This is a genomic window from Bacillus sp. TE8-1 (assembly GCF_008368855.1).
Lineage (GTDB): Bacteria > Bacillota > Bacilli > Bacillales > Bacillaceae_G > Bacillus_A > Bacillus_A cereus.
The window spans coordinates 115344-197299 of record NZ_QPET01000023.1 but is presented as its reverse complement, the minus strand read 5'-3'; the positions used below and the strand labels follow the sequence as shown (position 1 = coordinate 197299).

The following is an 81956-nucleotide window of genomic DNA, read 5'->3' as shown; positions in this document are numbered from 1 at the left end:
TCTGTTCTTCTTTAGGCTTTACTTTCTCTTTTTCCAATTTCTTCTGATAGGCAAGAAGTTGTGTGTCATTCATCTTACCAATATTTTTATGAATATGATCCAGAACTTCTTTTTGCAAAGGCTGCAACTCTTTTTCTTGTGCTAATCCAGTGTACACCTGGCGTATATAAAAGTTTGTGGTGTTGTACATGTTCTTAGCGTTATGACAACATTCTTGAAAATAAGAATACATACGATGCCCTTTTTTAATCCAAATTTGAAGAGTTTTATAGTTTGATGGATTTTCCTTTGTCATTTTATTCACCTCCTTGTTAAGGATATTATAGCAAAAAAGAACATACGTTTCCGTTTTTTTCTCGAAAATAAAATATTTCTTTCGATTCACCTCACCACCTTCACTTACGTTTAGAGGTGGGAGTCCTCTCGAAAGGAATGATAGAAAATGACTTAAAAATTAAACATTATAATTGCCACTTTGATTAAATGAGATAATAATAAAAAAACGTACACTTCTGTACGTTTTTTTATCTTCTTTAGTTCCTAATTATCTATACAAAAAATTGAAATACCATTTCAACTTCTGCCTCATTTGTATATTCAACCCTAGGCATGGTGCTCGGATTACCATCAATAGCTAACGATAACGGTGCAATACTAACCATTGGTGTAGGTGTTGTTAATAAAACCTTACATGCAGTTACCCATTCTACGCCATATTTCTGACGCGCCGAATCATTTAATTTCACATCAATTCTAGAAATATTTCCAAAGTTCGTTACTGACTCCCCTGTTTGCCTATTGAACCCTTTAACCGCAATACCATTACGTAACGAGTCATACGATACAATATACTTCTCTGATGCAATTGTAAGGATTTTATACGGCATTGCGCTCTTAACAAATTCAAATACATTTGGTCGTTTGTCGGGCTTTCTAGTACTCATCTCAAATACTTTAATTAACTCAATATCTTTAAGTGATAATTGTCTCTTTTTACCTCCGCAATTGCTTGCTGTATCATATGGTACAGGAGCTATATCATGAGATAATTCACCTGGAATATCAATACAATTAAAGCATCTTTCAATAGATTCTATAATTGTAACAAAGTTTAATAATTCAAAATCTATATTTGTACGTTCTAATTCATATAATTTTTGTTCAAGCATCTCTAATTCTATTTCCAAACGACATTTTGTAATAGAGGAACAATCTGAACTAGCTATATCATCTCTCATACGCTGCATAGCATCTTCAATAGCTAAGATTTCCTCATACAAATCTCCAAATCTAATTGTCATTATCACTTCCTCCTCACTTTTTTTTCGGAGCCTTAGTAGGATCTAATGTCCAAGTGATCCAATCGCTTACATCTTTTAAAGAGCTTACATGGAAGTACTCTCTACACTGTCTAAAGAAAGGAATGATAGGACTATTCCAATTCCCTGGCCCTATTTTCCCAGGTCCTTTTCTTCCTGGAAGAACTGTATATATAGTTTTCATAGGCACTAACGCATAACGATTAAATACTTTAAGGCTATTTAGCTTCCCGTCAACCTGATCGTATGTAACTTCTTTATACAGGCGATGTGAAGGTTCGCTACTGCCCTCTAACTTTTGTCTATCATCTGATACAAGAATAAGAGAATTCTCTACGGGTTTACCATTTATTACACTTTTATCTATCACTTGATCAATTGAATGATAAATTGCAGACATACCAGATTCAGGGAAATCCGATCCTCGATTAAATGTTAGCGTACTAATATCAGAAAATGCTTGTGCTAATCCTTGTACATCTACACTTTTATTCAGTAGAATTCTCCAAAAGTTCGGCCTATTCTTTCCTGCTCTGTCTGTAGGATCAGCATAGGCTACTAATGATACTTTACATGGGATTTTAGCAGCTTTAGCATAACGTTCGATTTCATTTGCTGTGGCAACTAATAAGTTTCTAACACGACCTCCAGGTTCAAGGCCCCCTCCTTCAAACATAGATTCAGAAATATCCACAACGAAAATAATATTAACCCCTGTGACTGTAACAGGTGGTACCCATGGATCCGGTTTTGGATAAGGTAAAACTTGTGGTTTTCGTGCATAAGAAGGTCTCACGCACTCCCTTATACATTCCCTAATTTTATACATTAATGTATCCAAGTTTTCACCAGATTCAAGTCCTGATTCCATGATTACTTCACGTATAGCTTCTAATTCATCTACATATTGCCGTAAAGCATCTACTGAGTATGGATGGCTATGTGCCATACCCTTACGCAAATCTTTAATCATTTTATCTATTTCTTTAACATATCTCATAATACTTTTGAGTTTAGGCATATCGATTGTAACCTCCTAACCAAATATAGTAAGCCCATTATAGGAAAAGGTGTGTCAAATGACACACCTTTGTGGTATTACCTTTTCAAATTTCTTCTCAATTTAAGGCATCTTTTTCTAATACTTCCTCTTCAGCCTCCATTTGGCTTGCTAATTTACTAGCCTCAATAAATTCCTGAATTTCTTGCTTAGGAGTAAATCCAACTTTCTTTTCAATATTTTTACCATCTTTCATAAACAGAAGCGTTGGGATCGTACTAACTTCACACAATTTAGTGATATCTAAAAATTGATCAGCGTTAACTTGAATAAATTTAATATCGTCAATTTGTTTTGACAATTCCTTAATATCCTGTGTAATCATTTTACAGGGGCCACACCAAGTAGTATAAAAATAAACTAAAACAAACCCTTCTACTATCTTTTCTTTAAATTCTTCAACTGTATTAATTTCAAACATTTTATTCCTACCTCCTGTAAAGTATTTATAAGGAAGAACGCTAATAAATCCTTTATACTGTATATTACTATAAAATAATTATATATTTGCATACATTTATGTCTACTTAATTTCCACCACAGCCGCATCCAACCTTACGAGCTACCGTATATGTATTACCGTCATTCCACTCTTGAGAAATATTTAATGCATTACGAGCAGAACTAGCCCAAACTTCTTTTTCTACATATTTTCCTTCTGCATCATGACCAGAAACCATATATTTTCGCTTGCCTAACAAATTAACCCTCTCCTTAATTACTTTTATAGAAATTACCTAAATGCTCAAAGCGAGGAACTTTTACTCCGCATACCTCAATATCCGCCATAAAAGTACTCTGAGGTTCAATCCAAGTATTTCCTTTAGCATCTTCATAAATTACCATTTCTTCATCAGTTCCTGTTTGTTTTCCCTTACCAGTAACGAGATAAATTCCACCCTTATAATATCTATAGATTTTAACTTTTTTATTATCCATATCTCCTCAACCTAAACATAATCCTCATATAAATTTATTTAATAATTTCCTTCATTTCTTTTAACCAATTTACTAAAACCATTTCTATTTCCTGCAAACGTCTTATAGAAGTACTTTCAGTCATTTTTTTAGATGCTTTATTGCAAATATAGAGACGTTCTTTTTCAATATCAAATACCAAAGAAAGATGGTAATCTTGTAAACCAAGTGAAGTGGAATCATATCTTACCATTCGTTTAATGGAATGCTCGATATGTATCTCCTTTAACTTACTAGCGAGGTTTTCTCTATGCTTTTTCCACTGATCCGTTGTAAATGTATTTAATAGCATATTAAATTATCACCAACCTTAAAATCATATCCTCTAAATCTCATTTATTAACTACACTAAAATTGCTGAATCATAGTCCCCTGATACAATATAATTAATCCCTGAATCATTATGAATTTTCATTATAATCACTTCGTTAATTTGATGATTTATAAACGATCCATAAGGTACCTCAATATCTTTCATTGCATCAATAACATTTTGAATCTCTTTATTCTTAACTTTCATTGCATTTTCTATTTTGCTGCTACTATTAGAAAAATGTAATGGATACTGTAAATTTTGCTCCGTTACATTTTTTACATTTAATTGTTTCACTAAATATTTCACATAATCTTCTGCTTTTTTAAGCCGATTCTCCATATTACGATAGTTCTTTTCCAGCTCAGCAATATAAAGATTTCTACTCATATCTGCTTCATTATTAGAATTTGATTCAGAAGCATTCTTAGCCTTTTTATTCAATTGACTTTTTTCCTCATTGTTATCTCTTACTTGCAAATGTTGTACCTCAAGCAAATCTACATGTTTCAAAGCATTATTTTCACCTTGATCTAATTCTTTTTTTATTGTCTTTTGCAAGTAATTAAACCATTGGACTAACCATGTGTTATCAATGTCACCATGAATAATTTTGTTTTGTTCTTCCATAGAAAAATCCATGTCACAAATTCTAGCAAGTCCGGAATTAATGTCGATACTAATGGACAAATTTTCGCCACTTTGAATTAACTGTACTAATCGACTAATTTTCTTAGATAATTCCATATCGTTTACCTCTCCTATTTCGTACTGGTATTATAGTAGTCGATATATATATCAATTTAGTTGCGAGTTTTTTTATATCTAATTTAAATATTAAATTTGCTATAATACCTGTACTTCTTTATGAAAAATAATGTACTATGTTTTTACATTCACATTAAAAAATCTTAAGTAGTCGATAATTCATCTAATGGTTTATATTGAAATGCATTAGATTTTTCAGACTCTTTACCCTCTAAATTAATTGCCGTCATTTCAATTACAGATACTTTATCATTAAAAATGTTATGATCTAATTTAGCAGGTGAATGCTCAACACCTGTTAAAACTAATACATCATTTACAAAAATGTTATAACTCTCACTATCAGGTGACGTACTATAATCAAATCTAACTTCTACTCCGCTTTCCATATTATCTACAGAAGTAATAGCTGGTGGTTCAGGAGCTTCATTTCCTACGACTGTAATTGGTACAAATACTTCATGCACCCCATTTGTAATGACTATATCTGTTGTTCCTCCGCTAAGGCCTGTTACAATTCCTTCAGGGCTCACCTTTGCTATATATTTATCTTTGACAGAATAAGTAGTGCCTGTACTCGCCCAATATACATAAATTAACCAGTTATCACCAACTTCTTCTTTACCATCTGTTTGGAAAGTAATCCCTAAATAGTCACCTTTTAAATTTACAATTCGATATTCATTTCGTTTATTCGTTGCTATAACTTGTAACCCTTGTGTTTCTCTATCATCACCCACACCAAAACCATTGGTAGTCTTTACAATTTCAACTATTCGTTCTTCAAATTTATAATTACTAATGTCTACCGCTGTAATTAAACCTTTATTATTATATAAATTATCTATATCTTTAAATAACATAGCCGGACGAAGTTCAGCAGTAACATTCTTTGTAATCCCATCACTAGTTAATGCTTCTACATTCAACTGAACTTGATCACCAGTGTTGAGATTTAAATGCTTGTGGGAAACCATTAGAAAAGCTGTTGATGATAAAGGCTCGAATTCTGTATTAAGAAAAGCATCTACTTTCTTCTGGTACTTCTTTAGAGAGTCCTCTAAAACTAACTTTGCTTCTCTATAGGAAGTCTCAATTAATGCAGAACTTACCTCATCTCTCTTTTGCTCTAAAGCACCTAACTTCGTTAAAATTTCTTTTGCCCTCATATTTCATCCTCCCTCTTGTATCGCATTCATTATAAGAATTTACAAAATTTTTTATTTAATTTTTTGTAGAATAATTCTAGCCTTTTGTATAGTCATATTGTTTAACTTCCCAAAAGAAAAGTCCTTCATATTCAAATCTATAAAGTAAATTTTCAATGATGCTGCCTTGTTCATTATTATTTTTTAAATGCAGGATGTTCTTGAATACTTCTTGTTGCTTTAGAAACATCTTCTTTCAACTCAGTTGTATCTAGAGAGATATCTTTAGCTAAGCTAACTAACATGGTCATATATTCAACTTCTGCAAAGGATATGATAGAATTTTCACCTTTAGCATTTTTACGAATTATAGTAGTACCATTTTCTTGCCATTCCTTAAACTTACTTTGAAAAAAAACATCTGCTTCCTCTAAGCTAAGACCTTCAGTTAATTCTTGTGTCTCACTCTTTAACTTTTTTACTAATTTATCCTCCAACCAATCAACTTTCTTTGAATTTCCACTTTTAAAATAAAAGACTGCAGAAACGTTAAATTTATTTATTTTCATATTTAAATTCCCCCTAGATTATAATCTTTCATCTACACCTGATCTTACTCTAAAGCTTCAATAGGTTAATTAGTTTGATATGGAATTTATCCTTACAGTTATATATTTATAGTCGTTTTACTTAACTAGAATGTTGCGAACTTATTTCCTAATAATTAAGAACGAGCCAATATCATGAGAAGCATCTATAGGTATTGATATAGTTCCTTTAATATGAGAGTTACTTGATTTGCGAATTGAAATACTTCCCTCTAATCGCGATGCACTTGCTACATAAATAGAACTTTTTATCTCTTCAAACATACTCATTCTAATAATAGCTGTTCCACTAAGAGTATAGCTCGCATACTGTCTTGTTAAAATTGTAGACAGTATTTGTGACATATCAGGGTATACCACTAAAATATTGCTATGAATCTCCATAAATTTATAATAAGTACCGTCTGCAAATGGTTCCGTATTTAATACTTTTCCAATTAATAAATCGTATGCTGAGCCGCCAATCAAATTAATATCATGATGTTTCTTTGTATCCATGTGCTCAAATACTAATACAGTACGATTATTAGAAAAATCATATACCCCACCTAATTTACAAAACACAGGAATGTTATTATCTCGAAAGATAGTTGTAATCATTTCAGGAAGTTCACTTTCAAATTGCTCATGATAAGTTTTATATTCCCCTGTCTTTAATATGACATTGTATACTATTCCATCAATCTTAATTTCTAAGTTTTCATCTAAAATAGAAATAACATCCTCCAATTTTTTATCACAATATATTCTATAACCATGCGGAGTCAATGCCACTTTCTTCACCTCCTAAGAAAATCCAAATTTTAACAGCTTTATTGCTCTTTAAAAAGTTTTCTTTGCTTTTAGTTTTGTTTAACTGAAATTTAGTTTGAATAAAACAGAATCATTACTCCTCCTTTTTCATAGTAGCTATCGAAATATCCCTAATAATAGTTGTTAGATTTTAAAAATCTAATATAAAATAGTTTTTTCTAACCTCTAATTCCATACTTACAAGTAATCTCCATCTGTTCACTTAATACATCTATATTTTCTTCCCGTTTTAGATCATTCTACTTTTTCCGTCGCAACCTATTAACTTCTCATAACGACAGTTAGTATGCAGATTCAACAAATAGGAGGATTTAAAAATGACAAAAAACAAGTTACTAAAGACATTACATTTCAATTCAAATACTTTAAATTGGGGCCCATACTTTGATTCATTACATCAACCTTATTTCTTAAAATTAACCAACAGTTTTTTCTTCGTTAATAGAGTTGGGGTGAATTAAAGTGCCTTCCCAAAGATATATTGACCTTAGAGAAGATAATTTACCTGACTTACATAACAATGTGTTATTGAAAGCTTGCCAAGAGGATCCTGATTTACTCTCTGAACTTTTATATGAAAATAAAGAATTTCTCTTCTCAATCATTGCTCACTACAAAGGAAGCATTGAATCCCTGAAAAACAAATTTAACGTGGATGAAGAAGAGTTACTTCAACACGCTTATATAGCTGTTATTACAGCAATTAGAGATTTTGATTTTAATAAAGGAATTAAGTTTACTACTTATATTTATCGGCCAATTATATGGGAAGTTAACCAATTACTCTATAATGATTCTAGACTTGTACGCTTAAGTCGAAGTGCAGTAGATCTACTCAAACAAATGGAGAAAGTTGAAAATGAACTAGGTTATTTTCCAAAAGCTGAAGAATTAGCAAAATTACTTGATGTTACTGTAGAGCGCATTGAAAATGTTCTTCGATTCGCTTCAGAATTAACCTCTTTAAATTCACTTGAAAGCTTTGAACCCGAGGATTACTCAATAGGTTATGAAAGTAAAGTAATGGATAAAATCTATGTAGAAAATCTACTTAAAAACTCCGATTTATCCGAATTTGAAACTCAAGTGATCAATCTTATTATGGATGGTAACAATAACTCACAGATAGCAAAAAAATTAAATGTTTATCCAATGACAGTTAATCGTGCTTTAAACCGTATAAAGAATAAATTAGATAACAACTTTGAGTCAAAACGATTGTCCAAATATGAAAGTGAAATTGGACTAATTGCAGAAGAAATGATCGAATTAAACTGTATAATGAATATAGAACAACTCAAAGATTTATTAGATGTATGTGGTTACAATATAAGCAAGTATAGCTCTCGAGTTTTATATTATATTCGTCAACAAGCTATAAGCCGCTTAGATCAAAACCTATCTGAATGCAATGATTTCTCGCAATAAAACGTAATTAAAAAAGTATACAACATTAAGTGACAGAAGATTCAAACTATAAAAATTATTAAAAAATCATTTTAGTTATATATAAAAATAAGCAGATTCTTTAAATAAAGAATCTGCTTATTTATTAAATTTCTTGAATCCACATACCATAGTTAGGAAGAGCTAATTTTAATTTATTAAATGTTTCATCAACCCATGATTTAGTATTAAAATCTCCTACTATAATTCGATAATTATCATTCCCTAAATTCTCCTCCCACAAACCATAACCAGGTAGAATTTCTTTTACTCTATTCATTGTCGCATCCTTCCACTCAGACGTATTAAAATCACCAAGGTAGATACGATAAAACGTATTGTTCTCCTCTTCTCCCAAGAACCATTTAAGAGATTTGTCACCATTCAAACGGTTAACATCACAATTTCCAATTCCAGACACATACCCACCTGTTGTATTGTCTGCATATTGCCATAAATCACAACTATATTTCGGCTTATTGCCATAGCGTGGAACCCATAAAAAATCAGCTTTTACATTACTTAACCCATATTTTTCATACATATGGTGGCTTACATATAAACCAACTTTCCACCCTGCCGCTTTACATGTATCAATAAATGCTTGAGATGCTGCAGCTAATTTGCTTGGTCCACAACTTGCGAGTGTATCATCTTCTACATCTAACACTAAGAATCTAGCATTTGGACTAACTCGTGCCATAAAATCTTTTGCTTCCACAATTGCATCATTAACACTTACATAACACCCGTAAGCATATGCTGCATGCGGGACGCCATATGCTTCTAATTTTTGCACATGCTGATTATACAATTTATCACGTTTCAATGAACCATATTGCACACGACAAATAGCAAGATCTAGGTTTTTCGCCGCCACAGCCCAATTAATATTATCATTCCATTTTGAAATATCAACAATATATCCCATACTTTAACCCCATCCTTTTTTAACGTAAAATATCAAATTTTTTCAAAAATCCATTCGCATAATTTGCTCCTCTACTTGCCAATAATCCTGCAGATATAATGGATATATATCTTCCATATCCATTCAAGTCAAAGAAGTTTAAATTAAAAGCAAATGCTAAAGAAATACCTACAAAAATAGATAACAGATATGTGAAACGATCTTGAATAGTTCTATTAGGTATCATGTTTTTTAGAATCTCTGTAAGAGATTCTGTTAGAATTGCTAAAATCACTAACAATGCTCCATTCTCTAGCATTGACTGTAAAAGGTCATTCATTTTCTATTCCTCCAATTTAAAATAGTGCATACCAAGTTTGCATACCAACTACACCATCAATAGATAAGAAACTAGAATTACGCTGATACTCTTTAACCTTTTCTTCTGTTTCCTTACCAAATATGCCATCAACACTCACTTTTAATGTTCTTTGAATCGCCTCTATATTCCGTCCCCTATCGCCTCGTTTTATAGGCTTTCCTGGATATGGTCGAACAGGAGGGCTTCTCATATACTCTTCTAGTTCTAAGTTGATGTAATTCTTGCCTAATTGAGGTGAACCTGGCTCGATTAAAATACTTTGTCCTTCATACAATGCATGGATGTCCAGTTCTGGATTTAATTTTTTTAAACAATCTGCTTTTATACCAAATTGTGTGGTTAAAGACTGAAGTGTATCAGTTGCACGTATTGTATATAACTTTCCATTTTTGACCGATACCTGTTTAGCTATCATATTGGTTTCCTTTGTACAACTTTCAAACTCGTCTACTACATCCATAATGAATTGATTAAAGCTTTTACCTACAAATTCTAGTCCTTTAGCGGGATCACTTCTCAGCTTAGAATCTAGTACATCATGCCCTATAATATCTCGGCGAGGATTTAGTCCAAACTTATAACAAATATAAGCATGCAGCCAAACATAGCGCTTATACGAATCTACCTTATCAATTTTTTCACCGTAGCATAATTCCACTCCGATGGCAGCATTATTAGCACATGTATCATATACTGCATTACTAGTATTAACATCATAAATTACATGAAAGGCATATTCTGGTTCATGTGTCACAGCAGGTATACACTCAATAATTTGTTTATCATCTACGAGAAAATGTACCGCAGTATTTGATTGATTCTGTGTACGTTGATAATAATCTACACTTTCTCTTGCTGTTAAGTTTGGATGCTCTATACCATGCGCAACAATAAATTGAACATAAATACGATTACCAGGACGCTTGGTTGATCCTTCATCCAGATAATCCGTTTCAATTTCAAATTTTTTCTTAAATCCCACATCAAGACCTCCTCATGCCTGAATAAAACGAAGAACATTAATCTCGTATTGCAACACTTGATTTGCATTATTATAAGGAGAATATTTAATGGTTTAACATTTACTAAGAATAATAAATATATTTAAAATAAAAACATATAGAGGTAGTCCTTGTTTTTAAAATAACTAATTATTCTGAATGCATTTCCCATGAGTCACCTTATTCCGTAATACTATTGCGTCTCCTTTGTACCTCTTCTTTTAATTCTCTATTCGCAGTGGTTAATTCATGCACTTGCGTTTCCAGACTCTCATTACGAGCCGTTAATTGTCTTACTTGTACTTCTAATTGAAGGTTCGCTTTTGTTAATCTAGCAACCTCTAGAGTTAGTTCTTTCACCTGATTTTGATATGTTAACATCATATCTTTGAGTTCAATTCGAAACTGCCTTTCGTCATCAGATAAAGAATGACGGTTTGTACTTGTATCGATACTGGTGTTAGAAGTTGGTTTGTTCTTAGAAGTTAAGTAACCAAAACCTCCTGTAATAAACATGCCTAATACAGAAGCAATTGCAGAAATTAAACTATCTTTCATTAACCGTCACCTACTTTCATCAGCTTAAGATAGAGACCTGCGGCCATAAGTGCCCAAACAAAATAACTTGTACCTGTTGTAGCACTATCACTTAACCATAAGGAAACGGAAACAAATGTCCAAAATCCAATAGAAATTAACAATCCAATACTTCTAATAATCTTATTATCTGTAGCCACCCCATATAATAAGAAGAAAGATATAAATAAGCATTGCATGCCCCATAACTGTTCCGGCATAACTTGCTCCATAGTACTGTAAACAGAATTTTTAAATGTAGCAATGGGAGATAACAATAGAACTGCCCACCACAGTGCTATACTGATCAAACCAATTTCAACAAGATTGTATTTTCCCTGTTTAGGCATATATAATAGCCTCCTACTTTTAGAAATTCTCCCACCTTAGACATAACTTAATATGAATTATTAAAAGGTAAAGAGATGTTACACATGAAATACACTCAAAATTTTTATCTCCATGTATTGTCAGAGATAAAACGTATTCCTATTTCATTTATCCTTATAACTTAAGGCAGTTATCACTTTCTATCATTGAGTCTTATCTATCTTCTTACGTAAACAAGTTAAAACAATTTCAAGTCAGTATACATAAAACTAACTTTCTACATTGGATATATTTACGCTATTAAAGAATTTAAGTAGAAATTTATATTTTCCCTCTAACATTACTCAAAAATAAAAAGGTTACACCCTTCTTAGAGAAACAATATCTACAATACAATACGTTAAGAAAAGGTACTTTAATTAAGCCATTGAAAGTTCTTTAAACAATGAAAATTGGATATTACAACAAAATCATAAGATTTTATAGGATTCATATATTTATAAATTTATTATCTTATTCAATAGAAATTATAAGAATTTAATCATAAAAAATAGCCTACCCAGTGAAATGGTAGGTATTGGTTTGGAACAAAATTCATTTAAAATCATGTTGCAAATGTTGATTTTACAATAGAAAAAACCCATCCATTTTAAAAAAAGATTAATCAAAATGAATGGGTATAATTTATAAAGAAATCATTTTTTTATAAAAAAGTTTAATTTAAGATACCTAAAAACTTATACAATCAATAGTTTATTACAAATTAGCTGCAGGTTTTAATTAAACTTTAAAAGATATAACTCCACCTGTTACTCCATTTTTTACTATTCTATTGTAATGCTCCAATCTCCATCTGCTTTTACTCCAAAGCTATACATCCCTAAATCTTTGAAAACGTGAGAAGACGAACCTTCATAGGCACCAATTTTATTCACTAACAAATTTTGATCGTTCACTTTAATGATAAAGTTTCTTGAACCTGTATGCTTTAACTTAACAATATGATTTCCATTTGGAACATTAATAAATACTACATCATCACCATGCCCGTTAATTGTTCCCGGAACCGATTCTGATACAAGTGGTGTTTCTTGCGTTATTGCAGCATTCCAATTGCCACTCGATTTCACTTCTAAATAATATTCTCCACTAGCCGGAATTGTAGTTGATACCTTCCCTTTATAACTACCTATTGTATTTACTAACAATCCGACATCATTGCCACTAGCATTTTTTAAATGTACAATAAAGTTTCTTGAACCTGTATTATTAAAGTCAAAAAATGCTAAGCCTGACTTTAGATTGACTTTATGTGTGACAGAATCACCAGATCCTTCTAATTTCTGTTTATTATTTTCGTATGATTCTTTTAGTTTTTTATCAGCTTCTTCTTTAGCAATTCTTTTTTCTTCGTTCATTCTGTTTTCTTCTTCTTTAATAAAAGTCCCTAAAGCTTCTTCATTATTCAATGTTTCAACTTTAATTATTTCTTTTTCATTTAATACTACAGCCACAATTTGCCCATCTTTGGTATCAAATGTGTATAATCCCCCCGGATTATACCTATTGTAATTTCGAACTTTTATCTTATTTCCTTCTTTTTTATCTTCAAAATCCTTAACACTCATACCGATAGTGAACATTGATTTAATTTCTTCTGTACCATATTGTGTATATGTAGTTTCTTTAGTTTCTTTAGTTTCTTTTTTTACATCTTCTTTACTCTCATCAGTAGAAGTTTCATCACTTGTAATGTTTTCCTTGCTATTTTCTTTAACTGTTTCATTACTATTATTATGGGGTAGCACATGTGCGATAAGGTACCAGCTAATAAACCCTACCATCAAAATAATAGCCGATTTCTTTTTCCCCGGTTGTTTATTTATAAATAAGAAGATAAGTTGGAATAATGTTACTACGGAAATTATAAATAATAAAGCCACAATTCCACTTCTTATCCCATTAAGTAATCCACATATCGTAAATAAGATAATGGCACTATAAATCCATAATTGTATTGGTTTCTTCTTTATTTTTTTTATTAATGCTACCACCAACAAGATGATAGAACTAAAAAATAAAAATAACATTATAAAATCCTTAATTTCCATACTATAAGATTCGCCCCTTATGCTAATTAAATTAGTAATGATTTACACTTCACTCATTATGCCTTATTTAAGGTACCATGGAAGTTTAAATACTTTTTATATAATTCAAAAATAATAACAATAAATTTTTATAATTTGTTGTTCCGAGCTAAAAATGTCAATTTCACAATGAGTTACTCATTATATATGGCAAATAAAGATGATACCCTCATAACGACGTTTAGGCACTGTGCAGGGCATTTTATCGTTTATCTACAAGTTCAAGTCTTTTTTTATGGAGGATTTCTCGTACCTCTTCATTTAAAAGGTTTTCGAATGAATTACGGTAACTAATATATTTAGACATTTCCTCCTCACTAAAAAACATCTAATATATTTTTACTACTGAGGTTTGAAGTCACCTGTTTTTTAATATCCCCTTCTGCATCACTACTTTCTTTTGCAACTACATTTAAATAGTCCTCTTTAGATAACGAAGAACACGCGGACAAGAAGAGAATAGAGCACAGAAAAATTACAATTACCTTATGTAATTTTATACATCATTCTTTCCTAATATACACATTAAATATAATTATAACATACAAATTGTCATATTTAATCATAAAAAAATACGCCCTCACAACATCATTTAAAACAATGCGAAGGGCGTTTATACTTTTTATATAGAATTCATTAATTAAATTTTTATAAACGGTATCTCTTTTTTATAAACAATACAACTTTATTTCAAATTTACAGTAGGCTATCTTGTCTTTCTTACATTATATAAGCATACGGATATGCTGTTACGACCTCAATACTACTCTCTAAATTGCTAACACGCTTAATTAAAGCTGTTACCGATATCTGTGATTTATCACTTTGTCTTACAAAGAAATTGTAAGCTTGTAAGTCACTTTTATCGGACTGTCTAACAGCTACTGTTCCAAGTTTATCATATACAGCTGATCGTCTTACTGCAATTGTACTGCTTAAATCTTCCTTATCACTCTGCCTTATAATAACCGTGGAATTTACACTGTAATGTTCAAATACTTCAACTAAACCAACAAGATTACTATTCGAAGACTGTCTTACGGTAATTTCACCATTAAGTAAACCACCATCTGTTTGAGAATCACCCCATACTCGTACAGTAGCGTTCCCGAACAAATTAAAATGATCATAGCAAGCTATTTCACAAGCTAAATCTGCTAAGGCAATTTGTCTTGCAGCAATCTTGGAAGGTAAATCACTAACTTGTTTAGCTTGAATAAATCCATTTAATCCGATTTCAGCACTTCGTCTAATACTAATACTTGATTCTTGATTCTGGTTATCCCATATTCGAATAGCTATTGTTCCATCTAGTTGTCCACCATCAAGCCAAAAGTCACCCCATACCCTTACTACAATAGAGTTTTCTAGTATCACTGCACCAGTTTGTCTTATTCTAATAGAAGAGGCTAAATCTCTATACCGTGGCTTACTAGCAGTAATGCTAGAGAACAAGTTAACCCAAGGCCTTACATACCCCTTAATCGGAAGCCTATCTTCAGTATTTTGTTTAACTCTTACATAACCTCTAAAATCTATATGACCTATAGCTCTTACAGTTAGTTCTGAATAGAAGTTACCTGAATTTATTTCAAATATACTGTCTAAATCTGAGCTTCTTCTTACTCGCGCATTTACCATGGAAACCAGATTTTTTTGCGCATTAATAGGAATCGTAATAAACGATTGTAAATTACCTGAGTTTACTGTTACAATACCTGGAACATCATACATCATGCGTAGATTAATCGAAGAAGGAATTTCCTCCCACCCACCTAGCGGAATATGAATAGTCGCAGGAAGATTGTTCTCATTATTTTGTCTTGCAATTACATGGCCATTTAATAAAGATTTCTCCCAAACATTAATGTACGTTTTTAAATTAGGATTTCCTATGTTACCATAACCTTCTAAATCCACTCTATACTTAACGTACATTTCAGAATGTTGATCCGTACATTCTTCAACCCTAATTCCAATTGTACTATCTAATTCAACTCGCTCTTTAACATCTAAACTACCAGGCAACTCAAAACTACGTGTGATTTCAAATTCCATGAGTAGATTATTTTGCAAGTCAGTATCATTAGACCATACTCTTATATCAAAATTAGAAATGAGATCATCCCTATAAAGAACATAAACACTAGAGACTTTATTATTTTCAGTAATACTCATAGTAGAGACTATTTGCCCACCATTAACTATAGGGTTCCCCCATACACGAGCGGTAATATTAGTACTCAAATCATTTCTATAAAGAACATAAATCCTCGAACGTTTTTCTATTTCATTGGCACGAATATAACCATCAAGGTCAGATGCACCTATTGTTTTAATAGCTATTTTTGCAAGAATTTCACTAAAATCTTTTTGTCTAGATACAATACTACCTATAATTTGTGGATGGTTAATCCAAATTCGGGATTCTAACTCCCTAGGTTGATGAACATGTAAACTAGATGATAGATTACCAAATCCTTTATTATCTCTAACAAGAATGTTACCAATTAAATCTTTTACCTTATTTTGAATAATTGTGATTTCTGCTGAAATATACGCATGATCATCAGAATATATCTGCATGTCATAGTATGTAACTTCTAACTCTGGTCTTCGCTCGATTGCTTCTTTTGTATAAAATCCTCTAGATAAATTTTCGGACTCTTCTACTGCCCGCACTAAGAAACCAAGGTTAGGTTTTTCATATATATGCCACTTCTTAACTAACTGCGTAACATCAAACTCTACGTATCCAGCTGCTCCACCTATTACTCTAGTTACAGAAAATCCATCTATTGCAGCTTGAGGTTGGTTAGCCCACGTTACACCTGTTTCATTCCATTGACTATTACTTTCAATGACCTGGACAGACTGAGAACCTTGTCCTCTCCCATCATAATACAGTCGTAAAATAGCTTTACCTATTTCAGTATTTACTGTAGGTATTGTTGAAATATCAAATCCCACAAGGGAACGATATTTCTCAGGAAACGGTGATCCAGTCCTACCTATATACATCTGTGTTTCTGAACCATAGTTTAATTTCGGGAAAAACTCACGAACAAATGCATCCTTATTCGGATACAGTTTCATATTAAACTTTGGCCTTTCCATCATGCCATAACTAGCCCTTAATACGAATGGCTTAGAGACAAACAATTTACATTGTAAATTTTCAGTTACTCTAATCGATAACTCAGATGATAACCACTCAAAATAAATAGGCGCTATTTCATAGGTAGCCATCATACTGTTTTTCAAATTAATGAACATGTCTCCATATAATTCATTCCACTCTTTAATCCCTAAATCCATAGGTAAATCTGCTATAAAGATTGGAGAAATTTCATAACTGGCAGACATTATTCCTTTTACAGCTACCGTTAAGGTACCATCGAGCTCTGAAAGACTAGTAATAGTAATTTTTGAAACCAAATCATCTATGATAATCCCAGACATACCATACTGTGCTCTCATGGATGAACGGGTCGTTACGTTAATGGTAGAGAGAAGTTCCTGTACAGCTCTTACAGTAAGATTTGCAGGGAAATCTCTAATGGTAATACCATCTACTCCATAGGTTGCTCTTATATATGAATTAGTCGAAATGTGTATACTTGATTCCAAGTTATTCGTACCCATTACAAAAATCTCGGAATAAAGATCACTATAATACGAAGGCTCAGTAAAGTATGTAGCCCTTACCAATCTATCTACATTTATATTAACTCCAATATTGGAAGGTAAATCTTTAAAATATGTTACAGAAATAGCACCTTTAAAGTCATGATATGAAGCTTTGTCCATTTCATACTTAGCAGACAAATGAATTTCTTTCATATTCACTATAATGTTTGATTTTAAATGTGCAGGATACGTCAATACATTTACTTCAGAAAGTAAACTTGAAATATATTGTTCATCAATCTCATAATGACCTACTAATTTGACATAAGGATTAATAGATATATTTGAAAATAGATTATTATGTGTACATACTCTAATTTCTGATTTTAAATCGCTAGATCCATAACCCTCCATATTATATTCAGAACGCATATAACTGATAGGATTGATATTCAATGTACATCTTAAATCTTTTTGGAAATGTGTAACACTAATTGTAGCAACTAAATCGTTTTCTCCGAATTTATCAATCTCATAGTTAGCGGCTATTCTAATACTTGGATTAATTATAATAGAACTTATCATATCTTCAGGTTTCATAATATCTATGAAGCCTTTTATATTTTGACTATCTACTTTGGCTGTCTCATATTTCGCTGTTGCTTGAGACATTATGCTTACATTTAAGGTAGCTTCTATCTCATCACGCCATAATACTAATCCCTTAGAAGATAGTTCACTTTTATTGTCGGTAATAAGAAAACCTGCATTATAACTATTCGTTACCTCATCCCAACTAAGTGACCTTTGATATATTCTAAAAGTTGCTATATTTCCTTCAAAATAACTATTATTTGCTGTTGATGATTTACCTAATACTAATGGGGCTGTTGTATTAACATATTCCCCCAATACAGGTAAGCTAAAGCCCTGCGGAGCTGCATTGATCATACCCCATAAGCGTTCTCCATCATACAGTAAAGTTATGTGTTGCCAAGCCTTTACGTTAACTTCAGTAAAAACAAAAGACATTTTCTTTGTTTCTGTCGTTATTTGAACCCGAATTTCACGAGTATCTAAGTCAAAATAAAGTGAAAACCCTCGTTCACTCCCCGCACCATAAGATGCGATATAACCTGACTTAACTGGTTTGACCCAAGTTTCAAAAGTAAAACCTGAGTCTGTTGGCAGTAATTCCAAATGATTAGGGATTACCACGTGATTGTTAAGGCCGTTAAAGTAAAGTGAATAAGGATCCGTAGGTATATTCATACCTGTCCAAGTTTTATCTTGCGAGAAGTTAAAACTTATCAAACTTCCGTTATGCCCTTTTCTTGCTAAATCAAACCAAGAATTAACAGGGATTGTATTTACACCCTGTGAATAACCTTGGTTAGCTAACGCAGAGTGTAAATGTAAGGTCAGTCCCTTTAACGGATATGCCATTCTAATCACATCCAATCCCATTGTATTGAGATGAAAAGCTCATTAAGCAGGACTTGCTTTTGCCTTCATATCAAATGTACCACCCTCTGTAACTGTAACTTCGGACAAAAACCTAATATAAAACTGTCTAGCATCTCCAATAGGTATAGTTCCAGAGAAAGGTATTTCACTTACAGGTACGAAAGGATTGTTTGATAAACTTAGTTGGACTGTAATACCTGGTTTTACTGTAGGTGGATCGACCCAAACTTTCATATCCTTAACAGGGAAATCAGCATTATTCTGCAGCCATATGGGATAAGCTTCTGAGGTACTACCAGCTACCAGTGTCCCATACTCTAAGTATCTTAGTATGTTACCGGCTTCATCAGTATAATACAGGCCTATTTCATTCCTAAAACCTAGTATTGGTAATTTTGGTGGAATGTGTTTAATTAGTACCGGATCTCCATCTCGATTTTTTTCATCAAACGTCCAAGTATTTACAAAATCATAGGCATTGTAAGTGGAAGGATGTCGAATTTCTGGTGTATATTTGGCTTGAAAATTGTAATACGTGCTGGCTGACACCTTATTCTTATTATAAAAACTGTTACTAACTTGCCAACTACTACTGAAGTAATATGATAGGTCTATTGCTTGTCCACTATAAACACGATCTGCTTCCGCTCTTAATAAATTAGAAGCAGAAGCAGTACCCGTAATAATGACTCGGGAAATATTGACATTCCATACACCTTTTCTAGCAGTATCACTGTTATAGTAATCATCTTTTCTATAGTGAATTGCAGCTATAGTCCCCCCAGCACTTGCCTTACTCATATCTGCATGGACCACACAATCATTTATCTTTATCAGTTGATTGGAAGAATTTGAATAAGTTGTATAAGCTATATTTCCAATAATTCCTCCCATATATCCACTGACTTGATCAAAAATTCCTGAAACAGTACAATTAGAAATAGTAGCTTTCATATCTACACAGCCAACTATACCACCAAAGTAACCGCTTTGTTGCTGTATTGGTGCATCAAATAGACAATTATCAATAACCGCATCGTTAGTTGCCAAACCTACTAAACCACCTGAACCATTTCCATCACTTGCACTAGAAAAAGTCTTGTATGAAAAAGAATTAAACATCCTTACACTCACATTAAGTAATTTTGCTTTATTCATGGAACCTGCGATAATACCACAATGGTTTCCTACTTCCATATCAACATCAATAATTATAAGATCCTTAACAACTGCATTAGTTGATAATGTTTCGAACATTCCACATTTAGAAGTAGAACGTCTACGCATATAAAGCCCACCTATAGCTTTATTGTTACCGTCCAACGTCCCTTCGAAGCTATTAGCCCACCAACCAGTTTCATGATTAGTCATGCCATCTCCAATTGGAAGCCAACCAGGACCCGATTTGGGATAGTTCAGTATAATATCATTTTCCATACGAAAATGTTTGTCCGCGAAATGACGGACTTGTTCTAAATCAAATTGATTATAAATGAGGAACGGATCATTTGAAGTACCTTTACCTTTCCTATACTTAATAAACTTCCTATTCTCAGGATATCCTTTATTAACTTTATAATCGCCAATATGCCAATAATTCTGATAATCAAACGAGTATGAAGAAGCTTTTTTCATGTCTGCTTCATTAAGTGCAGTGCCTCCACCTTTAGCTACTCCGCCTTGTTTTGTAAGATTGTAATAGCAAGAATATATGCTGCTTCCTGAACCTACAAACCCCCCATGATACGAAGCATTTTTAGCAACTGTTAAATCAGTAACAGAACCTGTTGAGAAACATTGAGATACAGATCCACCATTAACAATTCCTAAAAAACCACCACAGTTATTACCTGAAGACATCACATCCGCATGACTATAGCTTCTTACAATTCTCCCTGCATTTTGGTAACCAACTAAGCCACCTGTATATTGAGCAGAGCTCCCCTCATTTTTAACTGTTCCCGAAATTACGGCACAATCTTCAACATCTCCATCAGACTTTCCTACTAAAGCACCTACCATTGATCCGTTGGCCACAATATTTACATTAACTAATCGAACACGCTTAATAGTCCCCCCGGTTTGTTCACCAAACAAACCCACATTAGATTGGGTACGATTAATATATAAATCTTTAATATCATATCCCGCACCATCATAATAACCTTTAAAGCTAGTAATTGGAGCAAAACCAGAACCAGTTTGATAACTAGTCATAATAATATCCTTTGTTTGCGTGTAGTAAGCACCTAAGTTACTTCGGACATTATTTAAATCCTTTTCATCCTCAACTAAATAGGGACTAGATTGTGTTCCCCCTCCACCAGAGAAATGGTCAACATATATATATGTCTTACCTTTTTCTTTTACAAAGTATGGTCTTTCTTGATCCTTTTCTGTCTTTTGTTTAATAAAGACAATTAAAGGATTTCCATCTTTGTCCGGATCAGTAGCAATAAATACTTTGTCGTAGTCATCTTGTGGTAAAATAATAACGCCACTTGTTTCAGATGCCCCGTCTACCCAAGTAAATTCCCTCGGCAAAACAATACCTGCTTCAGAGATTAAATTAGATAAATCGCGAACTCGTTCACGACTTCGTACAGAAATACCTGTCGGATCATCTGTATCTAAAATAATTTCACTGTCCAGATGAACTTCTTGAAATGTTGAATATACTAGATTTAAATCTTCATCACTTACTACATTTTCAATATCACACCATTCGTTTTCTACTAAGATTTGAACTGGTATATTAAATGTTTTTAAGTGAACTTTCTTATCTATAACTTCTATTGTGTAGTTTCGAATCGTTTCAGTATCTTTTACTACACTCCCATCCATGTTATAAGACGTACCATAAAGGATATTTAGAAGTTGATCTCTTGTTAACTTTACTGAATGATCCAATTCAATTCACCACCTATATTAGGTTCAAGAGGCGCTTTAGTTTCAAAAGCTACTCGTCCATTATTTACTATAATCACTTTTCCATCTAATTTCTGATCAGCTACCATTCGTAAATTAATCATGGCAGGTTGATTAAGTGGAAGTTTTACAATGGGCTTAAAATGAAAGTTAATACCTTCTACATTAATATTCGTTTTATAACCTAAGCTGTAATGAGTGATACGATTCGATAACATTCCGTTTCCCTGAAAACCAGCTACAAGTCCTGATGCTTCTGCATCTTTAAATGTGATAATATCGTTAATGTCATACTTAAAATCGCCATTTAAAGGTATAGTTTTTCCATCAAACTCATAAAAGAACTGAATGCGATGACCTGCTATACTGAAAATACCATCACGTTCAAAATAAATTTTATTACCATGACCAATTAACCCGAATCTGAAAAGCTTATTTCTATCAATCTTATAAAAGCTATTCTCTTCTTTTGTATTAAAATCAAATTCTGGGAGATGAGTACCGTCAGGATACTCAGCCACCCAGATAAAATCCTGTGCCACAGGAGAATGTGTATATTTATCATTTTGTAAAATCAATTTGCTTCCCCCTACCTCATTGCATTGAAGTAACTATTTTTTATACGTACTGATATGCAACACGTGTTAAGAATGCTACGTTTCCTGCTGTCGCGTTACCTGGAACATTGGCACGAAGGATAACTTCTGCATAGTTACCTTTTGCATTCGTTTTATTACCATCATTTTTAACACCTAAAATTTCATTTGCATTTGGAGAAAACGTACCATCAGTATTCGTTGAATTTCCTCCCGCCTGGATTGGATGAGTAGAATTACCTCCAATAGGTGTACGACCCGTTTCGCCTGCGGATGCAACAGTCACCTCGACCCATTTATTTGTTACCAATTCACCTGTGTTACCACCTGCACTATCTTTTGTCGTAATAGTACAGTTTGTCATAGTAGATAGATCTGTTGTTCCCGCAAAGTTATTCCAAATTAATACTCCAAAATCAGAGGAAGGTGTTCCTGCATCAATGGTCCCAATATTCCAAGACGGTACAGCTCCTGAGTTGTCTTGTTTTCTCCAATTCACTTGTGGTGCTGGCATATAAATGACCTCCTAATTTTTATTTACACTTTAATTATCGCTACATCTCTTTATAAAGTTGTGATGAATTATTTATTATTCTTCGAGAGCTAATTCAACTACCAACTCTACAGTAATATCCTTTACGCCCTTACCTACCTCTTTGATATTGATTCTAAAGTGATCATCACGATTAACAGCTAGTTGTGACGGTTTAAAAGAATATGGTGTAGAGGACGTACGATTAGATTTGCTCTTCCCATCAATAACAAGTTCATCAGCAAGAATGCTATGCCAAATAGGTGTTGTATCATATGAACTTTGACTGCATCTTTCAATGTCGATACACGTTTTTGATTCTCCCATTGTGCCGCACGTTACATATGCATCAATTAACTCTCCCTCATAAGGGAAACGTAATTCTGTACGAACAATACCTACTTGTACAATAGATGGCACAACAAATACCATCACTTTATCGTCAAGCTTCCGTATACGCCTGTTATTGAGATGTGCTCTATTGTAAGCAATAAAATCCATAAATTTATCCTCCTTATAAATCGAGGTATGCACTGTCATTATAAGAACTTTCCATTGGAAATTAACAAAGGGATAGACTTAGCTATCCCCTCGTACTGTTGTCTTTAATAGTCTTCTAGTTGCAGGATCATATGAAAATTCCCTTGTAACCTGTTGAGATAGACTTCCAAGACCATCTGTATAATATACAGTCTCTGTTTTCAATTCACCCTTGACCATAGGTGCCTCGTTCTCATAATACGTAAACTCTCGAATAATAGTATGATCTCCCGTGATAATTTCACGAATAATTTGACCTCTTTCATTATATTCATAGTCTATATCTACACTTGAATTTCCACCGTACACCAATTCTAACTGGCGTTGTATTTCATCTAAACGTGCATCTAACGAAATATGAGGTTTATCACTCTCTCTGAATTGCCGAGCATCATATATTTCCTTTTGTAAGTCATAAAATTGCGTTCCACTAATAGTAGCTTGCCCCCTACTACAATATTGGTTTTTATAGACTTCTATGTACACCTCATCACCAATTTGTAGCTGTATAGAACGCTCTTCATTTTTTGAACCTACACCTAAATGGATGTGATAATCATCCAGCTCAATATAATCAACTCCGCTTAGTAAACGCCGGCCATTATAATACACTTTTAATAGCCCTTTATTTGGTTCATAAGTATGACCAACTGGTAAAATAGGATTTGATGTACCATATGTTTTCACGAAATCCTGATCAACAACGTGTAATATTTCATCCCAATCTTTTGTGATAGGACTATATCTATGGAGCTTCATTCTTGTTCCCATTTAGCCACCCCTTATTCGTTTCTTATTTCCAAGAAGAAGTGTGAAGGTCTCATCTGTTGTTTTATTTTTTCAGGATCGGTTGTATCGACCCTAGCAATTCTCACCCAAAAATCCTTTGATTCTCCTTCATGTAACGTTCCGATACGTATTGTTGTATCTTCATATTGATTAGGAGTACCGTTGTTGTCTGTGGCAAGATCACACCATTCCCAGCCAAACTCTTTTTTATAAACAGCAATCTGAATTTCAATATTCTCTGCTACATTTCCCGAAGTATCGTTTAAGACAGTCAATTTTTGTTCAATTATGTCACTTTTCAGTGCACCTAAATGTGTAGCTTTTGTTTCACTTAACTCTTGGCCTTTCCATTTTACTTTTAAATTTGTACCTCTTAAAAACAGATCGCCGCCGTACATTTCAGCATATTCTTTTTGTTCATCTATTAAAACATACTCACCTGTCTCATTCTTATCGTAAACTCTAATTTTCCCCTTAAAAGGAATGGTAGGTAATTCGATGTCTATACCTGAATATCCATCTGGAACTATTTGAGTAGTTACAACATTTCTTTCATAATCAATTAACTCAACTTTATAAAAACTATTTAAATTACCAACACTAATATTTGTACCCTTACATAAGATAACCCTTTCTACAATAAGGGGTGTATACCCATCTCTTGGCGTCCCTTTTAATACAACTCCAGCCATAGCTGGATCGATACAAATTGTTGAGTCAAATAGCTCCCACGCATTTCCTCGCTCTGCAAAAAAGGTCCACAGATTTTGTTTTTTTACTGTTCTCCAAATATTATAGGTATTCTCATAAATGCTATCTTCACTTTCCAAAAACTCAACTTTCTCAAGAGCATTCTTCCAAATAACAAGTCCACCTTCATCTCCCAAATATTTTGGTGTATAGTTCGAATGCACTTGTAGTAACAATTCATCTTCATTTTGAGGAAGAGAAAAAAGAGCATTTGTACTTCTATCAGTAGAGTTGTGTTTAAGTACTAATTGTTTATCAGAATCACTGTACGTATAAGAGTCAGTAGGGGATACGATCCAACGTGAATCAAGTGTTTCAAAATTATCGTCAAAAATAAGTCCAGTCTGAACCCTATGAATGCTCAATAGTAACTTCCTCCTATCGCGTCTTCTTGATATTCCAACCATTCCATGCAGGGAATGGTTTACCCATAATGAGCCATACTTTATCCTTTTCTTTTTCATCCCATGGCTTATCTGGTTCAGGTAATCCTATACCTGTATCATCTTCATCAATTACATTCATTTCATGCTGTCTTTCAATATTTAAATCCATTTCATTTTCTATAGAAATTATATTTGAATTCGAATGCATTCCCTCATCAATTTCATCAATAAATCCATAATTCCCTTTATTAATATTTAACAATTTCTCATCTTCTATAGACATTGTATTTGATATTAATTTTTTCGTTGTAGTTTCACTATCTATTGTGATATTTGAAGCAGAATTAATGTTTATCTGTTCTTCTTCATCCAGTATCATTATAGTTTCATTACTTGAACTTCCCTCTTCTTCTTGGAAAATCCTTATTTTCTTCTTATTTACCTGTTCTGTTTGCATTTCATCTTCTATTGTCATTTTTCTATTTTTACGTAATATTGTTTTATCAAATTGTTCTTCGATAACATCTAAGAATACATTACATTCTGCTAGGGTACTTTCTTCTACCTTTGTATCTACATGAATTCCCGAAATTGCCATTTCATTATTGTTTATAATTGAATCTGTTTCTTGACTATTACTCGCAAAATCATAGTGATTTATAGTAGTTTCGAAATTACTTTTTGAACCTGCAAACTCTATTTCTTCTAATGTTGTTTCTCTATCATTACCACTATTTACGAATTCAATTGTTGCAATATCCACTTCATTTGATGCATGGTGATCTGCTAAATTCGCATCTATAACTACAGTGTCTATAGTTGCACCCATTTCACCTTTAATAGTAGGATCAATAATTGACTCATAAGTATCCCCCAAACTCATAAGAGCCCCATCAGTAACTACAACTCCAATTTCATTTGTTTGATTACCTGAAACTGTATCTTCAATGGTAGCATCCTTTTCTTTCCCTACATTGGTTAGAACTTGATTGTTCATTTCAATATCAAATATGTTAAACAGATGAGCTAAATGTTTTTTTTCTACTGCAACGTGGATTTCACTTCCACTTAATGCGCTTTCTACATCTTGTATCATTGTTTCATATTCTTTATGAATAATTAAGGGTTCTACCTCTTCTATTAACGTTTCATAAGTCTCTCCTACTATACCTTCTGATACATAATCCAATAAAATACCATTGTCTTTTTCAGCCATATTTGACATTGTATTTTCCTTATAGACAACACTATCAATTATCCCATCAGATTTTGCTGTACTTAGATTAATGAGGTAATTTTCCTCTTCACGAAGATTTTGAAATGCTCTATCGTCACTTTGCATATACACTTCTAGCGTATCTTCCAGATTCATATCTAGTAATTTATCGACGTGTAATTCTTCTTTGCGTTCAATTTGGTCTGCTATCTCACCATTTTGCACATACGTTTCTAGTGTTTTCTCCAAATTCATACTTAGCGGTTTATCGACATGCAGTTCTTCTTCACGTTGTAATTGGTCTAATCTATCCATACTTTGCACATGCATTTCTAACGTTTCTTCCAGATTCATGCCTAACAATTTCTCTACTGTTGTTTCTTCTTCGCTTTCGATTTGTTCTGCTATCTCACCACTTTGCACATACGTTTCTAGTGTTTTCTCCAAATTCATACTTAGTGGTTTATCGACATGTAGTTCTTCTTCACGTTGTAATTGATCCAATCTATCCATACTTTGCACATGCATTTCTAGCGTTTCTTCCAGATTCATGCCTAACAGTTTTTCTACAGCTGTTTCTTCTTCGTATTCAATTTGTTCTGCTATCTCACCACTTTGCGCATACGTTTCTAACGTTTTTTCAAAATTAGTGCTTAGTAGCTTCTCGACATGTAGTTCTTCTTCGTTCATTCGTTTTGCTTTATTAATATTTTGTACATACGTCTCTAGCGTTTCTTTTCTAATTTCATTTTGTTCTGCCATATTACCGCTTTGCACATACGTTTCTAATATCTTTTCATGCTTCGAACTAACTAACTTCTCAATATATACCTGTTCTTTATGATCAGTTTGATTCGCTCTACTACTATCTAATAAATACAAGTCTCTAGTATTATCTAGAACAGCATCAATTAGATATATTTCATTGAGCTCTTCTTCTCGTTCTGCAAGCGCTGCTGAATCGTTATTTTGAATATAGGTTTCAACTATATTTTCTAATTCCAATCCAATTAGATTATCAACATGAGCTTTTTCTTCTCTCTGTATATCATCTGCTATCATGTTGGTTGATACATCAGCATTCAATACCTTTTCACTTTTAGCATCTAAAAAATTCACTAAATTTATTTCTTCTTCTTGTTTCAATTGATTTACTACATTACTATCTTGAATATAAGATTCAAATATCTTTTCAAGTTTTGAATTGATTAGTGTGTCTTGCTGAATTTCCATGTTCTTTTCGGGTTTATTTACTACACTTTGTTCTTCTACATAAAGTTCTAAATTCTTCTCTATCTCCCCAAAATCTCCATAGTCATTCGAAATATCAACTACGATTTCTCTTTGATCACTTAAGGTAGTTGTTGAAATAAATGTGTCAAATTCTTTATCTAGATGATACTTAATTTCATTTTCTATAGTTATCTCATAATCAGCTACACTATTTTTAACAGAAATATTTTGTTCAATTTTTGTTTCATTTGTTTTTTTCTTTTCACTCTTTTTTACTACATGTGTAACCACTACATCTTCACATTGTTCCAACACACTTGAAGAAAAACCATCTATTTTAGCGTCCTTTAATAAAGAGTGAGTTTGCATTGTATTTAACTCGTTAAGTTCAACATCTATCATATCCTCATTGCTAAAGGCCTGTTCTGTAGCTATTAATTCCCCTTTAAAAGCAAAACGATTAGCACCATTCTCTAAATTATTCAAATGGTCATTTTGAATCTGGAATGTTTCACCGGAATTTATAACAATCTTTTCACCAACTTGGTAATTTCTATCTCCACTAAGTAGATTTAACTTTTCTGCTTCACGAATAAATTCTGTGCTATCCAATAAAGTAGTAACATTCGCTTGATAATGACTACTAAAATTACTATTTAATACTGAATCTTCAAATCCATACTTAAATGATTTGCTTTGTGTTTTTTCCATATCCAGTGACTCAGAACCAGAATGGTAAACCTGACCTAATTCGAATCCTGATAAATTATTTTGAACATTTTTATACTTATCTGCAATGATAAATTTCTCACTATTCTTCGTATACTGATAAGATTTACTATCTTCCATTCTATGAATTAGCTGTTTTACAGACTTGAAAGAGGTACTACCAATGTACTGACTAAAATCATTCAAAGTATAATTCACATTTGCCCTTGGTACTGTCATTGAATCTACTCTTCCGTCTGAAATATTCTTACCTGCACCTAAACCCTGAATAATTACATCATGTACGTTTCGTGTTTCATCTAATGAAGCTTTCTGATTCATTAATCTATAGACTTCACTCGCTTCACTTAATGTAGCTATATGAGACACACCCTCGTAAATTTTAGGTTCAATATACGCCTCATATACATCAAATGGGACTAATCCATATAAATGATAATTCCCTCTACTATCCTGAGAAACGTTTCCTTCTAATGCAATTAAAGATCCTGTTTCAGTATTTGCAACCTTACTTGATAACAGCTTATTTCCATTACTCATTTCATGCTTTTGCAGAAAACCTAAAATTCCTTTATAGGATTCACCTATATCTCCTAAATTCAGAACGCCTTGAATTGGTGTATCTTTTCCTTTTAATATTCCTTCATCAGGATAACTTGTAAAAATAGCTTTAAAGTTCTCAATCTTATTGGGCTCTTTCCCAAATTCACTTAATTTGTTCCCCTTATCCAATTGGCTATAGAGAGCATTCAAAACCACTTTTAAAAAATTGGCTTTTGCTATTTCTACAACTTTCTCGCCATATTGTAAGGTTAGCAATCTTTCTTCCGTATTAATTTGCCCACTTTTAAATAATACATCTGCTAATTCTTTTACTTGATTATGACCAAAACTCGGTAATAACTCGAGTAGTTCTAAACTAATATTTTCTCCAATTAACTCTTTCAAAAAGCCGAAATCATATGAATTCCTTTCACTATAAACCCTCTTATTACTACTTTTATATTCAAATGGAGTTTCTGTATGAATCATCGACTTTTTACTAGATTTCAAGTCATATTTGTTTAGTTTCTTAACTAGATTTGTATTAATTTGACTAATAACTTCTCCAAAATAAGCGTAAAAATCCTTATTCTCTGTTATTTCTATTAAATCCCCTTGTCGTGCACTTTTATCCCCTCTAGTTAATGCTTCTCCTACCTCCGCTATATAAATAAGACTACCTTTTTCTAAATTTAAATTGGAGCCTTCAAATATAGTTTTGTAATCAGCTAATACAGAGTGCATCGCACCAGCCGCTCGTTTCACTTTTGTACCCATTTTCATATCATCTAAAGCTAACGCACTATACCTATTCCAAGGATCAAAAGCCAATGGGACAACATCTAGATTAGGTACATTTTGATGACGATTGAACCTGAATACATATCCCTTTTTATTATAAAAAAGGGTAGTGAAACTGAGTAAATAATGCTTACTGTTACTCATTTTCCACCACCCACCTTTCGACAAAGTAAGACTTGCACCGTAGTATTCGGTACAAGTCATGACTTAGTTGCGGTTATTATAAATTTTCTTTTAAGAAACCAAGTCCAATAGGAGCATATGGAGTCATGTTCGCTAAACGGAAAGGTGTTCTAGGTGTATCTGCTAAAGTGTAACGATATGTTTGGGCGTAATTATAAGAAACAATCACTTCTACGCGATCTTTTGGAGCATCACCCAAAATTAATCGTTTGGTAGAACCATCTACTGTAAATTTCCCAGCAGCTGGAGGTGTATCTGCTTTATATTCAACATAATTCGCTTTAGTTAACGTATTACATCCAGTTGAACTTACTAAGCGAACTTCAAATTCATCATCGATTGTAGGTCTATGGAATAAATGAAACTCTTTGATTGCTCCATCTCCTGTACCTACTTGCTCGTTTTCAGATCGTTCTTTTACTTCTAGTTCATCTAATTGTGAGATATTTTTTGGATGAATTGCATAAACTTCATCTAGTCTACCCACATAACCATCAGAAGGATGAACAATATACATTGGCGAAATGTGATATTTATTAGAATATACAGACGGATTAAAACGAGACTCATGGCTTGGATCTACGTCAGCATCATGAGTAATAAATGCTAAGTAATGTTTTTGATACATTGCCCCGCCAACAGTTCGCTGTACAAGTACAGAACTATTACCATTAGATGTATTTACACCATAGTCAACTACACTACGTCCTAATTTCATGCCCGCTTTATATTGAATCTCATCATCAGAACGAGCTCCACCAATAATTACATTATTCATTCGAGGAGTCTTACCAATTGTCGATAGACGTCCAATATATAATGGTGCAAAGAACGTACTTTCAGGATCCGGCGCAGGATCTAAACGGAAGTAAGAAACGATACGGTCCTTTGTAATATTTCCCCAATAATAAACTTGAGAATCTCGTCCCCATCCTAAACCGATATCATTTTGCGGAATAAACGATACGGCTGTTGGTAATGAAGGATAAACAAAGCGAACTGCATCATAAGCGGCCCCCATAAGTTCTGTTGGAACTTGCGGATTAAACTTATTTACTTCAATATCTCCATAACTACCGTTTGCATCTTTTACATATTCTAATTCATAGTCAGCGAATAATGCTAACGGCTCAGTTCCTCCTGAAAACGTTACTGTACCGGCCTCATGGTCCACAGTATAATCAGCGGAATCAAGGGGTACTGTTCCAGTTAATTTATCATAGAACTTATATGAATTCTCGCGGATACGTTGGTTCCCTTTCTTAATTTTAAAGCTAAATACTCCACCTTTTTTGTCTTCTAGCTCAGCCAAGTCAGGGCGTTCAGAACGTAAAATAAATCGAGTAGGGATAAATCCTTCAAACGTAAAGAACCATAAGCGTTTTACTAGATCTGGAGCATTATCTGTAAGCGAGTATGTAGAAAGAACCTTACCTACTTGACTATCATTGAATGTTACAGTCCCTTTCTCTCCATCTATTAAATACTTTGTTGTAGCTTGGTCAATCATTGAACCATCTTCACGATATAAAATTACACTAGAAGGAATAACTGGTTTAACCATAAATTCAAATACTGTCTTTGTTTTTTTGGCCCCACTAGGAGTTACATCCTTCATTTCACCTAAAAATGTATCTTTTGAAATTACAGGTTCCTCTCCAAGCTTTCTCACATTTCCACCATAACCTGTGGTGAATCCAAAGTAGCGATGTTGTTTATCGCTACCTTTCGATTCAAATAGAAAAGTTTCAGCAAAAGTTTTTCGGTATGAATCCTTCTTTCCATTTGCATCTGTTAAAGGCGATACCGCACGGTATTTCCCTAAAGTACTCCATCCTCCCGCATTAAACAACTTCTCTAAATCTAAAGGTAGAAGTTGCACGGACAAATCTACATCGAAAAATCCATCTGTATTAATTAATGACATATTGGTCACCCCTTCTATATTTATTAAGAAACCTCTATAGGTGTTGCAGTAATACCTACAGATTCGTTACCGGCTGAATCCACCGTAGTAATTTTGATCTCAGGTTTAAATCCTGTGTTTAATCCCATTAATCTGTAATAAGTTGTTCCAGTAATTCCAGTAGCATAGATCTTACCATCTAAGTAGATATTGACATGCTTTAAATCCTTATCTGTAGGAAGTTCAAATTCTACATCAATAGTCTGTGATATTGGACTTAATACTTTAGTAATCTTCACTTCTCCTGGAGGAGTTTTATCATTCTTAATGTCGTGAGGAACTTCATTTGGATTAAAGTCCTCAGAATAAATCCCCAAACCTACAGGACGGAAAGGTGTAACAGGTAGCTTCGTTAGAGGAGATACCGCACCTATACTATGTGGTTTATACATTTCATAAACTTTTTCCGGACAGTTTTGTTTTGCAACACGTAAGTTCGTTGCACTCATTCCTTGTGAGTTAAAACCAATTGCTTTATCTAAATACCCCCTCACACCCTCTTCAGGATGAACTACATAAATTCGAGAGGAGTGTACTTTATCTGAGTATCGGGAAGTATTAAATTGATATTTATAATTGTTAGTTTTTTCAACAGGATTATATGCTCTCGGATATTTCTTACCAATTTCATCTACTCTATTTGGTGGTAGCTGGTTCGAAGGTGCGTTCCATGAGAGATAGTGAGCCTGATAACGTGCACCAAATCTTGAACGGGAAACCATTACAGAATCTACACCATTTGAAGAATGATGTGGATACAATTTAAGTAAAGGATAAATTGTTTCACCAACAGTTGCGCCAGGATCATCAAAATCAAATAAAGATACTACATCTTCATTCTTCACTCGTTTGCTAGCGTTGTTAGTCGATAGACGAGCAATTGTCGCACCTGTGTCCCAATAAGGTGCACGCATGAATGTTCCTAGTTGCGCACGTTCAACAGTTAAATAGTTACCTTTTTTCTCAATTAGTTTAACTACCTCTGTACCATTAATCGTTAACAACGCTGGTGCCTCAGGTAATTTCGTTGCATCATTGACATAAAGGATTGTATCTCCAGGCATAATTTTCCGCCAAGAAAATGTAGTTTCTTTTCTAGTTGAATCCACACGTTTTACAGGTGGAATAGTTCCTGAAAATAATGCATAGCCTTCATCTTTATCTCCATCTAAAGAATTTACTTTACCGAAATATAGCGGTATAGTCGGAACCAAATTCTTCTCCCAAACAGGGGCTGTATCAGCTTGAAGAACTAGGAAAAATGTTGTGCTATCAATATGACCTTTGACACGAACTTCTGAATCTGTCCACCAGTTCGTATGCCATAAAGGATCGTTTATATGCTCTAAAAATTCAGCGCGCAATGTAGTCTTAACAATTGGTGACTGCATTACACGAGGATCAGCTTTTTCAATTACCGCTTCTTGCATATCAGTATCCCAACGTGTTTCTAACACTTCAATATCTAGTGCTGAACGTATTACATGGAAAGGAGAAGCTGATAATAATTTTTCTTCATAAATTAAGTCTTCTGGATCGTAGTCTCTATCTTCTACATGGTAGTTTCCTTCAAAATACTCATACCACCACTTAGACCAGTCATCTCTATCCCTATCTCTGTCTTGCTCAAAGGATGTACCACCCATACCTGGCATAGTAACGATAGAAACAATACCATCTTCTTTAACAAGATTAGAGTTTGGTAACTTCTCTAACATATAGAAATACAAGTTTGTTCTTGTTGTATTATCTACATACTTTTGTTTAATCCATTCATCCCAAGTAGGCTTCATTTTAAAGTTAGGATCATTAGGATCGGTATCATCGTGAGGTCTACGAATAGGCTGTTTTTTTTCATACTTGTACTTAAGAGGGAATTGGCTAATTGTCGCAAAACCTAGCAATTTCCCATCTGCATTTCTAAAAATGGTATGTCTTGCAATTGCATAATTGACTTGATCCGTTCGGCGATTGTACGCCCTAGTATCTACCGCAGCTTTATAAAAGTTCCTCACTAACGTCCAACCGTTATCAATTAACATTTGTGCAAATACGTCCTGCAAGTTATCTTCTTCAAACTTAGAGGGATAATCCTGAGGAGTTGAATCAATATATGGCATCTCATCACCCACTTCATCATTTTATTTTAATAATAGGTTAATTAGTTTTATAAATAGCAATTCTTCTATGTCATGTATATTATAGGTAGGTACCTTTCTTTCATAACATGTAAGTTGCATTACTACATTACGTTCACAGATACTTCAATACCTGCAGATTCATTACCTTTCATGTCTACAGAAACTAGTTTAATTTTTACACCATTTCCTTTTGTCACATTTTTAATAGTATATGATTCTACTTCAGTGACACCTGTTGCATACTTCATACCATTTACGAAGATGGTAACCGTTGAGAGCTCCATATCATTCGGATTTGTCCAAGTAAGTAATACAGTTCCTTCTTGTGGATTTGTAGCTTTTAGGTTAGAAACATTAACTAGAGTCTTATTCGCTGCTGGTTTCTTAGAAGTATTTAGTGCTTCTTTGTACAACCCTAATCCCATTGGTCGAAATTGTGTGGATGGTCGCTTCGTTAGTGGTGAAATTGCACTAACTGGGACACACTGATATACATCAAAAACCTTTTCTGGACAACTCTCTTGACGAATTCTTAATTCACTAGATCCCATATTAATTGAATTAAATCCTACAGAGTTCTTTAAATATCCTCTTACTCCTTCTTCTGGATGAATCAGATAAATAAATGAAGTTTGTACTTTATCCGAATAACGTGAAGGATTGAATTGATAATTATTAATTCGTTCCCATGCTCGTGGGTATTGTTTATTACCTACTTCAGATACACGCTTAGGAGGCATATCTTGTGCAGGTGCATTCCAAGACAAGTAATAACTTTGATAACGAGAACCTAATTTAGTACGACTCACCATTACAGAGTCAACACCATTAGATGGATTAGAAGGATATTTTTTCAGGACAGGCATAATTTGACGCCCACCTTTAATCTTAATATCATCAAAGTTATAAGCAGCAACGCCATTTGTATCAGTACCTTTTGGAACAGTTCCTGCGAATAATGCGATAGCAGGATCACCTTCATCTATTGCTTCAATATCGCCAAAGTAAATCGGTACAATAGGTACGACATTATTTTCCCACATTGGTGTATTATCCGTTTGGATAATTAAGAAAAGACTATTACTGTCAATATGTCCTTTAATATTAATTTCCGAATCAACCCACCAATTTGTATGCATATAAGGGTAATCAATATTTTCAAGTAATGGTGAACGTAGAGATGACTCTACAATAGGCGACTGCATCACAACAGGATTCGCTTGTTTTACAAATTCTGAACCAGCACTTGTAGATTTAAAATCAATTTGTGTAACTTCAATATCTAAAGCCATTTGAAGTCGTTTTTCATCTGCACTAGATCCCGTTCCCCATGGGGTAAATAATTTATCTCCCTCTTTTACATCTGGTAATTTTTCCAACATATAAAAATAAAGAGATGTATTTACTTTTCTTTTTTCAAATTCTTTGGCCATATAGTTAATAAGGGCCTCTTTTTCAGTAGCTGTTGATTTAAAAGCATTGTAATATGGAATCCCTTTATCATGAGCAGTAAACTCCTTCCAATCTGCAACTACAGCAAAACCAAACAAATCACCTCGTGCATTACGTAGAATAATATGATTGGCAACTGTAAATTTTTCATCATGCCTCCCTTCTAAAGGATGATCTGTAACATAATAAGACCCTGTTACAGCTTTTTTAAACTCTACTACTTTGGTCCAGCCGTGTTTAATCAGTAAATCCATAAAACCGTGTTGTAAGTTACCTTCACAAACCTTATAAGGGGAAAGTGCAGGTGTGCTATCAATATACGGCATTTCTACACCTCTCTTTCTATTAATTAAGGACGAGATTTTACCCGCCCTTATTCTGCAACTTAGTTATCGTTATGAGTAGGTAATAAGTTGCAACTAATTACTTAAATTCATTATAAGTAGTCTTTTTATTCTGTTAACAACACTCATGTCTAATTAATAATTTTAGCTTTTAGCTTTACATCCGAAGGTACACTACTTCCACAATACAGGGTATAACTCCACCTGCTCCCTTTATCTTGGCCATCATTCATTACTACTCTTAATTCCCCATCATCAGGTTTATAATAAAAACCAAATGGGCTTCCTTCTTTATCCATTTTACGTGAAGTATCATAAATCAATTCATTATTAACAAATACTCGCATTCTATCTGGTGCAGAGAAGAAATCATATTCCACATAGCAGATGCCCTCTTCACTTACAGCATGAATATATTCCCCATATCCCATGCCACCCTGTGCCGTTTGTCCGCATTTTAGTACATTTTTACCTGGTTTCTCACCTTCGCCTTCTGGCTTTCCACCTTCACCTTCTGGTTTTCCGCCTTCGCCTTCTGATTTTCCACCTTCACCTTCTGGTTTTCCACCTTCGCCTTCTGGTTTTCCGCCTTCGCCTTCTGGTTTTCCGCCTTCGCCTTCTGGTTTTCCACCTCCGCCTTCTGGTTTTTCAGGGGGAATATTTTTTGAGATAAATTCAATATTCACTATTTTTTCGCAAACTCCAAAACCATAATCAACGATAAATTTAATTGAATATACTCCTGGTGAACTACTAGTAAAAGTGTAATTTCCTGTCTGCATGACTTTAGGAGGGGTTTGAACAAGTACACCTATATTAGAAGCTGAACTATTTTGTCCATGATCTAAATGAAGAACAATTGAATCTCCTACATGTGATTTTAAAGAAGGACCAGTAATGTTTAATTCACAAATAAATTCGCCAATAATAGTCCCCTCAGTTATACATTCTTGTCCATCGTTATACGTTACAATAAATGTAATTTTATATACGCCCTTATTAATAACTTTAAACGTTCCATTCCCAAGACTCTTTAAACCATTCTTATCATATTTCGTATCAATGCGTAGAATACCAGATTTATTTGTGTGTACAAGCGAGAATGTAACAACCTCTCCTACTACCTTATTAAATCGTGATGTAATTAAATTTAAACCACAGCTACTAATTGGGATGTCATTAATAATCTGTATTTTTGAAGGCCTTGAAATTGGTTCTAATACAGGAGTCTCTATTCTTTTAAAACAACCCGCATCTTTTAACATACCTATACCTGCCATTCTAAAATGGGTAGAAGGCCTTTTAGTAAAAGCTGAGTCCCCCTCTACAATCGTCACGTAATATTCATCATTATATTCTGATTTTTTGTTATCCTTGCCCGCATCATCAGAATCATGACCATCTTTTTCTGGAGGAATACTAGGAACCAAATTATCCCATTGAAAAGGAACCCTTAAATGCATTTCTTTTCCTAACCCTGTAATTACTTTTATCCAGACTTCATAAATGCCTTCTTTAGACATATTCATAAAGTCGTACATAGGTGTACCATCACCTAGGTCTTTTTGCGTAAAAGCAATTCCTTTAACTCTCCTTAATTCATGGTTAACTTCATCATCCTCTAAAGCTATTACTGCCCCAGCCTCTCCAATTTTATAGGGTTCCTCTATTAAAAGCTGATCTTTTTCTCTTAAAAATCTGATATATGCTGTTACTTCAACGATATCAGTATCTTTTAGGAAATAAACATCAAGATAAGATACACCATGCTTGTTAATATCTATAGTAAGTGGCCCATGAGAATGATATGTAATTACGTCATCTACGTCTTTAAAAATGTACCTCGATGGTAAATGCCTCCATCTAATTGAATGTATAATTGGTAGTGAATCAGTTCCTTTAAACCCTTTATTTTGCGGTACTGATAAATTAGGAACGGGAGTTAATGTCATATCAAAATCACCTCTACGCTTTTATAATTTCCACGGTAAAGCCTTGTAATTCTAAGTCTCTTTTAAAATATTCCATAAGATATAATTTATTAGATTTATTGATTGTTGGAGGGTTTTTTCCGCTCTTTGTAATTAATTTATGTGGAATCCCCTTAATCTCTCCTCTAAACCTTATTCCAGTTTGAACATTCAAAATATTATCCAAAGATTTTACAAGAGATTCATTATTACCGCTTACTCTGACTTTATGTTGAATATCACCTTCATTATCAATAAAGGCAAAATCTTCTCCTCTTTTTATCTTAAGAATCATTATATTTTACCTCCTACAGTTTTGGATCAATACCCATTTCTTTTAATTTATTAACTATAAAATCGTGTTTATCTTTAAAATTTCTAGCTAAAAATTGTCTATTAATGATATACATCATAAAGGCCTCAGCAAAATCTTCGGCCGGGCTAAAACATCCATAATCTGATACCGGAGCAAGTTTTCCATTATCTAACGCTGTACCCGGTGAGCTTTTCGTTAGTTCATTAAATGAACCATCAATATTCTCAATCCACCCACTAATATTTAACCATTCTTGCATTTCATGTAGTTTTTCACCTAATATGTCATATCCATAATTAGATAATGCATGACCCATCTCATGTACAGCTACTTCTGCGGCAACATAAGGTATATAATTATCATCAGTCATATCCGGTAAATAATATGCTTTATATTCTCCATCAACAACATGACTGCCAAAACCCAGGTTAGGTTTTATATAGTCATATGGGCGATGTGCCTTGGCAGCTGAAATATTATAAAGCAGCACCTGAGGTTCAAAGTTAACTAAAGAACGAAAAGAAGATAAAATATTTTCCTTTTTCCCATTACTATGCATGGCTGTAGCAAAACTATCCATTACCCAAGCTCCAACAAGACCCGTATCATCTTCGTTTTCAATAAATACATTATTAAAGTCAATCCAATCATATATAACACTTGGTACTTTCTTAATGAAAGGAAGCATTTTATCTAAAATATCGCCCTTTAAAAACCCCTCTGAACCTGGGAAAAATAAGACAGGTTTATTGAGTTTAGCCGACATAAATACTGAGGCTTTTTGCAATTCATTTAAACAAGGTAAATTTGCCTTTCCCCACTCGTTAAAATCTAGCCATTTATCTTGTAAACTATAACCTTCATCTTTAATATCTTTTAAAGTTTTCCATAAAAATTTATGAAAATCTTCAATTTTTATTTTAGAGTTATCCAAATGATATTGACTTTGAGGCTCCTGTAAATAATCTAACCAATCATTTCGCCCCTCCCAGAACGATTTGCTTAATTCCTTTCCAATACCATCTGTGCTGTTAACCAAATAATCTTGCGTAATAACAGAGGGATTCCAATAAGTATCATCTACTGCTTGTGCCTTTACTGATCCATCGCAATAATAAGAAAATTTATTACCTTTATCAGAATTGGAATTAGAATTATTGGTTGAATCTCCTAAATTCACATGAAGATTATTCAGTTTGCTTGTACTCTTAGCAATTCCCCACTCTAATTTAGTAGATTCTTTAGGTACCTCAGGTTGATATTGAAATTCATTACATTCTTCACACCAATAAGGGAACACTAATTTCTCACCTTCAGAAACATTAATAACGGGCAAAAGTACGATATTAGGAATATACCCTAATACACCATCTTCAGGATGCATGACTGTTGCGCGAGATGTATGAATCTTATTACTATACCTAGATGCATGAAAATCGTATTGATAGTAACCATATCTTAAATAATTCCATGCTCTTGGGTACTTACGAGCATATTCTTCCTCTTTCTCGGTTCCTTGTGCATTTTTGACCAGTCTTAATTCTTCACGAGTAGGTGGCATTAGATTAGGTGGCACGTTCCAACGTAAAAAATGTTCTTGATAACGTGCTCCATATTTTGTTTTTTTGATCATAACGGAATCTACTCCGTTTGACGGATGGTTTACATAATTTCTTGTGATAGGTTGTAAAATTTCAGTTTTAGTCTCTATACTATTGAAATCAAAAAATTCTCCTACTTGCCTACCTCCAAGCATAGCGATTGGTGTTTCATTTTTCGAAGATGTATTTTTAGATACTAGATTTCCAAAGAAAAAGGGAATTAAAGTCACCATATTATTTTCCCAGCTAGGAGCTGAATCTACTTTTAATGTAAAAAATGCACTTGTCTCATCAAATACACCTTTTAGCTGAATTAAAGAGTCCCCCCACCAATTCGTATTAGTTCGATAATTCAACTTCCCTATGGAGGCAACTAGATCACCTGTATCTCCTTTTAATTGCATGGTAATAATCGGTGATTGTTTCATACTTTCATAGTATTCATCCTCGCCGTAGTACTCTATATCCATGCTATCCCTAAATATATCCAAACCATGATTTTCACTCATGATAGTAACTGGAGCAAGTTCACCACTAGGTGATACATAATGCGTATATCCAGCATATGTGTCTAGTGTGTATGAATAAACAGTTGTATAGTCTACAGATTTTCTATAAAAATTAGAAATCCATTCTAAGAAACCTTCTTTTTCTCTAGGAATATCTTTAGTGTTAATTTTTACAGCCCCTGTTGACTGTGCGAATGCTAAATACTCATTATCCCACCTACGCATAATCATATGCCGAGTGATGCATAACATACCTTCTCGAGATTCAAAAGGGGGTAGATATCCCTTTTCTCCTTTTACAAATAACCCTTTTTCAAAAGTAATTTTATATAGATCTACTTTTGGAACTTGATTGTTAAAATTCTGCCACCAGTAATTACCTGATTTATCTTTAAATCTTCTAAATACTTTATCAAACATATCATCTAAAAAATTATCGTGTCTTAATGTTTCCTCTACCCAAGGCATTTATATCCACCTCTCTTATTTGTTGGGATTATCCCTTAAACATTGAAAGTTTATCCAAACATATTTCGATTGCCCACCTTTATTATCAAAGCGGAATGTAATTGGGGTACCTGCTTTTACTGTTTTCACAGCCATTAAATAAGCACCTTCTGGTAAATCCTTCGTATAAATTTCATCAAATACGTAGTTATTTTTATGATCATCTCCAATAAACAAACTCCAATTATCAAAGGAATGATATCTAGATGCTCCTACAGCTACGGATACCAGCTCAATATCAAAATCAGGAATAAATTGAATATCAAAGTGCCCTAAAGTACCTAGTACCTCTAAAATTTTCCCCTTTATATAAGGAACTGTTTTGGTAGGCATAAATGGATAATCTAAACGTCCACCACCCAATCTACCTACTCTATCTATTTCCCCTCCAACTACTACATTTGCTCCAAAACTCATGTAGGACCTCCTCTCTAAATTTCATCTGTTATCTTTGGTCCGAGTTCCACATTAACATCTACAGGAGACGATGGATTATATCCATCAGACCAACCATCTGGAGAGATTTCAATTTCTTCATTAGATGCATATCCTATTTCTGCATAGTCTACATAATCCTCTACTATCACTTCTTCATAATTACTATATTTACCGTTATAAAAATCAGATGGATTTTCATATTTAGACGGCATAGAATCTTCTTCGATTTCGTTCTCACTCCAGCCCCATTCCGAGTCAAAATACATGAGTTTAACCTTTTTAAAATTACCGTAATCATTTTCCCTTATAATCTTTGCAACAACTTCTTGGGATTTACCAAACCACTCTGTTTTTATAGAAACTTCTGTAATCATAATATTGTTGATGTACTCATAATCTTGAATTTCATCAGATACAGATGGATTGAGCCCACGGACTAAAGAAATTTTATCTAATGCACCATTTCGATAAATAATTCGGATCTCTTTAATTACATGATTAGCTATTGAATTTTCTGTTTCCCTTATGACTTCAAATGACTCTACTTGCCATTGAGAAGAATTCAATGTTGTTACACCATTGTCGTTATCATTATTGAATAGCGGACTAGTAAAATGGTGTCTTGTTCCCTTTCCTTGATTAACTTTTCTATTGATCATATCAAGTATTGGATATACATCATTTACGTTCATATGGCTCTTTTGCGCCATTTTCCCACCTCGCTTTCCATAGCATTATAAGAAAAAACAAGGAGATTCCTAACGTTCTGTAGGAATCTCCTTGTTTTTTTAGCTATAATAATTCTCTTTGTCATGCCAAGTAAATTCTAGGAAATTTAACATACCTTCCTTATTTCCAACAAGTCGGTTCCCTTTTATGACATAATACCCTGCATTAGAAGTATTACTATCATAAACATAACAACCATCTAATAACTCTATCATTGGATTTCCTTTAACAACGGCATTAAAAGTACGGGCTTGTCTTTTCATATCAAAAAATAATTTGTTCGAGATATCCTCTTTGGTTCCTCTTGCATTTGAACCAAATCGCTCATCAATCCAATCAGCAACAATCTTAGCCGTTCTCATATTACCCTTTGTAGATATAAGAAGATCTTTATCTACAAAATGCTCAATTTGCCCACCATTACCAACAATAATAAGATGATTACGTATACGAGAATGGTCAATAGAAGTAGAAAGAGAATATAAATTCTCACCATCTATAAATGACCATTTTGCCTCACTTGCATTAATTTTACGGATATTTTCCAATCTAAATGTTCCATAACGATCACAGTAAGAGCGATACATAATATCTCCAATCACTTCATGAACCGCATCAGATGCTCTTGTACCTTCTAAAAAATCTATCGCCTGTACATAAGGATTTTTATAACCTTGTGCATCTTTTACAGTTGCTATATCTTTTTCGACATATTGTTGACTTTTAGTATCCCAGACGACTGCCTTTTTCCCACCTCTATCGATATCAATATAATACGTTTCTTCAATAATCGCATCAGCATATCTCAAATCATCTTCATGAATTCTCCATCCAATCATTCCTGCCTCATTTACGATATTATGAATAATAGATGATTTAACCCACATGGTTACTGGTTGTTTTTCATCACCATGTATCTCGTCTCTTCGAGGAAAAGTTAGAACCCTATCAAAAACATGTTCTTCTAACATATCGTACATATCTACACAATTAATAGTAATTGTTTTTTCATCAGAATTTTGCTCAATCTCTCCCCTTATACGTCCTGTAAAAACTCTTACTAGGTTTTCACCATAGCCTGCATAAATACGTACTGGGGTAGCTTCACTTAACACATGCCTGATTGCACCATTCTCATAATATGACATCTCTGCTTCTCTTAAATTATCAGGGAAGATATTAGCTCGTTCATATGTAGGAGAATAAATACCATGTTTATTGTCTAAAGTAATTCTTGCAGTTGCGACTCTGGCGTCAAAATGGCTATTTATCTCCCACTGTAATACATCTTGGTCTACTGTAAAGGTTTTATCGTATACAAATGCCCCTGTATCAACCCATACATCACGTTTACGAGCCTTAATTCTTTCATCAACATATTGTGCACCGTATTGAGTTTCAATTTCCACTACCTTAAAGCATTTTAGTCCAAATACAGCCTCACCACTTACATTATTTAAGGAGAAATCTAATATATGTGAATTGGTCCCTTGTATATCACTTGCAACCCATTTTGCATAAACTGGAGGTTCATATGTAGGTTGTGTTGTATTGTTCTCTTTTGTATATCGTTTTACAATCATTCCGTCATATGTAACCGTTACGGAATCTCCTTCTTTAAGATCTGCATAGAAAGCATATTCATAAAATCCATCTGAAGAAAAGTTATGTTTATATCCAAAATCTTCAACTGCTCCTTTGGCAATATTCTCATTAAAACCTAAATACTTTTCACCTGTTGACCAAGCTGTAAAATGGGTTATGTTCTCTTGTCCATGCCAATTCCCATCCAGATTTGCATCCTTATCAAAGCACTTATTAAACTTAATATTTTGGGTAATGGTCATTTGGGGCGGTGGTTGACTAACACCACTTCCATTTCCTGTACTATTATCATTTCCGCCCGTATTACCGCCTCCATTATTATCTTTACCGCTTGGTGCTACTCCTAATTTTTGAGCACCTGTTAAAACAGGATATGGATCAATATGATTATTTCCACCATAAATCCATTCACCTTTCCAAATTTCAAAGTGTAAATGGGCGCCATAAGATTGACCTGTATTTCCGACTTTCCCTAAACGTGTTCCTGGAGTAACTAAATCACCTTTTCGAACCTGTAAAGAATTATTTTGCATGTGGGCATAAACTGTCATATATCCATTATCATGTTGAATCATTACACAATTACCATAAGATGTACTTTTATAAGCCTTATGTACATGTCCAGCCCAAGCCGCTACTACCCACATACCATTAATTTTACCTTGGGATGTATGTATAATATCAGTACCCTTATGCCCTGAACGTGCACTCCCGCCCTTATGTTTCATATGGTGTGAAGATACTTTCGCACCATTTCCAAATGAAATTCCTTCAACAGGAAAAGTAGCACCAGATAACGCACTAGAGCTTGCATTATGAACTTCTTTCCTTTGTTCCTCAATTGTATAAATCTCAGCTTTCTCACAACCACAGTCTTCTTCCTTCTTGGAAACATTTAGATTTGTAGAATGCTTTGGAAACAGATTTTTATTAATAATAGAACCAGATTCTTTACAATGCCATTTTTTTTGACTAGATTCACCAATAATTCTATCAAAATAGCTTTTTACAAGTTTTTTCCAGTTAGGTCCATCTGCTGACCATTTCCACTTTTTATATCCTTTATCTCCACCTTCATGGAAATAATCAACATCACTAGCATCCATATATCCATTGGAAATTTTTGCGTATCTGCTCCTCATTGCTTCGGAAAAACGTTTTGCAGCATACTTCGCTTGGGTATCTATCCCTTTATATTGAGGATCGCATGAACCCGGGCAACCATATCCTACTATATAACTTCCTTTTTCAGGTTTCCCTTGTCCCAACGTTCCAAATCCTGTTTCATGCTTTGCTACAGCTAATAGAAAGAAATAAGCAACATTGGGACACTTATAATGTTTTACCCATTTATTTAAGGCACATTTAATATACTCAAATCTATCCCCTGATTCTCCACCTTTTGTAACAGAACTTGGCTCAGCACCTGCTACTGGTGTTGTTAAAGTTGCCTCTGCTGCCTGATGCACAATAGATGCTTCTCGAATTCTGTCCCAAACTTCAAACTTATTTTTCATTCCTGGTACATAGGCCATTTTGTCAAATTCAATAATAACCCTAGGTTCATGACCTAAAGCATTAACTTTTCTCATTACGTCATTTAACAACTGAGGCGCAGGAGTTCTATGATCAAATACGTTCGGCATACCTTATCCCCCCTATCTAAATCTTTCTAGTGCCCATTCTGTAAATCTATGTAAATATACAATTGCTTCAGCTCTAGTTACACATACCTCAGGTTGAAAGGAATCATCTGCGTAAAGTGGAAATACATAACAACCATCATTAAATTTTTCATCTAATATATTTAAGACTGATTCGGCATACCATTTTCCTACAATTTTATCTTTATCTTTAATGTATCTCTCCGTTTGCTTAATTGTATTATTCACATATCCTCTATCTGTATATCGATTATAAATATTCATTCTTAAACGTTGTAACAAAGTAAAAAACTCTCCTCTATAAATCGTTATATCAGGAAAGAATCTATCATTATAGAGTGCGCAACTTGACATAGGGACAACTTTTTCTCCCTGCCTATTTTTGATTTGAGCACCCTTTTGATAATTGTAATTCACATAAATAGGAAACTGATTTAAATTATAAGATACATAAAGATATCCATTAATTATAGTAAAACAGTCTCGTTTAAATCCTAACGTTCTTGTAAGTGCATCTTGTATGGATTCGTCTTCATTTACATCTACATGTATTCTCTTTAACTTCTTGTTCATGCAAACTGCTATTTCATTTAAAGAGTAAGTGATATCAAATACGTAATTATTTGCTTTTTCTAACTTTTTTGCCGGATATGCTAATGAGCATCCGCTCATCAAAGGATAAATCTGACAGTTTTCAGGTGTATGATCTCCTTCATGCATTTCCACTACACCAGATAAAAGAATACTAACTTCTCTTCCATTGGTTAACGGGTAACCAATATGTATAAAATTATCCTCAAGTTTAGATGGAAGTGTAGGCACCCCATCAATATAAACAAACACCATTTCCCTAGAATCAGGTTTATATCCACTTACTTCAAACTTGGTTTGTCCCTCTGTTGAAGTAAAATTATGAACCTGACGTGACTTGCCACCAATAAATTGGTTATAGGTTTTTCCACTAAATAAGGTTTCTTCTTTTTTTGCATCAATAAACATATTATCTGTTTCTAATACTGCGCGATAAAACCAATCCTTTGGACCCACATCTAACCATCGCTTTGGCATTTTTAATACCCCCTCAATATCTTTTCGATGTATTTAAAAGTCCTTGTCATATAGGATGCCGTTTGAGCCCTTGTAATCCAAACTTCAGGTTGAAAATATTGTACAGGTGTTCCATCACTAGCATAAGTAGTGACAAGGCCCCTTTTTTGCATTTCATCTATATACGTTTGCGCCCAATGATTTTCAATATCTATAAAAGGATATTGATGACGATATTCGAAATCTTGTTTTCGAATTAACATAAGGTTTACAGTAATGATATATTTCGTCTCAAATTCTGCTGTTTTAATATCTAAATCACCATTAACAATCCCTAAATAAATCGTGCCTTTTTCATCATAGTATTTGTGTTCTGTACCAATAAACTGCAGCCAATCTGCAAATTCCTCTTTGCTCGCAAATAAAAATTGAATGGTAGTAGAATAATGAGAAGTCCCTTTCCCTACCAATCCTGCAGAAGATTGAATATTTTCGTTTATATGGGATTTTAATACTGGTGTTGGTGGCTTATAATCGCCAGTCATACGCCCCCTTACTTGTACAAAACGAATCCCGTTATCATAAAATAATTTACGTTTAAATACATCATCATTAGATTTACTTGGTTTTTGTTGTGCCATTTAATCACCCCTTAGTATTATAAGAAACCCCACCTAATAATTAGATGGGGTTTTGTAATTAGAATGTTGGATATCCCCAAGGGGCTGAATTTAACTGATTTCGTAGTGGTGTTGTTCTACCTTGTGCTAACCCTTTTCCTAAATTCATTCCAAGATTCGCTAACTGTTGACTAGAAGTTTGTCCAGTTACATTAGGTAAAGTAATATTGACATACATATCTCCTGATTGAACACTAAAGTTTGAATGTGTACCTTTACTTGTTAGATAATCATACTGAGACATAACCTGTACGCCTTCAGGAAGATTAAACGTTCCACCCATTTGTGCTCTTAACTCTTGGTGGATACCAATCTGTGCTTGTAAAGATTGCTTTGTCAATTCTCGAATATCTTTCATGATTTGTTCGTATTCAGATGAACCTTCTTCAAACTTACCACTATTTCGCTCTGCAATTCTTACCGCTAAGGTCTTATCTATAAGTGATTTACGATCTTGTAATTCTCTTACTCTTAGGTCACGTGCTAAGAAACTATCATCTCCTATACTTGGTCCAAAGTTCACACGTTCCTGCATGTACTTAATTTCCAAATCATCCATATTATTACCGAAATCATGTCTCCAAGCTGTAAGCCTTTGTATCCTTAAATTTTTAACTTCTAATTCAGCACTTGCGATTTGTTGACTCAATCCTTGAATAGTATCTTGTAACTGACCATCTGGATCTGCTAACTGTTGGGATTGCAGATTTGCCAGTTTACTTTTCATTTCTCCAATCATAGATTGGCTTGAAACAATTTGCGAATCAATATAAGTAGGGCTCTCTGTGTTCATGCTAATAGCATTTAATGTATCCTTATACTGTTTCTTAGCCTGAGCTCTAGAAAACCCTTTCTGAGTGTCGTTAACATAAAATTCTGTTTTAATACGTTGTGCTTCAATTTGTTTTTTCTTATATTCTAGATCAAAATCAGCTTTTAATTTCTTTTCTTTGTCCTTACTTCTTTCAACAGATTCTTTAATTTTTTTATAATCATCCGTCTCTATTCTTTCTTTAGTTTCTGGATCCTCAGTATATCTTTTTCCGTTTTTTTCTAAATATTCCAACTCAGCTTCTCGCTGTTGAGTAAAATTATGAAGCTCGTCCATCTCTTTTTTGTAAGCTTCGCGCTCTTGTTGAATTACTTGTAATCTAAGTTTCATATACTCTTTTGAGTCAGCTTTCACACCATCTAAAAGGGCGGTAATTAAGTTAAGTTCTCCCTTATTATTAGCAACTTTCTGGCTCTCTTGAATACGAGATTTTAAATCATCATAAGAAAAGGAATCATATTGACCCTCACCTAACATTTTATTTTCCCGGGCTTTACGAGCTTTTTCTGCATCATCCCTTCGCATATTCTGCTCTGATTCAGAGATGGCTGCTTTCGTATATTGATCTATAAACTCTTCTTTTTCCAATTGCTGCTTCTTAGCATACATTCCAGTTTGATTTAAATACGATTGTGTTAAATCTGTTAAAGATGCTTTTGAATAATTCCCATCTTGACCTTTAGATTTTGCATCATTTGCCCTTTTCTCATTCTCTTTTCCTAAAGCTTCATTCCAATCTGATGTTCCATATTCTTTCTTAATCCAATTCTCAAATCCCTCTTTAAATCCTCCTTTCCCGATAATAGGCCAATCCTTAATTACTCCTACCTCGTTAATACCTACATCAGGAGTTCCTGGTGAAAAAAGATTTGTAATTCCATTCCACGCTAGTCCAGCTCCCCTTAGAAAGCCACTCCAGCCTTCATCTTCCTCATATTTAACATATGCTTCAGCGGCACCTGCGGTTTGATTATGATAATCTCGTATTTTTGTTTGCTTGGGCGTTAACCCTAAGCTCTCAGCAGAATTTGATAAAACATCACCAACAGCGGTTGCAATAGCTAATTGTTTAGCAAATTTCCCTACGCTGCGTGCAAGTCCCATAATAGCCCCACCAGCTCCTCTTGTTCGCTGTGGGATAGTATCAAGAAAATCAAGAAAACCCTGCATTCTATTCTTTGATGCACCTTCAGCTTCATCAGCTACTTTTTTTACAGCACTCGATAAATCTCTATACGCAGTGGTACTTTGTCTTGTTTGTATAGTAGCCTTACGGTTATTAGCCTCATATTCATCGAGTGCCTTGTTAAGTCCATCCATATTATTTATTGATTTGCCTACACTTTGATAGTTTTGATCTAGATAGGTCTCAAATCCAATGCGTTTTTGATCATCCATTTGAGCCAAACGACCAGCTGTTGATTTTTGATTCTCATTCATACTGTCAAAGTTAGTTCTATTTGATAAGGTATTGACTAAATGCTCTGAGAAATTTGTGGTAAAAACATCTGTTAATAATTTACTTTGGGTAAGGTTGCGAGCATTATAGGCTGAACGAGTATGTAATTCATCAGCTGTTAATTCTTTCTTTTCACCCTTATAATAGCCTTTAGATTCATCCATGATGCTAAGAAAATCGGACATATTTTCAGCTTTTCCACCATGATCTTTTACATATTCTTTTATCTCATTCTTTCTATCCTCTTTTAAATTCGCTAATTCTTCAAAATAACTTTTTAACGTATCATTTTTCATAGCCGCACGATAGAACTTTTTGTTATTTACTTGATTGCGTAAATCTTGGCTCTCCCCCAAAACATGATCATTTAAAAACCCTATCGCTCCGTCCACTTTACGATTTGTTAAAGATGTACCACCAAAGAATTTGTTTTCCATAGTAGCTTTCTTGTAATGCTCTTCATAATTACTCAATTGACCTAATCGTTTTACTCCATGAATAGCACCAAAACCTACCAAGGCATTACCTAAAATCGTAATTAACTGTGCAAATAGCCCTGCATGTTTCTCCATTCCCTGGGCTAAGTTTGTAATAATTTTTGCTAAAGTTTGTACCTCTGGATTTAGCGCATCTAATACTGATACTAATGCGTTATTAACAGATACCCCAGCTCGTTCCATTGTCACAGTAGGTGATTTCATTGTCACAGCCATCATTTCTTGAAGACGTGCAGGATCTTTTTTAAATTCATTAATTTCTTGCTTAATTTTCCAATACGATAAATCCTTACTGTTATTTATACCCTCTTTATGCATGGTCTCTAAAAAGGACATCAGTTTTGGTGGCTGATTTGCCCCACCTTCTCCATACAGAATGGATTTTACTTTATCTTCTCCAATATATTTATTTTTGCTTGCTTTCGCGGTGTCTGATAGGATATCAATGAAATTCCGACGTACTTTCATACCACTCTCATTTTTTTCAAATACCTTTACACCATAATTTTCTAATTGTTTAGAAACAGATGGTAAAGTAATACGCTCTGCAATCGTTTTTATGGCTGCACCTGCATTCTCCCCTGTTTCTCCTGAAGTTTGAATAGCTAAAGCATTTAATGTCACAGCATCTTCTGCATTCACTCCCACTGAATGGAGTGCTGTACCCGATTTTGACATAGCCTTCATAACATCTTCACTGTTCGCTTTAGTTTGACTTGTAGCAACAGCAAAAGAGTTAACTACTCCATCCAACTCCCAGACAGATAATTTAAACTGTGCCATAATTGTCTGTAATCCTGGAGCAATTGTTTCAACTAAGTCTGATTTGTTATCTAAGCGATAAACCTTAGAAGCTTGATCAACAAATTGTCGTGCAGATTGTTTATCTCCTGTTACATTTGATGCTATACCAGCTACCTTAGACATTCTTTCATAATCAATACCGTAAAGAGTGGATAAATCACGTACATTATTCATTAGATTTCCAGTATCATTATCTAATTTTAACCAATCTGTATTTCCATTTTTGTTTTTATATTCTGGTTTCAAAGAGAAGTTTTGTGTAATCTTTAACTGTTCTAACTGAGCAATTTTAAAGGTTTCCATTGCCTTAGATATTGCAGCCATCGGATCTAGCATTGAGCCCGAAGCAAGGCTCCTAACTTGTTTGGTAACCGCTCCAGCCATTCCAAACCCGTCAAAAGGATTGTCTTGTTTTGTGGATTTACTTGTACTAGAATCGCTATTATTTTTATTTGTATTACTATGATTTGATCCACTTGAGTTATTTAAAGTATTAGCACTATTTCCTGCAATAAAGCTTAACTGTCTATTACTATTCGCCTTTTGAGGGTTAGTATTAATTTCTAGAATTTCATTTCTTATATGTGCAAACTGCTTATCAACGGACTCCTTGATTTTTTTAATAATTTGCTTATTCAGCTTGTTAATTTCACTAGTTAAATATTGCGTAATATTAGAATGAGGTTCAAAGTCCACAGCTCTTACTGATTGTTTCATTGACATCATTATTTTATTTGTTCCTGCAGTTAATTTTTTATTAATTGTATTTTCCATACCCTCAAACTGCCTTTTTAAAGCATATCCTCTTAGAGATCCTCTATCCACAGAATGAAAAGTATGAGCTAACTCGGCTGGAGAAACACCTAAATCATTTGCAATATACCTTTGAAGTTGTTTAGATATATTTTTCATAGGTACTTCTACAGATTTGAGATCAATCTTTTGCAGCCCTCCTCGTATGCCTTTTATATAATTTTCTATTAAACTATCAATACGCTTAGCTGTTTTTATAATCTCGCTATCAATGCTATTCTCTTCGCTAATAACACCCTCGAAATCAAATTTTATAGAATCTTTTATTTTCCCTCTTACTTTTTTCGTTAATTCAGATAAATCTTTCGATGAAATTGTGAATGTCTGTCCTTCAATAGCAACCTCAGGGTTCAGTAAAATAGGTTTTAATTGATTTTTAATACTTACTAAAATTTGCTTAACCGTTCCCTTAGAAATATCTAATTTAAGTCCACTCAAGTTATCTGCATTTACTAAATCCCCCCCATTTTCGCGAATGGAATTTACTAATTGTTTAATTTGATTACTAATTAACTTAGAGATTTCTTTATTAATTTTATTAAATTCATCTTTTCCAACTGGTACTACGCTATTATTCATAGCAGAATCCATATTAATGTTTATATTTTTGATCATCTTTACAATCGTTTTATTTAACTCTTTATCTACTTTAAACATCAATTGTTGAACGGTTTCTTGTTTAATACTTAAAGGTGCTGTCCCAACTGAAGATAAAGTAATACCATTTGCCTGGACGATATTATTTAATTCTTGCTCAAGTTTTGCTCTAAGGTTACTTCCCGCTGCCTTAGATGTCTGAGCCGATAACGAAGATAAAGAGCTTTTCATAGTATCTATACGTTTTTCTATACTACCAAAACGATGATCTAGCTGTTCCAACTGTACTCCAAACTCTTTCATATTTTTTATTGACTTATCAAACTCTAGTGCAATAGTAGCACCAATATTTTGATTATTGACTGTCACTTATTTCACCTTCCTTTTACATAATAAAATCCCGCCCTATCCTCAAATAAAAAGGAAGGGCAGGATTATTTATTAGAGAATACCTGCTAACCACTCCATGTCATCAGCATTTGCAACCTCATATCCGTCAATTACTTCTTTTCCATCACTATGTTTTAGATTATCCTGTTCGGTAGCTTGAGCTGAACCGTCCCCAAATAACCCAGTGAAGGACATTGAATGTACCTTAACTGTAAACTCTATATGCTTATGGCATTTCTTTAAGTAATAGTTTAACTGAGGTAATGTCAAATCCCATATATCCTGTTTTTTCATCCCCAGGTAGTGACCTAAGTTAAAGAAAATTTCTGCCCAATCAACGTAGGCATTTTCGTCATATTCTTTTTCTTCTTCCTCAGAGTCTATAAAGACTTTTTTAAGCCATTAAGTCCAATCATAATATCTATAATTTCTTTAGCTGTTACAATATCAATATAATCCCCTAAATACTGAGCTGAAATTTCTTTATAATACGGTTTAAAGCCCATCAATAGGACCTCTAATAGTTCATCATAACTATCATTACCTGTTTCATCTGCAATTAAATTAGCAATAATGACACCTGTATCAATTGTATTCAACTTTTTCATTAAGTTTTTAGCATCTTTTAATCCTAAAGGAGGGATAGCATAGGTTTTTCCATCACGTAATGTTACCTTTTCATCCTCTTCGAAGAATACTTTTTCAATAAACTCTGATTCTTGCTTAGTTAACTTTACTTCCTCTTGTTTATTAGGTTCTTGCTGTTCAACCTTTTTCTCTGCTTCCTCTACAAGAGTAGGTTCCTCAATAGCTTCTTCTCTACTTGGAATTGCTAAATTACGTTCACTCATTTAATCTCCCCCTATATTACTCTATTACCCCTTAATAAATTTATAGAGGACGCAAGGAAGGGGATCACCTAAACGACCTCGTAACTAATATAAGAATTTATGTGTTAAATGTAACAACCTTATGAAAAAAGGTTTAAGTGATAGATATTTTTTATAATCCATTCTCACCCTTATCTAAAGTTTTAAAAATGAATCAATAAAAAAGAGGATACATTAGTATCCTCCTCTCTAATTAACAAACATCGCCATTTTTTTCAATTTGATAACGCTTAATAGAACCTAAACGACTGTCTGTACGTTCCCCATCAATAACTGTAAGTGTAATACTATGAGTCGCTGCTGTTTGTCGTGCTGTGTCTAATGTAAAATTAGATTTCACTCGGCAAGAATACAATTCAACTTGGAATCCTTGAATGCTACCATCCATTTGTTCAAAATGTCCATCATGAACAACAGATACTGTAAGAGGAAAATCACGAGAACCAATTGCCATTACATCTACAACTTCTGGTCGTTTGTAGTTCACATAAATTTGCTCTCCTTCAAGATAATCATTAAACTTAATCTCCCCTGTAGAAGGATCAATTGTATACTCACCTTTTGCAGGATTAGTTGTTACTTTCTTAAGTAATTTATTCTCTTTTACTAATCTTACAGATACATGCTCTGTCTTAGAAGAAGCTGAACCTAAAGATCCACCAAATAGAGGATTCTTAAGAGTCACTAGTCCACCTTTAACATCATGACGTTCTTCTAATACCCATACAAAACCATCAGGATCGATAGAAGATGACGCTACAGGATAATAAACTACTACAGTATCACCTTCAACCGCACCACCTTTTAGTGTTACTGCTGATCCATTTACTGTAATTGCTGATTCTGGTACAAATGAACCTGCAACTTGGTTGAAAATTTGTACTTTAGGTGCTCCGCTACCTGTTAATACTGGACTAGATAATTTAATAGAAACAGGTTCAGTATCACCAGCAATTGTTACTGTTTCATTTTTCAATTCATAGGCTAATCCGCTAACTCCTTCTCGAAGTTTTGCCCCTAACACAAGACGTACCATGTTTAAATCAAATTTTGCATCCTCTGCAGTAATATCAATTACCTTTTTACGTAGTAAAGTATCAATAGGTGCTGAAGAGTCTCCCCCTTCAATATCAACCATATCCAACTGCACATCAAGACGCATATTCGCCATGTGACCTAGTGTAATTAATTCATCACACCCTGGAATTTTAGCCATAAATTTACCTGCACCTTTAATAATCATTTTCTTATTTTTACTGTTAAACTTGTCAAATTGTGACATTAACTACACCCCTCAATTTCAAAAATAAATTCAAATCTAGTGAAATACTTATAAGAGTGTTCTATTTCACTTGCAACCTCTGCAAATCCTACATACTGACCCTTGAAAAATACTCCTTTAAATAACCGCAGAGATTGATTATCGAATAATTGATTTATTCTATCTGCAAGGTCTAATGCCAATTCCACACCATCATTTGTGTAAATATCGAAGTCAAATGTTACCACATGAATATTATTGTTTCGTTCCTTTTGAACAAATGAATTGTAAAATACAATTAAAGGAATTTGTTTATTTAGTGCCTCTTTAGGAGACATACGCTTTTGTATGTGCATATCATTTTCCATATCTACTGTAATATTATTAAGACCCATACATTTACGTATTACACTATCTTCTCTCAATGTCTTATATATGCAAGCATAAACATCAGTGATACGTGGAAAGAACAACTCATCAAACCCTCTTGTAAGTATTTGCAGTAACAATATAAGAAAATCACAATGAAAATTTAACATCACTTAGAATAAATTTAGTCAAACTCTATCTCACCCCATAATTACTCTTAACGAAATTGATTTTTAAACTTAGATTCTATTAAACACTCACGTACATTCTTAACTATTGAATTGACGTGATCAAAGATTTTCTTATTTATTCTTCAATTAACAAATTAGCAATTCTATTAAAAGAAGTATTTGTCATTTAACATAAAACATGTAAACGATTTATTTCTCTGAATTTGTTTATAAATTACACTAAATAATTAAATCCACTTTGAAATTGATGGAATTCAATATAAAAATAATGGTTTTAAATATTTTTAGTTTCTAAAATGAGATAGTATTGAATCTATTTTTATATCAAATAATCATTATTAAATAATAGATAATAATTTATTAATAATATTATTTAGCTTTAATATGGTTGATTCAGCTTTTACCTTTAAATTAAATGCTGCAATTTATACTTTGTGATTCAGCAACAACCTTTAAACTAATAAGTCTCTTTAAAATTCACTTGCAACTATAGTTACTTAAATCTCGATAACTACAGTGAGGTGATATCTTGAATTTACATAAAGATAGAAATTTAAATGCTACTGATATAAAAAAATATTTTTCATTTTTATACAATGATAAACAGATAAGGATCGTTCTTACTACAAGTAATCAATTCTTATTTGTTGGATACGATATAGGAAAAAATGCGATTGGAATAAAAAATCCTTATAGCTTAATCGAAAATATGGACAATCGATCTAAATACAGTGCTGTAATTACCTTTAATCAGGATATTAACCCTCAACGCTATATTTTAGTTGATTTAGAGGGACTCCATCATATGGTCTATAGAGCCAGAAAAGTTAAGGTTAATAGATTAGATTTTATTCATTGGGCCATATCTATAGAAAAAAATATACTTTAATTCATTTTATTAAATTGGCTTTTACTGAAGTAACTATCCTTCATATGATTTAATAAATATCCCGGTTAAATATTAATTATTTTGTAACCCTCAACTTTCTAACAACTTATTACGACTTTTAAATAGGAATTGGAGGTGAGAAAATGAATTTAGATATAAGTATAAGCCTGTTGCTATTTATATCCTTAGGGGTACGCGCATTTTTATTTGAAATAAAATTTCAGTACACACGTGAAAGATTACGCAGTATTCATGAATTGTTTGAAATTTTTTTAGACTGTTCTTTTTGTAATGGCTTTTGGACTGGATTTTTTGGTTATGTAATTGTAAATGGTATTGATATTATTCTAATACCATTTGCTATTTTAGTTGGTTCTTCCTCATACTATTTAACGTTATTTGTTAAAAGTCTTACACAAAAAAATTAAGAAGCACAGTTTATGTCGTTTATTTCCTAAATTATCCACTCCACATCTTTATCTACTTAACCCTACTAAACTTTAGTAGGGTTTATTTAATATTCCTATTATTTCTATCTCTATACAAATTTCCAAACTAAGAAATTGCTCAAAATAGCAAAGTACATTTTGTACCTTACCTTGTTTACGCAACTAAAACAATAAATAAGACGACTATTAAAGTATCGATTACCTTTAGAAATGGAGTGAACAATATGATTTTCTTTTCAAGTAAGCACCGAATTAAAGATCTTTCTTTTCTAAATAAACTTTGGATGACACCCGTAGCTTATGGACTAAAATATCTTGCCGGAACTGTAATATACATTGCAGATAAATTTGATGAAAAGGTAAGATTTGAAATCCTAAAAAGACATATCTAAAATGGAGGAAATGAGAAAATAAAAAGAGGATTTATTCACTTTAAGAAAGGTTATAACGAATTGATAAAGGCCACTTTAAATTCCTGCCATCATGCAATGAATTAAAAAACATTTATAAATCCTTTCTTGAAAACTTTAGTTAGGGAGATATTATTCCTATAAACTATACAGGATAGTATTAGGTATCGCGGTGATTTCAAGTATAATTACGGACTTAAAAAGTTTAAAATTGCGTTAGTAAGAAAGAATCACTCTAAGGATATTTTTACTAACGCAATCTTACTTATTTTCGAAAAAATATTTTAACAATCTATAAATAGATTTTCTACCTAAAACATCGTATTATCATTAGCTGCTTCACTTGGAATCTCTTGAATTACATCCCAGTGTTCGACAATCTTTCCATCCTTTATACGGAAAATATCCACTATAGCAACTCCCTTATCTTGAGAGTGAGTACGAGAATGTACATGAAGAGCAACTGTATCTCCTTCAGCTACTACACGTTTAATTTCTGCAAAAGAATTAGGGTTCTTAACAAAATCCTCCTTAAAGAAATCCATGAAAGCTTTTCGTCCATCAGCTACAAAAGGATTATGTTGCTTGTAATCCTCACTTACATATTTTTAGTAAAAAAACTCATAGTTGAATTTAATGTATCTAATTCCTTTTATTATCAGAATAAGCCTTTACAACAACTATTTATTATTTATTATTTTGTATTTCATTAATTCTATAGTTTCTTTAATACACTTACCATTATCCATTGTTATATCTAATTTCTATTTAAAACCCTTCTTTGTAAGTTTACACCTATATATCGTGTTAAATTGTGTGTGGCAAGATAAAACAAGCTGTTAAATTTAATTATTGTTAGGTAGCTTCTACGGTATGATATTATCACACAATTAGTTATACATATAAAAAAGGTTTCCTGCCTTGTAACAGGAAACCTTTTATGTATTATTAACCTATAAACCTAAAATTTTAACAATCTGAGGTGCCTTAGCATTATCTATATAATAATGCATCTCTAACCCTCTTCTTTCTGAACGGAGTACGGTTCTCCTCAATTTTGATAAATGTTGTGAAACAGTGGATTGGGGGAGTCTTAATATTTCCGTTAACTGTGTAACATTACACATTTTATGATGCATTAATTCATTTACAATTTGTAATCGAACAGGATGTGCCATTACTTTTAATACATCTACATCGTCTTCATGGATTTCAGCTAGATTTCTTTCAGATATTAATGTTATCATTTCGCATTCTCCTTTATTATTAATTTCTCTTTTCCTTTTATCCTTATAATTAATACTTATAGCTAATTACCATTTGTCCTGTTGAGAAAATATATTCTCTTTTTAAAACAAAAAGGACACCAATTCATAAAAACGTTTTTTACTGCTTTAATGAATTGATGCCCTCTAATTTTTTGACCAGAATATATCTTGTTTTAAAGGATATCCTCAATTCCTTTTTCTCACATCTAGTAAAAAATATGTATTTCCTTTAAAATCCATATAAAGAATATTCTTCAAACCCTAAAAACATAAGTTTATTACAAAGTTTCTATCGAAAAACAATATGCAACTGGCTGGGGCTATTATGAAACTTGGTTTAATTGGAACTCTATGTTACCAGCTGGTACAACTTAAGAATTAGTCACTTTCTCAGACAATGGAGAAGATATTTGGGATGCAGGCACATTCCGCTATAAAGTTGAAGTTACAAATGCTGACGGTTCTGTTGATACAATTTACATAGCGCCAATAACATTAGTAAATTAAATAATAGGTTGGCTTCACATCTTATAATATATACTTTAACAATATCATTAAATCTTCACATAGATATACTGGATCATGAAAAGAAGGATTACACCTTCCTTTTTTATATTTTAAAATAAAAACGTATCCCCACCTATATTTATCTATACCAATTTAAGAAATAAATAATTCAAAAAGAAAAACACTACAACAAAGAATGTCTATTTGTTTCTTTTCGTTAATTTTCCTACATGTTGTATATAAAAAAATAAAGTAATACCTGTCATAGTAATTAAAAAGATTTGATAGTAATCAATCAACTGTAGTACCCCCTCCATACCAAAATAAACTCAACGAAATATTCACTATAAAACCAACGTATGTAAAAAAACAGCTACAAGTCCATTCATAGTTTTAAAAATTTGTCCTCCTCTTCTTCTAAGAATATTCAAAATTTCAAATAGATTATCTTATATCGCCATCTTATGTATGCAGAATTACATATCAAACCATATCGAAAACCATTCTCATTGTAACTATAATGGTTTCAAGAAGTGGTGTTTTTACTTCCTTTTCAAATCTCAAAATATATTAAAGGGGACACTAACATTGTGAAAAAAGCTATTTTAGCAGGGGCACTAGGAATTGTAGTACTATCAGGTATGAATTTACCAGGAGTAGAGGCATCAAAAACAAGTGCAGCAACTACAAATTTAGAAACTCAAGAAGTTACAAAATACTACTCTATGAGTTCCTATGAAGTTTCCCCAAAAAAATCATTTAATCTTAATAAAGGGGAAGAACTTACGGTCTTTGTACAAAATTCCGGGTTCCCAATTTCTTATACAGTCTTTGATGCAGATAATCAAGTAATTGGCACATACAATGCTAATTCACCATATGGTCGCGTATTCAAAGCACAATAAGACGGTAATATTTCTGTTCAATTTCAAGCAGGAGTAAATTCTTCTTACATGAAGAAAATGAATTTCACAGCTAAATTCGCAGTTTCTAAACTTAACCAACAATAAAAAATTTAACGATCCTCTTTAAAAACAAATTAAAAAGGTATATCCCTTCAATGGGATATACCTTTAACTTTAGTGAATTTTATATTGACCAGATAACCTCTCTTGCGCCATACGAACTAAACGTTTCGTAATCTCTCCACCTACTGAACCATTTGCTCGTGAAGTTGAATCTGGTCCAAGTGTAACGCCAAACTCCTGAGCAATTTCATACTTCATTTGCTCAATTGCACTTGCTGCCGCCGCTACCAAAATCTCGTTTGAATTATTATTTTCTCGAATTTGCATTTCTAACACACCTCCATTTAATTGGTAATATCATGCTCTATTTCCAATTAAATATGCAAAATTTAAATTTATTTAAGTAAGCGTGTGATTTACATTAATACATTCCAATTAAAAAAGATTTTATAAATGAATCAATATAATCCTTATTGATTATATTGAATTTTAAACTATCCATTAATTCTTGTAACTCTTGTGATAGCCAACTTAATGATGTTGCTAGTTCCGCAATAGTGAGTTTAGTGTTTCACTTAACTCTTTGATGTTCGGATATTAACAATATATTGTTAATAATCACCATTTTATAGGTACACCTACATATAGGCCAAGTATGCAATTACAGAACGTTTGTTATAAAAAAACGTAAACATGTCAAACAAAAAAGACTCAATTACTATATCTCATCCCTTCTTTTAAATATAAATCTACTACCTCGTTCTTAAATTCTACATTGTTAGTGACTCTAATTTTCCCCATAGAAAAATCCGCTCTTAACTCTCAATCAATTTCTTAAATTTCTTTTCTAATTGATCTGGTGGTAATACACCTCGCACATGATCTACTATAATTCCATCTTTATTAACAAAAAATGTCGTCGGTAAAGAAAATACTTTATAATCTAGTCCAGCTACTCCGTCCATATCTAGTAGAACAGGAAACTCAAACCCATAGCGATTAGCAAATGCGCTTGCTTCTTGTACTGGGTCACTAACAGTTGCATTCACCGCAAAAATTTCAACATCCTTTTTATATTTATCATACATATGAACTAAGTCAGGTGCCTCCATTTCACACGGCCCACACCATGATGCCCAAAAATTAATAATATATGGTTTTCCCTTGGCATCATTTAACGACTGCAACTTTCCGTCTAATCCTTTTAATGTGATGCTAGGTGCTTTAAAACCGACTTGTGGTAATACTTCTTTCTCCTGTAGCTCTGCTTGTTTCGCTTTTCTTTCCTTTTCTTCTTTCTTTAAATTATAAAAGTTAACCCCCGCCCAAAGGAGAGCACCTACTAGTATAATAGCAATTAGTTTCTTCACTTTTCTTCCTCCTCATTTTTAAAAACCTGTAAATCCACCGAATAGACGAATAAAGAATGCTGTAATTTTCGTCATTTAATTTGTATACAATAAAACACCTGTAATATATGATAAATAATATATATAGGGATAAAAAGTATCATGATATAAATGACAATACCTCTATCCACACTACATAGAGTAGTGTTCATCCTTAAAAAAAGAGGCTATATGCACTCTCCGACAATAAGGACAACCGACACACAGAATAACCCTATTGTTACATATACCGAATTCGTATGTAACGGGATATTAAACTTCACAACTTTTTCATTTAACACTTGCTTGATTCGTAAATTTATTGCTGTTTTTGCAAATGAAGCTGTAACACATCCATTTTCCATTGTCTTTATTTTAATCAATTTTAATAATGCACTACCTAACTCAAATGAAGATTTCATTTTTTGCATCGCATATTTATCTGCTGCTAACTCTTGATACGTATGATATCGTTGTAACAATCCTTTTAATATCGGGATGTACATCATTCCTTCTGCTAATAACGTAAAACAAAATAATTTTAGCGGATCCCAATTATTTTGATGATATTCTTCATGGAAAATAATCGCATCAATTTCTTCATCTGAAAATGTTTGAAGCAACCCTTCCGAAATGACAACTTTCGGACGGAATAATCCAATTGTAAATGCTGCAACTTCCGCAGTCGGCAGTATATGTATTTGTTTCCCTTTTCTAATAAATGGGATAAGTGCCTTTTGTACTTTTTTACTATAGAAAAATTGTCGCCAAATTCTTTTACAGACAATCAATACAGTAATTAATAATAACCCTGCTATTATAATACGAACCATTGATAGTTCTTTCATATGTTTTTCTAACTGAAACAAGCAAAACTTTGAAAGGAATAATGCCTTATTTTGAAAAAGAAATGGGTATGTAACATAATACAATAACAAGTTGAAAAAGAGGGTACTAACAATGAGCGCTAACAATACGATTTTACGCATTTGCCATTTCATTTCATCGATCCTCTTTTTTTAACTGATTCAATTTGTCTTCTAATTTTTTTATTAAATTCGGATCAGCCTGCTCTAGCTCATCTATCATATGAGTTACAACTAAATCTCCAAATTCCCCCACTAATTCCTGTGTCATTTTCTTCGTTTGATTGGATAAGAATTCTTCTTTCGTTTGTATAGCACGATATAAGCCACTTCTTTTCACAGTCTGTTTTTCTAGGTGTAATTTCTCTACTAACCTGTTCATAACTGTCATAACAGTATTAAAATTCACAGGCGATTCTTCACTTAATCTCTGCTGGACTTCTTTAATAGTAATACCTTCAGTAGACCAAATAATCTCCATAATCTTCGCTTCAAGCGGTCCAAAGAAATGATTTAATCCTTGCTCATTTAACCTATAGTTTTGCGTAAACATCGTATGACTCCTTTCACACTACGAATTGTAGTACAAATTAAATGAGAGGTCAAACGCGAGTAATATAAACTAAAATTCACTACCTATAAATACGTACCTCATTCTATTCATTATAAGCCTAACTTATCTCCAAATGTATCAAAAAGATACTGCTCTAATATTTGTACACTAAACTTCTCATTACGTCCAAGTGCAAATAATTCCCGATCTTTCGCTACGATAGTATCTAACGGAATAGCTACATTATCCACTATTTTTGTAATTTCAATTATATTACTTTTTACATTTACTTCTGTTTTAAATTCAACGTTTTCTAACACTATATGTGAACGTCTTCCTGATGCAAAAAAAGTAAAATTAGGATTTTTAACAACGCCAATTTCAGTCTCTAACGCATATAAATAGTGAAAAATTACATCTCTGTGTCCATCTTTTATTATTTTTTCATCCTTCTCATCGTCTAAGTATTCTTTCAGCTTCGTTGTAAATTCAAATCGAAAATCCACTTTTTTCACGCTCCTTCTTTGTATTTCATATTAAATAAATATATTGAAATAATTTTAACATATTGTAATACAACTTCCTATTAAAAGTAAAAACTGTTTTAAAAAATCGCTATTATTTCCGATACCCTTTTAAAATATAAGTATAAATTCAATATGAATCAATGCGTCATTATATCTATTTAAACATATTTTTTCCATATTTTGAAACATTAGTATGAAATATTATATATCAATGTATGGTTTCTAATGCATTGGTATATATAGTCAGTAGTTTCTTTACTATTCCGATATACTTAAGCTACATTTTCTAATTATTGATTATATTACGGAAGGAATGTAACTCTCTTCTATCGAATTTTTATATAACAAAAATAATTAGGTGGTGCTTTACTATGAAATTAGCTGTCATTGGTGGCGGTGATTTACAAGATTCAAATCACTTGCCTATTAATGAACGCCTTATAGAATTAACAAATAAACAGTACCCAAAAATATTGTTTATTCCAACGGCTAGTCATGATGATGAAAGCTATATAAAATTATTTTTAGACACGTTTGAAAAACAATTACATTGTGAAGTACAAATTTTACGCATTACAACAGATTCACCTTCTAAGTATGAAATAGAGGAGATGATTCATTCAGCCGATTTAATTTATCTAGGTGGCGGAAACTATATTCACATGCTTACGCAATGGAAAGAACATAGACTTGATAAAAAATTATTATTGGCTCTGCAACAAGGAACACTTATTGCTGGTTATAGCGCTGGTGCTATGTGTTGGTTCACGTCTAGTATCCGATCAGATTATGAAGGTTCTGGTTACATAGAGAGTAACGGATGGGGTATTGTTAATAAAAGATTTTGTCCACATTATAATCAATTAAACAGAATGAACGCCTTCCATTCCTTTTTACAAAATCATCAAGGGAATATAGAAGGAATTGCACTGGAGGATAATTGCGCTTTATATATTACAGAGGAATCCTTTGAGATTATCGGTGAATCAGAAAAAGCGTGGGAGTTTTATATGAGTGATAAAACTCTCATTAGACAACATTTTGATATAACTTTAAAAAGCTATTTGTAAACCTGCACTTAAGAAAAAATGTCCCTAAGTCTAATAACTTAGGGACATTTTTTCTATTTAACTAACTAATCGTGTAATTCGTTTCTTTTGCCATGAAAGCTTATAATATGCATACTGCAATAGTAAGCTGACAATAAATGCTGCTGGATACCCAATCCAGATACCTTCTATTCCAAGACTTGTATGGTAAGAAAGATAATATGCTACGGGTACTTCTACAAGCCAAATTGAAACAACTCCAATAACAGTTGGCCAAAGTACTGTACCGCTCGCTCGCATTGTCGCACTAATAATTTGTGCATGACCGAAAATTAAATAACTCCATAACGTAATCATAACTAAGCTATGAGCAATTTCAATTGTAGTTTGACTCGTTAAAAATAGTGATAAAATGTCTCTTGAGAATAAATAAATAAGAGATATTAACACACCACCGATGACGTAGTTCATAATAATTCCGGCCTTCACAACTTTCTGCAATCGATCAAATTGATTCGCCCCAATTGATTGTGCTGCAAAAATAGAAACTGTAATACCAAGGCTAACTGCTGGCATTTGTACATAACTTGCAACTTGATTCACAACGCCGTAAGCAGCTGTTGCATCCGAACCGTAACGATTTACAAATGCGATTACGGCAATCTCAGATAATGAAACTAATATCATATTTATACTTGCCGGTATACCGAGCCTTAGCAATAGCTTTAATAACTCCCCATCCATTCGAAGGTATTTTCTAACCGTTCCATCTAGTTGTAATGGGTGATTTTTCTTCTTTAAATACACAAGCATGACAATAAACGTAATAACTGTAGATATAACAGATGCATAGGCTGCTCCATACACATCTAATTTCGGAGCTCCTAACCATCCAAAAATAAGAACTGGTAATAAAATCATATTTAGTGCTGTACTTACAATTAAAAAGTAAAATGGCGTTTTAGAATCTCCTGTACCTCTCATAAATGTTGTATATGCGAAATATAAAAATAATACTGGCATCGATATAAATAAAATCCGTGCATAATGTACACTTATTTCAATAATATTTTCTGGTGTTCCCATTAGACGCATAATATCCATCGCAAAAATACTTCCTATTATCGCCAACACAACTCCAATAATAAAGGTAAATGTCAGCGTCGTACCAACGATAGCTTTTAAACGATCTTCGTTTTTAGCACCAAACGCCTGACCAATTAAAATAGAGCTTCCTGAACCGATACCAATTACAAATGAAACGAGCAAGAAAAATAATGGGAAGAATGCTGATATAGCCGCTAAATCATTAACTCCAAGCCATCTTCCTACTACTACCATACCAAATAATTGTCCAACTGATTGTAGTACATTACTTAATAATAACGGTACTAAAAACATCGACATCGATTTCCAAATCGGTTTACTCTCACTTTCCAACTTATGTGACTCCGCACCTTCTTTATTGTTATCTGCAGGTGGTTTCAAATTTCATTTCTCCTTTTATTAAACATCTATTTTCAATCTCTATCTCTTTGTATAGTTGTTATAATACTGTGCTTCTATTCATTTTCTTTTCGTATGATTATAACTTCACCCAATATTGACTTCCATCGGCTGTTCGATCTAAAAATCCATATTCGATTAAATATCTTCTTAATGTTACAAAATCAGGGTATACATTTTCTATCACTGTATTTACTTCTTTTTCAGTATACTTTTTATTACTATCAAACTTCTTCACTAAATGGCGCAATATAATTAATTTACGCTTTTGTTTCTTCGGAAATTTAGAGAGAGGTCCATCTAACCCTTCTGTAAAATGAGCTTTTAATACTTCATCATTTTCTTCTTCCGTAATATTGTATCGATCATCTACCATCGTTGCTGTTCTATGAATTGGCACAAATTTCGTTTGTACTTTTGATTTTTCTTCTGATAATTCCATTAGCGCTAAAAATACTTTTGCTTGTTTCATTTTCTCTCGCAGTGTAAATCGATGATTACGAATTGTTGATGTACTTCCGCCATCCATCTCTTTTACAATTTCTTTATCATTCAGTCCCATATAGAAAAACTGAACCATTTTCTTTTGTAAATCCGTTAATCCAGTAAATTTCTTATCCATATTTAGCAAATAATCAAACATAGACGTATGCTCATTTTGAATATGCAATTGGACGAACTTCTCTGCTTCATACAAAACTTGATTATCTTGATAAATAACACCTTTAATAAATGTTTCACCACAAGCTAAGCAAATGTACCCCTCTTTTTCTTCATCAAACACATACCCTTTCTTTAATTCCTCTATTGACGCATCCCAAAACTTCTCTGAAATATCGTTCATACTAAACACTCCTTCAAAATGTTTATTTAAAAACCAAACAAATCGCTATATCGTTTATTATTACTTCATCATCTTATCACAACACAAACAAACATTTCAACGTTTCGTTTGCCCATTTTATAAACTTTTATAAAAACATCTATCGAAAGGATTTAATACAACGAAAAGCGAATATGTTTATACAAATTCATTTTATAGGATGTAAAATAGAACATGAATATTCTTCAAGACCCTTGGTTTACCGTTAAGTAAATTGCACAGAACGCATATGCGATTAGTGAATATGGAACTGATATTCACTCATTACAAAACTTCAGTATTCAATTTTAACTACAAAAAAGATGTTTTCGTATAAGAAAACATCCTTTACTTTTTATATATTCTATTTACAGTCTCTACTAAAACCTTACTTGCTTGTACAAATGTATGCTTTCGATTTCTATCTTCAACAAATTTATTAGCACAACTACTCATAATCATCATACAACTAATTATGACTAACGCTATCTTTCTATTCTTGTAAGTCACTTTATGCCACTCCACTATTACAAAACTTCTTTTGAATTTATCCCATCAAGAAATTTTACATGAATAATAAAACGTGTGAATATGCAATTCTGCATATTCACACGTTTTATCACAATGTTATGATTTAATTTAGTTAAAGAACAAGTATACCGAGGTGACTAACTTGAAATTTAAAGCGAAAAAAAATCCATTCCACGTCATTTTCATTACATTATTTATAATTATTTTTTTCGTTTCGTTATTCTTCCAAAATGAAAATTCTATTTTTTTCACTCTCATGATGCTGCTAAATATCGTGAATCTTTCTTCATTCTATTTCTCTCACTACAACGTAACGGAATCATCTCTTGTTGTAAAACACGGTTTCATTTTTCATACTGAAATTCCATTTGAAGATATTCGTCACGTTAAATACTCTGGTAAAAAACTTCATTCAAAAAAATGGACTAGACAACAATTAGAAATCCATTACAATTTATTTGACTCAGTGACCACTTTCATACCACTAGAAGAAGAAAAATTCATTTCACTCTTAAAAGAGAACTGCCCACAGATGAAAGTAATGAATACGCCTGCTAACAAATAATATATTTTGAAGCTTGTAGTATTGCAAGTAGATGAAACATAAAAATGAACATCAAAAAAGCCAAGATTCTATACTAAGAACCCTGGCTTTTTCTATTACTCTTTTGGAGCAATCATTTTCTTTGGATCTACAATTTCATCAAATTGCTCTTCTGTTAGTAGCCCAGATTGCAATGCTGCTTCTTTTAAAGTTAATCCTTCTTTATGAGCATGCTTCGCAATTTTCGCTGCATTTTCATATCCGATATGTGGGTTTAGCGCTGTTACAAGCATTAGTGAGCGATTCACATTTTCATTAATTACTTCTTCATCTGCTTCAATACCAACTGCACAATTGTCATTAAACGAAACAATTGCATCCGCTAATAAGTGAGCTGATTGTAAGAAGTTATAAGCAATAACAGGTTTAAATACATTTAACTCAAAGTTACCTTGGCTCGCAGCAAATCCGATTGTTGCATCATTCCCCATTACTTGCGCTACAACCATCGTTAACGCTTCACTTTGCGTTGGATTTACTTTACCTGGCATAATAGAGCTTCCCGGTTCATTTGCTGGAATAATAATTTCTCCAAGACCACTACGTGGACCACTTGCAAGCCAACGTACATCGTTAGCGATCTTCATTAGATCCGCAGCTAATGCTTTTAATGCACCGTGGGTATATACAACTTCATCATGGCTCGTTAATGCATGGAACTTATTTGGTGCAGAAACAAATTGTTTACCTGTAAATTGACTAATTTCCTCTGATACCATCTCACCAAATTTAGGATGAGCATTAATACCTGTTCCAACCGCAGTTCCACCAATTGCTAACTCTTTCATATATGTATTGCTCTCTGCAATCATACGCTCTGTTTTTTCAAGCATACGGTGCCATCCGCTAATTTCTTGCCCTAAAGTTAACGGCGTTGCATCTTGTAAATGTGTACGACCAATTTTTATAATATGTTCAAATGCAGTTACTTTTTCTGCTAAAGTTTCTTTTAATTTCGTAATTGCTGGTAATACGTGATTTTCTACTGCGATTACACAAGCTACATGAAGCGCCGTTGGAAATGTATCATTTGAACTTTGTGACATGTTCACATCATCATTCGGATGAATATGTACGTCAGATCCCTTCTCTTTCAAAATTTGATTCCCACGATTTGCAATTACTTCATTCACATTCATGTTTGACTGTGTACCACTACCTGTTTGCCATACGACAAGCGGAAAATGTTCATTCCATTTCCCTGCAATCACTTCATCCGCAGCTTCTACAATTGCTTCTGCTTTTTCTTCTGATAGCTTTCCTAATTTTTGATTGCTAAGCGCTGCACTCTTCTTTAAAATTGCAAATGCTTTTACAATTTCAAGCGGCATTTGCTCTGTTCCAATTGGAAAGTTTTCTTTACTACGTTGTGTTTGTGCTGCCCATAATTTATCAGCTGGAACTTTTATTTCTCCTAATGTATCTCTTTCAATTCTGTACTCCATGTTTTCATCCCCTTGAAAATATAATACCTACATCTCTTATAATAACAGACTTTCTCTTAAATGATAAGAATTCTCACTCTTATATATAGATATTCTATATTTATTTAAAAAAATTCCTCTTGACCTAAACTTAAGTTTAGGCTGTATCCTTTCCATTGTAACCTACTATAACATTACTGGAGGAATTCAATATGAAAAAATATGCTTTTATAACAGGTGCGAATAAAGGAATTGGATATGAACTTGTTCGTCAATTAGCAGAAAAAGATTATCACGTATTTTTAGGTGCTCGTAATGAACAACTTGGACAACAAGCCGTAGAATCTTTAAATGTTTCAAACGTTTCCTATATTCAAGTAGATATTTCAAATTCACAATCCATTCAAGAAGCAACAAAGAAAATTTACGAAACGACTGATCACTTACATTTATTAATTAATAATGCAGGCATAGCGCTAGACTTCAATATGCTACCTAGTGAATTAAATATTGAAACTTTACGCCAAGGATTTGAAGTTAATTTTTTTGGAACTTTCCAAATGATGCAAGCCTTTTTACCATTATTAAAGAATTCAAGCAACAGTAAAATAATAAATGTAACAACTGACATGGCCTCACTAACAATGTTTGCTAATGGTGAAACACATCCAATTAATACACTAGGATATAATTCTTCAAAAACAGCTATTAATGCTTTAACATTAGCTTTTAGTAAAGAATTTGCCACTAACGGTCCAGAAGTATTTGGGGTAACTCCTGGTTTTACAACTACGGATCTTAATGGAAATTCCCCCGGTGGCCATACAACCACTGAAAGTGCTAAAATTATTATTAAATATGCATTAAGTGAAACAAACTATAATGGTAAAATACTTAACAAAGATGGCATTATACCTTGGTAATAAAAGGATGAATGATATGTATTATACAATTGGGCAAGTCGCCAAAATGCAACATTTAACTATTTCTCAAATACGTTATTACGATAAACAAGGACTGTTTCCTTTTCTGCAAAGAAACGAAAAAGGAGATCGAGTTTTTGATGAAGAAGCACTGAAATATTTAGAAATGATTTTGTGTTTAAAAAACACCAGTATGCCAATTCAAAAAATAAAACAATTTATCGACTGGTCTATGGAAGGAGAATCTACCATCCTTCAAAGGTTAGAATTAATGAAACAACAGGAGACCAATGTCTTACAGCTCATGCAAGACACTGAAAAAAACTTAAAAAAGATACAACAAAAAATTGCTAAATATGAGAATGAAATTACTTTAGCAAATGCTATTAAAAAATAAAAAAATCACCTTCTACATATTGTAGAAGGTGATTTTTATTTTATGATGCTTGCTTTCCTTTATCTGCATCATCTACATACCAGATGAATTTGCCTGTATATCCGTAAATAACTGCTAAAATTAACGATACGAAGCTTAACCACATAAACGGAACGTATGAGAACGTTGCTACACCTAAAATACCAGCCATAAAAATACCATTATCAGACCATGGAACCATACCTGAAGTTAACGTTCCACCTACTTCTGAGTTACGCGCTAATACACGACGGTCTATTTTTAATTTATCATAGCTATCTTCCATAATTTTTGGTGTTAAAATTAGTGATACATACATCGCACAACCAAATATATTAGCTAAGAATGCCACGATTAATGTAGACAATGTTACATTACCTGCAGAATTTAATTTCTTCTCAAATTTTGATACGATTACTTTTAAAACACCTAGTTTTTCAAGTAATCCACCAAATCCTAAACCGAAAATAATAACGGCTACTGAGCCAAGCATGCCGTTAATTCCACCACGGTTTAATAACTTGTCAACAAACTCAACACCAGATTGAATTGAGAATCCGTTATAAGCTGTTCCAATCGCCTCTCCAAAGTTCATCCCTTGGAAAAGAGTTGCCCAAATTGCACCAATTAAAGCTCCCATTGCAATTGTTGGCATAGACGGTTTCTTCATCGCTAATAGAACGATAACAATGACCGCCGGAACAAGCATCCATATTTTAATATCAAATTGCTTTAATAAAGCTTCTTTTAAAAATTCTACTCGATTCAAATCTACATTATCGCCGCCATACATCCAACCAGCTACAGTAAACATAATACTAGTAATAATATAAGCCGGAACATCTAATACGAGCATAGCTCGAACGTGAGCAATAACATCTACTTTCGCCATAGAAGCTGCAAGAACTGTGCTATCAGAAAGTGGTGATAATTTGTCGCCGAAATAAGCTCCTGAAAGAACTGCACCAGCAACAAGCGGAAGTGGTAAACCAAGTCCTTCACCAATCGCCATCATAGCAATACCTGCTGTTCCCACTGTTCCCCAAGACGTTCCTGTTGCGATAGAAGTTATAGAACAAATAATTAATGTTGCTAATAGGAATATGCTAGGGTGAATAAATTCTAATCCATAATAGATTAATGTTGGTACTACCCCACCAGCAATCCATGTTCCAATTAAAGCACCTACTGCAACTAAAATCAGTATCGCTTCTAATCCGTTAGAAATCCCTTTCGTAATTGCATCTTGCAATTCTTGATAACGAAATCCTAATCTTAATCCAAGCGCAATTACTAAAAACCATGAAATAAATAGCGCTAATTGAATTGGGAGATCAAAAATCGTTTGGAAGGAAAAGACAACAGCAAGAAATAGTAATAAAAGAACTATGATTTCTAGCATCGATGGTAATCTTACACTTTTCATTTTTTTCTCTCCTTACAAGTCGATAACATGACGTATGTCGTCTTACATGTATGTAATATACAATTAGCGAAGACAAAACAAAATTTTCATATTATTTCGATTTATTTTTCCAGTATAATATATTCACAACCCTTTCTATTGTAAAAGTAGATTACGTTTTTCGCAATGAAAAATATAAAAAATGTTGTATTTTTATTTATCCCGATATTTTCGGCCAATAAGACCTCCGCCTTAAAATTCAGTAAGTGCAAAGCACTTGGGTAAGAAATTAACTACTGTAAAATTCCGAATCGATATGAACATATTAAAGCTTCACTTTATTTACAAGGTACAATCCCATACTAACTTTTTTAATATTTGTTGCAACAAAACTTTTTACAACTATCTTCACTTTTTAATTCACACTATTATTTTCCACACAAAAATAGGGCACACATCATTAAAATGATGCATGCCCTATCTTTATTTATACATATTTTGTATTTCTTCTTTATTTTTAAGTATTTCCTCAAACTTATCACTACAACCCTTCGGAAATAACACTCCCAGTCCATATGAATGCGCAAATTGAAAATGAGGGTACTTCGCTTTTACCTCATCCCAAAACTTATACACGCCGAAATCACTACTTCTAACTTCAATATCATGAAATAATACAATACCGTTTTTCGCGACTTTCGGTAGCCATGTATTATAATCGTGAGAAACAGCTTCATACGTATGATAGCCATCAATATGCAAAAGATTTATCGTTTCATCTTGAAACCGGTCTACAGCATCATCAAAAGTAGATCGAATTAAATTTCCTATATTAAGGTAGTTATCGCTCACTACTTTCTCTACTATTTGAAAAACCCCTTCTCCATATGGACCTGTATGCCCATCTCCAGCCCAAGTATCTACTGCAAAGCATTTAGTCGATAACCCTCCATCTTTTACTCCCTGGCAAAAACTAAAAAAGGAGGCTCCTAAATGTGTACCTAACTCAACTAAAGTTTCTGGTTTTTCAAATCGTACTAAGTCATATGCAAAATCTAAATGTCCACTCCAAGCAGATTGTGACCGAATAATAGGACTAAATGTTTCAAATTCAAATGATGGTTTATGAGTAACCCAGTTCATCGCATAACTCCTTCTGCACATATTTTTAACAAACCAAATTACTCTTATCTTTATTTTTTTATCGCCTTGATTATGATTCTATTTCATGAAAATATGAAGAATTTATTCTTTTCTATTGAGGTAAAGCATCATATACATATGGATCAGTTGGCTTATTAATTTTCTCGATTTTGTTTACTTTTACAAGTGGAAAGACTGTTCCTTTATATGTCGTTTCATCTAATAATCCTGTTATTTTCACCCATGTTTCTTTTGGAATTTTTTCAATATTTTTCCCGGTAACAATCATCCCCCAGACTGATGCATCCGCAATACAACAAGTTATGCCATATCGAGCCACTACTACTTTATTCCCCGTCACATCTTTATCCTTATATATAAACCCTAAAAATGTAATTTCTTTCCCTTTAAACCAATTAACATTTTGACCAATTACATTCATTGTTTGAACATAGTCCTTATCCTTTACTTGTAGTTTACGCTGTCCTAACATACTTTTTACTACTTGCTCTTCCGTTTTATAAGTCGTTGCTAAATTTGATGTTTCTTCTGGATCAACTGATACTTCTCGCCCATCAAACTTAACCTGTTCCCCCTCTTTTTCGTTCCTTTCTAGACTTCTCGCCTGTACACTTTGATTCATCCCCCTTTTTCCTGCTAAACTTCCATCAATTGTTACACTTCCAAAGAGAAAAGCACTAACTATCGGAACAACAAATAAAACATATACAAAGAAACTTTTTATCCCTGATTTTGATGTTGTATGATGTTTACAACAATTACAATCATGCTGTTTCTCTCTTCCATCTCCCAAAACTTGTACAGTACCAAAAATTAAAATTACTACAAAAGCTATATACGTAAATTTGATCATTTTTGGAGCGATAAAATTATAAATATTCCCTGTTACAAGTAGCTTAAATAAGAGCATTGCTAAACCAATTAAAATAATGCCACGTATATAGCGATGATACGCCTTCTGCTCCTCTTTCTCCATTCTTTCTCACCTCCTATAACATTATGATTTGCACGATGATATACACAGATACAATGACAATTCCTATCAAAAAGAATACAAATCTCTTTTGAAAATACGCAAATAGCATTAACGTATTTTTCATATCAAGCATAGGCCCAAACACAAGAAATGCGAGAAGTGCCTTTACCGAGAAAATATGTCCAAAAGACGCCGCTATAAAAGCATCGGCTGCAGAGCAAATTGATAAAACATAACCAAACCCCATCATAATAACGGGAGCAATTACTTCGTTATGTGCTACTGCATCCAGTACATTCCGATCAAAAAACGTTTGAAATACACTTGCTAAAAAAGCACCAATCAATAAATACTTACCAGTATCAAAAAACTCATCTACAGTGTGATTCATAACATCTTTCCAACTCTTTTTTTTGCTTGTTTGAACTGAAACCTCTACGTCTTTTAAAACATTTCTTGCGCGATAGCAATAATACACAATTAGACCTATGAATAGAGCAACTAGAATTGTTATCCCAAAGCGTGCATATACAACGTAATCATTTTTTTGAAACGCATATACAGTAGATAAAAAAACGACTGGATTCATAATGGGTGCACTCAGTAAAATAACAATGCCTACATGAAGTGGTAACCCCTTTTGAATGAGCCTTCTTACAATTGGTATAATCACACATTCACACATTGGAAAAAGAACTCCCACAAATACTGCTGGAATCATTGCAACAATTGGAGATTTTGGCATTACTTTTTGAATCATATCTTCCGTCACAAACACTTGAATACATGAAGAAACAATGACCCCTAATAAAATAAAAGGTATTGCTTCAAAAATGATACTTAAAAATACCGTATTCACATTCAACCATTCCTGCGGTATATTTTTATGCAAATTTACTAGACTTGTAAAATCTACAAAAAATAATAAAAAGAGAAACATAGCGATAAGAGCTATGCCTACTAATTCTTTTGAAACTCTATTAAAGACCAAGCTTCTCGCCTCCATTTTATTTATATGTAAACATGTGCTTGTCCAAATTCTTCATACTACAGCACAAATTTTATAGTCTATTTCTATTCTTAAATCGTAATCATTATGATTTATTATTGCTTTTCCTTTTCCTATCGTTTAATATACAACGTAATCATTACGATTTAAAGGAGAGATCATTTCATGAAAAAAGTACCTATCACTGTATTAAGTGGTTTTTTAGGATCTGGAAAAACTACCTTACTACATCACATTTTGACTAATAAGAATAACTTAAAAGTAGCTGTTATCGTTAATGATATGAGCGAAGTAAACATTGATGCATCTCTTATAAAAAAGGGTGGTTTTTCACGTACGGAGGAAAAACTAGTAGAGATTCAAAATGGCTGTATTTGTTGTACACTACGAGAAGATTTAATGATAGAAGTGAATCGTCTTGTGGAAAATGGTGATATTGACTATATTATTATTGAATCTTCTGGTATAAGTGAGCCTATTCCAGTTGCTCAAACGTTTACTTATACAGACGAAGTCCTTAACATTGATTTAACGAAAAATTGTCGCCTCGATACGATGGTTACAGTTGTAGATGCAAATAGATTTTGGGATGATTTTGCAGATGGAGAAAGTTTATTAGACCGAAAACAAGCAATCGATGAGAATGATACCCGGGAAGTTATTGATTTATTAATAGATCAAATTGAGTTTGCAAACGTAATTATTCTTAATAAGATAGATTTGCTAGAAAAAGAAGATGTGATAGGGCTTCATCATTTACTAAAAAAATTAAATCCTAATGCAAAAGTTCTTGAATCTTCGTTTAGCAAAGTACCATTACAAGAAATTTTAAACACAAATCTATTTAATTATGAAGAAGCCAGTCAATCGGCCGGCTGGATACAAGAATTAAATAGTGACCATCATACACCGGAAACGGAAGAATACGGTATCAATTCCTTTGTTTACCGCCGCAAATATCCTTTCCATCCCAAGCGCCTTATGAATTGGCTAGAAAAATGGCCTTTAGATGTTGTAAGAGCGAAAGGATTCTTCTGGCTGGCATCTCGTAATAATATGATAGGGCTTCTATCTCAAGCAGGTTCCTCTATTACAATTCAAGGAGCCGGTGAGTGGATAGCGGCATTGCCTGAAACTGAAAGAAATCAAATGATTACAGAAGAACCAGAAGTATTGAAAAACTGGGATAAACAATATGGAGATCGAATAACCGAACTCGTATTTATCGGAATTGATATGAACCGTTCTTTAATTGAACAATCATTAGATAGTTGTCTATTAACAGAGAAAGAAATGAAACAAAACTGGAATACATTTATTGATCCTATCCCGGCTTTTACTTATACTTCATAATAATTAATAAAAGGCTTCAGTAGAATGAAGCCTTTTTACTTTATAGCACTCTTATTTAATAGGTTTGCTTTAATTATAAATACAATTGTACCTAAAACAATTAATATAGCATATACGATACCAACTACCCCCCCTATTTTTTCTAAGCCAAGCGGTAATATTATAGTAGCAACTCCAACTATATAAGAAAATGCTCCTGAAAGCTTCGCTAATTTATTTTTATCTCCAACAAACGTTTCTTCTTGATATCCTGCTAACAAAAACAACCTCTTTTTCACATGTATTTGATACCCTAAAAAAATGATAAGTAACCCAACAAATAAACAAACTAAAAATCCAGCTAACATATCCTCCCCCTCCTCTACAATATTTTACTATACATAAAAAAATAAAATTAGAAATTTCAGTTTATTAACGAGTCATTCTGTGATATATTGCATATTGTATTCAATTTGTATTTTTAGAAAGGAGAATTTTAGATCATATGGATTCAAATCGATTAAAAGGAATTATAATGGTCATAATCGGTGCTTGTTTATGGGGCTTGTCTGGTACAGCTGCACAACAACTTTTTCAATATGACAATGTTTCAACCGAATGGTTAGTTACGATCCGTTTACTTATATCTGGAATTATTTTGCTCATTATTTCCTCATTCGGAACGAGAAAAAAAGAGATATTTGGCATTTGGAAACAAAAATCTGATGCTATTAAAATGATTTTGTTTGGTCTATTCGGTATGCTTGCTGTACAGTATACGTATTTCGCTTCAATTAAAGAAGGAAATGCTGCCGTCGCAACATTATTACAATATTTAGCTCCTATATTCATCACTGTATACTTACTTTTCAAATGGAACGTTCGTCCATCAAAAATTGATTTCATTTCAATTACCCTTTCATTAGTAGGCACTTTTCTCTTACTAACAAACGGGTCTGTTCATAACTTGGCTGTTTCTACACCAGCTATTATTTGGGGGATTTTATCTGGATTATCTCTCGCTTTTTATAGTTTATATTCAAAGGAATTGTTAGAAAAATGGTCTTCTTCCGTTATCGTTGGATGGGGCATGATTATTGGGGGTATTGGTGTAACGATTGTACACTTTATTTCTACAAACGAATTCATTTTATTATCAACTATGAAATATGTAAAACTAAGTACCCTACCGCTCATCACATTTGTCGTCATTTTCGGGACACTTATTGCCTTTTATTTATACTTAGACAGCATACGATACCTGACTCCGAAAGAAACAACATTATTTGGTTGCACAGAACCACTCGCAGCTATTATTTCTTCTGTACTTATATTGCAAGTGCCATTTCAATCTTTTCAGTTATTAGGCGCTTTTTGTGTCATTGTAATGGTGCTCATCTTAAGCCAAAAGCCGGATGAAGGGAAACAAAAATTAAAGCTTGTTCATGCAAAAAAGGAAAATATACAATGAAAGGATTGAATTCACTATGCCTGTCCCTCAAAATTATAAAAAACCAGGAAGAGTTTCAGCAAAATCACTCGTTTTAAATCAACTACAAAATTGGATTATTGAAGGTGTACTGAAGCCCAATGAAAAAATTAATGATGGGGAATTGGCTGAGGCACTAGGAGTAAGCAGAACACCTGTAAGAGAAGCACTTCAAATATTAGAGCTTTCTGGATTAGTGGAAATGGTACCAGGGCAAAAAACGAAAATTGCTCCTATTAAGTTAGACGACGTATCTATCATTTATGAAACGATGGCTGGTCTTCACTCTATTATAGGAAAGCAAGCTCTTCAAAACATTACAAACGCTGATATTCAACTACTTTCTGAAATAAATGAGCATTTTCAGCAATCTATAGAGAAAAAAAACGCAAAACAAGCTTTAGAATTAGATATACAATTCCACAATACAATTTCTTCTATTGCTAAAAACCAATATATTGAACCCTTTCTAGAAAATATGCAACTTCACGTTTTACGTCTTGAATATTTGTTTTTCCAAAACTTTGTTCCAGCAAGTCAATCTATTGAAGAACATCACTCTATCATTCAAGCATTACAGAAGCAGGACGAAAAACAAATGGAACAAATAATGACCCAAAACTGGCTCCGTCCCATGAAAGAAATACAAAAAATAATTTCTACGAAATAAAAAGAGAGCTGGTTACACAAAATCGTAACCAGCTCTCTTTTTACTAATCTATATAGCTACGCCTGAATATTCGCATAATCTTCCATATCTTCGTACTCTTTTTCCAATTCCTCTAAAGACAGCTCGTATAATTGTCGGTCGCGAATCTTAAACACACCTGCTCCAATTAACTCATCAATTAAATGCCTCTTACGATTTTCAACAGCAAAACGGAGTTGACTACTCATCTTTTAAAAAACTCCTTTCTACGATCATTGAAAATGATAATCTCTATCAATTACCACTTTTGATTATAAAAGATGACTCTTTATAAGTAAAGTAATTTCATGAAATATTTACCTTGCAAAGTACTTGTGGCCACATTATATATATGTATGCCGTGCGAAAAATGTTATGACACTTTTTCTTATCCTTTTTCTTTCATACTTTGCAAGTTGTCTCATCATGATTAAATTCACCATCTATTTCTACTTGAATGGTGACATGTTCTACATGAAATTTCTCCTTTAATACATACGTAGCCTCTTTTAATACACTTTGCGTTTCATTACCTTTAATAATAAGATGACATGTTAATACTTGAAAATCTGATGTGACAGACCATATGTGCAAATCATGAACTTCTTTGACAATCGGAATATTTAATAACGTACTTTTTACCTCTTCAACATTTATGTGCTGTGGTGCACCTTCCATTAATATATGAACCGTATCACGTGTTACACGCCATCCACTAATAATGACTAAAATAGACACAAGAATACTAGCAATCGCATCTGCAGCAGTCCATCCGAAAAATTTAATAAGTAACGCAGCAATAATCGCTCCGACGGAACCCAATAGATCGCCTAGTACGTGCAGGAAAGCACTTCTTAAATTCAAATTACCTTTTACATCTCCGCCTCTCATTAATATCCAAGCTGATAAAATATTAATAAGCAGACCAAGGACTGCAATAATGAGCATCCCATTACTAGCAATCTCAACTGGTTCTTTAAAACGACGGATTGCTTCAATAAAAATGTATACCGAAATGACAATAAGAACGACACCGTTACATAATGCTGCTAACATTTCGACTCGCTTATACCCGTATGTTTTCGCAGTTGTTGCTGTTTTTTCTCCGAGTTTAAACGCAAGTAAACTTAAAGCTAAAGATACTGCATCACTTAGCATATGCCCCGCGTCAGATAGTAGTGCTAAGCTATTTGTTACAAATCCACCAACAACTTCTGCAATCATAAAACTTGTTGTTAGTAGGAAGGCAATTAGTAACGCCTTTTTATTTTTTGAATGACCATGATCATGCGAATGTCCCATACTTATACTCCTTTAAGTACAATATCTGTATGTTAGTATGAAACAAACTCCCCATCTTTATCCCGAATTGACTGATTGTAAACGCCCGCTTCCTCTGTATACACACTTCGCTATTTTTTAAACAATCCCTTTTTCTCAAATAAAACAAGACTACTTCTTTTTTATTTTCATATTGTTTACTAATGAAAGAATTTTTAAGGAGGTTACTTAAATGAAACGTTTATTTCTCTGTATGGAACGTGAACTTGTTGTAGTGAAAGAACACAATGATAACTATGAAACGACTTATCACTTACAAAATATGCAACCTACCTGTATCGCTGTTGATCCATTTCAAAAGAATCGTGTATATTGCGGAACATTTGGACGAGGTCTATGGTTCAGTGACGATAGCGGGGATTCATGGAGACCAATTGGAGATTCTTATCGTTACTTTGATTTCCCTAAAGAAGATGGTATTTTGCACTCCTCTATCACTTCCATAACAATAAGCTCAAATGAACAAGTTAACGGATATGGTGTCGTTTATGTCGGCACAGAACCGAGCGCTTTATTTCGCTCTGAAAATGGTGGTGAAACGTGGACTGAACTTAAAAATATGAAATCATTATTATCTTCTTATACGTGGGCATTTCCGCCTAGACCTTTTACCCATCACGTACGCTGGATTACAGTTGACCCAAATAACCCTAATACAATACACGTTTCAATCGAAGCTGGTGCTGTTATTCAAAGTAACGATAAAGGGCATACATGGATTGATAAAAAATTCGGTGCCCCTATCGATGCACATCAATTGCTTATGCACCCTGAAGCACCAAATCGCCTTTATGCATCATGTGGTGACGGATTTATGGGCGGACCTGATCGTGCATATCTTGAAAGTTATAACAATGGAAACAGCTGGATCTCATGTAGTGAAGGACTTGAACATCATTATTTATACAGCATGGCAATTGATCCAGCTGATTGTGATACGATTCTCGTTTCTGCCGCGCCAAGTGCTGATCTCGCTCATCATCGTATCCCTTATGAATCTTATATTTATCGAAAAACGAAAGATACTCCGTTCCAGCAAGTACAACAAGGACTACCATCTGCAATCGGTACAGTCATTTCGATGTTTGCTACAAACAAGGTAGAACCACATACGTTTTACACGTTAAATAACAATGGCGTCTTTCAATCCAATGATAGCGGCGAATCGTGGGAACAACTAAATATTTCGTGGAAAGATGAATATAAAACGCAGCATCCGCATGCATTGCTCGTTACTAGTTCTTAACAAAAAAAAGACTGCCTAAATGATTTTAGGCAGTCTCTCTTTTATTTCTTTAAATCAATGACAATATCATCTAATACAATACCCTTATTGCCTCCCAATCTTCGAGGTACAAAACGCTCCTTTACTTGTCCTTCAACTATTGTTACCGATCCATAATTTTCAGGATTGTGGATTCTTAAATTAACGTGAGGTGTTATTATTAACTTAGTAGCGTTCTCATTAAGTTGTTGGAATGTTTTACTCCAATTAAAATTATAAGAATCTTCACCTGAACCTCCATTTCCTTCTCCATAATACTGATTACCTAAATCATCTCTCACTTCTAAATCGACATCCACTCCATCCCATACACCCCTTATCTTTTGAGATACTTCTTGGTTGTAATATAGAATAAACGAAATTGGTGTTATTTCCATTCTCTCCATATTTACTTTGACACCATCTTTTTCTGTACTACCTCCAATCAATGTCTCTTTATTTTCTATTCCTTTTAGATTAATATTAAAATTCCAATCCCCTTTTATCTCTTCTTCAGTTTCTAAAATGGCTATACTTTGTACATTCCATTCAACATTCACTATAGTTTCTTTACTACCAACTAGATCGCTACTTGTTTTTATTAAACCTGTATATTTTCTATCTGCGACTTTAGTAATTTTATTGCTACCTGATTGGGTACCTGCTCCTTTAATAGTTAAAAAATCCAACGTACTTGGATTTTCGCCAAGATCTCTGTTACTTTCTATAGAATAGTTTATTGATACTGTCTTCCCATCAAAAATGGCATCATTAATCGTTATCTTTATTCCCTTGCTTTCTTTTGTCATATTTAGTATTGTAGTGTATTGTTTATAATTATAATGAGACTCCATTATCTTCCCTGCGTCAGTTTTAGAGTTTTCATATAACCCTGTTCTACCATTATCTAAAAATCGGAATATGTCCCCTACAATTGGCAATCCCCCGGCAT

At 33.2% G+C, this 81956-nt stretch carries 70 protein-coding genes and 4 pseudogenes (1 of these 74 only partly in view); 13 read left to right on the top strand and 61 right to left on the bottom strand.

Annotated features, from left to right (window positions below):
• From DN404_RS22020 to DN404_RS21975, 11 genes and pseudogenes are all read right to left on the bottom strand, one after another.
• Positions 1 to 295 (bottom strand): annotated as a pseudogene (locus DN404_RS22020) (RNA-guided endonuclease InsQ/TnpB family protein); the annotation flags it as partial.
• Positions 296 to 548: 253 nt separating this feature from the next.
• Entirely contained in the window at positions 549 to 1301 is a 753-nt protein-coding gene (locus DN404_RS22015) for a hypothetical protein (RefSeq protein WP_098382362.1), read from the bottom strand.
• 13 nt (positions 1302 to 1314) lie between these two features.
• Positions 1315 to 2340 (bottom strand): vWA domain-containing protein, encoded by a 1026-nt coding sequence (locus DN404_RS22010; protein WP_001125259.1) that lies wholly within the window; start codon positions 2338 to 2340, stop codon positions 1315 to 1317.
• Between the two features lie 97 nt (positions 2341 to 2437).
• A complete protein-coding gene (locus DN404_RS22005; protein ID WP_149215465.1) occupies positions 2438 to 2800 on the bottom strand; it encodes a thioredoxin family protein in 363 nt (120 codons plus the stop codon).
• Positions 2801 to 2906: 106 nt separating this feature from the next.
• Positions 2907 to 3080: a hypothetical protein gene (locus DN404_RS30630; RefSeq protein ID WP_000900867.1), complete on the bottom strand. Its 174-nt coding sequence runs from the start codon at positions 3078 to 3080 to the stop codon at positions 2907 to 2909.
• Positions 3081 to 3093: 13 nt separating this feature from the next.
• Entirely contained in the window at positions 3094 to 3318 is a 225-nt protein-coding gene (locus DN404_RS22000; protein ID WP_000369000.1) for a DUF1653 domain-containing protein, read from the bottom strand.
• A gap of 34 nt (positions 3319 to 3352) precedes the next feature.
• Positions 3353 to 3649, bottom strand: coding sequence for a hypothetical protein (locus tag DN404_RS21995; protein ID WP_000926108.1), 297 nt, complete (start codon positions 3647 to 3649; stop codon positions 3353 to 3355).
• A gap of 51 nt (positions 3650 to 3700) precedes the next feature.
• Positions 3701 to 4417 (bottom strand): hypothetical protein, encoded by a 717-nt coding sequence (locus DN404_RS21990; RefSeq protein WP_149215464.1) that lies wholly within the window; start codon positions 4415 to 4417, stop codon positions 3701 to 3703.
• A 164-nt stretch (positions 4418 to 4581) separates the two neighbouring features.
• Positions 4582 to 5607 (bottom strand): hypothetical protein, encoded by a 1026-nt coding sequence (locus DN404_RS21985; RefSeq protein WP_149215463.1) that lies wholly within the window; start codon positions 5605 to 5607, stop codon positions 4582 to 4584.
• Between the two features lie 176 nt (positions 5608 to 5783).
• The gene (locus DN404_RS21980; RefSeq protein WP_046392591.1) at positions 5784 to 6155 is read right to left on the bottom strand and encodes a hypothetical protein; all 372 of its coding nucleotides are present in this window, start codon (positions 6153 to 6155) and stop codon (positions 5784 to 5786) included.
• 141 nt (positions 6156 to 6296) lie between these two features.
• The gene (locus DN404_RS21975) at positions 6297 to 6968 is read right to left on the bottom strand and encodes a hypothetical protein (RefSeq protein WP_001229379.1); all 672 of its coding nucleotides are present in this window, start codon (positions 6966 to 6968) and stop codon (positions 6297 to 6299) included.
• Positions 6969 to 7324: 356 nt separating this feature from the next.
• Here DN404_RS21975 and DN404_RS30625 point away from each other — a divergent pair, with 356 nt between their 5' ends.
• On the top strand, positions 7325 to 7468 hold the full coding sequence (locus DN404_RS30625) for a hypothetical protein (protein WP_179951870.1): 144 nt from the start codon (positions 7325 to 7327) through the stop codon (positions 7466 to 7468).
• Between the two features lies 1 nt (position 7469).
• Positions 7470 to 8435, top strand: coding sequence for a sigma-70 family RNA polymerase sigma factor (locus DN404_RS21970; protein ID WP_046392589.1), 966 nt, complete (start codon positions 7470 to 7472; stop codon positions 8433 to 8435).
• Between the two features lie 124 nt (positions 8436 to 8559).
• On the opposite strand, the gene DN404_RS21965 is transcribed toward DN404_RS21970, so the two are convergent.
• The 30 genes from DN404_RS21965 to DN404_RS21820 all read right to left on the bottom strand — a co-directional run bounded on the left by DN404_RS21965 (position 8560) and on the right by DN404_RS21820 (position 55110).
• Positions 8560 to 9384: a GH25 family lysozyme gene (locus DN404_RS21965; protein ID WP_000540599.1), complete on the bottom strand. Its 825-nt coding sequence runs from the start codon at positions 9382 to 9384 to the stop codon at positions 8560 to 8562.
• A 19-nt stretch (positions 9385 to 9403) separates the two neighbouring features.
• Positions 9404 to 9703, bottom strand: a complete 300-nt coding sequence (locus tag DN404_RS21960; RefSeq protein ID WP_048534349.1) for a hypothetical protein — start codon at positions 9701 to 9703, stop codon at positions 9404 to 9406.
• A gap of 16 nt (positions 9704 to 9719) precedes the next feature.
• Complete coding sequence (locus DN404_RS21955) at positions 9720 to 10727, bottom strand: N-acetylmuramoyl-L-alanine amidase (RefSeq protein ID WP_149215462.1); 1008 nt, start codon at positions 10725 to 10727, stop codon at positions 9720 to 9722.
• 199 nt (positions 10728 to 10926) lie between these two features.
• Complete coding sequence (locus tag DN404_RS21950; RefSeq protein WP_000655296.1) at positions 10927 to 11304, bottom strand: hypothetical protein; 378 nt, start codon at positions 11302 to 11304, stop codon at positions 10927 to 10929.
• Positions 11304 to 11672: a hypothetical protein gene (locus DN404_RS21945; protein ID WP_001125914.1), complete on the bottom strand. Its 369-nt coding sequence runs from the start codon at positions 11670 to 11672 to the stop codon at positions 11304 to 11306. Before DN404_RS21945 ends, DN404_RS21950 begins: the two co-directional genes overlap by 1 nt.
• A gap of 804 nt (positions 11673 to 12476) precedes the next feature.
• Complete coding sequence (locus DN404_RS21940) at positions 12477 to 13763, bottom strand: O-antigen ligase family protein (protein ID WP_149215461.1); 1287 nt, start codon at positions 13761 to 13763, stop codon at positions 12477 to 12479.
• 759 nt (positions 13764 to 14522) lie between these two features.
• Positions 14523 to 18878 (bottom strand): DNRLRE domain-containing protein, encoded by a 4356-nt coding sequence (locus DN404_RS21935; RefSeq protein WP_149215460.1) that lies wholly within the window; start codon positions 18876 to 18878, stop codon positions 14523 to 14525.
• Between the two features lie 42 nt (positions 18879 to 18920).
• The gene (locus DN404_RS21930) at positions 18921 to 21809 is read right to left on the bottom strand and encodes a fibroblast growth factor (RefSeq protein WP_097999164.1); all 2889 of its coding nucleotides are present in this window, start codon (positions 21807 to 21809) and stop codon (positions 18921 to 18923) included.
• Positions 21794 to 22405 carry a hypothetical protein gene (locus DN404_RS21925; RefSeq protein ID WP_000602965.1) on the bottom strand — a complete coding sequence of 204 codons (612 nt, stop codon included), beginning with the start codon at positions 22403 to 22405 and terminating at the stop codon, positions 21794 to 21796. The genes DN404_RS21930 and DN404_RS21925 overlap by 16 nt, the downstream gene beginning before the upstream one ends.
• 40 nt (positions 22406 to 22445) lie before the next feature.
• Positions 22446 to 22937, bottom strand: coding sequence for a hypothetical protein (locus DN404_RS21920; RefSeq protein WP_149215459.1), 492 nt, complete (start codon positions 22935 to 22937; stop codon positions 22446 to 22448).
• Positions 22938 to 23012: 75 nt separating this feature from the next.
• Positions 23013 to 23456, bottom strand: a complete 444-nt coding sequence (locus DN404_RS21915; protein WP_006916875.1) for a hypothetical protein — start codon at positions 23454 to 23456, stop codon at positions 23013 to 23015.
• A gap of 78 nt (positions 23457 to 23534) precedes the next feature.
• Positions 23535 to 24266, bottom strand: a complete 732-nt coding sequence (locus tag DN404_RS21910) for a hypothetical protein (RefSeq protein ID WP_006916873.1) — start codon at positions 24264 to 24266, stop codon at positions 23535 to 23537.
• Positions 24267 to 24277: 11 nt separating this feature from the next.
• Entirely contained in the window at positions 24278 to 25399 is a 1122-nt protein-coding gene (locus DN404_RS21905; RefSeq protein ID WP_118415632.1) for a hypothetical protein, read from the bottom strand.
• Positions 25400 to 25412: 13 nt separating this feature from the next.
• On the bottom strand, positions 25413 to 30086 hold the full coding sequence (locus DN404_RS21900; protein WP_149215458.1) for a ring-infected erythrocyte surface antigen domain-containing protein: 4674 nt from the start codon (positions 30084 to 30086) through the stop codon (positions 25413 to 25415).
• A 76-nt stretch (positions 30087 to 30162) separates the two neighbouring features.
• Positions 30163 to 32052, bottom strand: a complete 1890-nt coding sequence (locus DN404_RS21895) for a hypothetical protein (RefSeq protein WP_046392581.1) — start codon at positions 32050 to 32052, stop codon at positions 30163 to 30165.
• A gap of 23 nt (positions 32053 to 32075) precedes the next feature.
• A complete protein-coding gene (locus DN404_RS21890; protein WP_001146342.1) occupies positions 32076 to 34211 on the bottom strand; it encodes a hypothetical protein in 2136 nt (711 codons plus the stop codon).
• Positions 34212 to 34333: 122 nt separating this feature from the next.
• A complete protein-coding gene (locus DN404_RS21885) occupies positions 34334 to 36010 on the bottom strand; it encodes a hypothetical protein (protein WP_149215457.1) in 1677 nt (558 codons plus the stop codon).
• Positions 36011 to 36159: 149 nt separating this feature from the next.
• Complete coding sequence (locus DN404_RS21880; RefSeq protein ID WP_149215456.1) at positions 36160 to 37980, bottom strand: hypothetical protein; 1821 nt, start codon at positions 37978 to 37980, stop codon at positions 36160 to 36162.
• Between the two features lie 13 nt (positions 37981 to 37993).
• The gene (locus DN404_RS21875; protein WP_000601025.1) at positions 37994 to 38293 is read right to left on the bottom strand and encodes a hypothetical protein; all 300 of its coding nucleotides are present in this window, start codon (positions 38291 to 38293) and stop codon (positions 37994 to 37996) included.
• Positions 38294 to 38306: 13 nt separating this feature from the next.
• Positions 38307 to 40892 (bottom strand): hypothetical protein, encoded by a 2586-nt coding sequence (locus tag DN404_RS21870; RefSeq protein ID WP_149215455.1) that lies wholly within the window; start codon positions 40890 to 40892, stop codon positions 38307 to 38309.
• Positions 40893 to 40907: 15 nt separating this feature from the next.
• Positions 40908 to 41348 (bottom strand): hypothetical protein, encoded by a 441-nt coding sequence (locus tag DN404_RS21865; RefSeq protein WP_000007798.1) that lies wholly within the window; start codon positions 41346 to 41348, stop codon positions 40908 to 40910.
• Between the two features lie 14 nt (positions 41349 to 41362).
• A complete protein-coding gene (locus DN404_RS21860) occupies positions 41363 to 42079 on the bottom strand; it encodes a hypothetical protein (protein ID WP_149215454.1) in 717 nt (238 codons plus the stop codon).
• A 78-nt stretch (positions 42080 to 42157) separates the two neighbouring features.
• Positions 42158 to 45349, bottom strand: a complete 3192-nt coding sequence (locus DN404_RS21855) for a M23 family metallopeptidase (protein ID WP_098541452.1) — start codon at positions 45347 to 45349, stop codon at positions 42158 to 42160.
• A gap of 12 nt (positions 45350 to 45361) precedes the next feature.
• Complete coding sequence (locus DN404_RS21850) at positions 45362 to 46435, bottom strand: hypothetical protein (protein WP_098569945.1); 1074 nt, start codon at positions 46433 to 46435, stop codon at positions 45362 to 45364.
• 2 nt (positions 46436 to 46437) lie between these two features.
• A complete protein-coding gene (locus DN404_RS21845) occupies positions 46438 to 47055 on the bottom strand; it encodes an S-layer homology domain-containing protein (RefSeq protein ID WP_097997260.1) in 618 nt (205 codons plus the stop codon).
• Between the two features lie 58 nt (positions 47056 to 47113).
• Positions 47114 to 52465, bottom strand: coding sequence for a phage tail tape measure protein (locus tag DN404_RS21840; protein WP_149215453.1), 5352 nt, complete (start codon positions 52463 to 52465; stop codon positions 47114 to 47116).
• A gap of 72 nt (positions 52466 to 52537) precedes the next feature.
• Positions 52538 to 52756 (bottom strand): hypothetical protein, encoded by a 219-nt coding sequence (locus DN404_RS21835; protein ID WP_255445264.1) that lies wholly within the window; start codon positions 52754 to 52756, stop codon positions 52538 to 52540.
• 110 nt (positions 52757 to 52866) lie between these two features.
• Positions 52867 to 53337 (bottom strand): DNA polymerase III subunit gamma/tau, encoded by a 471-nt coding sequence (locus tag DN404_RS21830; protein ID WP_090976056.1) that lies wholly within the window; start codon positions 53335 to 53337, stop codon positions 52867 to 52869.
• Positions 53338 to 53569: 232 nt separating this feature from the next.
• On the bottom strand, positions 53570 to 54658 hold the full coding sequence (locus tag DN404_RS21825) for a hypothetical protein (RefSeq protein WP_090976054.1): 1089 nt from the start codon (positions 54656 to 54658) through the stop codon (positions 53570 to 53572).
• Entirely contained in the window at positions 54658 to 55110 is a 453-nt protein-coding gene (locus tag DN404_RS21820) for a hypothetical protein (protein WP_000465973.1), read from the bottom strand. Before DN404_RS21820 ends, DN404_RS21825 begins: the two co-directional genes overlap by 1 nt.
• Before the next feature lie 616 nt (positions 55111 to 55726).
• On the opposite strand from DN404_RS21820, the gene DN404_RS21815 reads away from it, so the two are divergent.
• Both DN404_RS21815 and DN404_RS21810 read left to right on the top strand, forming a co-directional pair.
• Positions 55727 to 56086, top strand: a complete 360-nt coding sequence (locus DN404_RS21815; protein ID WP_149215451.1) for a BRO-N domain-containing protein — start codon at positions 55727 to 55729, stop codon at positions 56084 to 56086.
• A 143-nt stretch (positions 56087 to 56229) separates the two neighbouring features.
• On the top strand, positions 56230 to 56514 hold the full coding sequence (locus DN404_RS21810) for a hypothetical protein (protein WP_044584300.1): 285 nt from the start codon (positions 56230 to 56232) through the stop codon (positions 56512 to 56514).
• A gap of 742 nt (positions 56515 to 57256) precedes the next feature.
• Here DN404_RS21810 and DN404_RS21805 read toward each other — a convergent pair.
• Together DN404_RS21805 and DN404_RS21800 are read right to left on the bottom strand one after the other, a co-directional pair.
• Positions 57257 to 57553, bottom strand: a pseudogene (locus DN404_RS21805) (nuclear transport factor 2 family protein); the annotation flags it as partial.
• 345 nt (positions 57554 to 57898) lie between these two features.
• Positions 57899 to 58192 (bottom strand): ArsR/SmtB family transcription factor, encoded by a 294-nt coding sequence (locus DN404_RS21800; protein ID WP_044584299.1) that lies wholly within the window; start codon positions 58190 to 58192, stop codon positions 57899 to 57901.
• A 1118-nt stretch (positions 58193 to 59310) separates the two neighbouring features.
• Between DN404_RS21800 and DN404_RS21790 the strand changes: the two are divergent.
• Positions 59311 to 59730, top strand: a pseudogene (locus DN404_RS21790) (hypothetical protein).
• A 69-nt stretch (positions 59731 to 59799) separates the two neighbouring features.
• Here the strand turns inward: DN404_RS21790 and DN404_RS21785 are convergent.
• The 6 genes and pseudogenes from DN404_RS21785 to DN404_RS21765 form a co-directional block, all read right to left on the bottom strand.
• Positions 59800 to 60015 (bottom strand): alpha/beta-type small acid-soluble spore protein, encoded by a 216-nt coding sequence (locus DN404_RS21785; RefSeq protein ID WP_001167053.1) that lies wholly within the window; start codon positions 60013 to 60015, stop codon positions 59800 to 59802.
• Positions 60016 to 60503: 488 nt separating this feature from the next.
• Positions 60504 to 61058 (bottom strand): TlpA family protein disulfide reductase, encoded by a 555-nt coding sequence (locus DN404_RS21780; RefSeq protein ID WP_006923231.1) that lies wholly within the window; start codon positions 61056 to 61058, stop codon positions 60504 to 60506.
• 18 nt (positions 61059 to 61076) lie between these two features.
• Positions 61077 to 61163: pseudogene (locus DN404_RS30745) on the bottom strand (cytochrome c biogenesis protein CcdA); the annotation flags it as partial.
• 101 nt (positions 61164 to 61264) lie between these two features.
• Complete coding sequence (locus DN404_RS21775; protein ID WP_000871925.1) at positions 61265 to 62077, bottom strand: M56 family metallopeptidase; 813 nt, start codon at positions 62075 to 62077, stop codon at positions 61265 to 61267.
• A 1-nt stretch (position 62078) separates the two neighbouring features.
• Positions 62079 to 62495: a BlaI/MecI/CopY family transcriptional regulator gene (locus DN404_RS21770; protein ID WP_000495077.1), complete on the bottom strand. Its 417-nt coding sequence runs from the start codon at positions 62493 to 62495 to the stop codon at positions 62079 to 62081.
• 110 nt (positions 62496 to 62605) lie between these two features.
• Positions 62606 to 63001, bottom strand: coding sequence for a DUF3942 family protein (locus DN404_RS21765; protein ID WP_000347524.1), 396 nt, complete (start codon positions 62999 to 63001; stop codon positions 62606 to 62608).
• Between the two features lie 392 nt (positions 63002 to 63393).
• On the opposite strand from DN404_RS21765, the gene DN404_RS21760 reads away from it, so the two are divergent.
• A complete protein-coding gene (locus tag DN404_RS21760) occupies positions 63394 to 64092 on the top strand; it encodes a peptidase E (RefSeq protein WP_149215450.1) in 699 nt (232 codons plus the stop codon).
• Positions 64093 to 64149: 57 nt separating this feature from the next.
• Here DN404_RS21760 and DN404_RS21755 read toward each other — a convergent pair whose 3' ends face one another.
• The 3 genes from DN404_RS21755 to DN404_RS30620 form a co-directional block, all read right to left on the bottom strand.
• Entirely contained in the window at positions 64150 to 65559 is a 1410-nt protein-coding gene (locus DN404_RS21755) for an MATE family efflux transporter (RefSeq protein WP_000804128.1), read from the bottom strand.
• A 97-nt stretch (positions 65560 to 65656) separates the two neighbouring features.
• Positions 65657 to 66421 (bottom strand): DUF2087 domain-containing protein, encoded by a 765-nt coding sequence (locus tag DN404_RS21750; protein ID WP_097861580.1) that lies wholly within the window; start codon positions 66419 to 66421, stop codon positions 65657 to 65659.
• A gap of 366 nt (positions 66422 to 66787) precedes the next feature.
• On the bottom strand, positions 66788 to 66949 hold the full coding sequence (locus tag DN404_RS30620) for a hypothetical protein (RefSeq protein ID WP_000221432.1): 162 nt from the start codon (positions 66947 to 66949) through the stop codon (positions 66788 to 66790).
• 163 nt (positions 66950 to 67112) lie between these two features.
• Here DN404_RS30620 and DN404_RS21745 point away from each other — a divergent pair, with 163 nt between their 5' ends.
• Positions 67113 to 67535 (top strand): PH domain-containing protein, encoded by a 423-nt coding sequence (locus DN404_RS21745; RefSeq protein ID WP_000669070.1) that lies wholly within the window; start codon positions 67113 to 67115, stop codon positions 67533 to 67535.
• Between the two features lie 95 nt (positions 67536 to 67630).
• Here the strand turns inward: DN404_RS21745 and fumC are convergent, their stop codons facing one another.
• The gene (gene fumC / locus DN404_RS21740) at positions 67631 to 69019 is read right to left on the bottom strand and encodes a class II fumarate hydratase (RefSeq protein ID WP_000456608.1); all 1389 of its coding nucleotides are present in this window, start codon (positions 69017 to 69019) and stop codon (positions 67631 to 67633) included.
• A gap of 191 nt (positions 69020 to 69210) precedes the next feature.
• Between fumC and DN404_RS21735 the strand changes: the two genes are divergently transcribed.
• Both DN404_RS21735 and DN404_RS21730 read left to right on the top strand, forming a co-directional pair.
• Positions 69211 to 69921 carry an SDR family NAD(P)-dependent oxidoreductase gene (locus DN404_RS21735; RefSeq protein WP_000759549.1) on the top strand — a complete coding sequence of 237 codons (711 nt, stop codon included), beginning with the start codon at positions 69211 to 69213 and terminating at the stop codon, positions 69919 to 69921.
• A gap of 16 nt (positions 69922 to 69937) precedes the next feature.
• Positions 69938 to 70318 carry a MerR family transcriptional regulator gene (locus DN404_RS21730; RefSeq protein WP_016122254.1) on the top strand — a complete coding sequence of 127 codons (381 nt, stop codon included), beginning with the start codon at positions 69938 to 69940 and terminating at the stop codon, positions 70316 to 70318.
• Positions 70319 to 70358: 40 nt separating this feature from the next.
• Here DN404_RS21730 and nhaC read toward each other — a convergent pair whose 3' ends face one another.
• From nhaC to DN404_RS21710, 4 genes are all read right to left on the bottom strand, one after another.
• Entirely contained in the window at positions 70359 to 71762 is a 1404-nt protein-coding gene (gene nhaC, locus DN404_RS21725) for a Na+/H+ antiporter NhaC (RefSeq protein ID WP_000843992.1), read from the bottom strand.
• A 462-nt stretch (positions 71763 to 72224) separates the two neighbouring features.
• Positions 72225 to 72884, bottom strand: a complete 660-nt coding sequence (locus DN404_RS21720) for a class I SAM-dependent methyltransferase (protein ID WP_001104673.1) — start codon at positions 72882 to 72884, stop codon at positions 72225 to 72227.
• A 112-nt stretch (positions 72885 to 72996) separates the two neighbouring features.
• Positions 72997 to 73881 (bottom strand): TIGR03943 family putative permease subunit, encoded by an 885-nt coding sequence (locus DN404_RS21715; RefSeq protein ID WP_149215449.1) that lies wholly within the window; start codon positions 73879 to 73881, stop codon positions 72997 to 72999.
• Positions 73882 to 73894: 13 nt separating this feature from the next.
• Complete coding sequence (locus tag DN404_RS21710) at positions 73895 to 74887, bottom strand: permease (RefSeq protein WP_179951869.1); 993 nt, start codon at positions 74885 to 74887, stop codon at positions 73895 to 73897.
• A 168-nt stretch (positions 74888 to 75055) separates the two neighbouring features.
• Here DN404_RS21710 and DN404_RS21700 point away from each other — a divergent pair, with 168 nt between their 5' ends.
• Positions 75056 to 76243, top strand: a complete 1188-nt coding sequence (locus DN404_RS21700; protein ID WP_149215447.1) for a GTP-binding protein — start codon at positions 75056 to 75058, stop codon at positions 76241 to 76243.
• Between the two features lie 35 nt (positions 76244 to 76278).
• On the opposite strand, the gene DN404_RS21695 is transcribed toward DN404_RS21700, so the two are convergent.
• Positions 76279 to 76590 carry a DUF3784 domain-containing protein gene (locus DN404_RS21695; protein WP_006923259.1) on the bottom strand — a complete coding sequence of 104 codons (312 nt, stop codon included), beginning with the start codon at positions 76588 to 76590 and terminating at the stop codon, positions 76279 to 76281.
• A 137-nt stretch (positions 76591 to 76727) separates the two neighbouring features.
• Between DN404_RS21695 and DN404_RS21690 the strand changes: the two genes are divergently transcribed.
• Positions 76728 to 77693 carry a DMT family transporter gene (locus DN404_RS21690; RefSeq protein ID WP_006923261.1) on the top strand — a complete coding sequence of 322 codons (966 nt, stop codon included), beginning with the start codon at positions 76728 to 76730 and terminating at the stop codon, positions 77691 to 77693.
• Positions 77694 to 77709: 16 nt separating this feature from the next.
• Positions 77710 to 78381: a GntR family transcriptional regulator gene (locus DN404_RS21685; protein ID WP_001987091.1), complete on the top strand. Its 672-nt coding sequence runs from the start codon at positions 77710 to 77712 to the stop codon at positions 78379 to 78381.
• Between the two features lie 56 nt (positions 78382 to 78437).
• Here DN404_RS21685 and fbpA read toward each other — a convergent pair whose 3' ends face one another.
• Both fbpA and DN404_RS21675 read right to left on the bottom strand, forming a co-directional pair.
• Positions 78438 to 78608, bottom strand: a complete 171-nt coding sequence (gene fbpA, locus DN404_RS21680; RefSeq protein WP_000098302.1) for a Fur-regulated basic protein FbpA — start codon at positions 78606 to 78608, stop codon at positions 78438 to 78440.
• A 193-nt stretch (positions 78609 to 78801) separates the two neighbouring features.
• Positions 78802 to 79701, bottom strand: a complete 900-nt coding sequence (locus DN404_RS21675; protein WP_000510035.1) for a cation diffusion facilitator family transporter — start codon at positions 79699 to 79701, stop codon at positions 78802 to 78804.
• A 211-nt stretch (positions 79702 to 79912) separates the two neighbouring features.
• Between DN404_RS21675 and DN404_RS21670 the strand changes: the two genes are divergently transcribed.
• The gene (locus DN404_RS21670; RefSeq protein ID WP_049108330.1) at positions 79913 to 80986 is read left to right on the top strand and encodes a WD40/YVTN/BNR-like repeat-containing protein; all 1074 of its coding nucleotides are present in this window, start codon (positions 79913 to 79915) and stop codon (positions 80984 to 80986) included.
• 41 nt (positions 80987 to 81027) lie between these two features.
• Here the strand turns inward: DN404_RS21670 and DN404_RS21665 are convergent, their stop codons facing one another.
• A protein-coding gene (locus tag DN404_RS21665; protein ID WP_149215446.1) for a DUF4179 domain-containing protein crosses the window boundary here: on the bottom strand, positions 81028 to 81956 show its 3' portion. It continues 217 nt past the right edge of the window; only the last 929 of its 1146 coding nucleotides appear in the window; its start codon lies beyond the right edge, outside the window; its stop codon occupies positions 81028 to 81030.

Excerpts from the sequence above, each read along its gene's own strand:
- DN404_RS22015 (WP_098382362.1), bottom strand. The coding sequence starts at position 1,301 with ATGACAATTAGATTTGGAGATTTGTATGAGGAAATCTTAGCTATTGAA.
- DN404_RS22010 (WP_001125259.1), bottom strand. The coding sequence starts at position 2,340 with ATGCCTAAACTCAAAAGTATTATGAGATATGTTAAAGAAATAGATAAA.
- DN404_RS22005 (WP_149215465.1), bottom strand. The coding sequence starts at position 2,800 with ATGTTTGAAATTAATACAGTTGAAGAATTTAAAGAAAAGATAGTAGAA.
- DN404_RS22000 (WP_000369000.1), bottom strand. The coding sequence starts at position 3,318 with ATGGATAATAAAAAAGTTAAAATCTATAGATATTATAAGGGTGGAATT.
- DN404_RS21995 (WP_000926108.1), bottom strand. The coding sequence starts at position 3,649 with ATGCTATTAAATACATTTACAACGGATCAGTGGAAAAAGCATAGAGAA.
- DN404_RS21990 (WP_149215464.1), bottom strand. The coding sequence starts at position 4,417 with ATGGAATTATCTAAGAAAATTAGTCGATTAGTACAGTTAATTCAAAGT.
- DN404_RS21985 (WP_149215463.1), bottom strand. The coding sequence starts at position 5,607 with ATGAGGGCAAAAGAAATTTTAACGAAGTTAGGTGCTTTAGAGCAAAAG.
- DN404_RS21980 (WP_046392591.1), bottom strand. The coding sequence starts at position 6,155 with ATGAAAATAAATAAATTTAACGTTTCTGCAGTCTTTTATTTTAAAAGT.
- DN404_RS30625 (WP_179951870.1), top strand. The coding sequence starts at position 7,325 with ATGACAAAAAACAAGTTACTAAAGACATTACATTTCAATTCAAATACT.
- DN404_RS21965 (WP_000540599.1), bottom strand. The coding sequence starts at position 9,384 with ATGGGATATATTGTTGATATTTCAAAATGGAATGATAATATTAATTGG.
- DN404_RS21960 (WP_048534349.1), bottom strand. The coding sequence starts at position 9,703 with ATGAATGACCTTTTACAGTCAATGCTAGAGAATGGAGCATTGTTAGTG.
- DN404_RS21950 (WP_000655296.1), bottom strand. The coding sequence starts at position 11,304 with ATGAAAGATAGTTTAATTTCTGCAATTGCTTCTGTATTAGGCATGTTT.
- DN404_RS21945 (WP_001125914.1), bottom strand. The coding sequence starts at position 11,672 with ATGCCTAAACAGGGAAAATACAATCTTGTTGAAATTGGTTTGATCAGT.
- DN404_RS21940 (WP_149215461.1), bottom strand. The coding sequence starts at position 13,763 with ATGGAAATTAAGGATTTTATAATGTTATTTTTATTTTTTAGTTCTATC.
- DN404_RS21935 (WP_149215460.1), bottom strand. The coding sequence starts at position 18,878 with ATGGCATATCCGTTAAAGGGACTGACCTTACATTTACACTCTGCGTTA.
- DN404_RS21920 (WP_149215459.1), bottom strand. The coding sequence starts at position 22,937 with ATGCCAGCACCACAAGTGAATTGGAGAAAACAAGACAACTCAGGAGCT.
- DN404_RS21915 (WP_006916875.1), bottom strand. The coding sequence starts at position 23,456 with ATGGATTTTATTGCTTACAATAGAGCACATCTCAATAACAGGCGTATA.
- DN404_RS21910 (WP_006916873.1), bottom strand. The coding sequence starts at position 24,266 with ATGGGAACAAGAATGAAGCTCCATAGATATAGTCCTATCACAAAAGAT.
- DN404_RS21900 (WP_149215458.1), bottom strand. The coding sequence starts at position 30,086 with ATGAGTAACAGTAAGCATTATTTACTCAGTTTCACTACCCTTTTTTAT.
- DN404_RS21895 (WP_046392581.1), bottom strand. The coding sequence starts at position 32,052 with ATGTCATTAATTAATACAGATGGATTTTTCGATGTAGATTTGTCCGTG.
- DN404_RS21890 (WP_001146342.1), bottom strand. The coding sequence starts at position 34,211 with ATGCCATATATTGATTCAACTCCTCAGGATTATCCCTCTAAGTTTGAA.
- DN404_RS21885 (WP_149215457.1), bottom strand. The coding sequence starts at position 36,010 with ATGCCGTATATTGATAGCACACCTGCACTTTCCCCTTATAAGGTTTGT.
- DN404_RS21880 (WP_149215456.1), bottom strand. The coding sequence starts at position 37,980 with ATGACATTAACTCCCGTTCCTAATTTATCAGTACCGCAAAATAAAGGG.
- DN404_RS21875 (WP_000601025.1), bottom strand. The coding sequence starts at position 38,293 with ATGATTCTTAAGATAAAAAGAGGAGAAGATTTTGCCTTTATTGATAAT.
- DN404_RS21870 (WP_149215455.1), bottom strand. The coding sequence starts at position 40,892 with ATGCCTTGGGTAGAGGAAACATTAAGACACGATAATTTTTTAGATGAT.
- DN404_RS21865 (WP_000007798.1), bottom strand. The coding sequence starts at position 41,348 with ATGAGTTTTGGAGCAAATGTAGTAGTTGGAGGGGAAATAGATAGAGTA.
- DN404_RS21860 (WP_149215454.1), bottom strand. The coding sequence starts at position 42,079 with ATGGCGCAAAAGAGCCATATGAACGTAAATGATGTATATCCAATACTT.
- DN404_RS21855 (WP_098541452.1), bottom strand. The coding sequence starts at position 45,349 with ATGCCGAACGTATTTGATCATAGAACTCCTGCGCCTCAGTTGTTAAAT.
- DN404_RS21850 (WP_098569945.1), bottom strand. The coding sequence starts at position 46,435 with ATGCCAAAGCGATGGTTAGATGTGGGTCCAAAGGATTGGTTTTATCGC.
- DN404_RS21845 (WP_097997260.1), bottom strand. The coding sequence starts at position 47,055 with ATGGCACAACAAAAACCAAGTAAATCTAATGATGATGTATTTAAACGT.
- DN404_RS21830 (WP_090976056.1), bottom strand. The coding sequence starts at position 53,337 with ATGAGTGAACGTAATTTAGCAATTCCAAGTAGAGAAGAAGCTATTGAG.
- DN404_RS21825 (WP_090976054.1), bottom strand. The coding sequence starts at position 54,658 with ATGTCACAATTTGACAAGTTTAACAGTAAAAATAAGAAAATGATTATT.
- DN404_RS21810 (WP_044584300.1), top strand. The coding sequence starts at position 56,230 with ATGAATTTAGATATAAGTATAAGCCTGTTGCTATTTATATCCTTAGGG.
- DN404_RS21800 (WP_044584299.1), bottom strand. The coding sequence starts at position 58,192 with ATGATAACATTAATATCTGAAAGAAATCTAGCTGAAATCCATGAAGAC.
- DN404_RS21785 (WP_001167053.1), bottom strand. The coding sequence starts at position 60,015 with ATGCAAATTCGAGAAAATAATAATTCAAACGAGATTTTGGTAGCGGCG.
- DN404_RS21775 (WP_000871925.1), bottom strand. The coding sequence starts at position 62,077 with ATGAAATGGCAAATGCGTAAAATCGTATTGTTAGCGCTCATTGTTAGT.
- DN404_RS21770 (WP_000495077.1), bottom strand. The coding sequence starts at position 62,495 with ATGTTTACGCAAAACTATAGGTTAAATGAGCAAGGATTAAATCATTTC.
- DN404_RS21760 (WP_149215450.1), top strand. The coding sequence starts at position 63,394 with ATGAAATTAGCTGTCATTGGTGGCGGTGATTTACAAGATTCAAATCAC.
- DN404_RS21750 (WP_097861580.1), bottom strand. The coding sequence starts at position 66,421 with ATGAACGATATTTCAGAGAAGTTTTGGGATGCGTCAATAGAGGAATTA.
- fumC (WP_000456608.1), bottom strand. The coding sequence starts at position 69,019 with ATGGAGTACAGAATTGAAAGAGATACATTAGGAGAAATAAAAGTTCCA.
- DN404_RS21735 (WP_000759549.1), top strand. The coding sequence starts at position 69,211 with ATGAAAAAATATGCTTTTATAACAGGTGCGAATAAAGGAATTGGATAT.
- DN404_RS21730 (WP_016122254.1), top strand. The coding sequence starts at position 69,938 with ATGTATTATACAATTGGGCAAGTCGCCAAAATGCAACATTTAACTATT.
- nhaC (WP_000843992.1), bottom strand. The coding sequence starts at position 71,762 with ATGAAAAGTGTAAGATTACCATCGATGCTAGAAATCATAGTTCTTTTA.
- DN404_RS21720 (WP_001104673.1), bottom strand. The coding sequence starts at position 72,884 with ATGAACTGGGTTACTCATAAACCATCATTTGAATTTGAAACATTTAGT.
- DN404_RS21715 (WP_149215449.1), bottom strand. The coding sequence starts at position 73,881 with ATGGAGAAAGAGGAGCAGAAGGCGTATCATCGCTATATACGTGGCATT.
- DN404_RS21710 (WP_179951869.1), bottom strand. The coding sequence starts at position 74,887 with ATGGAGGCGAGAAGCTTGGTCTTTAATAGAGTTTCAAAAGAATTAGTA.
- DN404_RS21700 (WP_149215447.1), top strand. The coding sequence starts at position 75,056 with ATGAAAAAAGTACCTATCACTGTATTAAGTGGTTTTTTAGGATCTGGA.
- DN404_RS21695 (WP_006923259.1), bottom strand. The coding sequence starts at position 76,590 with ATGTTAGCTGGATTTTTAGTTTGTTTATTTGTTGGGTTACTTATCATT.
- DN404_RS21690 (WP_006923261.1), top strand. The coding sequence starts at position 76,728 with ATGGATTCAAATCGATTAAAAGGAATTATAATGGTCATAATCGGTGCT.
- DN404_RS21685 (WP_001987091.1), top strand. The coding sequence starts at position 77,710 with ATGCCTGTCCCTCAAAATTATAAAAAACCAGGAAGAGTTTCAGCAAAA.
- fbpA (WP_000098302.1), bottom strand. The coding sequence starts at position 78,608 with ATGAGTAGTCAACTCCGTTTTGCTGTTGAAAATCGTAAGAGGCATTTA.
- DN404_RS21675 (WP_000510035.1), bottom strand. The coding sequence starts at position 79,701 with ATGGGACATTCGCATGATCATGGTCATTCAAAAAATAAAAAGGCGTTA.
- DN404_RS21670 (WP_049108330.1), top strand. The coding sequence starts at position 79,913 with ATGAAACGTTTATTTCTCTGTATGGAACGTGAACTTGTTGTAGTGAAA.